The following is a 107,691-nucleotide window of genomic DNA, read 5'->3' as shown; positions in this document are numbered from 1 at the left end:
ATGGGCGCCGCCGTGTGGGCGGGCCCTTTCGTCAGTGGCAACGGCGCGTCGGCCATTGCGGTCGGGCTGATGGGCGTGCTGACCATGTCGATCCAGAACACCGCCGCGCGCAGCGTCTTCTCGCGGCTGACACCCAGCACCGTGATGACCGGCAACGTCACGCAACTCGTGATGGACCTGGTCGACATCGCGACGCGCGCGCCCGGCATGGCCGGTGCATCGGCCCGCGTGCACAAGGCGTGGCCACCGGTAGCCGCCTTCGCGGTGGGCTCGCTCGGCGGCGGCCTGGGTTATGCGCATGCGGGCTTTTGGGCGCTGCTCGTGCCCTGCCTGGCCCTGGCCGCGCTGCTGCAACTGCTGCGAAAGCAATAGCGCTGCAATAAAACGAAACACGCCGAAACTGCGGCGAAAGGACTTGCGGCGCCTCCGCAAGCACGATCAGGACCTCTTCTTCCACACCAGAAAGGCCTGCATCATGAAATCTCTTTCCTTCACGCACATCGTTGCCGTCGGCTCGTTCGCCATGCTCGCCGCTGCCGGCGCCAAGGCCGAAAGCTACGAGGGCGTGCAGCCCCTCGTGTCGGCCAAGAGCCGCGTCGAGGTCAACGCAGAAGCCATGCGCACCGCATCGGCACCCAACCAGAACATCGTGCGCGGTTCGCGCGGCGCCGAAACCGTGGCCGTGTCGACCGACCGCGCCAGCGTGGTCGCCGAAGCCGTGCGCACGGCTGCCGCACCCGACCAGAACGTGTCCTCGGGCTCGCGCGTGAACAGCAAGGTCGTCTCGACCATGCAGAACCCCGTCGACGCACGCGCCGCAGCAGCCAACGCCAAGAGCAGCCGCCTGTAAGCGGCACCCACAGCCGTCGCAATCAAACGAAACACGCCGATACGCCGGCGAGAGGACTTGGCCCGGTGCCCCGAGCACCATCGAGCTTCCTCCTCACAAGACAACACCAAGGACTTGATATGAAGCACTGGATCAAACGCACTCTCTTCGGTTTCGCCGGCGCGGCGATGGTTGCCGGCAGCATCGCCGGTTGTGCCGGCCAACGGCATGGCTGGGGCGGCGGCGACAGCGCCGACTTCCGCGCCAAGATGGTCGAGCGCGTGGGCAGCAAGCTCGAACTCGATACCGCACAGAAGCAGAAGCTCACCGTGCTGGCCGAGAAGCTGCAGGCGCAGCGCGAAGCCATGCGCGGCGCCGGCGGCTCGGGCGATCCGCGCTCGCAGTTCAAGGCGCTGTTCGCGGGCAACAAGCTCGACCAGGCCGGCGCCTCGCGCCTCATCGACGAGAAGACTGCCGTCGTGCGCACCGGCAGCCCCGAAGTCATTGCCGCCGCCGCCGACTTCTTCGACAACCTGAACGCGGCGCAGCAGCAGAAGGTGCGCGACTTCATGGAGCGCGGCGGCCGCCGCTGGAGCCGTCATGGCTGAAGCACTGTCGGCCTTCGGGCTCGCTGTACGGCGCGTCACCGCATCGCCGGCGCCCTGGGTGTCCCACGCCGCGGCTTTCAACGACGCGGCGGGCATGGCCACCGGCCGCGTTCGCACGCTGTTGCGCCTCGAAGGCGTCACCGTGCTGGGCGTGGCGCTGGCCGCCTATGCGCAGTTCGGCGCGGGCTGGGGCGTGTTCGCGCTCTTGCTGTTCGCGCCCGATCTGTCGATGCTGGGCTACCTCGCAGGGCCGCGCGTGGGCGCGGCCCTGTACAACGCGGCGCATTCGTACGTCGGTGCCGTCGCGCTGATGGCGCTGGGCGTGCTCGCCGCCATGCCCTGGGCTGTGGCCGGCAGCCTGATCTGGCTGACCCACATCGGTCTCGACCGTGCCCTGGGCTACGGGCTCAAGTACGCCGATGGCTTCGGTCTCACGCACCTGGGCCGCATCGGCCGGGCCGATCCGTGGTGAGCGGCGCCACATCCGTATTGCGTCCGCAGGTCGCGCGCGCCTGGATGCTGACCGAGGCGCTCACGCTCGGCATCGCATCGATGGTGCACGCGGGCCGGATCGTGCCGGGCTTCGCGCATCCACACGCCCGCACGGCCGAGACGGTGATCGCGGTCGTGCTGGTGTTCGCCGCGGTCGAGACCTGGCTGCGCCCATCGGACGCGCGCCGGGCCGCGATCGTCGGCCAGGGCTTTGCGCTGCTGGGCACGCTGGTCGGCCTGGCCACCATCGCCCTGGGCATCGGTCCGCGCACGCTGCCCGATGTGATCTATCACGCGCTGTTGCTCGCGCTGCTGGTGACGGGCCTGACCTTGGCGGTGCGATGCCGGCCGGTCTGATGGTCAGCGAAGTCATCCGCCACTTTTTGGCCAGAAGGCACAATCCCGCCATGCCGCGCATCCTGCTGATCGACGACGACGAACACCTCGCCGCGCCGCTGACCACCTACTTCGCACGCTTCGGCTGCACGCTCGAGAGTGCGGTGCGCCCCAGCGAAGGTCTCGCCATGCTGCGCGCCGGCCACTACGACGCCGCCATCCTCGACGTGATGCTGCCCGAGATGGACGGCTTCGAGTTGTGCCGCGAGATCCGCAAGGAAAGCGACATCCCCATCGTGATGCTCACCGCCCGCGGCGAAGTGATGGACCGCGTGGTCGGCCTCGAACTGGGCGCCGACGACTACGTGCCCAAGCCCTTCGAGCCGCGCGAACTGGTGGCGCGCGTGCAGACCATCCTGCGTCGCCAGCGCAGCGTGCCGCCTGCGGCCAACGGAGTGCAGCACCGCGTGTTCGACGGCCTGTCGATCGACCTCGACCGGCGCCAGGTGCTGCGCCACGGCGAGCGCGTCGAGTTGACTGGCACCGAGTTCGAGCTGCTCGCGCTGCTGGCAGCCGAGCCCGGCAAGGTGTTCAGCCGCGACGACATCCTGAACCGCCTGCGCGGCCACGAGGCCGAGCTGTACACGCGCGCGGTCGACATCGTGGTGAGCCGCCTGCGCAAGAAGCTGGAGCCGCTGGACTGCATCAAGACGCTGCGCAATGCCGGCTATGCGCTGGCCGTGGCACGCAGCGAGCCCGCATGAACTTTCGTCGCCGGGACCACCGCCAGGCATGGCGCGAGATGGCATGCCGCCGCGAAGAGATGCGCAAGCAATGGCACGCGCAGTGGCACGAGAAGGTGCAGGGCAAGCGCCGCTGGCGCCGCTCGCTGCGCATGCGGCTGGTGATGATGTTCGTGATGCTGGCACTGGTGATGGCGGCGGTGTTCGTGGGGGGCATGAAGAAGTCCTTCTCCACCGGCTGGGCCGAGGCCGCGCAGCCGATGCTGGTGGACTACACCGACCGGCTCGTCGCGGAACTCGGCACGCCGCCCGACGTGGTGCGGGCGCAGGCGCTGGTGAACCGGCTGCCGATCACCATCCGCATCGTCGGGCCCCAAGTCAATTGGGACTCGAACCCGAGCGGCCCCAACAGTCCCGGCGGCTGGATGCACGACCGCGACGAGGCGCAGGGCAACGACAAGTGGTTCGTTCGCCCCACCGCCGATGGCCACCGCGTCATCTTCGGCTGGGCGCCCAAGCTTTGGCAGTTCGCGCCGCGCACCGCGGGCTGGGCCACGCTCGGCGTGCTCCTGCTGCTGGTGGTGCTGGCCTATGCCTTCGTGAGCCGTCTGCTGCGGCCGCTGATCGACATTCGCGAGGGCGCGCAGCGCTTCGGCCGTGGCGAGTTCACGCAGCCGATTCCGATCCGCCGCAACGACGACCTGGGTGACCTTGCCCAGCGCATCAACACCATGGCCGACGACATCCAGGCCATGCTCGATGCCAAGCGCGGGCTGCTGCTGGCACTGAGCCACGAGTTGCGCTCGCCGCTCACGCGCGCCCGGCTCAACGCCGAGCTGTTGCCCGCCACGCCCGAAGGACAGGCCGAGCGCGAGGCGCTGCTGCGCGACCTGAACGAGATGCGCGACCTGATCAGCGACCTGCTCGAAAGCGAGCGCCTTGCCAGTCCGCACGTGGCGCTGCAGCGCGAGCCCGTCGACCTGGCGGTGTTGATCCGCGAGGCCGTGGCCGAGATGCCGGATGCACAGGACGTGCATCTCGATCTGGCCGAAGGCCTGCCGCCGCACGCCGTCGACCGCATGCGTGTTCGCCTGCTGGTGCGCAACCTGCTGGACAATGCCCTGCGCTACAGCGCCGGCGCACCCCGGCCGCCGTGCGTGTCGCTGCGTGCGGTGGTCGATGGCAAGAAGCAGGGCGTCGAGATCGAGGTGCGCGACCACGGCCCCGGTGTCGAGGAGGCGCAGCTCGAACGCCTGACTGAGCCCTTCTATCGCACCGATGGCGCCCGCGCGCGCACCACCGGTGGCGTCGGCCTGGGCATGTACCTGTGCCGGCTGATCGCCGAGGCGCACGGCGGCGAGCTGACGGTGCGCAACGCGCATCCGGGGTTGCAGATCACCATTCGGCTGCCTTAGGTCAAGGGGTTGCCGGGCGGGTGCGCGCTGTCACCTGCGCTACCAGCCGGCTTGGAGTGCGCAGCTACGATGCGCCTGCGTGCCAGCCGTCAACCAAGGAGACATCATGAGCAGCCCCCTCACCAACCACCAGGTCCGCCTCGCCAAACGTCCCGAAGGCGCGGCCACCCGTGAAAACTGGAAGTTCACCACCGAGCCCGTCGGCGAGCCGGACGAGGGCGGCGTGCTGGTCCAGACACTGTCGCTGTCGCTCGACCCCGCCATGCGCGGCTGGCTCAACGACGCCAAGAGCTACATCCCGCCCGTGGGCATCGACGAGGTGATGCGCGCCGGCGGCATCGGCCGTGTCATCGCGTCGAAGAACCCGCAGTTCGCGGTCGGCGACACGGTCTACGGCACGCTCGGCGTGCAGGAATACATCCTCATCCCGCAAGACCAGATCAAGCGCAACGGGCTGGTGAAGGTCGACCTGAACGTCGGCACCATCGGCCAGTGGCTCAACGTGCTCGGCATGCCGGGCATGACCGGCTACTTCGGGCTGATGGACGTGGGCCAGCCCAAGCCGGGCGAGACGGTGGTGGTGTCGGGCGCGGCCGGCGCGGTCGGCCAGACGGTGGGCCAGCTTGCCAAGCTCAAGGGCTGCCGCGTCGTCGGCATCGCGGGCGGCGCGGCCAAGTGCGAATGGGTGGTGAAGGAGCTGGGCTTCGACGCCTGCATCGACTACAAGGCCGGCGAGGGCGCGGTGCGCGCAGGCCTGAAGGAACACTGCCCCAAGGGCGTGGACATCTATTTCGACAACGTCGGCGGCGAGATCCTCGACCACGTGCTGGCCAAGCTGGCGCGCAAGGCCCGCATCATCATCTGCGGCGCCATCAGCCAGTACAACAACGCCAACAGCATGCCGGCCGCCGGCCCGCGCAACTACCTGAGCCTGCTGGTGAACCGCGCGCGCATGGAAGGCATCGTGGTGTTCGACTACGCCGACCGCTACCCCATTGCCATCGCCGAGCTGGCCGGCTACCTGAAAGATGGGCGCATGAAGAGCAAGGAAGACGTCGTGCAAGGCCTCGATACCTTCCCCGAGTCGCTCAACAAGCTGTTTGCCGGGCAAAACTTCGGAAAGCTGGTGTTGCAAGTTGCACACTAAAGGTGTCTGTTTGTTAATCTCCGTGCGTATGTCACAAGCGTTCGGATAACACTGTTAACCATAGTGAACTGATGCTAATTGCACTTCTTCTCTCGTCTTTGGATAACTAGACTGCGGCCTGCCTTGCATAGGCAGATAGCAATTCGGTTATATAAATCATCAGGGAATGTAAATGCAGAAAGCAGCTTTCATCAAACTCGCCGCACTGGTCGCGGCTGGCGTTCTGTCGCAAGGCGCCTTCGCCGCTGACGGCACCATCAACTTCACGGGCGACATCGTCGACGCACCTTGCTCGATCTCGCCCAACAGCCAGAACATGACCGTGCCGCTGGGCAAGGTGTCGCGCAACGTTTTCGGCACGCTCAGTACCGCCACGCCGCCAGTGTTCTCCGGCGGGACTGTCGGTAAGAAGTCCACGCCTGCCAAGTTCAGCATCGACCTGCTGGGTTGCGGTGCCACTGCCAAGGGTGCGACCGTGACGTTCTCGGGCACCGCCGATCTCGACGACGCCACAGTTCTGCGCGTGGCCAATGCCGGCCAGGTCGGTGCGGGTGCGGCATCGGGCGTGGGGATCGAAATCGGTGATTCCGCTGGCGCCAAGATCCCGCTAGGTTCGGAATCCGGCCAGTACGTCCTTGGCGTCGGCGACAACTCGCTGAAGTTCCAGGCGGTCTACGTGTCAACGAAAACGACTGTGACGACCGGCCCGGCCAACGGCACCGCGCAGTTCACGGTTGCCTACAAGTAAGTAGCGTCTGCGGCATCTGCCGCTGGCCGGAGCGCACACCGCTTCGGGCTGGCAGGCGGTGCCTTTCATGCCTGATGCCGCGCCTGGACTGAAGCGTCCCGGCCGGCGTCGGCATTTCCTCCTCTCTTTGTTTTCCCGCCGGTGCCTCGATGCGCCGCAGTGCCGGGCCGCGCGTGTTGCTCCATGCGTGCCATCCGCCACCCAAGGATTTTTCTTTCTATGTGCAGCAACAATCGCTTTCGGTGGGCTTTCGCCTTCCTGCTGACGCTGGGCCTGCAGTGGCCCGCCGGTGCGGGCGTGATGCTCGGCGGCACGCGCGTGATCCTCGGTGAGAAGGACCGCGAAGCCTCCATTCCGGTGAAGAACACCGGCACCTCGCCCTACGTGGTCCAGACCTGGATCGATGCCGGCGAAGGCAAGAACAAGACCCCTCTGCTCGTCACGCCGCCGTTGTCGCGGCTCGATCCCGGCATGGAAAACATCCTGCGCATCATGCGCGTGGCCGGCGATCTGCCCGCAGACCGCGAGTCGGTGTTCTGGCTCAACGTCAAGGAGATCCCCGAGAAGGCCAAGGACGAGAACGTGCTGCAGATCGCGGTGCGCAGCCGCATCAAGCTGTTCTATCGCCCCTCGAAGCTGGTCGGCAAGCCCGAGGAGTCGCGTGCGCAGCTCACCTGGGCCGTCAGCGCCGGTGCACAGGGCCAGGGCGCCGTGCTCAAGGTCGGCAATCCCACGGCTTACAACGTGACCTTCACTGCGTTGAACATCAACAGCGGCCAGCAACTGATCAACGCCGACATGGTGCCGCCGTTCGGCGAGATGTCGTATCCGCTGACCGCAGTGAAGGCGCCGCAGGCGGTGCAGGTGAACTTCACCACGCTCAACGACTACGGGGGCGAGACGCCTGAAGAATTCGTCAAAGTGCCTGAGGCCGCCGCGCCCGTGGCCGTGAAGGCCGAACTCGTGCCGCCGCCCGCGCCGTCCGCGGATGCGGCGAAGCGCTGAGACGCAAGGCCAGACCGCCATGCGCCGTTCTTCATCTGCGCTTCGCGCGCCGTTCCGGTTGACGCTGTGTGCCGCCCTTCTGGGCGCACTGGGTACGCCCGGCCATGCGCAGCAACAGCAGGTGGCCGGCTCCAGCTTCAACGAGGAATTCCTTGGCATCGGCGGCGACCAGCCGCATGCCGACCTGTCGCTCTTCTCCTTCGGCAACCGCGTGCTGGCCGGCAAGTACATGGTCGACGTGTCGCTCAACGAGCGCGGCGCCGGGCAGACCGAAATCCGCTTCCTCGAGAGGGAAGGCAAAAGCGACGCCGTGCCCTGTCTCACGCGCCGCATGCTCGACGACTGGGGCGTCAACGTGGCGGTGTTCCCCGCACTGGCGAGCGCTGCGGACGATGCCTGCGTCGACCTGGGAACGATCATTCCCGATGCAACTTTCACCTACGACGGCGGCAAGCAGCGCCTGTTCGTCAGCATTCCGCAAGCGGCGCTCAAGCGCTCGGCACGCGGCGCGGTCGGCCCCGAGAAGTGGGACAAGGGCATCACCGCCGGCATGCTGGACTATCAGCTCAACTTCGCGCGCTACAGCGGCGACAACTACCGCAACGACACGAACCCCTTTGCGACCCCGCAGAACGCGTTCGACGGCAACCCCTTCGCCGACCGCAACAAGACCCTCCAGCGCAACTCCCTGTTCGCGGGCTTGCGTGCGGGCTTCAACTACGGCGACTGGCGCTTTCGGCACTTCTCGACCTACAACCGTGGCATCGACGGCAAGAGCAAGTGGCAAGGCATCAACACCTATGCGCAGCGCGACCTGGCCTCGATCAACGGGCAACTGCTGATCGGCGACGGCAACACACCAGGTAACTTCTTCGACAGCCTGCCGTTTCGCGGCGTGCAGATCTCGTCCGACGACGCGATGCTGCCCGACAGCCAGCAGGGCTACGCACCCACCATCCGCGGCGTGGCGCAGACCAATGCGCGCGTGACGGTGCGCCAGAACGGCTACATCATCTACAGCACCTTCGTGGCGCCGGGGCCGTTCGTCATCGATGACCTGTACCCCACCGCATCGAGCGGCGACCTGGAAGTGACCATCGCCGAGGCCGATGGCCGGCAGACCAAGTACACGCAGGCCTTCTCGGCCGTGCCCACGCTGCTGCGCGAGGGCACCTGGCGCTATTCGGCCACCGTCGGCAAGTACCGCAACGGCTATGACGGCAATGCGGCCGGCGCAAGGCCATTGCTGGCGCAGCCCACCTTCATGCAGGCCACGCTGGCGCGCGGCCTGGGCAACGAGTTCTCGGTGTACGGCGGGCTGATTGCCTCGGGCAAGTACCAGTCGCTGCTGGCGGGCGTGGGCAAGAACATGCGCGATTTCGGCGCGGTGTCGGTCGACCTGTCGAGCGCGCGCACGGTCGATCGCCTGAACAACACCTACAGCGGCCAGTCGCTGCGCTTTCTGTACTCGAAGTCCTTCATCGACTCGGGCACCAACTTCCGCATGGCGGGCTACCGCTACTCGACCAGCGGCTACCGTACCTTCCAGGAGGCGGTGCAGATGCAGGAGCTGTTGCTGCCCAGCAGCCTGAACAGCCGGCGCAACGAGCTGCGCTTCGAACTGTCGCAGCAAATCGGCAACATGGGCTCGGTCTTCGCCACGATCCGCCAGCAAAGCTACTGGGGCACGGATGCCAAGGACCGGCTGGCGCAGGTGGGCTACTCGGGCAGCTACAAGCAGTTCGGCTACAGCGTGTTCTACAACCACAGCACCACGCTGAACCGGCCGGCCACGCGCCAGATCATGTTCACGCTGAGCATTCCGCTGGGCGACACGCGCGCCAGTGCGATGTACTCGGTCAACCGCGACAGCAACGGCCAGCTCTCCCAGCAGGCCAGCGTCTACGGCTCGGCCTTCGACGACAGCCGCCTGACCTACAACGTGACGACCGGCCATTCGAACGCCAGCGGCCAGGGCACGAGCGGCAGCGCAAGCGCAAGCTATCTGTCGCAGGTAGGTCGCTTCGATCTGGGCTATTCGCAGGGCCGTGGCTACGGGCAGACGACCTTCGGCATGGCCGGCGGCCTGGTGATGCACAGCGGCGGCGTGACGCTGTCGCAGCCGCTGGGCGAGACGATCGGGCTGGTGCAAGCGCCCAAGGCCGGCGGCGTGGGCCTCGAATCGCAACCGGGCGTGGCCACGGACGCAGCGGGCAATGCGGTCATTCCCAACCTGAGTCCGTACCGGCTGAACCGGCTGGCGCTGCGCACGGCCGACCTGGGCGACACGGTGGAGGTGAAGAACGCGGCCACCGAGGTGGTGCCCACGCGCGGCGCGGTGGTGGTCGCGAAGTTCGAGACCTCGGTGGGCTTCCGCCTGCTGATGACGCTGACCGACCAGAAGGGCCAGATGCTGCCGCTGGGCTCGAAGATCGAGAGCGAGACGGGCCAGGAGGTCGGTGTGGTCGGCCCCGATGGGCAGGCCTTCGTGACGGGGGCTGCACAGAGCGGCCGCCTGACGGTGCGATGGGGCCAGGGTGAGCGCGACCAGTGCGTGGTGCCCTACAGCCTGCCCGAGGAGGCCAGTCCGCCGCCCATCCGCGAGCTGGCCGGGCAGTGCGCTGCACCAGTGCCCGCGTCCACGCCGGTGCCCGCGTCGGGTGCCGTGCAATCCAAGGGAGCCGAATGAACCGCAGCCATCCATTCCGCGCGACGAAGGCCGTGCGCCGCTCCGTCCGCCTCGCCGCGCCGGCCTTCGTGCTGCTGCTCGGCGCGCAGGCCGCGCAAGCCGTCTGCACCGTCACACCGGGCTACGTAGAGAAAATCGTCAACATGGAAGTTGGTCGGGTGGTCATTCCGAACGACTTGCCCGTGGGCGCCTTGATCATCCCGCCAAAGGACTTTCCCCTGCCTCTGGCGGGTACCACCAACCAGCCGTGGACGTGCACAGGGGGAGGCAATGTGAAGGGCGTCATGCTGCAGGGCACCGAGCTGACGGGTTTCAGCCAGTCCAAGGTGTTCAGCACAGACGTAGCCGGTGTCGGTATCCGGCTGTCGCGCTTTTTCAACGACGGGACCAGCACGACGGCGCCCGAAGTCAACCAGTATCCGCATGACCGTTCGACGTCGACCACCTTCGGAGACTTCGACGCCAAATCGCGCTTTCGGGTGGAGTTGTTCAAGACCGCTCCCGTGACCGGCAATGGGCCTCTCGCACAAGGGATCTACACCCGGTACTTCAGCCTGGAGCCCCCGCAGCAATCGGTGCTGACGACCATTCTCTCGGGCGTCGGCATCACGATCATCACGCCGTCGTGCACGGTGGACCTGGGCTCGCGAAACATCTCGGTGGAGTTCGGCAAGGTGCCGCAGAGCAGCTTCAAGGGCAAGGGCACCACAGCGGGCGACCGCAAGTTCAACATCAAGCTCAATTGCAAGGCGGGGCAGAACGCGCAAAACACGGTCTATCTGCGCATGGATGCGATGCAAGACCCCTCGAACGAGCAGGGTGTGCTGAAGCTCACGCAGGCCGGTTCGAGCACCGCCACCGGCGTGGGCATCCAGGTGGTGAACGACAAGAGCGTGCCGGTGAAATTCGGCGAAGAAGCGTTGGTGGGGCCGTCGATGGATGGCTCCTATGTGCTGCCCTACACCGCGCGCTACTTTCAGACTGGCGACAAGGTCACGCCGGGTCGTGCGGACGGTACGGCGACCTTCACGCTCGACTACAAGTAGCGCCCGGGTCCGACGGGGCCCACCCGATGCCGAGAGAAGCGTGCGAGCAAATCTGTGTTGGGTTTTTCTTCACAACAGGGAGTGCGTCATGACTTTGAATGTTCGGGGGAAGAGGTTCGGTGCGGCGTGGATCACCGTCGCAACCACGCTGTTGGCTGCATGCGGCGGAGGCGGCGACGGAAATTCGGGACTCGGCGGCGGTGCAGGGGCGGCAATGCCGCCACCGCCGACATCGGTCGTACAGAAGGCAGCATCGCCGCAAAAGGAGGAAGAGTTGCCTCTTTCCCGGCATGCCGATGGCATCGGGCAGGCGGCGCGATTTGTCTCGCCAGGCGCCATGGCCATCGACCCATCCGGCAATCAGTTCGTGATCGACAAGATGCCCGACCAAGACACGGTCATCCGGAAGATCACGCCCGAAGGCAGCGTGTCGACGCTGACGACGACCGTCGGTGGTGGTCCGGACAATCTTCTTCGATGGCACGACGCATACCTGGGTGGCATCGCGGTTGACGGGAAGGGCGCGCTCTATGTCTCGAATTATGGCAATGCGACTATCGAGAAGATCGATGCGCAGGGTGTGACAAGTGTGCTGGCGGGACAGGCTGGCAAAAGAGGCCACTTGGACGGCGTTGGGAGTGAGGCACTTCTGGATGCACCGTCTGCGATGACGGCAGACGCCGACGGGACTGTCTACTTCATCGAGGACTTTCAGAAGACGATTCGCAAGGTTGCACCGAACGGCGCAGTCACTACTGTCGCGGGAACACCGAGCGACGGTGGATTCGCGGCACGCTCCGGCGGCGAGGCTGGCGAGAACGGCGTGGGCGCGGACGCCCGGTTTGTGAACCCGACGGCACTGGTTGTCGACGGCAAGAAGAATCTCTATGTCTACGACGACAGGCGAATCAAGAAAATCACGCCGCAGGCGGTGGTGACGATACTCGCCGGCTCCAACAACCTGCTCAGGCCCTACTACCTCGATGGAGAAGGCGCCGTTGCCGGGTTTAGCTACCAGCCTTCGCCTTTGGCCGTTGATGCGAATGGCGCCGTCTACGTGGCGGACCGGGGGAACAATGTGATTCGCAAGGTCACGCCCGATGGAACGGTCTCGACCTACGCCGGTGCGCAGTACCCCAGAGTGTTTAACAACAGCGAGGGGTACAGCGTCTTCGCGCCGGACCTTTACCTGGATGGCAGCGCACAAGTCGCCCGCTTCGGAACGATGGGCGGCATTGCAATGTCGGCACAGAACGTTCTGTACGCGGTGGATGCCGGCAACTTCGTGGTCCGGAAGGTGACGCCTGTTGGCGATGTGAGCACGTGGGCAGGCGTGCGCAGCCGAATCAGTCTTCCCACGCCAGCCTGAACCGCCGGGCGCGCGGTCGTCGATTTTCAATCGGCGGCCGGCCGCATCGGGATGTCGCCCATCGCGTCATCTTCGCGCAGGCCACGCGCAGCCTTCAGCAACTCGATCGACAGTCCATCGCCCTGGCCGGCGAAGCCCTTGGCGACGCCTTCCAGCACGGTCGACAGGCCGGCTTCACCGTCGTCGCGCGCGTCCATGCTGATGTTGAGCACCCGGGCGGCCATCTGGCGGTAGGTGATGGCGCCTGCGCCTTCGAGTGCGGCCACCAGGTCGAGGTACAGCGCCAGGTTCAGGTCGAACACCAGCTTGGGCGTGATCTCGAAGTCATCGTTCTTGTTCTTGTGGTCCATGGATGGAGGCTCCTTTTTTTCCTGAGCCTCCACTCTAGCCACAAAAACGGGCGCAGCCCGTCGGACACGGACGATTCAGCGTGCGCGCGTGCCCATGATTGCGGCCGAGATGATCAGCGCCGCAGCCAGCACGATGGTTCCGGTGAGTGGACGCCCGGTGACCGTGAGCAGCAGCGCGGTCGAGGCCAGCGGCGTGATGTAGCTCAGGATGCCGATCTGCCGCGCGTCGCCGCGCTTGAGCGCCATGTCCCAGACGAAGAAGGCCGCGCCCAGCGGACCGAGGCCGCACAGCGCGACCAGCAGCCAGTCCTTCGCGGACAGCGCGACGGACGGTTCGAGCAGCGCATGGCAGCCCAGTGACAGAACGCCCGAGACCAGCCCGAACAACCCGATGGCTGCAGTCGGGAACGCCGGCACGCGCTGCGTCCACAGCGAATAGCTGGCCCAGATGAAGGCCGAGCCCAGCGCCGGCAGGAAGCCCCAGTACCCGGCCGCCGTGTCCGACAGCGCCGATACCGCACCGCCGCGCGCGCCCAGGATCGCGATGGCAGCGCCCGCGAACCCGAGCAGCGCCGCCACCACATGCAGCGGCCGCAGCGACATGCCCGGCAGCAGCACGGGCGCCAGCACCACCATCAACAGCGGCCACAGGTAGTTGACCAGGTTGGCCTCGACCGGCGGTGCATGACGCAGCGCAATGAACAGCAGGAAGTGAAAGCCGAACAGCCCGTAGATGCCCAGCGCCAGCGTGCGCGGCGGCACCTTCCACGCGGAGTGATCGCCCAGCACCAGTGGCCAGCTCGGCACGCTGCCGATGACCAGCGCAAGCCCGGTCAACAGGAACGGCGGCAGGTGCGAGAGCACGGTGCCGAGCGAGGCGAGCGTGGCCCAGAGCGCGATGGCGAGCAGGGCATAGAACGTGGACGGCATGACGGGCGAGGCTACGGGATGCGGTCGTCGCGCAACGCCGGTTCGTCGTCGCGTACCGACGGTCTCGGTCTTGCTCCCTCTCCCCCCGGGGGAAGGCTGGGATGGGGGCAGGCCCTCGATCAGGCGCCGCGTTTCGGTGGATGCCGTCGTCCCCCACCCCAACCCTCCCCCGGGGGGAGAGGGAGAAAAGCGGGATCTCAGCGGCGCAGCGCGGCGGTGAGTGCAGAAGGCGAGCGATAACCCGTGCGGCGCGCCGTCTCGGCCGCGCCCATGCCTTCCAGCCGCAGCTCGCGCGCATGCGCCAGCCGCAGCGTGCGCAGCCAGTGCATCGCGCCCAGGCCTTGTTCGTCGCGGCAGCGCTGCGCGAACTGGCTGGGGCTCAGGCAGGCGACGTCGGCCAGGTCGGCGACGGTCAGCGGTTCGTGCCATCGCGCACGGGCCCATGCCGCGAGCGCCGGCCAGTCGATGCGACGGCGGCGTGCATCGGAAGGCCGCGGCGTGGGGTTCCAGGCTTCGAGCAACAACGCAGGGCCGTGCTGCAACGCCAGCGCGGAATGCGCCGGCTGCTGCATGCACTGCGCAAGATAGCGCGCCAACGCATGCAGTTGCGGCGCGTGGTCCGGCGCCCGCTCGACGCAGCGGGCCCACAGCGGATGCGGCGTGTCGAGCACCAGGCACACGCTGCCATCGCCGCGCGCCTCGAAGTCGTGCCGGTCGCCGGGCGCAACCACCTGTGCCTGGCCGGCACCGATGCCGGTGCCACGGCCTTCTACCTCAATCTCCAGCACACCGTCGAGCCCGATCAATACCTGGAAATGATCGTGCGCATGGCTGCCGCGCGAACGGCTGTAGTCGCGCAGCGAAAGGGTGTGGGCGGGCGTGTGCATGGCAAGTCGCGTGGACAGGGCCGATTGTCTTCCCGCGCTACCCGCCTGTCACCCCAGCCGCAGCAGCAGCGCCGAGGCCGCGCACACCAGCAGGAACGGGATGCTGATGCGATGGAACTCGCGCAGGCCGTTCGGCAGCTTCGCGAGCCGCAAGGCGATCAGGTTGGCCAGCGAGCCCAGCACGCAGCCGAAGCCGCCCACACTCACGCCGGCCGCGAGCGCGGGCAGGTCGTGCACGTAGCGGTCCAGCAGGATCGCCGCCGGCACGTTGCTGATGAACTGCGAAGTGACGATGGCCGCAAGGTACGCGCGCCAGCCCTCGGCAATGGGCCATTGCCCCAGCAGCGCGGCAATGGCGGGCAGCTCGGCCAGTTGCCGCAGGTCCACGAACATCAGCGCGATGATGGCGAGCAGCGCCCAGTCGATGCCGCGCAGCACGCGCGGGTACGACACCAGGAACACGCCGAACACCACGCCCAGGCCGGCCAGTAGCCAATGCCGGTCGAGCGCGATCACGAAGCCGACGAACAGCACGCCCGCCAGCGCCAGCAGGCGCGGCTGCACAGGTGCGGGCTCGGTCTCGGCCTTGAGCGCGATGGGCGTGCGCGGCACCAGCAGCCAGGTCGCAACGAAGAGCCAGAACAGCATGATGGCCACGGTCGGCCCCATCATTCCCATGAAGGCGAAGAAGCCTTCGCCTGAGCGGTGCCACAGGTAAAGGTTCTGCGGATTGCCGATCGGCGTGAGCGCCGATCCTGCGTTGACGGCCAGCGCCTGCAGCACCACGAGCCGTGCGAGCGGCAGGTGCGCCTGGCTGGCCAGCACGCGCGTCAGCGGCACCAGCAGGAACAGGCTCACGTCGTTGGTCACCAGCGCGGAGAGCAGCGCTGCGCTGGCGGTGAGCAGCAACGCCAGGCTGCGCTGGTTGGTGGTGCGCGCAAGCAGGCGCTGCGCGGTGGCCTGCAGCATGCCGCTCTTTTCCACGCCCTGCGTGATGGCGAGCAGCCCCGCGAGCGCGCCCACGGTCTGCCAGTCGACCAGCTTCAGCCAGTCCATCGGCGCGCGCGGGCGCAGGAAGGCGAACAGGACCGCGACCGCGACCAGCACCCACAGCAGGCCGTTGCCACCACCGCCCTGTTCAGCGGGCGGTGCTGAAGTCTCAGCGGCCGACAAGGTCGCGCAACTCGCGCTTGAGCACCTTGCCGATCGCGCTGCGTGGCAGCTCGTCGATGAAGCCAAGGCGCGCCAGCCGCTGCGTCTTGCCGAGCTGGGCGTTGGTCCATTGCAGCAGTGCGTCTTCGGTGGTGCCGTCGCCTTCGCGGCGCACCACGAAGGCCACCGGCGTCTCGCCCCATTGCTCGGACGGCACGCCGACCACGGCCACGTCGGCCACGGCCGCATGGCCGCGCAGCACGGCTTCGAGGTCGCTCGGGTAGATGTTGAAGCCGCCGCTGATGATCATGTCCTTCTTGCGATCGAACAGCGTGAGGAAGCCGTCGGCATCGAAGCGGCCCACGTCGCCGGTGCGGATGAAGCGCTTGCCGGTGGCGTCGAACCATTCGGCCTCGCGCGTCTTCTCGGGCTGGCGGTGGTAGCCGGTCATCATGCCGCCCGAGTGGCCCACGACCTCGCCGGCCACTTCGGTGTTGTTGCGCGGGAGTTCGTTGCCGTCTTCGTCGATCAGGCGAATGTCGCTGCCCTCGGCGGCCTGGCCCACGGTGTGCAGCTTGGTCGGGTGCAGGTGCGCTTCAAGGATGCAGGTGCCGCCGCCTTCGGTCATGCCGTAGAACTCGATCAGCCCGCCGGGCCAGCGCTTGAGCACGTCGGCCTTGAGCGCGGCGTTGAAGGGCGCGCTGGTGCTGAACTTGAAGCGGTACGACGAGAGGTCGTGCGCGTCGAAGGCCGGGTGCGCCATCAGGCGCTGGTACTGCACCGGCACGAGCATGGTGTGCGTCACGCGGCGCTGCTCGGCCAGCTTGAGGTAGCCGGCCGCATCGAACTTGGACATCAGCAGCACGCAGCCGCCGAAGGCGATGGTGGGGAAGAACACCACCAGCGTGGTGTTGGAGTACAGCGGCGTGGACAGCAGCGTGACGGTGTCGGGGCGGTACTCGTACTTGGCGCCGCGCTGCACGTGGGCCCAGCGCATGCCGTGGCCCTGCACGATGCCCTTGGGCTCGCCGGTGGTGCCCGACGAATAGATGATGTTGAAGGCCCACGAGGGCTGGACTTCGACCGCCGTTGGTTGCGCGCCAAGCGGTGCGAGCCACGCGTCGAGGCCGCGCCCTGCCGAGGAGCCGTCGAGCGCCACGCGCGGGATGCCGCCTTCTTTTGCGGGGCCGACCACGTCGGCGGCCGATGCATCGGTGAACAGGATGCGCGCATCGGCATCCTCGATCATGCGGGCCAGGCTCGAAGGCGTGGAGCCGGGGGCCAGCGGTGCCACCGCAACGCCCGCACGCAGCGCGCCCAGGAACACCGCCGCGTAGTTCACCGACGATGCCGCGCAGATCGCGATGGCGTCGCCGGCCTTGAGCCCGTCGCGCTGCAGGCTGGCCGCGACGCGGTCCATCAGGGCATCGAGCGCGCGATAGTCCAGGGCGTGTGTCGTGTCCGCGAGCGCCGGGCGCTCGGGCGTGTGCTGGGCGTGGAGGCGAACCAGGTCGGCGATGGCGCCGAAGGGGCGCTCCATCGCCGCTTGAATGGCGGGGTGCGTTTGCAAAATCAATCCTTCCTTTTGACCAACCGGCAGGATAGCGAACAACCCGGTGGCCGCCAGCACTTTGGCGACCACGGCGGGGCAGGGGCGTCGTCAGTTGGCGTTCAGGAAGGCCGGTCCACGATTCCGACGCGCCGGTACATGGCGCGGCGCCGGAGAACCCTTCGGCGCACATTCTTGAAAGACAGGGAGTTTGCTGTGCACATCATCTGGACGATTCTGATCGGCTTCATCGCGGGGCTTCTGGCCCGTGCCGTCTTGCCGGGCAACAACTCGATGGGCTTCATCCTGACCGTGGTGCTCGGCATTGCCGGCTCGCTGGTTGCGACCTATGCTGGCCAGGCGCTGGGGCTTTACGCCGCCGGCGGGGGCGCCGGCTTCATTGCCTCGGTGATCGGCGCCGCCGTGCTGCTCGGGGTGTGGCACCTCGTGACCAAATAACCCGGGCCGGGCCACTTCGACACACACGCAAGGAGCTTCAACATGGGTCTACTCGACATCCTCCAGCAGGCCATCGGCGGCAACAACGCCGATGCCCACATCGACCAGGTCACGCAGCACGCTTCCACCGATGAAATCGGTGCGGGGCTCGCCGCCGCCATGCGGTCCGACCAGACACCGCCGTTCGGCGACACGGTCGGCAAGCTCTTCGGCCAGTCTTCGCCCACGCAGCAGGCGGGCGTGCTCAACCAGATCCTGGCCACGCTCGGGCCGGCCGCCGCATCGGGGCTGGCGGGCGGCGTACTCGGACGCATGCTGCAGCCGGGGCAGACGCAGGTCACACCCGACCAGGCGTCGCAGCTGTCGCCCGCGCAGGTGACCGAAATTGCCGCGCATGCCGAAGAGCAGCATGCGGGCGTGATCGACGAGGTGAGCCAGTTCTATGCCCAGCACTCGGGGCTGATCAAGACGCTGGGCGGCGCGGCCATTGCCATCGCGCTGGCGAAGATGAAGGAGAACGCCACCCGCGGGTGACGTGACGCGGGCTCAGGGCGCGATGTCCTTGCGGGCGTCGCGTTCCAGGCTCTGCAGGTTCCAGAAATGCATGGACGCCGCGCGTTGCGGCGTGTGCTGCGTGGGGAAGTGCACGAAGTGGCTGCTGTCGGCGCTCGCGTAGATCGCCGGCGCGTCGAGCGACAGCGTGTCCACCACCTGCGCCTCGGTGATCAGGCCGCGGGCCCTGAAGGCGTTCGCGAAGTAGGTCTGGTCGCCGCCGTTGGCGTGGACCGACGAGCGATCGGGCGCGGCTTCGATCTGCTGGCAGACGTCTTCCACCAGCGCGTGCATTTCGGGCGTGTTGCGCACGCCGACAACGCTCGAATTCATGTTCCATGCCGTGTGGTCGTTGGCCACCAGCGCCTGGCGGCCCGCGACCAGCGGCTCCATGGGGCGGGACTGGTCGAGCACCAGGATGTCGGCATCGACCCAGAACAGGAACTCATGCGCCGCGAGGTGGTGGCGCATGAGGTGCGGCTTGGCCCATGAACCGGTCAGCTCGCCGGCGAAATCGGGCACCTTGCGGTAGAGGTGGTAGCCGTAGCCGTGCCGAAGGCAATAGCGTGCAAAGCTCTCTTCGTGGATGCGGCCGTAGCTTGCGATGTTCGCGGTGTAGATGCTGACGAAGGCGATGCGGGCATCGGGGTTCAGGTGCAGTTCGTCTTGCGGCGCAAGACCAGCCTCGGACAGCACAAGAAAGGGCGGCCGCTCGCCGTGCGCCAGTGCCGCGGCTTCCTCGACCAGGTTCTGCACACCCCTGAAGTCGTAATCGGCCGGAGGCATCCAGCGGCCTTCGATGCGCCGCCACGCGGGCGCGTCGTTGGCCACCAGCGGCCGCACCGTATGGATCGACTCGTAGTAGCTGCCCCCGGGCCAGTTGGCCTGCACGTTCGGGTAGAGCCCGTTGGGCAGGGGAATGCTGCAGGGCCGGGGCGTGAAAAGAGACGCGACCAGCGCGTTCTCGGGCTGCTCGCTGTCTTCCAGGATGTGCATCGTCCAATGGGAGAACCGATCGACGAGCTGTCGCATCTGCTCGCGCATTGCCGGTGTGTTGCGCAGCAGCAGCATGCTCGTGTTGCAAAGCGTGTTGTCGCCAGCCTGCGCGCAGGCCAGCGAGTCCATGCCGTCGAAGCCGGGTTCCAGCGGATGCGGCCAGTAGACGACCGCGAACTGGTCGAGCACCAGCAGCAGGTCGCCTTCCTCGGTCTGCGCGAGGTGGTGGTAGATCGCGTGATAGCGGTGGAAGACCGGCTGGCGCGGGCCCCACACGTGGGTGCTGTCGACCACATGGTGCGTGTAGCCATGCTGGCGTGCATAGGCTGCGTGGTTCTCGACCAGGCCCTTCACGGGCTTTGTTGCGAGCGTTGTCAGGACGGTGGGCATCTGTTTCTTCCCCCGGATGAAAAAAGGCCCTCGATGGGGCCTTTCTTCGATGCGGTCAGACGCCGGCGGCGTGTGCCTGCTGGTCGGCGTGGTAGCTGGAACGCACCATCGCGCCCACGGCCGCATGGCTGAAGCCCATCTTGTAGGCCTCTTCCTCGAACATCTTGAAAGTGTCCGGGTGCACATAGCGGCGCACCGGCAGGTGCGAGCCCGACGGCGACAGGTACTGGCCGATGGTCAGCATGTCGATGTCGTGCGCGCGCATGTCGCGCATGACCTGCAGGATCTCTTCGTCGGTTTCGCCCAGGCCGACCATGATGCCGCTCTTGGTCGGCACCTTCGGGTGCAGCGCCTTGAACTTCTTGAGCAGGTTCAGGCTGAACTGGTAGTCGCTGCCGGGGCGCGCTTCCTTGTAGAGGCGCGGCGCGGTTTCGAGGTTGTGGTTCATCACGTCCGGCGGTGCGGCCTTGAGGATCTCCAGCGCGCGGTCGTCGCGGCCGCGGAAGTCGGGCACGAGGATCTCGATCTGCGTCATCGGCGAAAGCTCGCGGATGTTGGTGATGCAGTCGACAAAGTGCTGGCTGCCACCGTCGCGCAGGTCGTCGCGGTCGACGCTGGTGATCACCACGTACTTCAGGCGCAGCTTGGCGATGGTCTTGGCAAGGTTGAGCGGCTCGTCCTTGTCGAGCGGGTCGGGGCGGCCGTGGCCCACGTCGCAGAACGGGCAGCGGCGCGTGCACTTGTCGCCCATGATCATGAAGGTGGCCGTGCCGTTGCCGAAGCATTCGCCGATGTTCGGGCAGGAGGCTTCTTCGCAGACCGTGTGCAGGTTGCTTTCGCGCAGGATCTGCTTGATCTCGTAGAAGCGCGTGGTCGGGCTGCCGGCCTTGACGCGGATCCATTCGGGCTTCTTGAGCACTTCGCCGGTCTGAACAACCTTGACGGGGATGCGCGAGAGCTTGGCCGCGGCCTTCTGCTTGGCCAGCGGGTTGTAATTTTCGGCGCTCTGGGCGTCGCGGACGACTTCGGTGGTGCTCATTGGATTGCTAGGGCGCCAGGTAGGTGGTGAGCTTTTGGCTCAGAACCCGGGCAGCTTCTTCCCATGTGGTTTGGATGCCGATTGTAGAAAGGTCAACCGTCTGCAGCCCCGCGTAGCCACAAGGGTTGATGCGCGAGAAGGGTTCGAGGTCCATGCCGACATTGAGTGCCACGCCGTGGTAAGTGGCATGGCGGCTCACCTTGATGCCCAGCGCCGCGATCTTGCCGAGGCCGCGAAACGGGTCGCCCTCGGGCAGCGGGCCGGTGAGGGCGGCGTGCGAGAACGGGTCGTCCAGCCGCACGTAGATGCCCGGCGCGTTCGCCACGCGGTGGCCGGTCACGCCGAAGTAGGCCAGCGTGCGCAGCACCGATTCCTCGATACGGTAGACGTATTCCTTGACGTAGTAGCCCGCGCGCCGCAGGTCGATCAGCGGATAGGCCACCACCTGGCCGGGGCCGTGGAAGGTGACCTGGCCGCCGCGATCGGTTTGCACGACCGGGATGTCGCCGGGGGCGAGGATGTGGTCCTGCTTGCCGGCGATGCCTTGCGTGAACACCGGGGCGTGCTCGCAAACCCATAGCGCATCGGGCGTGTCGGGCGTGCGTTCCAGCGTGAACTGCTTCATCGCCGCGAAGGTTTCGGCGTAGTCGACGCGGCCCAGCCATTGCAGCGCAATGGCGGTGTTCAGCGGGTGATCTGTCGCGGGCATCCAGGGGTCAGAGAACGACCTTGACCGACGGGTGCGACGACAGCGCGCGATAGAGGTCGTCGAGCTGTTCGCGGCTGGTGGCCGTGACGGTGATCGTCACGCCCAGGTAGTTGCCGGCCTTGCTGTCGCGCAGCTCGACGGTGGTGGCGTCGAAGGCCGGATCGAACTGCTCGGCGATCTGCGTGATGGCGTGCACGAGTCCTTCGGTCTTCGCGCCCATGACCTTGATCGGGAACTGCGACGGGTACTCGATCAGCGACTCCTTGCGCGGGTCGGGGATCGGGGCGGTTTCGGTGGTGGTCGTGTCGTCGGTCATGCCGGAGCTCCTTGCTTCTGTGCGTTGCGTTGCTTGGCCTGCTGGTAGGCCGCATACAAGCTGTCGTAGATGGGGCCGGGATGGCCGTTGCCAATGGTCTTGCCGTCGAGCGTCACGACGGGCAGCACTTCCTTGGTGGCCGAGGAGATCAGCAGCTCGTCGGCGGCGAACACTTCCTCGCGCGAAACGCGCCGCAGCGCGAAGGGAATGCCGCGTTCTTCGCACAGGCGCTCCAGCAGGCCGTAGCGGATGCCGGTCAGCACGAGGTTGTCTTTCGGTGGGCCGATGAGGATGCCGTCCTTCACGATCCACACATTGCTCGACGAGGCCTCGCTGAGCCACTCGTCGCGGAACATGATCGTTTCGGTGGCGCCGGCTTCCACGCTGATCTGTCGTGCGAGCACGGCGCCCAGCAGGCTGGTGCTCTTGATGTGGGCCTTCTGCCAACGGAAGTCGGCCGCGGTCACGCAGGCCACGCCCTTGGCGCGGACCGCATCGGCGATGGGCGGCAGCGGGTTGACCATCACGAACACCGTGGGCTGCAGGCCGCGGACCATCGAGTGGTCGCGTGGTGCGACGCCACGGGTAATCTGAAAGTAGACGGACTGGGGTTCGTCGCCAGCTGGCGCGGTCAAGCGCATCACGATTTCGCGCCATTGCGCGAGCGAAAGCGGGTTGGTGATCTGCAGCTCTGCGAGCGAGCGATCGAGGCGGGCCATGTGCTCCTCGAAGCAGAAGGGCTGGCCGCCATAGACGGGGACGACTTCATAGATGCCGTCGCCGAAAATGAAGCCCCGGTCGAGCACGCTGATCCTGGCGTCGCGCAAGGCGGTGTATTCGCCGTCGAGGTAACAAAGCGTGGCGGGAAGGGCGTCGGTGATAGGGTGCATGAAGGAATTATGGTTGCGAGTGCCGGGTCGGGCTCGCGTCAGGGAATGCGGCGACTGATTTGCATGCGCGACACGTCAGGTGTCGGGATGGCTTGGGTTTTTACTTATAATCAATGGCTTTGTAGCAATTCTGGGTCGTCATCCGGGCTTCATTCAAAATGAAAACAATCGCCCGACAAGAAGACACGGAGGTCACTGAAGACCTCGACGCAGAATTCAAGCCGTTGACCGCCGATGAGGCGCGTGAACTGCGTGCGAAGAATCCCTCGGTCTCCCCATGGCGGGTGGTCGCGGGTCAGTTGGTTGTCGGTCTGGTGGTGGCTTTGGCTGCCTGGGGACTGACGGGGAGGCAAAATCTGGGTTGGTCCGCCGCTTACGGTGCGATCGCGGTGGTCATTCCATCGGCGGTGTTCGCACGCGGGTTGACCGGTCGGTTTTCTTCCCTGAATCCGGGTACTGCGGTGTTCGGCTTCTTCCTCTGGGAAATGGTCAAGATGGCCTTGTCCGTAGCGATGCTTGTCGCTGCGCCAAGGCTGATAACGGCGCTGAGCTGGCCTGCAATGCTGGTCGGCTTGGTGGTGACAATGAAGGCGGCCTGGTTGGCGGTGATGCTCACGCCCAGGCGCCGGAAACATAAAGACGAGTAACGGAATGGCTGCTGAAAACGCTGCGGAAAAAGGTCAGACCGCTGGTGAATACATCGTTCACCACTTGACGCATCTGCAAAGCTCCAAGCCTGCAGGTGTGGCCGATCTTTCGGTCTTCAACTTCGATTCGCTCTTTTTCTCCATCGCTCTGGGTATCCTGGGCTGCTGGTTGCTCTGGCTTGCTGCACGCAAGGCGACTTCGGGTGTTCCCGGGCGCTTTCAGGCGGCCGTCGAACTGCTGGTCGAAATGGTCGACCAGCAAGCCAAGGGCATCGTGCACAACGCCACGAGCCGCAAGTTCGTTGCACCGCTGGCCCTGACCATCTTCGTGTGGATCTTCCTGCTGAACGCAATGGACCTGTTCCCGGTCGATTTGTTCCCGGCGATCTGGGCCAAGATCTTCCACATTGCCGGCGAAGACCCGCACCACGCCTATCTGCGCGTCGTGCCCACCGCCGACCTCTCGGTGACGATGGGCATGTCGGTCGCCGTGCTGCTGATCTGCATCTACTACAACATCAAGATCAAGGGCGCAGGCGGCTGGATTCACGAGCTGTTCACCGCACCCTTCGGCAACCACTGGGCGCTGTACCCGTTCAACTTCGCCATGCAAATGATCGAGTTCGTCGCCAAGACGGTCTCGCACGGCATGCGGCTGTTCGGCAACATGTACGCCGGCGAACTGATCTTCCTGCTGATCGCCTTGATGGGCGGTGCCTTCACGCTGTCGGCCACCGGCATCTTCCTGGCGCTCGGCCACATCATTGCGGGCACGGCCTGGGCCATCTTCCACATCCTGATCATCACGCTGCAAGCCTTCGTGTTCATGATGCTGACGCTGGTCTACATCGGCCAGGCCCACGAGCACCACTGATCACGCACGCTGATCATCCAGTTTCGTTTTTGTTTTTTGTTTTCTCTTCAACCAAAGTCCTCTAGGAGTCATCATGGAAGTTATTAGCTTTGTTGCACTGGCCGCCGGCCTGATCATCGGTCTGGGCGCTGTGGGCGCATGTATCGGCATCGGCATCATGGGCAGCAAGTACCTCGAGTCGGCCGCACGTCAGCCTGAACTCATGGGCGAACTTCAAACCAAGATGTTCCTGCTGGCTGGCCTGATCGATGCTGCTTTCATTATCGGCACTGGTATCGCACTGTGGTTCGCAACGGCCAACCCGTTCCTGGCCCAGATCGCTCTCCTGCCGAAGTAAGTCTTTCTCGTCGGACCCGTGTCGTCGTTCCCGTCTGCGGAATGGCTTCGCATTCAATCCCAAAGAGAGGGTGAAAAGTGAGCATTACCGGTACCCTGATCGTTCAGATGATCGTGTTCCTGATCCTGGTCGGGTTCACGATGAAGTTCGTGTGGCCGCCGATCGCGAAGGCGCTGGACGACCGCGCTGCGAAGATCGCCGAAGGCCTCGCCGCCGCCGACAAGGCCAAGTCCGAGCTGTCCGCCGCCAACAAGCGTGTGGAAGCCGAACTCGGCCAGGCACGCAACGAGTCCGCACAACGTCTTGCCGACGCCGAACGTCGCGCCCAGGCCATCGTTGAAGAGGCCAAGGCCCGCGCGACCGAAGAAGGCAACAAGATCGTTGCAGCTGCTCGTGTCGAAGCCGACCAGCAGGCACTGAAGGCCCGTGAAGCCCTGCGCGAGCAGGTCGCCGCACTGGCCGTCAAGGGCGCAGAGCAGATTCTGCGCAAGGAAGTGAATGCAGGCGTCCACGCCGATTTGCTCGCCCGTCTGCAGACCGAACTCTGATAGAAGCCATGGCAGAACTCGCCACCATTGCACGCCCCTACGCCGAAGCGCTGTTCAAGGCGTCGTCGTCCGACGTCGCCGGAACCAGCGTCTGGCTCGAAAAGGTTGCCGCCATCGCAGCCAACCCGGAGCTCCAGCAGTTCGCCGACAACCCCAAGGCCACGGCCGAACAGGTTCTTGGCGTGGTCGCCGGTGCATTCGGTGCGCCGCTGGCTGCTCATGCCCAGAACTTCCTGGGTGCGCTGCTCGAGAACGGGCGTTTTTCGGTGCTACCGGAAATTGCGAAGCAGTTCCGGGCACTGGCCAACGCGAAGAGCGGCTCGTCCGACGCGGTGGTCTACAGCGCCTTCCCGATCGATGCCGCGGCCTTGGCCAATGTGGCAGCCGCGCTCGAAAAGCGTTTCGGTCGCAAGCTCCAGGTCACGGTCCAGCAAGAGCCGGAACTGATCGGTGGCATTCGCGTGGTGGTCGGCGACGAGGTGCTCGACACCTCCGTCAAAGCGCGCCTTGAACAAATGAAAGTTGCGCTGGCGGCCTGATCGGTTTCCAGCCCTCTACTTGTAGCCTCAAAGAAAGAAGGAAAGAGTCATGCAACTCAATCCCGCAGAAATTTCCGAACTGATCAAGAGCCGCATTGAGGGCCTTGGGGTCAGCGCCAACATCCGCAACGAGGGCACCGTGGTTTCGGTGACCGACGGCATCGTGCGCGTGCACGGCCTGTCCGACGCGATGCAGGGCGAAATGCTTGAATTCCCGCCGAGCGCTGACGGCACGCCGTCGTTCGGCCTGGCGCTGAACCTCGAGCGCGACTCGGTCGGCGCCGTGATTCTGGGCGAGTACGAGCACATCTCCGAAGGCGACACCGTCAAGTGCACGGGCCGCATTCTGGAAGTGCCGGTCGGCCCCGAACTCATCGGCCGCGTGGTGAATGCTCTGGGCCAGCCGATCGACGGCAAGGGTCCGATCAACGCCAAGATGACCGACGTGATCGAAAAGGTCGCTCCCGGCGTGATCGCACGGAAGTCCGTCGACCAGCCGATGCAGACCGGCCTGAAGTCCGTCGACTCGATGGTGCCCGTCGGCCGTGGCCAGCGCGAGCTGATCATCGGTGACCGCCAGACCGGCAAGACGGCTGTGGCGATCGACGCGATCATCAACCAGAAGGGTCAGAACATGACCTGCGTCTACGTTGCGATCGGCCAGAAGGCTTCGTCGATCAAGAACGTGGTGCGCTCTCTCGAACAAGCCGGCGCGATGGACTACACCATCGTGGTGGCGGCATCGGCTTCCGAATCGGCGGCCATGCAATACGTGTCGGCCTACTCGGGCTGCACGATGGGCGAATACTTCCGCGACCGCGGCCAGGACGCACTGATCGTCTATGACGACCTGTCCAAGCAAGCCGTGGCCTACCGCCAGGTCTCGCTGCTGCTGCGCCGCCCGCCAGGCCGCGAAGCCTACCCCGGCGACGTGTTCTATCTCCACAGCCGTCTGCTCGAACGCGCAGCCCGCGTGAACGCCGACTACGTGGAAGCCTTCACCAAGGGTGAAGTCAAGGGCAAGACCGGTTCGCTGACCGCACTGCCGATCATCGAAACGCAAGCCGGCGACGTGTCTGCTTTCGTTCCGACCAACGTGATCTCGATCACCGACGGCCAGATCTTCCTGGAAACCAACCTGTTCAACGCCGGCATCCGTCCCGCCATCAACGCCGGTATCTCGGTGTCGCGCGTGGGCTCGTCGGCTCAGACCAACCTGGTGAAGAACCAGTCCGGCGGTATCCGTACCGACTTGGCCCAGTACCGCGAACTCGCGGCCTTCGCCCAGTTCGCTTCCGACCTGGACGAAGCCACCCGCAAGCAGCTCGACCGCGGCGCCCGCGTGACCGAACTGCTCAAGCAGTCCCAGTACAGCCCGTTGCCCATCTCGCTGATGAGCGCGACGCTGTTCGCGGTGAACAAGGGCTTCATGGACGACATCGAGATCAAGAAGGTTCTCTCGTTCGAACACGGCTTCCACCAGTTCCTCAAGTCGAGCCACGCACCGCTGCTGGCCACGATGGAAAAGAACGGCGCGAAGTGGGATCCGAAGCCCGCCAAGGCCGACGACAGCGACGAGAAGAAGGCTTTCAAGAAGGTCTGCCAGGACGCGGAAGCCGAACTGCTGGCCGCCGCCACTTCGTTCAAGAAGTCGTTCGCCTGATCGACGCCTTGACCGACGCAAGAAGGAGCTCTCATGGCAGCAGGTAAGGAAATCCGCGGCAAGATCAAATCGGTGGAGAACACCAAGAAGATCACCAAGGCCATGGAAATGGTCTCGGTTTCCAAGATGCGCAAGGCGCAGCAACGCATGCGCGCCGCTCGCCCCTACAGCGAAAAGATCCGCAACATCGCGGCCAATCTTGGCAAGGCGAACCCGGAGTACACCCACGCGTTCATGAAGACGACCGAGGCCAAGGGCGTCGGTTTCATCGTCGTGACCAGCGACAAGGGCCTGTGCGGCGGCTTGAACACCAACCTGCTGCGTGCCCTCACCGGCAAGCTGCGCGAAGCGCAGGCTGCGGGCAACGTGGTCGAGTCGGTCGCCATCGGCAGCAAGGGTCTGGGTTTCCTGAATCGCATCGGCGCCCGCGTGGTGGCCCATGTGACGCATCTGGGCGACACGCCGCATCTCGACAAGCTCATCGGGCCTGTCAAGACGCTGCTCGACGCCTATGCGGAAGGCAAGCTGTCGGCCGTGTACCTGTGCTACACGAAGTTCATCAACACCATCAAGCAAGAGCCGATGGTGGAACAACTGTTGCCGCTGAAGGCCGAGACGCTGCAAGTCGAGGCGGGTCATCACTCGTGGGACTACATCTACGAGCCCGACGCGCAAAGCGTGATCGACGAACTGCTGGTGCGCTACGTGGAATCGCTGGTGTATCAGGCCGTGGCTGAAAACATGGCCTCCGAGCACTCCGCGCGCATGGTGGCCATGAAGGCCGCCACCGACAACGCGGGCAACGTGATCGACGAACTGAAGCTGGTCTACAACAAGACCCGCCAGGCCGGCATCACGAAGGAATTGTCGGAAATCGTGTCCGGCGCGGCCGCGGCCGCAGGCGTCTGATTGAGGCAATGCAACGGGCCACATTGCTGATCGGGTGCGCTCTGCGCGCCCGATAACCCAAGGCCTTCTTTTTAGGGGACTCTGCGCAAATGAAAAAAATTCTTGCTCTGGTGGCGATCGCTGCCGCTCTGACTGCTTGTTCCAAGAAGGAAGAGGCGCCCGCGCCTGCACCGGCTCCTGCCGCAACGGCGCCCGCCCCTGCACCCGCAGCAGCTCCGGCGCCTGCAGCAGCCCCGACGGCATCGGCCGCCGACCTGCCGCAAGAGTGCAACGACTACCTGGCCAAGGTCACGGCCTGCGTGTCTGCGCAAAGCGGTGCAGCCGCCGACGCAATGAAATCGGGTCTCGATCAGACCAAGGCCGCCTGGGCTTCGATGGGCACCGACAAGGCTGCTCTGGGCCAAGCCTGCAAGGCGGCTTCGGACGCCTTCGCCGCGCAAGCCACGGCCATGAAGTGCTGATCTGAACTGAACCATCCAAGGGTGCCGGCCCGTTCGGCATTCTTGCAAAAGCGGCCCGTACTGGCACCAGGACGCTTCTGCAAGAACCTGTCGCAATTATTTAGAGATCCATCCAGAAGGAAACGTCATGGCTGAAGGAAAAATTGTCCAATGTATCGGCGCCGTGGTCGACGTGGAGTTCCCGCGTGACCAGATGCCGAAGATTTACGACGCACTGAAGTTCGAAGGCAGCGCGCTGACCCTCGAAGTCCAGCAGCAGCTCGGCGACGGCGTGGTGCGCACGATTGCACTCGGTTCGTCCGACGGCCTGCGCCGCGGCATCATCGTCAAGAACACCGGCGCACCCATCACTGTGCCTGTCGGCAAGGCCACGCTCGGCCGCATCATGGACGTGCTGGGTTCGCCCATCGACGAACGCGGCCCGGTCAGCCAGGAGCTCACCGCTTCGATCCACCGCAAGGCTCCCGCGTACGACGAACTGTCGCCTTCGCAAGACCTGCTGGAAACCGGCATCAAGGTGATCGACCTGGTGTGCCCGTTCGCCAAGGGCGGCAAGGTGGGCCTGTTCGGCGGCGCCGGCGTGGGCAAGACCGTGAACATGATGGAACTCATCAACAACATCGCCAAGGCTCACTCGGGTCTGTCGGTGTTCGCCGGTGTGGGTGAACGTACCCGCGAAGGCAACGACTTCTATCACGAGATGGCCGACTCCGGCGTCGTGAACCTCGAGAAGCTCGAAGAGTCGAAGGTCGCCATGGTCTACGGTCAGATGAACGAACCCCCGGGCAACCGTCTGCGCGTGGCGCTGACCGGCCTGACCATTGCCGAGTCGTTCCGCGACGAAGGCCGTGACGTGCTGTTCTTCGTGGACAACATCTACCGCTACACGCTGGCCGGTACCGAAGTGTCGGCGCTGCTGGGCCGCATGCCTTCCGCCGTGGGCTACCAGCCCACGCTGGCCGAAGAAATGGGCCGCCTGCAAGAGCGGATCACGTCGACCAAGGTCGGCTCGATCACCTCGATCCAGGCCGTGTACGTGCCAGCGGATGACTTGACCGACCCGTCGCCCGCCACCACCTTCGCCCACTTGGACTCGACCGTGGTGCTGTCGCGCGACATCGCTTCGCAAGGCATCTACCCCGCCGTGGACCCGCTGGACTCGACCTCGCGCCAGCTCGACCCGAACGTGGTCGGCGAAGAGCACTACAACGTGGCCCGCGCCGTGCAAGGCACGCTGCAGCGCTACAAGGAACTGCGCGACATCATCGCGATTCTGGGCATGGACGAACTGGCTCCCGACGACAAGCTCGCCGTGGCCCGCGCCCGCAAGATCCAGCGTTTCCTGTCGCAGCCGTTCCACGTGGCCGAAGTGTTCACGGGTTCGCCTGGCAAGTACGTGCCGCTGGCTGAAACCATCCGCGGTTTCAAGATGATCGTGAACGGCGAAGCCGACCACCTGCCGGAACAAGCGTTCTACATGGTGGGCGGCATCGACGAAGCGTTCGAAAAAGCCAAGAAGGCCGCTTAAGGCGACCACATAGGAACTCAGATGGCAAACACCATTCACGTCGACGTGGTCAGCGCGGAAGAGTCGATCTTCTCGGGCGAAGCCAGGTTCGTCGCGCTGCCCGGTGAAGCCGGTGAGCTCGGCATCTATCCGCGTCACACCCCGCTGATCACGCGCATCCGTCCCGGTGCCGTGCGCATCGAAACGGCCGATGGCGGCGAAGAATTCGTCTTCGTGGCCGGCGGCATTCTCGAGGTGCAGCCCAATTCCGTCACCGTGCTGTCCGACACCGCGATCCGCGGCAAGGACCTCGACGACGAAAAGGCCAACCAGGCCAAGGCTGCCGCCGAAGAAGCGCTGAAGAACGCGAAGAGCGACATCGACATCGCGATGGCGCAATCCGAGCTGGCCGTGATGGCTGCCCAAATCGCGGCGCTGCGCAAGTACCGCCAGAAGAAGTAAGAGCCAGCCCAGGCTCTCTTTTCCAAAAAGCCGCCTCCGGGCGGCTTTTTTGCGTCTGGCCCTCAACCCGGCCGATGTCATCCATCTTCGATCTGAATATGGTCGAAGTTCAGCCTTGTCCGGCTGAAGCCCTGCCCCTAGTATTCGCCTTCGCCCAAGACCGAAGGCCTTGGGCGGTGACAAAGACAAGAACACCGGAGACAAAACGCGTGGCACCCTGGAGCGGCATCACGACCGATGAAATGCGGTTGCTGGAAACGACCTTCTGGTCGGCCGGCGGCTCGCGCCATGCCATGGCCGAACAGCTCGGCTTTTCCAAGAGCAAGGCCAACGGCCTGATCGCCGGCCTCGTCGAACAGGGCCTGCTGGCCGAGGCCGGCCTGCAGCGCTCCTCGGGCGGGCGTCGCGCCGAAAACCTCCAGCTCCATGCCGGCCTCGGCGTGCTCGTCGGCATCGACATCGGTGCCACCAGCCTCGACGTCGCGGTGCTGCGCCCCGACCTCACCGTGCTCGCACAACACGACGAACCCGCCGACGTGCGCGAAGGCCCCACCGTCGTGCTGGCGCGGGTGCGCATCCTCATGCGCGAGCTGCTGGCCCGCTGCGGCTGCAGTGCCAAGGACGTTCTGGGCATCGGCATCGGCGTGCCCGGTCCCGTCAACTTCGGAATCGGCCAGCTCGTGAACCCGCCGCTGATGCCGGCCTGGGACGGCTTCTCGATCCGCGACTACCTGCGCGAGGACTACGCAGCGCCCGTCTTCGTCGACAACGACGTGAACCTTATGGCGCTGGGCGAGCTTTGGCGCCTGAAGCGTTCGCTCAACAATTTCCTTGTCATCAAGATCGGTACGGGCATCGGCTGCGGCATCGTCTGCCACGGCGAGGTGTACCGGGGCGCCGCGGGTTCGGCCGGCGACGTGGGCCACATCTGCGTCGACCAGGAAGGCCCGCGCTGCCATTGCGGCAACCTCGGTTGCGTCGAAGCGATGGCGGCCGGCCCCGCGATCACGCGCATGGCGGTGCAGGCGGCCGAGGCTGGCGAAAGCGCCGCACTGGCCGAATGCCTGCGCGTGCACGGTCGCATCGACGCGATCGACGTCGGCCAGGCCAGCCGCGGCGGCGACACGGCGGCCAACGGCATCATCCAGCGCGCGGGCAGCCTCATCGGGCAGATGCTCGCATCGGTGGTGAACTTCTTCAATCCGTCGCATGTGTTCATCGGCGGCGGCATCACGCGCATCGGGCCGCTGTTCCTCGCAGCCGTGCGCCAGAGCGTGTACCAGCGCTCGCTCGCGCTGTCGACGCGGCACCTCGAAATCCAGTACACGCCGCTGGGCATGCAGGGCGGCCTTGTCGGCGCCGGCGTGCTCGCGATGCACGAAACCCTCAAGGTTCGCGGAGTGGCGCCATGAGTGCGGACAACAACACCAAGGGCAGCGTCGCTGTCGAATTCGACGCGGTGGTGAAGGCCTTCGGCCCGGTGCAGGTGCTGCACGGCGTGAGCTTCGCGCTTGCGCCCGGCCGCGTGTACGGCCTGCTTGGCGAGAACGGCGCGGGCAAGTCCACGCTCATGAAGATCCTCGCCGGCTACGAAGCGCTCACCGGCGGCACGTTGCGCATCAATGGCCAGCCACAGCAGTTCGCAAGTTCACGTGACGCGGAAGCGCTAGGCATCGTGCTGATCCACCAGGAGTTCAACCTCGCCGAAGACTTGAGCGTGGCGCAGAACATCTTCCTCGGCCACGAAAAGAAGAAGGGCTGGCTGCTCGACGACGCCTCGATGGAGCGCGAGGCTGCCGCTGCACTCGCGGCCGTCGGCCTGCAGGTCGACCCGCGCACCAAGGTGCGAAAGCTCATCGTCGCCGAGAAGCAGCTCGTCGAGATCGCAAAGGCCATCGCACGCCGTGCGCGTTTGCTCATCATGGACGAGCCCACCGCGACGCTCACGCCCGGCGAGACCGAGCGCCTGTTCAAGCTCATCGCGCAGCTGCGCGCCGATGGCGTGACCATCGTCTACATCTCGCACAAGCTCGACGAAGTGGAGCAGGTGACCGACGAAGTGATCGTGATGCGCGACGGCCGCTTCGTCGCCCGCGCGCCCACGCCCGACGTCACGCGCCAGCAGATGGCGAACCTCATGGTGGGCCGCGAACTGGCCGACCTCTATCCGCCGCGCGATGTGGTGGTTGCGGCCGATGCACCCGCGATGCGCGTGCGCAACTTCAGCGTGCCCGGCTGGGCGCAGGACGCGAGCTTCGAGGTGCGCCCCGGCGAAATCCTCGGCTTTGCGGGCCTCGTCGGCGCGGGTCGCACCGAACTCTTCGAGGGCCTGCTCGGCCTGCGCCCCGCGAGTGGCAGCGTCGAGATGCTCGGCAAGCCCGTGCCGAATGGCAAAGGCTGGCGCAGCCCGCGCGATGCAGCCAAGCACGGCCTCACCTATCTCAGCGAAGACCGCAAGGGCAAAGGCCTGCACGTCAACTTCGGCCTGCGCCAGAACCTCACGCTGATGGCGCTCGAACGCTACGCACAGCCTTGGCTCAAGCCCGAGGCCGAACGCGGCGCACTGGTCGAGGCGGTGAAGGACTACGGCATTCGCACCGGCTCGCTCGACGTCAAGGCCTCGTCGCTGTCGGGTGGCAACCAGCAGAAGCTCGCGCTCGCCAAGGTGCTGCAACCGCAGCCGAAGGTGGTGGTGCTCGACGAGCCCACGCGCGGCGTCGACGTGGGCGCCAAGCGCGACATCTATTTCCTGATCCAGCGACTCGCCCGCGAAGGGCTCGCAGTGATCGTCGTCTCGTCCGAGCTGATGGAGCTGATCGGCCTGTGCCACCGCGTCGCGGTGATGCGCGCCGGCAAGCTCGTCGCCACGCTCGATGCGGACCATCTCACAGAAGAGGAGCTTATCGCTCATGCCACCGGAACAGCAGACACCCCCGCCGCAACAGCAGCCTGAAGCCGCTGCCCACCGCAGCGAAGCCAAGCCGCGCTGGATCGAGCGCCTGCACGGCCTCGGCCCGGTCATCGGCCTCGTGCTGCTGTGCATTGCCGGCACGCTGCTCAACAGCGACTTCGCAACCGTCGACAACGCGATGAACGTGCTCACGCGCACGGCCTTCATCGGCATCATCGCGGTGGGCATGTGCTTCGTGATCATCTCGGGTGGCATCGATCTGTCGGTGGGGTCGATGGCCGCGCTCATTGCGGGCAGCGTGATCATGTTCATCAACTGGGCTGGCCCTGCTTCGGGCTCGCCGCTGCTGGCGGTGGTGATGGGCGCGGTGCTGGCCATCGTGCTCGGCGCAGTGTTCGGGCTGGCGCACGGCCTGCTCATTACCAAGGGCCGCATCGAGCCCTTCATCGTGACGTTGGGCACGCTCGGCATCTTTCGCGCCTACCTCACGTACTTCGCCGATGGCGGCGCGCTCACGCTCGACAACGACCTGTCGGACCTCTATGCGCCGGTGTACTACGCAAGCCTTGCGGGCATTCCGGTGCCGGTGTGGGTGTTCGTGATCGTCGCGATCATCGGCGGCGTCATATTGAACCGCACGGCCTACGGGCGCTATGTGCAGGCCATCGGCTCCAACGAGCAGGTGGCGCGCTATGCGGCCGTGGACGTCGACCGCGTGAAGATCATGACCTACGTGCTGCTCGGCGTGTGCGTGGGCATTGCCACGCTGCTGTACGTGCCGCGCCTGGGCTCTGCATCGCCGACCACCGGCCTGCTGTGGGAGCTGGAAGCCATTGCGGCCGTGATCGTCGGCGGCACCGCGCTCAAGGGCGGCGCGGGCAGCATCACCGGCACCGTGGTGGGCGCGATCCTGCTCTCGGTCATCAGCAACATCCTGAACCTCACCAGCATCATCAGCGTGTACCTGAATGCTGCGGTGCAGGGCTTCGTGATCATCATCGTCGCGTTCCTTCAGCGCGGCAGGCGCTAGCCAGTTTCTTCGCGTTCCCGTTCCATCAACCACAAGGAGACATCCAGCATGACAAGCTTCACACGTCGTATCGCACTCACGGCCGTTGCCGCCGCAGCGTTCGCCAGCCTGCCCGCGCTTGCCGCGGAAAAGGTCAACCTCGGCGTTTCGATTCCCGCGGCCACGCACAGCTTCATGGGCGGCATCAACTACTGGGCCAACCAGGCGAAGAAGGACCTGGAGAAGGAACACAAGGACCTGAAGATCACGATCAAGACAGCAGCCAATGCGCCCGAGCAGGCCAACCAGTTGCAAGATTTGTCGACGGTCACCAAGATCAACGCGCTGGTCGTGTTCCCGTTTGAATCCGCCGCGCTGACCAAGCCGGTCGCGCAGGTCAAGGCCAAGGGCGCCTACGTTACCGTGGTCGATCGTGGCCTGACCGACACCAGCGCGCAGGATGCCTACGTGGCCGGCGACAACACCGCGTTCGGCAAGATCCCCGCCGAATACATCGTGAAGACGCTCGGCGGCAAGGGCAACGTGGTGGCGCTGCGCGGCATTGCCACCACGCTCGACAACGAACGCATGGACGCCTTCAACGCCGTGCTCAAGGGCAGCCCCGACATCAAGCTGCTCGATGCCAAATACGCCAACTGGAACCGCGACGATGCCTTCAAGGTCACGCAGGACTACCTGACGCGCTTCAAGCAGATCGACGCCATCTGGGCCGCCGACGACGACATGGCCGTGGGCGTGCTCAAGGCCATTGCGCAGGCCAAGCGCGACGACATCAAGATCGTGTTCGGCGGTGCGGGTGCCAAGGACATGGTCAAGACCATCATGGACGGCAAGGACCCGCGTATCGGCGCCGACGTGAGCTATTCGCCCAAGTTCATCTACGACGCGATCAAGCTCACGGCCGAAGCGCGCCTGAAGGGTGAGAAGCTGCCGGCGACGACGATCATTCCTTCGGTGCTGATCACCAAGGAAAACGCCAAGGACTTCTACCACCCCAACTCGCCGTTCTGATGTCCTGACGAACGGCCGCCCGGCTTTGCTCCCTCTCCCCTTGGGGAGAGGGTTGGGGTGAGGGCCGGCGGCGGTGGCAAGGCGGTGAATGTGCAACCGCCGATGCCCTCACCCTAGCCCTCTCCCAGAGGGAGAGGGGACAGTTTCCAGGAACGCTTCGATATGACCGATACATCTCTTCGCAAGCTGCGCTACGCCATGGTCGGCGGCGGCCGCGACGCCTTCATCGGCGCTGTGCACCGCAAAGCCATGGCGCTCGACGGCCAGATCGAACTCGTGGCCGGCGCGCTGTCGTCGAGCCCTGACAAGGCGCGTGCCTCGGGCCGCGACCTGGGCCTGGCCGACGACCGCAACCACGCAGACTGGCCCTCGCTGCTGGCCGACGAACTCAAGCGCCCCGCGAATGAGCGCATCGACTTCGTCTCGATCGTCACGCCCAACCATGTGCACTTTCCGGTGGCGCAGGCCTTTGCCGAAGCGGGCTTCCACGTGGTGTGCGACAAGCCGCTGGTGCACACGCGCGAGCAGGCCGATGCGCTGGTCGCCACCGTGGCGAAACAGGGCACGGTGTTCGGCGTCACCTACAACTACACCGGCTATCCCATGGTGCGGCAGGCGCGCGAGATGGTGCGCTCGGGCCAGATCGGCGAGATCCGCAAGATCGTCGTCGAATACAACCAGGGCTGGCTTGCCAGCCATGTCGAAGGCGGCACCAACAAGCAGGCCGACTGGCGCACCGACCCCGCGCGCAGCGGCGCGGCCGGCGCCATCGGCGACATCGGCTCGCATGCCGAGAACCTCGTGGCCAGCGTCACCGGCCTTCACATCGAAAGCCTGTGCGCCGACCTGAGTTCGCTGGTGCCTGGCCGCATGCTCGACGACGACGGCAGCCTGCTGCTGCGCTTCGAGGGCGGCGCGCGCGGCGTGTTGGTCGCCTCGCAGATCAGCACCGGCCTGGAGAACGATCTGCGCCTGCGCATCTCCGGCACGCTGGGCACGCTCGAATGGCACCAGGAGCAGCCGAGCCAGTTGATGCACCTGCCGCACGATGGCCCCAAGCGCACCCTGACGCGCGGCGCACCCTGGCTGTGCGAAGCCGCGAAGCGCGCGAGCCGCTTGCCCGCAGGCCATCCCGAGGGCTTCATCGAGGCTTTCGCGAATGTCTATGCGGGTGTGACGGCGGACATCCGCGCCCGGCTGGCCGGTCATGCGGCCGACCCGCTGGCGGCCGACTATCCGCGCGTGGAAGACGGTGCGCGCGGCGTTCGCTTCATCGAGCGCACGGTGGCCTCGGCGAAAAGCGAATTAAAGTGGACGCCCTGGTAGCGCACCGGCCTCGCACCCGCGAGGCCACTTCGCACGACCACCGGCATCCATGACCTTTTCTTCTTCCGGCGGCTCTTCTTCCCCTTCCTCGGCGCGGTGGCTGCGGGCCCTGTGGCTGCGCTGCACCACGTTGTTCCCGTTGAAGCTGATCGGCAACACCGTCGCAACCCTCGGTTTCTTCCCGCTGTACTTCTGGATCATGAAGAACGCGGGCCAGGCCTGGGTGCTGCCGCTCACGGCCTTCGACCGGCTGATCGCGTTCTGGCCGCTGCTGCTGCCGGTCTATCTTTCGCTGTGGGGCTACATCGCGCTGCCCGTGCTGCTGGCGAAGGACAAGCGCGAGCTGCTGGGCTTTTCCTTCGGCTGCGCGGCCATGACCGGCATTGCGCTGCTGGTGTTCTGGTTCATGCCCACGGCCATACCGAACTTCGTCATCGACGCCACGCCCGGCAGCTCGCTGCACTTTCTCAAGACCGTCGACTCGGCCGGCAATGCCTTCCCCTCGTTGCATGTGTCGTTCTCGGTGTTCGCCTGCGTGGTGCTGGCGCGGCAACTGCGCGAGGTGGGCGCACCCGTGTGGCTGCGCGCCGTCAACGTGGCATGGGCCGTGGGCATCGTCTATTCGACGATGGCCGTGCGCCAGCATGTGCTGATCGACGTGCTCGGTGGCTTTGCACTGGGCGTCGTCTTCGGTGTTGCCACGCGCCAGCGCGGCGCAGCCGACGCACCGGTACACGCACGTCCGGCGTAGGCCGATCGCGGTATTCCGCCAGGGCGGCAGGCACGGTACAAACCGGGCTTTGCTGTCCATCGATGCGGAGTCCGTCATGAAAATTCGTCTGTTCGCCGCCGCGGCCTGTTGCGCACTGGCCAGTGCCATCGCGTTCCCCGCGTTCGCCCTCGACTACCCGGCCCGCAAGCCCGGCCTGTGGGAGATTCAGAGCGGCGACGGCACCGGCAAGGGGCCGGGCGCCGGCCACACCATGCAGCAATGCATCGATGCGGCCAGCGACAAGGCATTGCGCGACATGGGGCAGGGCATGGGCAAGGACATGTGCTCCAAACAAGAGTTGCGCGCAGACGGCGGCAAGCTGGTGATGGACTCGGTCTGCAAGATCGGCACCACCACCGCCACCTCGCATGCCGTGATGAGCGGCGACTTCAACACCGCGTACCGCATGGAGAGCAAGTCCAGCTACAACCCGCCGTTGATGGGGCGCACCGAAGGCGCCAGCGTCATGGAGGCCAAGTGGATCGGCCCCTGCAAGGCCGACCAGAAGCCGGGCGACATGGTGATGCCCAATGGCATGAAGATGAACGTGATCGAGATGATGAACGGGCGCGGCAAGAAATAGGCAGCAAGCAGCCGCCGGAGTAGGCGCCGGCCCACAGCGCTTCGCGCTCCCCGTTCGGCGGCGCCAAAGCCGCGCTGCCCCTACGATGGCGTGCCATGCCCGCCAAGGAAGACCTCGTCATTGCAAGGCCCGAAGGCCTGTACTGCCCGCCCGGCGATTTCTACATCGACCCGTGGCGGCCGGTGGCGCGTGCCGTCATCACGCACGCGCATTCTGACCATGCCCGCGTCGGCCATGCGCACTACCTGGCCCATACCGACAGCGCCGGCACATTGCGCACGCGGCTGGGTGCCGACATCAACCTGCAGACGCTGCCTTACGGCGAAGCCATCGAGCATCACGGCGTGCGCGTGTCCCTGCATCCGGCCGGCCATGTGCTGGGCTCGGCGCAGGTGCGGCTCGAACACGGCGGCCGCGTATGGGTGGCCTCGGGCGATTACAAGACAGAGCCCGACGGTACTTGCACACCCTTCGAGCCCGTGCCCTGCGACACCTTCATCACCGAGTCGACCTTCGGCCTGCCGATCTACCGCTGGCCCACGCAGGCCGTGCTGTTCGCCGAGATCGATGGCTGGTGGCGTGCGAATGCACAGGCGGGCCGCGCGTCGGTGCTGTTCTGCTATGCCTTCGGCAAGGCGCAGCGCATCCTGCATGGCGTGGATGCGAGCATCGGGCCCATCGTGGTTCATGGCGCCGTGGAGCCGCTGAATGCCGTGTACCGCGCGGCGGGCGTGGCCTTGCCGGCGACCTTGCGCGTGAACGATGAAGGCGTCGATGCCGCGTTGCTCAAGCGTGCGCTGGTGCTGGCGCCGCCTTCGGCGCAAGGCTCGCCCTGGATGAAGCGCTTCGGCAACTACGCCGACGCGTTCGCGAGCGGCTGGATGCAGTTGCGCGGCACGCGCCGGCGGCGTGGCGTGGACCGTGGCTTCGTGATGTCCGACCACGCGGACTGGCCCGGCTTGCAGCAGGCGATTGCGGGCACTGGCGCCGAGCGCGTGTTCGTCACGCACGGCAGTGTGCAGGTAATGGTGCGATGGCTGACGGAGAACGGGCTCGAAGCGCAGGGCTTCAAGACCGAGTACGGCGATGAAGACGATCAAGAGACTCCCTCTCCCTCTGGGGGAGGGCAGGGGAGGGGGCAAGCGGCGCTCGATGGGGACGCCGAGAGCCCCCATCCCAGCCTTCCCCCAGAGGGGGAAGGGGCGAAGACATGAAAGACTTCGCCGCGCTTTATCGCGAACTCGACGCGAGCACGTCGAACCTTGCCAAGCAGGCGGCGCTGCAGCGCTACCTGCGCGAAGCCGACGCAGCCGATGCCGCATGGGCTGTCTACTTCCTTGCTGGCGGCAAGCCGCGCCAGCTCGTGCCCACCAAGCTGCTGCGCCTGCTCGCGCAGGAGGCGGCGGGCCTGCCCGAGTGGCTGTTTGACGAGAGCTACGAAGCCGTGGGCGACCTCGCCGAAACCATCGCCTTGCTGTTGCCGCCGCCGAGCGAAACGCACGACCTCGGGCTCGCGGATTGGGTCGAACAGCATCTGCTGCCCTTGCGCGACGCCGCGAAATCGGCACCCGATCAGCTCGCCGAACGGCTGCGCGCGCAGTGGCGCCAGCTCGCGGCCGAAGAGCGGCTGGTGTACTTCAAGCTCATCACCGGTGCGTTCCGCGTGGGCGTGTCGAAGCTGCAGGTGACGCAGGCGCTCGCGGTCGTCGGCGGCATCGACGCCAAGCGCGTCGCGCAACGGCTCATGGGCTACACGCACATCGGCGCGCGGCCGCGGCCCGATGACTACAGCGCGTTGATCGCGCCAGAGTCGGGCGCAGAGCAGGTGCAGAAGACCAGCGGGCAGCCTTATCCGTTCTTCCTCGCGCATCCTTTCAACATTCCGCTTGAGCAGTTCGACGCGGTGCTGGGGTCGCCAGCCGACTGGATCGTCGAGTGGAAATGGGATGGCATCCGCGCGCAACTCGTCAAGCGCGCGGGTGTCGTCTGGGTATGGTCGCGCGGCGAAGAACTGGTGACCGAGCGCTTCCCCGAACTCGCGGTGCTCGGCGAGGCGCTGCCCGATGGCACGGTGCTCGATGGCGAGATCGCCGTGTGGCGCAAGGACGAGACGTCGCCGGAAAGCGAAGGCAAGGTGCAGCCCTTCGCCGAACTGCAGAAGCGCATCGGCCGCAAGACGCTCGGCGCCAAATTGCTGCGCGACATTCCGGTGGTGCTGCTGGCCTACGACATCCTCGAATGGGAAGGGCGCGACCTGCGCACGCAGCCGCAGTCGCAACGGCGCGTGCTGCTCGACGAACTGGTCACGCGCATGCGGCATCCCTCGCTGCTGCCGAGCCCGATGCTCACCGGCGCCGACTGGCCCGACCTTGCACGCCAGCGCGAAGCCGCGCGCACGATGGGTGTCGAAGGGATGATGCTCAAGCGGCGCGATGCGCAGTACGGCGTGGGCCGCACGAAGGACGTGGGCGTGTGGTGGAAGTGGAAGATCGATCCACTGAGCATCGACGCGGTGCTGATCTACGCGCAACGTGGCCATGGCCGCAGGGCGAGCCTCTTCAGCGACTACACCTTCGCCGTGTGGGACGGGCCACCCGGGCAGGAAGACCGCAAGCTCGTGCCCTTCGCCAAGGCCTACTCGGGCCTGACCGATGCCGAGATGGCGCGCGTGGACGCGATCATCCGCAAGACCACCATCGAGAGCTTCGGGCCGGTGAAGAGCGTGAAGCCGACGCTGGTGTTCGAGCTGGGCTTCGAGGGCATTGCGCGCAGCACGCGGCACAAGAGCGGCATCGCCGTGCGCTTTCCGCGGATGCTGCGGTGGCGGGAGGACAAGCCGGTGGATGAGGCCGATACCTTGCAGACGCTTGCTGCATTGCTGCCCGCATGACCAAGCCGCCGGACCCCGAATTTCTCCCTCCCCCTTTGGGGGAGGGCGGGGGTGGGGGCAAGCGGCGTATCCAGAGTCAGCAATCTATTGACGGCCGCTTGCCCCCATCCCAGCCTTCCCCCGGGAGGGGAAGGAGCAAATCCAAATCCAAAGTCAAAGCGGTCAAGGTTGCGCTCGATGCATGGTTCGTCGCGCGCGGCTGGAAGCCCTTCAAGTTCCAGCGCGAAGTCTGGAAAGCCATCGCGGATGGAAAGTCCGGCCTGCTGCACGCCACCACCGGCGCGGGCAAGACCTACGCGGTGTGGCTCGGTGCCTTGCTGGCTTTCTCCAAGGCCCGCAAGCAGAGCGCCCTCAAGCCCACACCGATGCCGCTCACCGTGCTCTGGCTCACGCCCATGCGCGCGCTCGCCGCCGACACCTTGCGCGCGCTGCAGCAACCACTCGAAGCCATGGGCGCCGAGGTCCACCCATGGAGCGCCGGTGCGCGCAGTGGCGACACCTCGTCAGCCGAGCGCAGCGCGCAGAACACGCGGCTGCCCACAGTGCTCGTCACCACACCCGAAAGCCTCTCGCTGCTGCTCGCTCGTGCCGATGCGCACGAAGTGCTTGGCCACGTGCAGATGGCCGTGGTCGACGAATGGCACGAGCTGCTCGGCAACAAGCGCGGCGTGCAGGTGCAGCTCGCGCTGGCGCGGCTCGAGCGCTGGAATGCGGACCTCGCGATCTGGGGCATGTCGGCCACGCTGGGCAATCTGCAGGAGGCGATGCACGCCCTGCTGGGCCATGAAGACGGCGTGCTCGTGCAGGGCCAGGTGCCCAAGAAGCTGGTCATCGATTCGCTGCTGCCGGGCCGCGCCGAACGCTTTCCGTGGGGAGGCCACCTCGGCCTCACGATGCTGCCGCAGGTGATCGAGGAGATCACCGCGAGCAAGACCACGCTGGTCTTCACCAACACGCGCTCGCAGGCCGAGATCTGGTATCAGGCCATGCTGGAGGCCCGGCCCGAGTGGGCCGGCCTCATCGCGCTGCACCACGGCTCGCTCGACCGCGTGGTGCGCGAATGGGTCGAGCTGGGCCTGAAGAGCGGCGCGCTCAAGGCGGTGGTGTGCACGTCGAGCCTCGACCTCGGTGTCGATTTCCTGCCGGTCGAGCGCGTGTTGCAGATCGGCTCGCCCAAGGGCGTGGCGCGCCTGCTGCAGCGCGCGGGCCGCTCGGGCCATGCGCCGGGGCGGCCTTCGCGCATCACGCTCGTGCCCACGCACAGCATCGAGATGGTCGAAGGATCGGCCGCGCGCACGGCCATCGCGGCGGGCCACATCGAGGCGCGTCATTCGCCCGATCAGCCGCTCGATGTGCTGGTGCAGCACCTGGTGACGGTGGCGCTCGGCGGCGGCTTCGTGCCCGATGCGCTGTACGACGAAGTGCGCGGCACGGCCGCTTATGAGAACCTTTCGCGCGAGAGTTGGCAGTGGTGCCTCGACTTCGTTTCGCAGGGCGGTCCCTCGCTCGCGGCCTACCCCGACTACAAGCGCGCCGTGCCCAATACAGAAGGCGTGTGGCGCGTGCCCGATGCGCGGCTCGCGCGGCGGCATCGCATGAACATCGGCACCATCGTGAGCGACGCCAGCATGTCGGTGCAGTACCTGGGCGGCTCGAAGATCGGCAACGTCGAAGAGAGCTTTGTCGCGCGCATGAAACCCGGCGACTGCTTCCTGTTCGGCGGCCGGCTGCTCGAACTCGTGCGCATCCACGACATGACGGCCTGGGTGCGGCGCACCACCGGCAAGCGGCCGGCGGTGCCGCGCTGGAGCGGCGGGCGCATGCCGCTGTCGAACACGCTGGCCGATGCGGTGGTGCAGCAACTCGCGCTGGCCGGCGAAGAGCGGTACGACTCGCCCGAACTGCAATGCGTGCGGCCGTTGCTCGAGATCCAGCAGCAATGGTCGGCGTTGCCGACGCCGCAGACGCTGCTGGCCGAGACGCTGACCACGCGCGAGGGCTCGCACCTGTTCCTCTATCCGTTCGCGGGCCGCCATGTGCACCTGGGCCTGGCGAGCCTGCTGGCCTGGCGCATCGCGCAGCACGAGGCGCGCACTTTCTCGATCGCAGTCAATGACTATGGCTTCGAGCTGCTGAGCGCCACCGAGGTCGATTGGCCGACGTTGCTGCCGCAGGTGCTGCAACTGCCCGAAGGCGAGGGTGACGAAGCCGATGCGGCGCTGCTGCATGAAGTGCTGGCCTCGCTCAATGCGGGCGAACTCGCGCAGCGGCGCTTTCGCGAGATCGCGCGCGTGTCGGGGCTGATCTTCCAGGGCTATCCGGGCGAGAAGCGCAGCAGCAAGCAACTGCAGGCGTCGTCTTCGCTGTTCTGGGAGGTGTTTCGCAAGTACGACCCGAACAACAGGCTGCTGCAGCAAGCGGAGCAGGAGCTGCTGGCGCAGGAGCTGGAGATCGGGCGCCTGCGCGCGAGCCTTGCGCGCATGGCCACGCAGCAACTGGTGCTCAAGCCGCTCGCGCGGCCGACGCCGTTTGCGTTTCCGCTGATGGTTGAGCTGTTCCGCGAGAAGCTGTCGAACGAAAACGTGGCCGACCGCATCGCGCGCATGGTCGAGCAGTTGGAGAAGGCTGCGGGCGGCGTGGTCACCGCCGGTGGCGTGGAGCGCGTGAAGAGCACGCTGGTGTTCGGCCAGGAAGGGCCGGGCAAGCCGGCGAAGCCATCAGGCACCCGGCGCGAGCGGCGGCGGCCTTCGAGGCCGTCAAGGCCGCTGCCGCCGCTGTAAAGCGTGGCTCACACCTTGTCAGCCGGCGCCGTGTGCCTTCACCCAACGCACGATGTCTGCCGCGCCCATCGCGCCGGCCTGCCGTGCCACCTCGCGGCCGCCCCGGAACAGCGCCAGCGCCGGGATGCTGCGGATGTTGAAGCGCGCGCCGAGCGTCGGCACGGCCTCCGTGTCGACCTTGGCCAGCCGCACCTGCGGTTCGAGCTGGGCCGCGGCCTGTTCGTAGGCCGGCGCCATCTGACGGCAAGGGCCGCACCAGGGCGCCCAGAAATCGACCAGCACCGGGATCTCGTTGCGCGCGATGTGGCGGTCGAAGGTGGCTTCGTCCGGCAGCGCGGTCGAGTGGCCGACGAACAGCGGGCGGTGGCAACTGCCGCAGTCGGGCGCGCTGCCCAGTTGCGCCGCGCGCACGCGGTTGGTCGTGTGGCAGCGCGGGCAGACGATATGCAGCGGGGGCGATTCGGTCATGCGCAAGAACTGGGGGCCGCCGGGGCCAATTGCAAGTCGGCCGCCGGCCCGCGCGTCTTTTGCGACACTGCCAGCCCGTGACTTCCCTGCCTTCCTCCCCGTCGCTGTTCCCGGTCCATTGGGCGGGCGAACTGCTGCAACTGCTGCCCGAGCGCGCGCTCTGGTGGCCCGAGGCGCGCGTGCTGTTCGTGGCCGACCTGCATCTGGGCAAGGCCGCAACCTACCGCGCGCTGGGCCAGCCGGTGCCGGGCGGCACCACGCTGGAGAACCTGTCGCGGCTCGATGCGTTGATCGAACGGCATGTGCCGCAGCGCCTCGTGTTCCTGGGAGACTTCCTGCACGCCGCGCAGGCGCGCACCGTGCTCGCCACCGTGGAAGGCTGGCGCGCGCGGCATGGGGGCATCGCGATGACGCTGGTGCGCGGCAACCACGACAGCCATGCGGGCGATCCGCCAGACACGCTGGACATCGAGGTGGTTGATGAGCCCTTTCTGCTCGGGCCCTTTGCCTGCTGCCACCATCCGCAATCGCATGCGACGCACTTCGTGCTCGCGGGGCATCTGCATCCCGCCTGCAGGCTCTACGGGCGTGGGCATGACAGCATGCGGCTGCCCTGCTTCGTGAGCGATGCGCAGCAGGCCGTGCTGCCTGCCTTTGGCGAGTTCACGGGCGGATTGGTGATGGCGCAGGCGCCGGGGCGGCGTTTCTATGCAGTGGGTGGCGAGTCGGTGTGGGCCGTGCCGACGCTGGACTAGGACTTGCCCCTTCCCCCTCTGGGGGAAGGCTGGGATGGGGGCAGGCAGAGCGCCCAGTAGAGACGCCGCATGCCCCCACCCCGACCCTCCCCCGGAAGGGGAGGGAGAAAGACACAAGACAACGCTCAGAGCACCACAGGCTCGTCGGGCAACTCGTTGACGTCGAAGTCGTTCTCGCCCAGCGGAAAGTGCTCGACCAGCAGCGCTGAAATCTCTCCCAGCGCCTGCGTCAGCCCATCCTCGAAGCGCCCTTCGCGAAAGGCCGCGCCCATGCGCTGCGTCATCGCGGCCCATTCGGCTTCGCCCACGCGCGCGTGGATGCCGCGGTCGGCCACGATCTCGATCGCGTGTTCGGCCAGCAGCAGGTAGATCAGCACGCCGTTGTTGTTCGCCGTGTCCCACACGCGCAGCTTGCCGAACAGCATGACCGCACGTTCCCGCGCGGGCGCATGGCGCCACAGGTAGGACATCGGCAGGCCGGCTTCTATGCACAGGCGGATCTCGCCGCTGTGCCGGCGTTCACTCGCAGCCACACGGCCCCCCAGGCGCTCCAGCGCATCGGCCGGCAGCGCATGGCGAACAGCGGCCTCGTCGATCCAGCGATGGCGCCAGATGCGGCCGAGCTTTGAAAACAGCGTGGCGTCGCTTGCCATGTTCACCAACCCCCGGAGGCACCGCCGCCGCCGAAATTGCCACCGCCGCCGGAGCTGAAACCACCCCCGCCACCACCTCGGCCGCCGCCCCAGCCTCCGCCACCACCGCCGGTCCAGCCGCCACCCGATCTGCCGGTGCCGACGACGAAAGAGGCCACCAGCGCGACCAGCCCGGCAATCGCCGCGATGACCACGCTGGTCGTGAGAAAGAAGGCCACGACACCGATGCCGCCGCCCATGACGATCGCGCCCAGCTTCTGGCCCAGCACCGCGCGAACGATGGGCGCGCCGACGAAGACCCCGACGAACAGGAAGATCGCGAGGTTTTCCCAATCGAAGCCGCCGTTGCCGCCACCGGCGTTGCCCGTGTCGCGCGAAGGCTCCGGCAGCGGCTCGCCATCGACCAGGCCGATGAGCCGGTCCACCGCCGCATTCAGGCCGCCCGCAAAGTCGTTGTTGCGAAAGCGCGGCTTCATTTCTTCATCGATGATGCGCACGGCCGCCAGGTCGGGCACCACGCCTTCGAGCGTCTTGGCGGTCGCGATGCGCATCTGGCGGTCGTTCTTGGCCACCACCACCAGAAGGCCGTCGCCGACGCCCTTGCGGCCGATCTTCCATGCATCGCCCACGCGCTGGGTGAAGCTGGCGATGTCCTCGGGCTGTGTCGTCGGCACCATCAGCACCACGATCTGCGAGCCCTTGCGCTGCTCGAACGCGGCGAGCTTGGTTTCGAGGCCGTTGCGCTGCGCGCTGTCGAGCGTGCCGGTCTGGTCGATCACCCGCGCAGTGAGCGCAGGCACCGGCACCAGGCCTTGTTGCGCCATGGCTGGCAGGCCTGCCCAGGCGATGGCTGTCAGGAAGACCGCGGCCAGCGCGCGACGGATCAGCAGTGCGGCAGTGACCATCGGGCGCGGCTTACTTCTTCGGTGCGCTGAAATCGACCGTCGGCGGCGTGGAAATCTGCGCCTCGTTCTGCACCGAGAAGTTGGGCTTGGGCGCGTAGCTGAAGATCTTGGCCGTGATGTTGGTCGGGAAGCTGCGCGCGAGCACGTTGTACTCCTGCACACTTTCGATGTAGCGGTTGCGCGCCACGGTGATGCGGTTCTCGGTGCCTTCGAGCGTCACGCGCAGGTCGCGGAAAGCCTGGTTGGCCTTGAGGTCGGGGTAGCGTTCCGACACCGCCATCAGCCGCGACAGCGCCGACGAGAGTTCGCCCTGCGCCTGCTGGAACTTCTGGAAGGCTTCGGGGTTGTTGAGCGTCTCCGGCGTCACCTGGATCGAGGTGGCCTTGGCGCGCGCCTCGATCACCTTGGTGAGCGTGTCCTGCTCGAAGCTGGCCTCACCTTTCACGGTGGCGACGATGTTGGGCACGAGGTCGGCACGCCGCTGGTACTGGTTGAGCACCTCGCTCCAGGCCGATTTGCTGGCCTCGTCGAGTGCCTGGAACTGGTTGTAGCCGCAGCCGCTCAGGGACACGACCGCCACAAGAATCAATAGCCAGCGCTTCATCATCATTTGCATTACCTCCGCAGAAGATGCGGAAGGTAGCATAGGTGGCTCCATGCCCCTCGATCCCCTACAAGCCCTGCAGGCCGCGAACCGCACGGTGCCGCCCGTCGCTGCAACCACCGACGGCACGCTGCTGATCGCAGGTGCGACCGGTGCCCTGGGGCAGGAACTGCTGCGCCGGCTGGCGGGCAGCCACCGCTTCGCCCATGCCCGCGTGCTGGCGCGAGAGCCGATCCGCGACGGGCTGCGCGGCGTCGAGACTTACCTGAGCCCCGGCCTGCCGATCGCGCAATGGCCGCTGACCTCGGCCGACACGGCGGTCATCGCCTTCGACCCGCCGCGCATGTACCACGACCGCGAGCGCGCGCTGTGGGTGCCCGAGCCGTCCGACCTGCCGGAACTCGCGCGCTGGTTGCGCGCCTGTGGCGTTCGCACGCTGGCCATCGTGCAGCCGCACGACCAGGGCCGGCTGCCCGAAGCGCTCAAGCGCGGGCTCGCGAGCCTGGACGAACAGGCGGTGGTGGCGAACGGCTTCGAGCGCGTGATCCTCGTGCGCTCGGCGCGCAAGCCGCTGAATGCGAAGTTCGCGAACCCGGCCGAGCGGCTGGCCGCGTGGATGCTGTCCGTCGTGCGCTTCATGGTGCCGAGCAGCGAGCAGCCGGTGCGCGCATCGAAGGTGGCGGAACTGCTTGACCTGGCCCTGCGCATCGCGCCGGAGGGCGTGCACGTGGCCGCGCCCGAACTGGTGTGGCAGGCCTCGCAGGGCGGTGAAATGCAAGCGGTGGCGCAGCGTTGGCTGGGCAAGACTTAGGCTCGCCCCCAGGCTGCGCGCACTTCGTGTCGCTTCTCCTTCCCCCTGCCGGGGGCAACACCAGCGGCCCGGCAAAGCCGGTTCCGCGGTGTTCGCGAGAGAAGGAGGACGCTGCTTCCTAACCGCGCCATTGGCGCAGCAATTCCGCCGAGTCGACCACCAGCCCGAGGTGCAGCGACACCATCGCGAGCGCCGCGTTTTCCAGATGCGCGTCGGTGCCGCGCACCAGGTCGCGCAGCACGATCACGCGGTAGTTGTGGTTGTTGGCGTCGAAGGCGGTGTTGAGCACGCAGCAATCGGTGAAGCCGCCGTCGAGCACCACGGTCTGGATGCGCTGGTTGCGCAGCAGGAAGTCGAGGTCGGTCGGATAGAAGGCCGACAGCCGGCGCTTGTTTTCCACGCGCATGTCGCCGGGCTCGACACGGGTGACCCATTCGGTCCAGCGCGAGCCTTCGATGGCATGCGCGTCGGCATTCGGAATTGCGCCCACGTGCAATGGGAAGGTACGGCGCCACGCGGCCGGAATGCCGTGGATGTCGTCCACGCCATCGGGCCGCAGCACCGACTTGATGTGCACGATGCGCACGCCCAGCGCACGCGCCTCGTCATGGAAGCTGTCGATGGGCGCCACCACGTCCCGCGCACGCGGCGCGGGGCAGGGGCAGTCGGGGTCGTCGTCCAGGTGGCCGCGATGCATGTCGATCGACAGCACCGCGGTGGTGGCCGGATCGAGGTAGTCGGCAAACTGCGCGTTGTCGAGCGTGCGCTCTTCGCCATAGACCCAGGCCTTCATCGCCGCTCCTCCCGCACATAGGGTTGGCCCAGCGCGCCGGGCTCTTCATCGGCGCCGCGCCGCGAGAGCGCGACCCAGACCATCACGCCCAGCGTCACCGCGTAGGGCGTCATCATCACGAAGTACTGCGGCAGTTGCACGCCCGCTGCGGCCAGTTGCGGGATCAGCGCCTCGATGCAGCCGAACAGCAGCGCACCCACCAGCGCCTTCCACGGCGACCAGCGCGCGAAGATCACCAGACCCACCGCGATCCAGCCGCGTCCGCCCGTCATGCCCGCGATCCACAGCTTGGTGCTGACCACCGAGATGTACGCACCCGCCAGCCCCACCAGCGCCGAGCCCGCGAGCACCGCCGCAAAGCGCCATGCCGTCACGCGGATGCCGGCCGCGTCGGCGGCCTGCGGGTTCTCGCCCACGGCGCGCAGCCGCAGGCCGGTGGAGGTGCGCGTGAAGAACCACGCCACCGCGCCGAAGATCGGCAGCGTGAGCCACACCATCGCGTTCTGCATGAACAACTTGCCTACGCCAGGCAGCAGCGACAGCGGCCACAGGCCCATGGCGCCGATGCCCTCGGTGGCGTGGTTGGTCCAGTCGGCCATCGAGCCGACCAGCGCGGTCAGCCCCTGGCAGAAGAACACCAGCGCGAGCCCGGCGATCACCTGGTTCACACGCAGCCAGATCACCATGACCGCGAACAGCACCGAGACGAGGCTGGCCGCGAGCATCGCCAGCACCAGCGACACCGCCGGCTGGCCGAGCGCCAGTTGCGCGCCGATGCCGGCCAGCGCGCCGACCAGCATCAGCCCTTCGGCGCCGAGCGAGAGCACGCCCGCGCGCTCGCAGATGATGAGCCCGAGCGCCGCCAGCGCATAAGGCACCGCGAAGTCGGGTGTGCTCGCAAGCCAGTTGAGGATGACACCTCCGCTCATGCCACGGCCTCCCCGCCGACGCGGCGCAGCCGGTGGCGAATGAAGAAGTCGCTCGACGCCACGCACACCACGATGATGGCCTGGATCAACTGCACCATCGAGAACGGCACCTGGTAGAAAACCTGCAGGCTGCGCCCGGTGACGAACAGCGCCGCCACCAGCAGTGCCACCACAGTGGCTGCCAACGGGTTGTTGCGCGCGAGGAAGGCAATGAGGATGCCCGAGAAGCCGTAGCCCTGATAGAAGGCCTGCGTGAGCCGCCCCTCTTGTCCTGCCGCCACCGCGAAGCCCGCGAGCCCGGCCATTGCGCCCGACAGCAGCACCGCGCCATAGATGGTGCGACGCACCGGCACCCCGTTGGCATGCGCCACGCGCGGGTTGGCATCGACGAAGCGCAGGTACAGCCCCGCGCGGCTCACGCCCACCAGCCACCACGCCAGCAGCGCCACGATGCCCGCGAGCAGGATCGCGCTGCCCACGCCGGCGCCCAGCTCGGGCAGTCGCTCGAAGGCGCGGAATTGCGGTGAGTACGGAAAGTTGTCCTTCGGGTCTTTCCAGCTGCCATAGACCAGGTGCAGGAGGAAGTTGGCCGCCATGTAGTTGAGCATCAGCGTCGAGATGATCTCGTTCACGCCCAGCTTCAGCTTGAGCCACGCCGGCCCCAGCACCCAGAGCAGGCCGCAGCCCACGGCCGCCACGAACATCAGCGGCAGGCGCAGGTTCTCGGGGCCGATCTGCCACATCGAGACGGCGGTGGCGCCGATGGCGCCCCAGATCATCTGGCCTTCGAGCCCGAGGTTCCAGAAGCGCGCGCGAAAGGCCATCGAGCCCGCGAGGCCCACCAAGATCATCGGCGCGGCCTGGAACAGCACGGCGCGAAAGTTCTGCCCATCGAGGAAGGTCTGCACCACGAACTCGTTGGCGAGTTCGTCGGCAGGCACGCCCGCCGCCACGAGGATCGCGGCGGAGATGGCGAAACCGACCGCCAGTGCGGCCGCAAGGATCAGCGCCTGCCAGCGCCATGCCATGTGCTGGCGGATTTCCAGCGCATAGCGACGGCCGGCGAGCGGTTGTGCTGTTCGCGCGACTGCAGGCGCCGCGGGTTTTGCTTGGGAAGGATGTGCCATGTCGGCGGCCAGCGATGCGTCAGCCATGGTCCACCATCGCCTGTCCGATGGCCTGCCGGTCGGCCGGTTGCGCGAACTCGCCGGCGATGCGCCCGCGCGTCATCACGCCCACGCGGTCGGCCAGTTGCAGCACTTCGTCGAGGTCTTCGCTGATGAGCAGCACCGCAGCGCCGCTGTCGCGCGCGGCGCGCAGCCGCGCATGCACCTCGGCACTGGCGCGCACGTCGAGCCCACGGCTGGGGCTGTGCGCCAGCACCAGCGTCGGCGACTTGCCGAACTCGCGCGCCAGCACCAGCTTCTGCGCGTTGCCGCCCGACAGCAGCGCGGCTTTCTGTGCAACCGAGCGCACGCCCAGCACGTCGAAGGCGCGCACGGCCTCTTGCGTGTCGCTCTGGATGCGACCACGGCGCAGATGCCACACCGGGCCATAGCGCCCGCTGTGCACGCGGCCGATGGCGTAGTTCTCCGCCACCGAGAGGCCGCCCGCGAGCGCGAGGCCGTAGCGGTCGGCCGGAATCGCGGCAATGCCGAGGCCGCGCCGCGCCGGTGCAGGCATCGTCTTGAGATCGCCATGCCCTTCGAGCCGGATCTCGCCTTCGGTCGCTTCGCCCGGCAAGCCCATGATGGCGCCGGCCAATTCGCCCTGACCGTTGCCGCCCACGCCGGCAAGGCCGTAGATTTCGCCCGCGTGCAGTTTGAGGTCGACACCGTCGAGCACGCGCCGCCCTTGCGGCGAAGCGGGCGAGCGCAGCCCGCGCACCGTCAGGCGCACCGGGCCGCGCGCCGCCTTCGCGGGCTGGAAGCCGGATGCCGCGACGGACTCGCCCACCGTCAGCTTCACGAGTTCGGTCACCGACGTGGCGCCCGGCTCCAGCGTGGCCACCGTGCGGCCGCCACGCATCACCGTCACGCGATCGGCATAGGTCTTCACGTCGGCCATCTTGTGCGTGACCAGCACCACGGCGGCACCGGCACGCGCCAGCCCCTGCACGGTCTGCAGCAGGCGTGCGGCCTCCTGGTCGGTCAGCACGGCCGTGGGCTCGTCGAGGATGAGGATGCGCGCACCCGCCAGCAGCACCTTGAGAATTTCCACGCGCTGCTGTTCAGCGATCGAGAGGGCATCGATGCGCCTGGACGGATCGATCTCGAAGCCCAGCTCCGAGGCCTTGTTGCGGATGTCGCGTTCGATCTCGCGCAGCCGCTCGCCGTGGCTCTGGAACTCGGCCGGCGGCGGTGCTGTGAGCAGGATGTTCTGCGCCACCGTGAACGGCCGCACCAGCTTGAAATGCTGGTGGACCATGCCGATGCGGTGCCGCGCCGCATCGCGTGGCCCGGTGAAGCGCACCAGGTTGTCATCGACCAGCAGTTGCCCCGCCTCCGGCGCATAGAGCCCGGCCGCGATGTTCATCAGCGACGACTTGCCGGCGCCGTTTTCGCCGAGCAGGGCGTGCACCTCGCCCCAGCGCGCGGCGAAGTGGGCGTCGGTCAATGCCGCGAAGCCGTCGAAGGACTTGCGGATGCCGGTGAGTTCGAGCGCGTTGGGCATGAGGTCCTTGGCTGCTGGCTTACTTCTGCGTGACCACGCCCTTGACGAACCAGTCCATCTTCCAGAGGTCCGCATCCGACAGCACCGCGCCCTTGGCCACGCGCTCCTTGCCATCGCGGTCGGCCAGGGGGCCGGCGTAGATCTGCTTGCCCTTGAGGATCGCTTCACGTTCCGCCGTGATCAGCGCGGCCTTGTCCTTGGGCACGGCGGGGCCGAAGCCGGCGATGTCCGTGCCGCCGTCCTTCATCTCGATGAAGGCGCCGTATGGCGAGGGCTTCCAGTTGCCGGCCATGACCTTCTTCAGCTCGGGCGTCAGGAAGCGGTCCCACACCCACACCGACGAGCACAGCGTGGCCTTCGGCGCGAACTGGCGCAGGTCGCGGTGGTGGCCGGTGCCGTACACGCCGCGCTCCTGCGCCACGATCTGCGGCGTCGGGCTGTCGACGTGCTGGCCGATCACGTCGGCGCCCTGGTCGATCAGCGCGGCGGCGGCAGCGCGTTCCTTGATGGGGTCGTTCCAGGCGCCGGTGTAGATCACGTTGACCGTGGCGTTGGGGTTCATCTTCTGCGCACCGAGTGCGAAGGCGTTGATGGTCCAGTTCACGACGCCGAAGGGGTTGGCCGCGACGAAGCCGAGCTTGCCGGTCTTCGAGGCCGCGCCAGCGGCCATGCCGCACAGGTACTGGCTTTCGTAGGTGCGGCCGTAGAACGATTCGAGGTTACTGCCGTTGGTGGTGCCCGAGCCGTTGAGGAAGGCCACGTCGGGGTACTTGGCGGCCAGGTCCTTGAAGCTGTCGGAATAACCGAAGGCGGTGCCGATCACGATGTTGGCGCCGCGCTGGATGAACTTCTCGGCCGCGGGCTTGATGGCCGAGGCGTCTTCGGGCACGTTCTCGACGAACTGGATCTTCTGGCCGATTTCTTTCTCGATCTTCACGCGGGCTTCGTCGAAGGCCTGTGTCCAGCCGCCGTCGTTCTTCGGGCCGAAGTAGAGCATGGCGATCTTGGGCTTGTCTTTCAGCGTGAAGCCGTCGGCCGCCGTGGCCGGCAGCGCGATGGACGCGCCGCCTGCTGCGAGCGTCAAGGCAAGGCCGAAGCCGGGAGTGAGAGTGCGCAGCAGCATGGAGCAACCTTTCGTGAGAGGCATGACAAGGAAATGCAGGAGGAAAGAGAAGGGCGGTGCCGTGTGCGCGTCACATCATGAAGTTGATGCGGAACACATTGCCCTCGGGATCGAGCAGCACCGACTGGTACCAGTTGTAGTAAGTGACGTAGGGCGGCTTGATGAGCGTGGCGCCCGCTTCGAGTGCGACGGGCACCATGCGGTCGACGTCGGCCTGGCTGTCGACGTCGATGTTCAGCAGGAACTTCACGCCGCGCGTGTCGGAGAACTCGGCAAGGTGCAGCAGCTCGTAGGCGTCGAGTGCGTTGAAGCCCAGGCTCGACTTGCCGGTGTCGAGTCCACGAAAGATCGGCGAGCGGATGGCCTCGATTTCGGGGAAGCCGAACACGCGTTGGTAGAAGCCGCTGAGTGCGACCACGTCTTTGGCGAAGACGTTGACGTAGGAGAGGTGGGGCATGTCAGTTGATCATTGCTGGTGTTCTTGGCGCTGCTGTTCGGGGTACGTGCGAATGACACCGGGTGCTCCCCTCCGCGAATGTCCCCCGCTTCGCTCCTCCTTTATTTCGCTGCGGGGAGCACCCGGTGTCATTCGCACCTGGACACGCTGCTATTGATCCAGCGATCAACGACTGCTCCGAATAACGCTCACGTCGATACGGGGCTCTTTTTCGCGAAATAAAGGAGGAGCGAAGCGGGGGACATTCGCGAAAAAGAGCACCGTGTCGGCGTGAGCACCGCCCTGAACGACGCACTTCAAACACGACGCGACGAATCGAGAAGAAAACCATCATTCAGGCCGTCGCCTTGGTGCCCCCGAAGGTCGTCTGCTTGACGAACTTCGAGATCAGGTGATTCCCCGACGAGATCGGTGCGTACTTCGGCGCCTCTCCCGGTGCCAGACAACTCGGCAGACACTCGACCATCGCGTCGTAGTTGGGCTGGTGGAAGAACACCAGCGACTGCCGGCGGTTGGTGCTCGCCATCTCGAAGGGCGGATTGACCACGCGATGCAGCGTCGACACCCACTGGTCGTTGGTCCACTGCATCATCAGATCGGCAATGTTGACGACCAGACCACCTTCGACCTGCGGCACATCGACCCACTGGCCGGCCTTGTTGAACACCTGAAGGCCCTTGTCGTCGGGCAACACGATGGTGAGGCTGCCGTAGTCGCTGTGCGCGCCCGCACGCAGTTGGCCGGGCAACGGTGCCTCGCGTTGCGGCGGGTAGCTCAGCACGCGGAACATGCTGATGTGCCGGTCGATCTTGTCGTCGAAGAACTTTTCGGGCAGCGCCAGGCCGAGCGCAAAGATGCGCATCAGCGAGCGCGAGAGATCGCTCATGGCCTCGAAGTAGCCTTCGTATGCTTCACGGAAACCGTCGATGGGCGGCCAGCTGTTGGGCTCGAAGTGCGGGCCGGCTGCGGGGCCGCGGTGGTAGTCGTCGTCGGGCACGTTCGATGGGCCGATGGAGAACGATTCCTTCAGGTCGCCCGGCGCCGCCTCTTCGAGGCTGTACGACAGGCCCTCTTCGCCGACCGCGCTGTAGCCGCGCACCGCGTCCTCGCGCGGACGGTCGACCTTGCGCTTCTCGCCGAGCGGCATGTCGAAGAACTTGCGCGACAGCGTGGCCACGCGCGAGATCAGCTCCGCAGGAATGCCGTGGTTGGTGATGACCAGGAAGCCGATGCTGCGGCAGGCTTCGTCGACTTTCTTCGCGACCTCCGATCGGCTTTCGGGGCTTCCGTCGAAATAGGGCGCGAGATCGATGATGGGAACGGACAAGAGAGTCATGGGGCGTTTCTCATGCGTGGCGTGTGTGTACTTCTCCATGCAACGTCTGTGCCAGTTGGACCAAATGGACAAATCGCTTTTGCCGCGTCAGCATGGTGCGCGGCGCGGGGCCTGCAGGCCGTCGTGGCGCAAGTCGATGCACCGCGGCCTTACAGTGGTGCGCCGCGATGGCAAGGGCTTGCAGGTACGGCTCGTGCAAGCGTGTTGTTCGCAGTCGAATGAATGAATGAGTGAATCCGGAATCCAGAAGAAACGAGGGAAGATGCCGAAGACCAAGGCGCTGGCCGCAGCCAGCAGCAGCAACATCACCACCGACAAGCCGGCGCGCAAACGAGCGAAGCCCGCGGTGCGCAGCGCGTCCGCCGTGAGCCGGCGACTGCGCCAGATCGAAGACAAGCGCAGCGCGATCCTCGGTGCCGCGCTGGGGCTGTTCTCCCGGTTCGGGCTGCACGGCACGTCGATCGACCAGGTGGCTGCGCGCGCCGATGTGTCGAAGAGCAACCTGCTCTATTACTTCGCGAACAAGGAAGAGCTGTACGTCAACGTGCTGCGCGACCTGCTCGCGCTGTGGCTCGAACCGCTGCGCGGCTTCAGCGCCGAGCAGGACCCGGGCGAGGCCATTGGCGATTACATCCGTCGCAAGCTGCTGGTCTCGCGCGATCGGCCGGATGCATCGCGTTTGTTCTGTCTTGAAATGATCCAGGGTGCGCCGCTGTTGCGCGACGAACTCGACCGAGAGCTGCGCACGCTGGTGGAGAAAAAATCGGAGGTGATTCGTGCCTGGGTCGAGGCCGGCAAGCTCGCGCCGGTCGATCCGCATCACCTGATCTTTGCGTTGTGGGCGGTCACGCAGCACTACGCGGATTTCGGTGTGCAGGTGCAGGCGCTGACGGGGCACACGCTGGACGATGCGGCGTTCTTCGAGCAGACGGTGGAGAACGTTCAGCGCATCGTGCTTCAAGGCATCACGCCACGCTAGGTCTTGCTCCTTCCCCCAGAGGGGGAAGGAGCAATGCAAACGCCCCAAGAGAGTCAGTGCTGCGGCGGCACCGCGATCTCGTGATAGCGGCGATCGAAGTAGATCAACCCCTGCGCCGCACCGCCGATGGCAATGGCCACCGCTTCGCAGAACAGCACATCGTGCGTGCCCGCATGCGTGGCGTGCAGCACGCGGCAGTCGAATGACACGGCCGCGTCGTCGAGCATCGGCGAGCCGGTGGTCTTGCGGCTCCAGTTGCCGGCCGCGAAGCGTTCGTCCATCGGCGTCTTGCCGCCGAACAGCGCGGAGAGCGTCTGGTGCCCCGCGGCCAGCACGTTCACGCACAGCACGCCGTTGGCCTTGAAAGCCGGGTACACCGAGGCCGAGCGGTTCAGGCACACCAGCAGCATCGGTGGTTCGTCGGTCACGCTGCATACCGCCGAGGCTGTGAAGCCGGCGCGTCCCGCGGGGCCGTCGGTGGTGATGATGTTGACCGCCGCGCCCAGCCGCGCCATCGCATTGCGGTAGTCGGCCTTGGGCAAGCCGGGCGGCAGTCCTGTCGGGTTCGGTGCAAGGGGATGAGAGGCCATCGCGTTCAGCATGTCGGTGACGCTTTCAGGCCAGCAGGCAGGCTTCGTCGAAGGGCAACCGCGGCAGGCGGCTGAACACCTTCGACGCATCGCCGTGGCCGAGGTTGATGAGGAAGTTGACGCTCCAGTCGGTGCCCTCGAAGAAGGCGGCATCGACCTTCGACTTGTCGAAGCCCGACATCGGGCCGGCGTCCAGGCCCACGGCGCGCGCCGCGAGCAGCAGGTAGCCGGCCTGCAGGCTGGCATTGCGAAAGGCGGTCTCGTGTGCGGCCTCGGGACTGCCGGTGAACCAGCTGCGCGCATCGGCATGCGGAAACAGCGTGGGCAGCTTGTCGTAGAACTTGCGGTCCCATGCGGCGATCACGGTGACCGGCGCCGTCATGGTCTTGTCGAGGTTGCCCTTCGACAGTGCGGGCGCAAGGCGTTGCTTGCCTTCGGGCGTTCGCACGAACACGAAGCGCGCGGGCGAGCAGTTGGCCGAGGTCGGGCCGAGGCTGGCCAGCGCGTAGATCTGCTGCAGTTGCGCGTCGGACACCGGTTCGTCGGTCCAGCCGTTGTGGCTGCGCGCGCCGGTGAAAAGAAGCGACAGGGCTGCGTCGTCGAGCGTGGATGTGGTGGTCATGCGGGGACTGTGGATTGGGCGGGTGCGCTGACCCGCGAGAGAAAGTCGAGCAGGCTGCGGTTGAAGGCGTTGGCCTCGGTCACGCTGTGCGCATGGCCGCCGTGCGGCATGAAGTCGAGCGTCACGTCGCGCAGGCCATCGGCCAGGCGCTGCGAGCAGGTCCAGGGCACGAGCACGTCGTCCTTGGCGGCGGCGACCAGCGTGGGGGCGGCGATGTCGGCCAGGCGCGCGTCGATATCGAAGGCGCGCAGCGCGGCGATGCGCGCGCGCATGTTGGTCTCGCCGGGGAAATGCGCGAAGGCGTGGTCGACTTCATCGGCCACGCGTTGCGCGTGTTCGGCACACCACGCGGCGGGGTACAGAAAGATCGGCTGCGCTTCCACGTAAGCACGCGGGCCGCTGGCGCTCAGCAGCGTGAGCCGCGCATCGAAGCAGCGCGTCGAATGCGGGTTGGGCTTCGACCATGCGTTGATGAGCACCAGACTGGCAATGCGTTGGAGCGCATCGAGTGCGAGCTGCAGGCCGACCAGTCCACCGAGCGCATGACCGATGAAGTGGCACTGCGCGGTGTTCGTGGCGTCGAGTATTTCAATCACATCGCGCGCCATGTCGGCAATCGCATAGGCCTCGGGCAATGCGGCGGGGCTGCGGCCCGTGCCGCGCTGGTCGTACGCGACGACGCGGTAGCCCGCGTCGACCAGCGTGCCGAGTTGCGGCTGCCAGAAACCGGCCGAGCCGCCGAGGCCGGATGACAGCAGCACGGTGGCCGCTGCATCGGACGGCCCGTGCACCTCGTAGTGCAGCGCGGTCATTGGTGCACCTTTGGCGCTACGCGCCTTCCCGCCAGGCGGGAGCGAGCTTGCTTGGGGCGGCCCGGCGCGGCGCTCATGGCGTTCAGGCCTTGTTGCCGATGTGGGCGATCGAGGCAATCTCGATCAGCGCATCGGGCTTCACGAGGCCGCACTGGATGCAATAGCGCGCGGGCTTGGTGCCGGGAAAGAAGTCGGCATACACCGCGTTGATCTTCGCGTAGTCGGCCCAGTCCTTGAGCATGATCTGGTTGAAGGTCACGTCGTCCATGGTGCCGCCGGCGGCTTCGACCACGCCCTGGATGGTGGTGAGCACGTGCCGCGCTTGCGCGGCGGCGTCGCCGACATGGACCACGTTGTTGTCCTTGTCGAAGGGCAGCGTGCCCGAGACGTAGAGCACGCCGTCGGCGAGCGTGCCGGGGACGTAAGGGGCGAGCGGCACGCCGGTGCCGGGCGGGATGATGGCTTGCTTGGGCATTCGGGAACTCCTTGAAGTGAATCAGGCGATGGCCGCTTCGGCCGCTGTGGATTGGGGAAGGGCTCGCGGTGCGAAGGTGCTGCAGAACTGGTCCACCGTGGAGACCCATCCGAAGAAGGTCTCGACGTTGTAGACCGAGGCCTTCTGGATCGCGGGGCCGCCCAGTTCATGCGTCGCGTCTTCGAGCATCACGGCGAAATATTCGAGGTGGAAGGCATCGCGCAGCGTCGACTCGACGCACACGTTGGTCGCAATGCCGGTGAACACGAGGTGGCGGATGCCGCGTGCGCGCAGCGTGCTGTCGAGCGTGCTGTTGAAGAAGCCGCTGTAGCGCGTCTTGGGCACGACGATGTCGCCGGGCTGTGGCTTCATCTGGTCGATGAGTTCGTAGTCCCAGCCGCCCTTGGCGAGGAACTTGCCCTGCAGCTCGGGCTTGGCGCGCATGGTTTTGAGCGCGTTCGACTTGTGCCAGTTGGGCGAGCCGGGGCCGCCTGCTTCTACATAGGCCGCGTCCCAGCCGTTCTGCAGGAACACGACCAGCATGCCGGCCGCCCGCGCCGCCGCGATGCTGCGCGCGATGTTCGCGATGGTGCCTTGCGCGCCGGAGATGTCGAAGCCGGCCGAGTCGACATAGCCGCCGATCGATGCATAGGCGTTCTGCATGTCGACCACGATGAGCGCGGAGTCTGTGGCGTGCAGTGCGAGCGGTTCGGGGCGCGCGGGCAGCACCAGCGGTGCGGGTGCACCGGGCAGGCGCGGCGCGCCGACTGGCGTGGTCGAGGTGAGGGTGGTGTTGCGTGCGGGCGTGGTCATGTGCGTCTCCTTCTTCAGGCGGCCAGGCGCTCGGGCTCGACCTGCGACGGCACGGGGCTTTGCACATGCGCACGGCTTTTCATCAGCGGCTGGATGCGCTCGCCGAAGGCTTCGACGCCCTGCACGAAGTCATCGAAGGTCAGCAGCACGCCTTCGGTGCCGGGCACCTCGGCCACTTCGTCGAGCAGGCGCGCGACGGTTTCATACGAGCCCACGAGCGTGCCCATGTTGATGTTCACGGCCGAGGTCGGGTCGGCCATCTGGCGCACGTTGGTGTCGGCGCCGGACTTGGTATCGGCCGCGCCCTGCTGGCCCAGCCAGGCGATGGCTTCATGGTCGGCGCCGGCCTTGTAGTGCTCCCACTTGGCGCGCGCGGCCTCGTCGGTTTCATCGGCGATCACCATCATCAGCACGTAGGTGGTGACGTGGCGGCCGGTCTTGCGCGTGGCCTCGATGAGCTTTTCAGCCGCGGGCGCGAAGGCCTTCGGCGTGTTCACGCCCTTGCCGAAGCAGAAGTTGTAGTCGGCGTACTTGGCAGAAAACTCCATGCCCGAATCGCTCTGGCCGGCGCAGATCACCTTCATGTCGGCCTGCGGCTGCGGGCTCAGGCGGCAGTCGTCCATCTGGAAGTGGTCGCCCTTGAAGTCGGACTGGCCGGTGCCCCAGAGATCGCGCAGCACCTGGATGTATTCGGACAGGTACTGGTAGCGCGTGCTGAAGAACTGGTCGCCGGGCCACATGCCCATCTGCGAGTACTCGGGCCGCTGCCAGCCGGTGACGAGGTTCAGGCCGAAGCGGCCGTTGGAGATCGAGTCGATGGTCGAGCCCATGCGCGCGACGATGGCCGGCGGCATCACCAGCGAAGCGGCCGTGGCGAACAGCTTGATCTTGCTGGTGACAGCGGCAAGGCCGGCCATGAGCGTGAAGGACTCGAGGTTGTGGTCCCAGAACTCGGTCTTGCCGCCGAAGCCGCGCAGCTTGATCATCGACAGCGCGAAGTCGACGCCGTAGCGCTCGGCCTTCAGCGTGATCTCTTTGTTGAGCTCGAAACTGGGCTTGTACTGCGGCGCATTTTCGGAAAGCAGCCAGCCGTTGTTGCCGATGGGAATGAAGATGCCGACGTTCATGAAAGGGCTCCTGTTGCGGGTTGCGAAGCTCCTTGCATGCGCCGTGCCAGTTGGATAAGTCTTTTTGAATCAACGAGTTAGATCGAGTGAGCTGTTTTGTTTTGACCAAATGGTCCAAAACGGAGCGGGCGAATCGAAAGGATTGCAGCGGCACGGTGCGGGCCGGACCAAAGCGGTGCAGCGCCGGCGTCACGAACGGCGCGGCAGAATCACGCCATGCCCAAGACACCCCTGCGCGCCGCCGCGGCCATTGGCGGCACTGCCGATGACATTGAAGCCGCCTTCTACGAAGCGCTGCAACGCGGCGACATCGATGCGTTGATGGCCTGCTGGGCCGACGAGGACGAAGTGTTCTGCGTGCACCCCGGCGGCCCAAGGCTGGTGGGGGCCGTGGCGATCCGCGCGGCCTTCGAGCAGATGTTCGGCAACGGCGCGATCCACGCCCAGCCGGCGCGGGTGCGCAAGATCGAGTCGCTCGCCAGCGCGGTGCACAACGTGCTGGAGCGCATCGAAGTGCTCACGGCCGAAGGCCCGCGCCATGCCTTCGTGCTGGCCACCAACGTCTATCACAAGACTGCGCAGGGCTGGCGCCTGGTGGCGCATCACGCAAGCCCCGGCAGCGCGCGCGAGCCCGACGACGTGAACGATCCGCCCCAGACACTGCATTGATGTCCTTCGCCGTTATTTCTCCTCCTTCTTCCTCCTCTTCATCCGCCTCGCTCCAGTCGGCGATGGATTACGCGGCGCCGCGCTGGCTGCCCGGTGGCAACCTGCAGACGATCTGGGCTGCGCTCTATGCGCGGCGTTTCGACGGGCCGGCGCCGGTCTACCGCCGTGAGCGCTGGACCGCGCCCGATGGTGATTTCGTCGATGTGGATTTCGTCGACGCGCCCGCTTCGGTGGCCAAGCCGCCGCTGCTGGTGCTGTTCCATGGGCTCGAAGGCTCTTCGCGCAGCCACTACGCCGAAGCCTTCGCGGCTTTCGCTGCGTCGCGTGGCATGGCATTCGCGGTGCCGCATTTCCGTGGTTGCAGCGGCGAGATGAACCTGGCGCCGCGTGCTTACCACTCGGGCGACTTCGAGGAAATCGGCTGGATCCTGGTGCGCATGCGCGAGCAGCACGCGCTGGCCGGTGGCGGGTCGGTGCTGGCGGCAGGCGTGTCGCTCGGCGGCAATGCGCTGATGCGCTGGGCCAGCGAAGCCGGCGACACCGCGGCCCGCGTGGTGAGCGCGGTGGCCTCGGTGTGCGCGCCGCTCGATCTTGCGGCGGGCGGCGACGCCATCGGCAGGGGCTTCAACCGGCTGGTCTACACGCGGATGTTTCTCGCGACCATGAAGCCCAAGGCGCTGGCCAAGCTGGCGCAGTTCCCGGGGCTGTTCGACCGTGACCGGCTGCTGGCGGCGCGCGACCTCTACACCTTCGACGACGTGTTCACCGCGCCGCTGCACGGCTTTCGCGACACCGAGGACTACTGGGCCCGGGGCTCGGCCAAGCCGCACCTGAACCGCATCCGCGTGCCCGCGCTGGTGGTGAATGCCCGCAACGACCCGTTCATTCCCGCAAGCAGCCTGCCGCGCCCCGGCGAGGTCGGCGCGCATGTCACGCTGTGGCAGCCCGTGCAGGGCGGTCATGTGGGCTTTCCGATGGGGATGCCGCCGGGGCACGTGCAGGGAATGCCGGAACGGGTCGGCGCCTGGCTGCAGGTGCATGGCGGCGCATTGGCTGACGACGCGGGCGTGCAGCCGGCGCGAGAATGATGCGTTATGGATGACATCGTCAAACAAGCGCTTGCCAAATGGCCCAACGTGCCCGACTGCTACGGCTGGCTCGGCCTCGACGCGCGCGGCAACTGGTACATGCGCGACGACCGCACCCAGGCCCAGGGCCCGTTCCGCGTGGCCAAGGGCTCGATGCTGCGGCACGACAAGCTGATCGACTTCATCCACCGCAACTACGAGCACGACGACGAAGGGCAGTGGTTCTTCCAGAACGGGCCGCAGCGCGTCTATGTGGAGCTGGAGGCCGCGCCACTGGTATGGCGCGTGGCCGAGGAGGGCGATGGCTTCACGGTCACGGCCCATTCGGGCCAGGTGGCCGAGGTGTCTGCTTGCCTGCTCGACGAGGAAGGCCGGCTCTATCTGGTCGCGCCGATCGGTCTCGGGCTGGTTCACACACAGGACGTGGGCATTGCGGCCGAGGCCATCGAACGGGGGCTTTGGACGCCTGAGGCAGTGCAGGCCAGCGAGTTGCCGGGCCGCTTCGGGCATGTGCTGAGTCCGGCGGAACATCATTCCGACGTCGCTGCATCGTCGCTATCAAAACAATAGCCTCGCGCACGCATCGAGCATGAAAAAAGCCGGCGCTGGGCCGGCTTTGTCGATGGAGCGGGGTATCTCAGTTGGCTGCAGGTGCACTGGCCGCAGGTGCCGCAGCGGCGGCCGGGGCCGAGGCCGCAGCAGAAGCGCCTTCGGCGGGTGCCGCGGCAGCCGGACGGTCCGGCACCGGGAACTTGGCGCCACCGGCGTTGGCCATGTAGACCACGGCACGGCCCACTTCGAGGTCTTCGAAGTCGCCGCCGCCCTGAGCAGGCATGGCGCCCTTGCCCTTCAAGGCGTGTTCGAGGAGGGTGGCGTAGCCTTGGCCGATGCGAGGGCCCCAGGCCGCGGCATCGCTGAAGTGAGGTGCGCCGGGAATGCCGGGCGCGCCGTGGCAGGCGATGCACTGGGCCTTGAAGACGGCCTCGCCTGCAGCAAGCGGACGGTTGGCGTCGCGGATCTCGATGGTGCCGACCTTCTTGAGGCGGTCGGCCACTTCGCGGTCGCGTGCCTCCTTGGACACCCCGTAGAGCGCCATGTTGTCGCCCTCCGCAGTGCCCGCGGGCTTGGTGCCCGAGACCACATAGGCCACAAGACCCACGATGATCAGGATCGGGGCAATGAAGGAGAAAAATACCGCCAGCAGCAGTTGCTTCGGGTTCTTGATCGGCCCGGTGTGGGCTTCTTCTGTGGCCTGGTTATGCGGGTCTGCGCTCATGGCGTCCTCAAAATCGGGGGCTCGTCGGGGGGCTTTTTCTAACCAACCGGCGATTATAGAGAGGCCCCTTGCCTTAACGGGCAATCGGCTTCCCTATATCGGACGCCGAGGCGTCTCAGCCCTTGTCGCGTGTGGCCCAGCCGCCACCCAGCGTCTTGTACAGCGTGACCTGGTTCTGCAGTTGCAGCAGGCGCGCATTGATCGCCAGTTGCTGCGCCGTGAACAGCGAACGCTGCGCGTCCAGCAGGTCGAGCGCGCTCGCAATGCCGTTGCGATAGCGCAGGTCCGACAGCTTGAAGCGCACCCCTTCCGCGGTGGCCTGTGCGCGCTGTGCCCGCACCTCTTCGCCCAGCGTGGCGCGGCCTGCCAGTGCATCCGCCACCTCGCGGAATGCGGTCTGAACCGACTTCTCGTACTGCGCCACGGCGATCTCGCGTCCGGCCTTCGCCGAGTTGAGCGTCGCGAAGTTGCGACCCGCATCGAAGATCGGCAGCGTGACCGTGGGCGCGAAAGACCACGCCTTGGAGCCGCGATCGAACAGGCCCGAAAACTCGGTGCTGGCAGTGCCGATGCCGCTCGTCAGCGACACGCGCGGGAAGAAGTTCGCCCGCGCCGCGCCGATGTTGGCATTGGCCGCAATCAGCTGCTGCTCGGCCGCGCGGATGTCCGGCCGCTCGGCCAGCAGGTCCGAGGGCAGGCCGGCCGGCACGTCGGGCATGGGCTTGATGCCTTCCAGGCCATTGGCGCCGCCTGCGGTGGCTTCGGCCGGCACCGGAGCGCCCAGCAGCAGCGCCAGTGCGTTCTCGTCCTGCATGCGGGCGCGCTGTTGCTGCGCATAGGCGGCACGCGCCGTTTCGGCGAGCGAGTTCGCGGCCTGGAAGTCCAGTTCCGACGACACGCCGTTGTCGAAGCGCATCTTGGTCAGGCGCACCGACTCGTCGCGCGTGACCATCGTCTGGCGCGTGAGTTCGAGCAGCTCGTCGTCCGCCAGCAGCGTGAGCCAGCCGTTGGCGACCGACGCGATCAGGCTGATCTGCACGGCCTTGCGCGTTTCTTCGGTGGCAAGGTACTGCGACAGCGCCTGGTCCTTCAGTGCGCGGATGCGACCGAAGAAGTCCAGCTCCCAGGCCGTGAAGCCGAAGTTGACGCTGTACTGCGATGCCACGCTGCCCATGCCCTCGACGCCCTGCAGCGAGTTGGGGCTCGAACGCGAACCGCTGCCCGTCAGGCCCAGCGCCGGGAACAGGCTGGAGCGCTCGATCTGGAACTGTGCGCGCGCCTGCTCGATGTTGAGCACCGACACACGCAGGTCGCGGTTGTTCGCCAGCGCGGTCTGGATCAGGCCCGCCAGCCGCGGGTCGGCAAAGAAGTCCTGCCAGGGCAGGGCGGCCGAAGCCTGGCCGCCCGGTTGCGCCGGGTCACCCGGGTAGGTGGTCGGCACCGGCGCGGCGGGGCGCTCGTAGGTCGGGATCAGCGAGCAGCCGGCTAGCAGCATTGCGGCTGCCAGGGCTGTGGGAATCAGTTTCTTAGTCATGTGCTTTCTCTTCCGTGATGCCGGCGGCTTCCGCATGCCGCTTGTCGGCTTCGTGCTGGCGCGCGCTGCCCTTGAACAGGGTGCGCACGACCACGAAGAACACCGGCACAAAGATCACCGCGAGCGCCGTGCCCGTCACCATGCCGCCCAGCACGCCGGTGCCGATGGCACGCTGGCTGGCCGAACCGGCACCCGAGGCGATCACCAGCGGCACTACGCCCAGGCCGAAGGCCAGCGAAGTCATGATGATCGGGCGGAACCGCAGGTGGGCGGCGGCCAGCGCCGATTCGATGACGCCCTTGCCCTGCGCCTGCAGGTCCTTCGCGAACTCGATGATCAGAATCGCGTTCTTCGCCGAGAGGCCGATGATGGTGATCAGCCCCACCTGGAAGTACACGTCGTTCGAATAGGCCCGCAGCATGGTGGCCAGGAGCACCCCCAGCACGCCGAGCGGCACCACCAGGATCACCGACAGCGGGATCGACCAGCTCTCGTACAGCGCGGCCAGGCAGAGGAACACCGCCAGGATCGCGAAGCCGTACAGGATGATGGCCTGCGAACCCGCGAGCTTTTCTTCACGCGACTGCCCGGTCCATTCGAAGCCGAAGCCTGCAGGCAACTGCGTGGCGAGCTTTTCCATCTCGGCCATCGCGGCACCCGTGCTGAAGCCTGGGGCTGCGTCGCCGCTGATGCGGATGGCGGGATAGCCGTTGTAGCGCACCGTCTGCGTCGCACCCGTCACCCACTTGGTGGTGGCGAAGGCCGACAGCGGCACCGGCTGGCCCTGCGTGTTGCTGGCGTTCAGCTTGAGCAGGTCGTCCGGCTGCATGCGGGCCGGCGCATCGGCCTGCACCACCACGCGCTGCAGGCGGCCGCGGTTCGGGAAGTCGTTGATGTAGCTCGAACCCAGACCGGTCGACAACGTGGCATTGATCGCGTCGAAGCTCACGCCCAGGGCGTTGGCCTTGTCGCGGTCGATGTCGATCTGCAGCTGCGGCGCGTCTTCCAGGCCGTCGGGGCGAACCTGCTTGAGCACCTTGCTCTGCGAAGCCATGCCCAGCAACTGGTTGCGCGCGTTGATCAGCGCCTCGTGGCCCGCGCCAGCGCGATCCTGCAGGCGGAAGCTGAAGCCGCTGGCATTGCCCAGTTCAGGAATGGGCGGCGGGCTCAGCGGGTAGATGAAGGCGTCGCGGATGCCCGAGAGCGCACCGAAGGCACGGCCGGCCAGCGCGCTGGCCGAGTGGGCCGGGTCCTTGCGTTCCGACCAGTCCTTCAGCGTCACGAAGGCAAGGCCGGCGTTCTGGCCCTGGCCCGAGAAGCTGAAGCCCATCACACCCACCATGCTCTGCACTTCGGGCTGCTTCAGCATGAAGCCTTCGACCTGTTGCATGACCGACAGTGCGCGCTCTTGCGTCGCACCCGGCGGCAGTTGCACATTGACGATGATGTTGCCCTGGTCTTCTTCCGGCAGGAACGAGCTCGGCAGGCGCGAGTAGGTGAATACCACCGCGCCGATGATCGCGACGTAGATGATCAGGTAGCGTGCGGCGCGGCGCAGGACGCGCGCGACGACGCTTTCATAGCCCTTGGCCGTGCGCGCGAAGCCACGGTTGAACCAGCCGAAGAAGCCGCGCTTCTCATGGTGGTGGCCGGCTTCGACGGGCTTGAGCAGCGTGGCGCACAGGGCCGGCGTGAGCGACAGCGCCATGAAGGCCGAGAAGCTGATCGACGCCACCATCACCGCCGAGAACTGGCGGTAGATGTTGCCGGTCGAACCCGCGAAGAACGCGAGCGGCACGAACACCGAGATCAGCACCACCGTCACGCCGATGATGGCGCCGGAGATCTGCTTCATGGCCTTGCGCGTGGCTTCGAGCGGCGACAGCCCCTCCTCGCTCATGATGCGCTCGACGTTCTCGACCACCACGATGGCATCGTCCACCACGATACCGATCACCAGCACCATGCCGAACATGGTCAGCACGTTGATCGAGAAGCCCAGCGCAAGCAGCGTGGCAAAGGTGCCAAGCAGCGCGATCGGCACCACGATGGTTGGAATGATCGTGTAGCGCCAGTTCTGCAGGAACAGGAACATCACGACGAACACCAGCGCCACGGCTTCCAGCAGCGTCTTGACCACTTCGGTGATCGAGATCTGCACGAAGCGCGAGCTGTCGTACGGAATGGCCCACTTCACGCCCTTGGGGAAGAAGCGTTCGAGCTCGGCCATCTTGGCGCGGATCGCCTTGGCCGACTGCAGCGCGTTGCCGTTCGGGGTCGGCTGGACGCCGACGCCGACTGCCGGCACACCATTCAGGCGCGCCGAGGTGGCGTACGACTGGCCGCCGAGTTCGACACGGGCCACGTCCTTCAGCCGCACGGCCGAGCCGTCGGTGTTGGCGCGCAGCACGATGTTCTTGAACTGGTCGACGTTGGCGAGCTGGCCGTTCACGACCACGGTGGCCGCGATGGCCTGGCCGGGAATGTTCGGCAGGTCGCCGATGGTGCCGGAGGACACCTGGGCATTCTGTGCGCGGATCGCGTTGTTGACGTCGGTCGGCGACAGGTTGAAGCCCTGCAGCTTGGCCGGATCGATCCAGATGCGCATCGCGTTTTCGGAGCCGAACAATTGGGCCTGGCCCACGCCGACCACGCGCTGCAGTTCGGGCACGACGTTGCGTGCGGCGTAGTCGCCGAGCGCCACCGGGTCGAAGCTCGGATCGTCCGAAGACAGCATGACGAACATCAGGAAGTTGTTGCGCGACTTGTCCACGCGCACACCCTGCTGGGTCACGGCGGCCGGCAGGCGCGGCGTTGCGCGCGACAGCCGGTTCTGCACGTCCACCTGTGCGAGGTCGTCGTTGGTGCCGGCTTCGAAGCTGATCGTGATGGTGCCGGTGCCGTCGGCCTGGGCCACCGATTCCATGTAGATCAGCCCTGGCGAGCCGTTCATTTCACGTTCGATGACGGACAGCACGCTGTCCTCGAGCGTCTGGGCCGAGGCGCCGGGGTAGGCGACGTTGATGACGATGGCGGGCGGTGCCACCGGCGGGTACTGCGAGATCGGCAGCTGGGTGATTGCCACGCCGCCCATCACCAGGACGAACAGTGCGATCACCCACGCGAAGATCGGGCGGTCGATAAAAAATTTGGCCATGCGGGCGCGCTCCTGATTACTTCTTTTCGGCCGTGGCCGGTGCCGGCTCACCAGCCGGCTTCGCAGCGGCAGCTGCCGCCGGAGCTGCAGGTGCAGCCGGTTGGGCCGCCGCGGCAGCCGGGTTCGGCTTGGTCCACGGCACGGCCTTCACGGGCGTTCCGGGCGGCATCATCTGCAGCTTCTGGAAGCCGTCGACCATCACCTGCTCGCCGGCCTTCAGGCCATCGAGCACCACCCACTGGTTGTCCTTGGCGGCGCTGATCTTCACGGTGCGCTTGCTGATCTTGCCGTCCTTGTCGACCACCGACACGGTGTCGCCCTGCTGGGTGCGCGTGACGGCCTGCTGCGGCAGCGTGATCGCGTTGGTGGCCTGGGCCTGTTCGAGACGCACGCGCACGTACAGGCCGGGCAGCAGTTCGCCCTTGGGGTTGGGCACTTCGGCGCGCAGCGTGATCTGGCCGGTGGTCGAGTCGACCGTGAGGTCGGAGAACAGCAGCTTGCCTTCGAGGGCGTATTCGCTGCCGTCTTCCAGCACCACGCGAACGCTTGCGGCTTCTTCGCCGTTCGCGCGCTTGTACTGGCCGTCGGCCAGCGCGCGGCGCAGCTTCAGCACGTCGGTGGCCGATTGCGTGAAGTTGACGTACACGGGGTTGATCTGCTGCACCACGGCCAGCTCGGTGGCATCGCCCTGGCCCACCAGTGCGCCTTCGGTCACGAGGGCGCGACCGATGCGGCCCGCGATGGGCGAGGTCACGTCGGCGTAGCCGAGGTTGATCTTGGCGGTGGTCACGGCGGCGCGGCCGGCGGCCACGTCGGCTTCGGCGGTCTTCTGTGAAGCGACGGCAGTGGCGTATTCCTGCTTGCTCACCGCGTTGGCTTCGACCAGGGGCTTGTAGCGGTCGGCCAGGGCCTTGGCCTGGACGGCGTTGGCTTCGGCGCGTGCCAGCGTGGCTTGCGCGTTCTGCGAAGCGGCCACCAGCGGTGCCGGGTCGATGCGGAACAGCAACTGGCCGGCCTTCACATCGCTGCCTTCGCGGAACTCGCGCTTGAGCAGGATGCCTGAGGCGCGGGCGCGAACCTGGGCGACGCGCGAGGCTTCGAGACGGCCCGGCAACTCGGTCACGAGACCGACGTCGGTTGGCGCGGCCACCACCACACCCACTTCGGGCGCTGGATGGGCGCCGCCACCAGCACCACCGCCGGGGCCGGCGGGCGCGTCGCTCTTGCCGCAGCCCGCGAGGACCAGCAGAACGACGGCGGCCACGGTCGCGAGACGCGGCGAAAAGGACGATTGACGCGAAACATGCAGGAGAGGCATGCGATTCCTTTGAAGCGAAGACGGGAGATGGCGCGTTCGCGGTGCGAACGGGAAGCCAGCATAAACAGCCGGGCCATCGGGGAAGCCCGCTAGTCTACATACATTCATGGATGTATAGTGACTGCAATCAATGGCCCCACGATGCGGAAGGGGCGTTGCCTTTACAAAACAGGAGACTTGGTGGCACGTCGTACGAAGGAAGAAGCATTGGCTACGCGGCATCGATTGCTCGATGCTGCGGAGTTGCTGTTTCAGGCACAAGGCGTTTCGCAGACCTCGTTGCAGCAGATTGCGCAACAGGCGGGCGCGACGCGCGGTGCCATCTACTGGCACTTCAAGGACAAGGCCGACCTGTTCAACGCGATGATGGAACGCGTCATCCTGCCGCTCGAAGCCGGGCCGAAGGCCGTCTGCTCGTCCGCTGCGGCCGCCAGCGCCGACGACCCGCTGGCGGAAATCGAAGAGGGCATGATCCACGCGCTGACACTCATGACCACCGACCCGCAGGTGCGCCGCGTGTTCGACGTGGCGACCCACAAGGTCGAGTACACGCACGACATGGCTTCGGTGCAGCAGCGCCACCTCGATGCGCGCAATGCCTGCGTGGTCGACTTTGAAAAAGCCCTGCGACTGGCCGCACGCCGCAACCACATCCGGCTGCCTGTGCCCGGCTATGCGGCGGCGCAGGGTCTGCACGCGCTCATCAGCGGGCTCATCCAGAACTGGCTGCTCGACCCTGAAGCCTTCGACCTCGTGCCGATGGGAAAACACACGCTTCGCGTCTATCTTGCGGGGCTGGGCTTCGTTCGGACGCGGCTCGATGTCACGGTTGCGGACGACGCAGAAACCGCGGTCGCCTGATAGGCGATAATGCGTGGCTCCGGTGCTTGCCGGACCCCCTCTCTCGCTGTATTTCAACGGATAGAATTCGGCCCTCCGAAGGCTGAGATCCAGGTTCGATTCCTGGCGGCGGGACCACATTTCAAACCGGAAGCACTCAAAGGCTTCCGGTTTTTTTCTTTCCCCACCCATGACGGAGTTGACTGATCTGGACGAGGCCAGCCTCGCAGCGCATGCCGCCGAATGGCGTCGTCGTGCCTTGCGCGGCGAGAAGCAGGCGCGCGGCATTGCGCATGCCCTTGAAGCCGAAATGCGGCGGCGAACCGGGGACTCGATCATCCCCACACAGGGCGCCGACCTGGACACCCGCCCCCTGGCGTTGCGCCAGGTGACGCGTCCCTGGTGGAAGTTCTGGTGAGCGAGCCCGCCGGGCTGCCGCGTCTGTTTTCACGACATCACGAAATGCGAGGGTGAGCGCCCGAGCGTCTTGCGAAACATCGTCGAGAACGCGCCCGGACTGTCGTAGCCCAGGTCCAGCGCGACCACGGTCACGGCCTGTCCCTCCGCGAGCCGCGACAGGGCGACCAGCACGCAGGCGCGCTGACGCCACTTGCCGAAAGCCATGCCCGTTTCAAGGCTGAAGCGGCGGCTGAAGGTGCGCTCGCTGACGCTCAGCCGGCTGGCCCACATCGCGGGTGTCACGTGGATGTCGGGTTGGCGAAGAAATTCCACGCAAAGCCCGGCCAGGGCTGGGTCGCGGGGCAGAGGCACATGCAGCGGCAACGCCTGCGCGCGCGTCAACTCGTGCAGCGCGAGCCGCATCAAGGCGCCATCGCGCCCCTGCCGCTCGTAGGCGGCAGGCAGTTCGATCGCCTCTATCAGCAACTGGCGCAACAGGGGCGACACGCTCAGCACCTCGCATTGATCGCCCTTGCGCGGCACCGCGCGTGGTTCGATGTAGAGGCTGCGCGTGCTCACGCCCAGCATGCGCACCCGATGCGGCTTGCCGGCCGGAATCCAGACGCCCCGCTGCGGCGGCACCACCCAGGCGCCGTCGTCGGTGCCGACTTCCATCACGCCCGTCGCGCCGTACAGGAATTGCGCGCGCCGGTGGCTGTGCGTGTGGAGCAGCGTGTCGGGCGGGTAGTCTGTGCCGATGGCCAGCACCGGACGGTCGATGGTGTCCACGGAATCGAGCGAAATGTTGCGCATGGCGAGCTGACCTCGGATTGGCCGAAATGAAAACATTATTGGCCTGCATGCGCAAGCGAGCCAGGCGACGCGAATCTATCGTTGCAGCATTCTTCAATGCCTTCAGGAGACGCTTCGTGTCGCTTTACTTCGTGCTCGCCGGTTTTGGTTGCCTGGCGGGCGTCACCACCGTGTTGTTCGGCTTTGGCGGCGGATTCGTGGTGGTTCCGCTGCTCTATCGGGCCTTGATCGCTGCCCACGGCGCCGACAGCGCCGTGGGGCGGTCCGCCATGCACATCGCCGTCGCCACGTCGACCTGCGTGATGATCGTCGGCGCATTGCTCGCCACGCGGCGACACCAGCGTGCGGGCACGCTGGACTGGGCGCAGGTTCGCCCGCTGCTCGGGTTCATCGGCATCGGTGCTGTCGTGGGGGCTGCGGCTGCCGTCTCGGCCGATGGCGAGTTCGTGCGATGGGCTTTCGTTGCCTACCTTGCCGCGACGATCCTCGATTGCCTGATCCGCCCCGGTTTCCTGACGCGCGTCGCACCGGCTGCGGTGCGCCCGCCGTCGCGCACTGCCACTGCGTTCGGCAGCGTTGTCATCGGCCTGGTCGCCTCATTCCTGGGCGTGGGCGGCAGCGTCATGACCGTGCCGCTGATGCGCCGCCGGGGCATCGACATGACGCGCGCGACCGCCATGGCGAACCCGCTGTCGCTGCCCATCGCGCTGGCCGGCACCGCGACCTACATGGCGCTGGCGTGGCGTTCGACCTCATCGCTGGAAGGGTGGCACGTCGGCTATGTGGACGTGCCCGCATTCGGCGCGCTGGTCGTGGGCTCGCTGGTGGGCATTCGCGTTGCCGCGCCGCTGATCGGCCGCATTCCGGACCGTGTGCACACGTGGGTCTATCTGGCGTTGCTGCTCGCCGTACTGGCCGGCATGGCCCTGCGCTGATCTGTCGGCCGGCAGGCGTCAGCGCCTCGTGCGTTCCTTGCCGCGCGCCAGCATCCCGTTGAGCAGCACATCGATCACCTGTTCGGCATGCAGCTCGGCCTCATCGGTCGTCATGGGGTCGACACCGTAGAGCTTCTTCACCAGGTGGATGGACGACTGCACCGAGGTCAGCACGCCCGTCATCATGACGCTTGCGTGCTCGCGCGGGTAGGGCTTGAGCAGGCCGGCCTCCTGGCACTCCGCGATCAACGCATCGAGCAGCTCATGGAACGGCCGCATGTAGTGCTCGACCAGCCAGTCCAGCCGCGGCCCCGCTTGCGCCACTTCCCGCAGAACCAGCGAGTGCGCCGCGGGGTGCAGCACGTTGATGATGGCGAAGGACCGCAGCGCGCCGCGCAATCGAGAGAGTGGATCGACGGCTTCCTCGCCTACCTGGATGGCGTGCAGCGATGCCGTCGCTTCCGCGTAGGTGCTTTCCACCACGGCGCGCCACAGGCCTTCCTTGCCGCCGAAGTGGTAGTTGAGCAGCGGCGCTTCACGCCGGCGCGGCTTGCAATGGCCAGCACCGAGGTGCCCTCGAAACCCTTCTCGGAAAACTCGATGACCGCCGCATCCATCAGCCGTTGACGGCCGGATGCATCGATTGGAGCTTCCTGTTGCGCCGTCGCTGCCGCGTGCGTCCTTCGGCGCCGGCATTCGCATCGGTGCGTACTGGCAGGCCAGCGACGCCTTGAGCTTCGGTGCCGCATGGTCGCCCCGCACCAGGATGGGGCGAATCGACCCCTACGAAGGCCTGCTGGCGGACCATGGCCGGCTCGACGTGCCGATGAACTTGCTGGTCGGCATGCAGTGGTCGCCGACGAAAGACCTGTCGCTGCTGCTGGATTACCAGCGCATCGACTACTCGGGCGTTTCCGCATTGGGCAACGGGTCCTTCGACGGCATCCGATTGCGCGGCGGGGCGAACGGGCCCGGCAATGGCTGGAAGGACATGCATGTCCGTGCGCTACCAGGCGACGCCGGCCCTGCGCCTCTCGGCCGGCGTGTCGGCGAACAGCGCGGCGTACGCCGATGCCGCGACGGGCGACAACCTCAATTCGCCATCGACCTTTCGCCGGCATTTCACGCTGGGCGTGGGCTACGCGCCCACGAGCCGCACCGAATGGTCGGTGTTCTATTCGCTCTCGCCCGCGCGCCGCACGAGCGGGTCCTCGGCGCTGGCCTCGGCCGCAGGGGCGCAACTGGGCATGCCCGGCACCTCCGGCGTCGAGAGCCTGGCCACGCGCCAGCAGAGCCTGGGAGTTCAGTACGCGACGCGCTATTGATGGGAAGGCGACGGTCGCTTGCGGTCGTTCGGTGGAAAAAGTCAGGTTGGTAACAATGTGCACACAATCGTTATTGGCGCCAGGTGACCGGCTTGACCTGTGTATAAGCACCGCTTGACTCTCACAACAACGACTTAAGCAATGACCAAGACCTACCTCCAGGTGCAAAAGCAGATCGCGCAACTCCAGAAGGAAGCCGACACGCTGAGAAAGAAGGAAGCGGCTGGCGTGCTGGCCCGTATCAAGGAAGCGATTTCGGTGTATGGCTTCACGGCCGAAGAACTGGGCGTGGGTACGCGCAAGGCCAAGGCCCCGGCTGCGCCCGTGGCCAAGCGCAAAGGTGCGAAGAAGGGGGCTGTGAAGTCCGCGAAATCGGCCTCCGCTCCCCGCTTCAAGGACGACCAGGGCAATGTCTGGGGTGGCCGTGGCCCGCGCCCCGCGTGGTTCAAGGCAGCGCTCGAAAGCGGCAAGACGCCCGCCGATCTCGCTGCGTAGTCGAAAGTCGATGCTTCGGCCAGATCGGTTGCAGGGGCCTGCCGTCCCTGACACCATGGCCGCATGGCATACCAACTCCATTACTGGCCCAGCATCCAGGGCCGCGGTGAATTCGTGCGGCTCGCGCTCGAGGCCGCCGGCGCCGACTATGTCGACGTCGCGCGCCTGCCTGCCTCCAGCGGCGGCGGCGAGTCGGCACTGGGCCGTCGCCTCGACGATCCCAACAACGCCCGGCCCGCCTTCGCGCCGCCCTTTCTTGTCGACGGCGACATCGTCGTAGGGCAGACCGCCGCGATCCTGCTGTACCTCGGGCCACGGCTCGGCCTGTCGGGCGTCGGCGAATCAGACGGGCTGTGGACCCACCAGTTGCAGCTCACCATTGCCGATGCGGTGGCCGAGGCGCACGACTCGCACCATCCGATCTCGACCGGCACCTACTACGAAGACCAGCGCGACGCCGCCGTGCAGCGCGCGCGGGCCTTTCGCGACGAGCGCATTCCGAAGTTTCTGAACTGGTTCGAGCAGGTACTCAAGCGCAACCCCGCGGGTGATTTGCACCTGGTCGGCGGCATGCTGACGTATGCCGATCTCTCGCTGTTCCAACTGGTGGACGGGCTGCACTACGCGTTTCCCAAGGCCACCGCGAGGGCGCTGGCTGCGACACCGACGGTCGAGAAGCTGCACGCCAACATCAAGCGGCGCCAGCGTGTGCACGACTATCTGCAAAGTCCGCGCCGCATCGCATTCAACGAAGACGGGATCTTCAGGCGCTATGCAGAACTGGACGGCTGACGCTCTGGCCGTCAGTTGACGAGCGCTGCGGCGTCCTTCCAGGCCGGCAGCAGCACCAGTCCCGCGACCGTCACCGGCTTGCGTTGCGGGCCGAACAGGTAGCGGTTCGGCACGATGCCTTTGAGGTGATGCAGCACGTCGGTGCGATCGTCGATGAAATGCGTGATGCCCAACTCGCGGCAGTGGTCGGCTTTCTGCGGCCGTTCGAGGCAGAAGCGCAGGTTGGCAGGCGCCATGCCCGTCCGCTCGAAGAAGCGGTGGTGCAGCAGCCACGCCCGGCTCTTGGCCTGCACGCTCGGCCCGCATTTCGAGACCAGCCAGACACGGCCTTCGAACTTTTCGACCGGCGGGGCGACGGCCTCGAACATGCCTTCATAAGGCGGCGTGTTCAGCGCGTCGTTCAGCGAGCCGCCGATGAACGCGGTGTCTGCGCCATTGGCGCCCTGGGCCGCGATCAGCACGCGGCCGATGTCGATGCCGAGCCGGGGGATGTATGGGGTGTTCTTCATTTCTTGTTCCTTGTGTGTTTGAGCAGCCGGATCGTAGAAACGAAGCCAATCATCAGGAACTACTGATATTGAATGTGCTATCCATAAAATGGATAGATGAACATCCCCCGCACCAACCTCGATGCGCTGCAGTCGTTCGCCGTGTTTGCCGACACGCTGAACTTCAGCGAGGCAGCACGCCTGCTGCACATCAGCCAGCCGGCGCTGCACGCGAAGGTGCGCAAACTCTCCGAGCAACTCGATGCCAAGCTGTACCTGCGGGTGGGCAGCGCGCTCGAACTCACGCGCACGGGTGAGCAGGTCGCTCGACACGCGCGGGAGCTGCTCACGCTGAACCGCAGCTTCGTCAAGGGGATGGAGGCGGGCAGCGACGAGCCGGCCGTGACGCTGGCGGCAGGCGAGGGGGCTTACCTCTACCTGCTGGGAAAGGCGCTGTCGCAGTTCTCCGGCCCCGGTGTATCGCCGCACCTGCAATTGCTCACGCGCAACCGCGATGAATCGATCCAGGCGGTGCGGGCCGGTCAGGCGCAACTGGGCATCGCGCCGCTCGGCACGGTGCCCTCGGACCTGCATGCTGTCCGGTTGACGGTCGTGGGGCAGGTATTGGTCGTGCCCCGCGCACACGGGCTGGCCTCGCGCAAGTCGGTGCGTCTGCGGGACCTGAAGGGGGCGCAGCTGATCGTGCCTCCGGCCGGCAAGCCGCATCGCGAATTGCTCAGTCGGCTGCTGCAGGCGGAGTCGGTGCCCTGGCAGCCTTCGCTCGAAGCCAACGGCTGGGAGCTGATGCTGCGCTTTGCCCAGTTGGGTTTCGGCCTGGCAGTGGTCAACGCGTGTTGCCGCATGCCCAAGGGGCTGGTGGCGATTCCGCTGCACGGCTACCCGCCGCTCGAATACCACGTGTTCCACTCGGCCGACAGGCCGCCGACACAGCACGTGCAGCGACTGATGGACGCCTTGCTCGCAGAGGGCGATCACTGGCAGATGGCCCTTCGGCCGGCAGGAAGGAAAGCACCATGACTCCCGAGGACGTCAGCAAGTTCATTGCCTATGTACTGCGGCATGCGCCCGAATCCGTCGGCTTGAGGCTCGACGCGGAGGGATGGGCCGACATCGATGCGCTGGTTGCCGGGGCCGTCGCCGGTGGCCGGCGCCTGACGCGGCCGGATGTCGTGCTTGCGTCAACCTCAGGCGCAAAGAAGCGCTATGAACTTTCGGGTGATGGGCAGCGCATTCGCGCACTGCAAGGCCATTCCACGCCGCAGGTCAGCCGCAGCTTCGAGGCGGGGGTGCCTCCCGATCGGCTCTTTCATGGCACGGCGACGCGTTTTCTCGACGCCATCCGTGCGCAAGGCTTGTTGCCGGGCACGCGGCAGCATGTTCACCTGTCCGCCGATGAGGCCACTGCCGTGCAGGTGGGGCAGCGCCACGGCAGGGCACATGTGCTGCGGGTCGACGCGGGCCGCATGCATGCGCTGGGTCATGTCTTTCATCGGGCGGAGAACGGGGTCTGGCTGACAGAGGCCGTGCCGCCCGGGTTTCTGTCGGAGCCCGACGGGGCGGTGTAGCGCCGGGATTACTCGCCGTCCGCATCCTGCGCGTCATTGCGAATGCGCAATGCCGTTTCGTAAAGGGCATTGCGTGGCGACCCGCTGATCTCCGCAGCAAGCCGCACTGCAGTTTTCACGGGCAGTTCGGCCAGCAGCAGGCGCAGCACGCGTTCGCCCTCCGCGCCGCCGTCGCTGGCCACCGTCACCGGATGCAGCACCAGTGCGAATTCGCCGCGCGTGCGGTCGCGGTCGGCCGTGAACCAGTCGGGCAGGGCGTTGGCCGCCACGGTCGCGATTTCCTCGAACTGCTTGGTGAGCTCGCGGCCCACGGTGATGCGGCGCTCGCCCAGCGTCGCGAGCGCACGCGCCAGGCTTTCGATGCGGTGCGGCGCCTCCAGCAGCACCACGGCGCGCGGCTCCTGCGACAGCGCTTGCACGGCGGTGTCGCGCTCGCCGGCCTTGCTCGGCAAGAAGCCCGCGAAGACGAAAGCGCTGCTGGCGTTGCCGTCGCCGCCATCGGCCACGAGCCCGGCGGCACCGATCAGTGTGGTGACACTGCTCGCGCCCGGCAGTGGCAGCACGCGTTGCCCCGCTGCGCGCACGGCGGCTGCCAGCCGGGCACCGGGGTCGCTCACGCCGGGCGTGCCGGCGTCGCTGACGTAGGCGATGCGTTCGCCCTGCGCGAGCCGCGCGACCACGGTTTGCGCCGCCTCGGCCTCGTTGTGCTGGTGCACGGCCAGCAGCCGGGCGCCCGGCCGGTCGATGCCGTAGGCGCGCAGCAGGCTCTGCGTGTGGCGCGTGTCCTCGCAGGCGATCACGTCCACCAGTTGCAGCACATGCAGCGCGCGCAGCGTGATGTCGGCCAGGTTGCCGATGGGCGTGGCGACCACGTACAGCGTGGCCTGCGGATAATGCTGCGCACCCGCGGCGTCATGCGCGGCCGCGAGGGCGGCGCCGAAGGAAGCGGGTGCGAGTGAAGCCAATGGGTTTCTCCGGAAAAACAAACAAGAAGACGGCAGGGAGCATGAAGACCACCACAACGAAGCATCGCGGCGATGCGGCGGAAGACGCCGCGCTCGACCATCTGCACAACGCCGGCCTGGTGCTGGTCGCGCGCAATTATCGAACGCCGGGCCGAGGCGGCGGCGAGATCGACCTGATCATGCGCGATCCGCGTGGCCCTGGTGGTGGCACGCTGGTGTTCGTCGAGGTCCGCCAGCGCAGCACGGGCACGCATGGCGGCGCGGGCGGCAGCATCACCGGGCTGAAGCAGCGGCGCATCGTGTTCGCCGCGAGGCACTACCTGAACCAGTTGCGCACGGTGCCGCCCTGTCGTTTCGACGTGGTGCTGGTCGAGGAGAAAATCACCTGGCTGCAAGCCGCGTTCGACGCCGGCTGACCCGCCTTGTGCGGGAACTGAAGCCTTGCTGAAGGCTCCACAACTCACACGTCTTGTTTCACAACCCCCAGTTATCATCCCGCCACATGCTCGAGCAACGTATTCAGCAGCACTTCATTGACAGTGCCGACCTCAAATACCAGACCGGTCCGGTCCTCAGCAAACCCATCTCTCAAGCGATGCAGGCCATCCTGGCCTGCGTGACCAGCGGCGGCAAGGTGCTGGCCTGTGGCGCTGGCGTGTCGGGTCTGCTGGCGGCGCAGTTCGCGGCGCAGTTCGTCGGCCGCTTCGAGCGCGAGCGCCCCGAGCTGGGCGCCATCGCGCTGCCCGGCGACACCACCGACCCGAACGCCGACAGCGCCAGTGCCATCGATGCCGACCGCTTCGCCCGCCAGGTGCGCGCGCTGGGGCAGGCCGGTGACGTGCTGCTGGCACTGAGCGCCAGCGGCCAGTCCGCAGCGGTGCTGGCTGCCGTGATGGCCGCGCACGAGCGCGACATGACCGTGGTCGCCCTGCTGGGCAACGCTGTCTCGGGGCCGCCTTCGGCGCCGGGCGCGGGCAGCAGCGGCACCGGCGGTGTCATCGGCCGCGCGTTGCGCGAAACCGATGTGCAGATCAGCGTCCCGCATGAACGCGCGGCGCGCATCCACGAAGTCCACCTGCTCGCGCTGCATTGCCTGTGCGACGGTGTGGATGCCCAACTACTCGGAGAACAGGAAGCTTCCCCATGACCATCACGACGACACCGACCCAACGTTTCGCCATTGCACTCACGATGGGTGCCGCGCTGGTTGCCGGTCTTTCCGCCTGCGTGCCACTCGTGGTGGGCGGCGCCGCGGTGGGCGTGGGCATGCTGGCGACCGACCGCCGCAGCTCGGGCGCCCAGCTCGACGACCAGGGCATTGAACTGCGCGCTGCCGCCCGCGTGCGCGACATCGCCAACGACCAGATGTACGTGAGCGTCACCAGCTTCAACCGCCAGGTGCTGCTGACCGGCGCGGTGGGCAACGACGCCGACCGCCGCAAGGTCGAAGAAACCGTGCTGCGCGTGGACAACGTGCGCTCGGTGGTCAACGAACTCACCATCGGCACCCCCAGCACCTTCCAGGATCGCTCGAACGATCTCTACATCACCGGCAAGGTCAAAGCCTCGCTGCTCGATGCCAAGGACATCTTCGCCAACTCGTTCAAGGTCGTGTCGGAACGCGGCGTGGTCTACCTGATGGGCATTGCCACCCGCCGCGAGACCGACCGCGCCACCGAGATCACGCGCGGCGTGGGTGGTGTCGTGAAGGTGGTGCGCGTGGTGGAAATCGTCAGCGAAGCCGATCTCGCCAACCAGTCGCAGACCGGCGGCACCGGTGCCCCGGTGACCTCGGCGGCCCCGGCCACCCCAGCGCCGCCGCAAACCATTCCGGCTTCGTCGTCGCGCGTGCCGCTGCCACCGATGGCCCCGCTGCCTTCGTCAGGCACAGCACCCGCGCAGCCCGCAGGCAGCGCGACAACCACCCCCGTCCGCTGAGCAAGCAATGAAGTAGCGGCCGGCGAAACCCGGCCCCTTCGTGAAACACCGAGGAACCGGCTTCGCCGGGCCTCAGGTGTTGCCCCCCGTAGGGGGAAGGAGCAGCGACACGAAGTGCGCGAAGCCTGGGGGCGAGCCTATTCCGGGCGAGCTACTTGATTCGGGTGATGAGGCTGGAGGTGTCCCAGCGCCGGCCGCCGGCCTGCTGCACGTCGGCATAGAACTGATCGACCAGCGCCGTCACCGGCACGCGCGCGCCGTTGCGCTTGGCTTCGTCCAGCACCAGGCCCAGGTCCTTGCGCATCCAGTCGACCGCGAAGCCATAGTCGAACTTGCCTTCGATCATCGTCTTGCCGCGGTTTTCCATCTGCCAGCTCTGTGCGGCGCCCTTGCTGATGACGCCCAGCACCGCGTTCATGTCGAGCCCGGCGCGCTGGCCGAAGGCAATCGCTTCCGACAGGCCCTGCACCAGCCCTGCGATGGCGATCTGGTTCACCATCTTCGCGAGCTGGCCGGCGCCGCTCTCGCCCAGCAGCGTGACGGCCCGTGCAAAGGCCGCAGCGACCGGCTGGATGCGCTCGAACACGGCGGCTTCGCCACCACACATCACGGTCAGTGCGCCGTTCTGCGCACCGGCCTGCCCGCCGGACACCGGCGCGTCGATGAAGTGCAGGCCCAGCGCCTGTGCCGCCTTCGACAGTTCGCGCGCCACGTCGGCCGATGCGGTCGTGTGGTCGACGAACACTGCGCCCTTCGCCATGCCTGCGAAAGCGCCGTCGTCGCCCAGCACCACTGAACGCAGGTCGTCGTCGTTGCCGACGCAGCAGAACACGATGGAGGCGCCGGCCGCCGCTTCGCGCGGCGTCGGGGCATGGCGGCCGGGCGCGCCGAATTCGGCAGCCCAGGCCTGCGCCTTGGCGGGCGTGCGGTTGTAGACCGTGACGGTGTGGCCGGCCTTGGCCAGATGGCCGGCCATGGGCCCGCCCATGACGCCGAGGCCGAGAAAGGCCACCGTCTGCGCGGGGATGGATTCGTAGGTTCGGGTGTTGATGCTGCTCATGGGGCAGGAGCTTAAAGCCATTCCACGAGCGGTGGAATGGCGCCAACCTGTACGTGAACGTACAGGTTTGGCTAAAATGATCCCGCCATGACTGAGCCGAACCCCGCCAAGACCATCACCGTGCGCGATGCCGCCGCACGGCTCGACGTCACGCCGCGCACGCTCAAGTACTACGAGGAACTGGGCATCGTGGTGCCGGTGCGCAGCGAAGGCGGCTACCGCCTGTACGAGCAGGCCGACCTCGACAAGCTGGCGCGCGTGCTGCGCATGCGCTCGCTGGGCTTTTCGCTCACCGCCATCACCACGATGCTGCAGCAGCCGATGGAGGCGCCGGCCGAGGGCGGGCGGCCGCGGCTGTCCAATGCCTCGCTCAAGACGCTGCGCGAAACGCTGACCGGGCAACTGGGCACCCTCGATGCGCGCGTGGCCCAGGTCCGCCGCGAGCTGAAGGAGGCGGCCGCGCTGCAGGCGCAATTGCGGCGCGACCTGGACTATGTCGAGCGCCGCCTGGCCGGCGAGCCGGTGGAAGAAGCGCTCGAACAACGCCGCCGCGAGCGGCCGGTGCCATGAGCGCCGCACGGCCAGTCGAGGACGCTCGCGCCGCAGTGCGCAGCACGGAGGCCGCCGAATGACCTCGCCGGCCCTGGGCTGGCGTCCGCGCGGCATCGCCGCGGCGGCACTGCTGCCCTGGGCCATCGGCCTCGTCACGGCCATCGACTATTTCGACAACGCGCTGTTCGCCTTCTTCGCGAGCTACATCGCCGGCGGCGTCAACGCCTCGCCCGACGAACTGGTGTGGGCTTCGAGCGCGTACGCATTGGGCGCCGTGCTGGGCATCCTGCACCAGCACGCGTGGGTGGAGCGGCTGGGTTACCGGCGCTACCTGGCGATCTGCATGTTCGCCTTCGCCGCCGGTGGTGTGGGTGCGGCGTTGTGCGACAGCTCGACGCAACTGACTTTTGCGCGTGCGGTACAGGGCTACTTCGTCGGGCCGATGCTGGGCGCCTGCCGCATCCTGATCCAGATCGGCATTCCGCCGGCGCGCCGCGCCAAGGCGCTGAAGGCCTTCATGGTGCTGATCGTCTTCGGCGGCGCACTGGCGCCGATCGTGGGCGCCTTTCTCGTCACCAACTTCGACTGGCGCTGGCTGTTCGCGAGCACCGCGCCGGCCGCGGTGCTGATCGGCCTGCTGGTGCTCTGGACGCTGCCCGACATCGGCGACGTCGAGCCGCACGAGCGCACAGAACCGCACTACGTCGCCTACCTCGTGTTCGCGCTCGCGCAGGCGGCGCTGCAAGTGGTGCTGACGCGCTCGCACTTCGAGCTGTTCGCCGGCTCGCCGGCACTGATCGGCCTGACGCTCGCAGGCGTGGCGGGGCTCGCATGGTTCGGCTGGCAGCAATGGCAGCACCCGGCGCCGCTGGTGCGGCTGCATGCGTTGCGCAACGCGTCCTTCCGGGTCGGGCTGGCGCTGTACGTCGTCTATTACTACCTGTCGACGGGCTTCAGCTACCTGCTGCCCCGGCTGATGGAAGGCGGCCTGGGCTTCACCGTCGGCAACGCTGGCTATTTCACGGGCGCGGCATCGCTGGCGACCGGGCTGCTGGTGTTCGTCTACCTGCGCTATTCGGCGCTGCTCACGCGCAAGAAGTGGCTCATCGTCACGGGCTTCGGCATTGCGGCGCTGGCGGCGTGGTGGCTGTCGCGCGTCACGCCGCAGGTGGGGCGCGAAGCGCTGCTGGGGCCGCTGCTGCTGCGCGGACTGCTGATGCTGTTCGTCGTGCTGCCGGTGGCCAACTTGACTTTCAAGCCCTTCGCGGCCGAAGAGTTTGCGCACGGCTACCGGCTCAAGAATCTGGTGCGGCAGTTGGCGATTTCATTCGCGACATCGAGCGTGATCGCGTTGCAGCAGCACCGGCTGGCGCTGCACGAGGTGCGGCTGAGCGAATCGGCCAATCCCGCAAATGCCAGCTTCATGCAGGCGCTGGAGTCGCTCACCCACGGCTTTGCGGCGGCGGGGCATTCGGCGGGCGAGGCGCATGCGATGGCGCTGGGCACGCTGTGGCGCACGCTGGAGCAGCAGGCCACCTTCATGGCCTCGCTCGACGGGTTCACCGCGATGGCGGTGATTGCCTTGGTGGCCGGCGTCTTTGCTGCGTGGCAGCGGAAGATCGACTGAGCCCCGTCTCTAGACGATCGCGAAGTGCTCGGTGCCGGCAGCCAGGTCGGTGCTGCGCGCACGCTGGCTGTTGAGCTTGATCTGCAGCCGCAGGTCGTTGGCCGAGTCGGCGTTGCGGATCGCGTCGTCGAAGGTGATCGAGTGGCTCTCGAACAGGTCGAACAGCGCCTGGTCGAAGGTCTGCATGCCCAGGTTGCGGCTCTTGCGCATGATCTCCTTGATCTCGCCCACTTCGCCCTTGAAGATCAGGTCGGCAATCAGCGGCGTGTTCAGCAGCACTTCGACCGCGGCCACGCGGCCCTGGCCGTCTTCGGTGGGTACCAGCCGCTGCGAGACCAGCGAGCGCAGGTTCAGCGACAGGTCCATCAGCAGTTGCGTGCGGCGCTCTTCGGGGAAGAAATTGATGATGCGGTCGAGCGCCTGGTTGGCGCTGTTGGCGTGCAGCGTGGCCATGCACAGGTGGCCGGTTTCGGCGAAGGCCACCGCGTGCTCCATGGTTTCGCGGTCGCGGATTTCGCCCATCAAAATCACGTCGGGTGCCTGGCGCAGCGTGTTCTTCAGCGCGGCTTCCCAGCTGTCGGTGTCGATGCCCACTTCGCGCTGCGTCACCACGCAGTTCTTGTGCGGGTGCACGAACTCGACCGGGTCTTCTACCGTCACGATGTGGCCGAAGGAGTTCTCGTTGCGCCAGTCGACCATGGCCGCCAGCGTGGTCGACTTGCCCGAGCCCGTGGCGCCCACCAGGATGCACAGGCCGCGCTTGGTCATCGCCACGTCTTTCAGCACCTGCGGCATGCCCAGGCCATCGATGGTCGGCAGCTTGGCGGGAATGGTCCGCAGCACCATGCCGACCTTGCCCTGCTGCACGAAGGCATTGACCCGAAAGCGCCCCACGCCGGTCGGCGAGATCGCGAAGTTGCATTCCTTGGTGCGCTCGAACTCCGCCACCTGGCGATCGTTCATGACCGAACGCGTCAGCGCCAGCGTGTGCTGCGCGCCCAGCGCCTGCTGCGACACCTTGGTGACCTTGCCGTCAACCTTGATGGCCGGCGGAAAGTCGGCGGTGATGAACAGGTCGCTGCCGTTGCGGCTCACCATGAGCTTGAGCAGGTCGTTGATGAACTGGCTGGCTTGATCGCGTTCCATGATGTCGTGCTCCGGGTGGCTGGATCAGCCGGGGAAATTCTCTGGGATCTTGGCTTTGCCGCGGGCTTCTGCAGCAGAGATCGTATTGCGACGCACCAGGTCCGTCAGGTTCTGGTCGAGCGTCTGCATGCCCGAGCCCTGGCCGGTCTGGATGGTGGAATACATCTGTGCCACCTTGGCTTCGCGGATCAAATTGCGGATGGCCGGCGTGCCCAGCATGATCTCGTGCGCCGCCACGCGGCCCTGGCCGTCCTTGGTCTTGCACAGCGTTTGCGAGATCACCGCCTGCAACGACTCGGACAGCATCGCGCGGATCATTTCCTTTTCTTCGCCCGGGAACACGTCGATGATCCGGTCGATGGTCTTGGCGGCCGACGAGGTGTGCAGTGTGCCGAACACCAAATGGCCCGTTTCGGCCGCGGTCATCGCCAGGCGAATGGTTTCCAGGTCGCGCAACTCGCCCACAAGAATGGCGTCCGGGTCTTCGCGCAGGGCGGAGCGCAGCGCGTTCGAGAACGACAGCGTCATCGGGCCGACTTCGCGCTGGTTGATCAGGCACTTCTTCGACTCGTGCACGAACTCGATCGGGTCTTCCACCGTGAGGATGTGGCCGTATTCGTTTTCGTTGAGGTAGTTCACCATCGCGGCCAGCGTGGTCGACTTGCCCGAACCCGTGGGGCCCGTCACCAGCACCAGCCCGCGCGGCTTGAGCGCCAGTTCGCCGAAAATCTTCGGCGCATTCAGTTGCTCCAGCGTCAGGATCTTCGAGGGAATGGTCCGGAACACCGCGGCCGCGCCACGCGCCTGGTTGAAGGCGTTCACGCGAAAGCGCGCGAGGCCGTCGATCTCGAACGAGAAGTCGACCTCCAGGAACTCTTCGTAGTGCTTGCGGTGCGTGTCGCTCATGATGTCGTACACCATCGCGTGCACGCCCTTGTGATCGAGCGCATCGACGTTGATACGGCGCACGTCGCCGTTGACGCGGATCATGGGCGGAAGGCCGGCCGACAAGTGCAAGTCGGACGCTTTGTTCTTGACGCTGAACGCCAGCAATTGGGTAATGTCCACGGGGTTCCTTGGCTCGGATCTGGTGACGTTTTGATACGATTTTGGACGATTATGACGATGATTGGCGACGACCTCCAGCAAGTAAAGAACCGGATCGCACAGGCGTGCAACACGGCTGGCCGCGACCCGGCCGGAGTGCGGCTGCTGGCGGTGTCCAAGACCTTCGGGCCGGACGCGGTGCGCGAAGCCCACGCGGCGGGCCAGTCGGCCTTCGGCGAGAACTATGTGCAGGAAGGGCTCGACAAGATCGAGGCCCTTGCCGATCTGCGCGCCCCCCTCGAATGGCACTGCATTGGCCCCCTGCAAAGCAACAAGACGCGGCCCGTGGCGGAGCACTTCGACTGGGTCCACAGCGTCGATCGGCTGAAGATTGCCGAGCGTCTGTCGGCGCAACGGCCGGCGCACCTGCCGCCGCTGAATGTATGCCTTCAGGTTAATGTGGACGGCGGCGCCAACAAGTCCGGCGTGACGCCCGACGAGGCGCTGGCGCTTGCACGGGCTGTGGCTGCTTTGCCACAACTGCGGCTGCGCGGGCTCATGGCGATCCCCGAACCGGTGCCCGACTTCGCGGCGCAGCGCGAATTGTTCCTGCGCGCGCATGCGCTCTTCGAATCGATCCGCAATGCGGGCATCGAACTCGACACGCTTTCGCTCGGCATGAGCGCCGACCTCGAGGCGGCGATCAGCGCGGGCAGCACCATGGTGCGGGTCGGCACGGCGATCTTCGGCGGCCGGGCGCGCAAGCCCGCCTAGGTTTTGCGCGCGGACGTGCTCACACGCCCAGTGGCAGGCGCGCGCTGTTCTTCACTTCTTCCATCACCGCATAGGTCCGCGTCTCGCGCACGCCGGGCAACTGCCACAGCACGGTGCCGGCGAACTCGCGGTAAGCGGCCATGTCGGCCATGCGGGTCTTGAGCAGGTAGTCGAAGCCACCGGCGACCATGTGGCATTCCATGATCTCGTCGCGCACGTGCACTGCGGCCTTGAACTGGTCGAACACATTGGGAGTGGTGCGGTCCAGCAGCACCTCGACGAACACGGTGAAGCCACGGCCCAGCTTGTGCGGATCGAGCCGCGCCTCGTAACCCAGGATGAAGCCGTCGCGGGTCAGTCGCTGCACGCGCGCCAGCACGGCGGTGGGCGACAGCGCCACCGCTTCGGCCAGCTTGAGGTTGGTGATGCGACCGTCCTCCTGAAGAATTTTCAGCAGGCGAAGGTCAATGCGGTCCAGATCGAGCATCGGAGGATTATCCGGCCCGCGAACCAATTCCTTGCAGAAGATGCGGCCTACGGACCCCGGCCATAGGAAATAGAACCAAGGAAGTGTCGGCGGCCTACCCTTTGCAGGCCGGCCGGCGCGTTCCTTTCATCTTCATCAGCGAACCGTGGTCTGCGATGCTGCCGCTGCCTGCTGGTTCTTCAGCTGGTCGACCAGCGCGCCGTATGCGGGGCTGGCACGCAGGCGCGAGTATTCGGCGGCGGCCTGGCGGTAGCCCGGCTGCGACACATCGGCACCGGCTTCTCCGTTCTGCTTGGCCGCAAGGCCCGACTGCATCCACAGGCGCGTGTCGGCTGCGACGGCGGCACGGGTGTTCGTCGACACCACGGCGGTCTGCTGCGAGATGCCGTCGGTGTAGCCCTGCGTGGGGGCGGTCTTCAGCCACTGTTGGGCATCGGATGTGACGGCGGCGCGCGTCGTCGACGAAGTCATCGGCACGGGGCGCGGATCGCCTTCGGCGTAGTTGCCCGCAAAGCTCGGTGCCGCGAACACGCCCAGCAGGGCGGCAACGGTGGCGGTGGTCAGGAGGCGGGTGGTGGTGGACGACTGCTTCATTCGTAAATCCTTGGTAGTGAGTGGTTGTCGATCGGTTGGTGTGCTCACTTTAAAAAACGGATCCACCCGATCGATAACCCGTTGATGACAGTTTTGTCATCTGCGCACGTCCGGTACATGCCCGGCGAACGGGGCTCGCCGGACATGTCTTGCCTATCGTTCGCCCGACGGGATCGTTCCCTCGCGCATCGCCTTGATGGCCTCCGCTTCCACGGCTTCGCGTGTGGCCGGTTGGCCGGCGCGGGAGGCGGGCCATGGCGCGCCGCGGCTCACCGAGTTCCACGCAGGTTGCTTCTGTGCCGTCTCCAGCTCGGCGACCACCTTGTCGCGCGACGGATCCTGGCGAAGATGGTCGGGGTAGCGCGTCACGCCGGCTTCGGTCGGGGCGAAGTGGTATTCACCGGCGGCCGAAGCGGCCAGGGGTGCCAGCGCGGCGGCGAAGGCCGCTGCGGCGACGAGCGGCGCGAAAAGTTTGCGGTGCAGCATGTCGAAAATCTCCTTGGGTTGTTCGCCGGCACCACATGGCGCCGGCCATGCCGGTTCGGGCCGGCATGCCGGATCAATCTAGGAACCCAGGGCGTCAGCAGGCGAACGCTGCGATTACATCGGCGCAATGCGCCCGCCTAACGTCTCTTGCATAACCGTCAGCGCGACGCGCATAAGCCATGGCGCGACGGGCGCGAGAGGTCTATCGTTGCGGCCACCCGTTCAACCAAGGGATCTCTCATGAGCGAAAAACTCTCCTTCGTCAATCCGACCGCGAACAGCCCGTGGGGCACCTATCTGTCGCAGGTCGATCGCGTCGTGCCGTACCTCGGCCCGCTGGCCCGCTGGGTCGAAACCTTGAAGCGCCCCAAGCGCGCGCTGATCGTCGACGTGCCCATCGAAATGGACGACGGCCGCATTGCCCACTACGAGGGCTACCGCGTGCAGCACAACATGAGCCGCGGCCCGGGCAAGGGCGGCGTGCGCTTCCACCCCGATGTCACGCTCGAAGAAGTGATGGCGCTGTCGGCCTGGATGACCATCAAGACCGCGGCCGTCAACCTGCCGTACGGCGGTGCCAAGGGCGGCATCCGCGTCGACCCGAAAAAGCTCTCGCTGAAGGAACTCGAGAAGGTCACGCGCCGCTACACCAGCGAGATCGGCATCATCATCGGCCCGCACACCGACATCCCCGCGCCCGACGTCAACACCAACGGCCAGATCATGGCGTGGATGATGGACACGTATTCGATGAACGTCGGCGGCACTGCCACCGGCGTCGTCACCGGCAAGCCGCTGCACCTGGGCGGATCGCTCGGCCGCGTCAAGGCCACCGGCCGCGGCGTGTTCGTCACCGGCCGCGAAGCCGCACGGCGCTTGGGGCTGGACCTGCGCGGTGCACGCATCGCGGTGCAGGGCTTCGGCAACGTGGGCTCGGTCGCGGCCGAACTGTTCGCCGAGGCGGGCGCCAAGATCGTCGCGGTGCAGGACCACACCGGCACCATCGTCAACACCAACGGCCTGGACCTTGCGACGCTCATTCCCATCGCCAACAAGGACGGCGTGATCGCCTTCAAGGGCGGCGACGTGGTGCCCAACGAAGCCTTCTGGGACACGGCCTGCGACATCCTGATCCCGGCCGCCCTCGAAGGCCAGATCACCGCCGAACGCGCACAGAAGACCACCGCCAAGCTGGTGCTCGAAGGCGCCAACGGCCCCACGGTGCCGATCGCCGACGACATCCTTGCAGAGCGCGGCGTGCTGGTGGTGCCCGACGTGATCTGCAACGCCGGCGGCGTGACGGTGAGCTACTTCGAATGGGTGCAGGACTTCTCGTCCTTCTTCTGGGACGAGGACGAGATCAACGTGCGCCTGGACCGCATCATGATGAACGCGCTCAACCAGATCTGGGACACGGCGGACAAGCACAAGATCACGCTGCGCACGGCCACCTATGCGGTGGCTTGCGAGCGGATTCTGATGGCGCGTCAGGAACGCGGCCTGTACCCCTGAAAGGGGCGCGTTGCGGCCGGGGGACACCTCGGTCCTAGTATCCTGCGGGCCAATGAACAGCCCGCCGATTCACCTCAATCCCGCGTTCGTCGCCTCGCCCGATGCCCTTCTCGAATGGCTGAAGGTCGCGGTGACGTGGGACGAGCGCATGAAGGCGCGCAAGACAGCCAGCTTTGGCGTGCCGTACAACTATTCGCAGATCGCGTACGAGTCAGTGCCTATGCCTGTCGAGCTGGAAGCCCTGTGCGCCGGGATTGAAGTCGAGCTCGGATTTCGCCCCAATAACTGCCTGTTGAATTACTACGCCGACGGCGCATCGTCGATGGGATTTCATTCGGACTCCAGCGAAGCACTGGCTCCCGGCACCGGCGTTGCCATCGTGTCGGTTGGCAGCACCCGGTCGATTGCGTACCGCAGCAAGACCGACAGCACCCTCCGGTTCGACTGTCCGTTGGTTCACGGATCGTTGCTGTACATGTCTGAGGCCGTCCAGCAGGACTGGCTGCATGCAATACCCAAGGCCGAAGGCGTGGGCGAACGCATCAGCCTGACGTTTCGTGCAATCCTGAAATGAAATCCGAGCGGCTTCAGCGGACGACATGTCGGTCGTCGCGGCACAGGCGGCGTTGTCGGCGCAGGTCACGCATGCACACCCCGAAGGCATCGCCGGTGCAGTGGCCGTCGCATTGGCTGCCGCTGAGGCTTGCCGCAGCGGTGCGGCAGGGCACCGTCCGTCGCACGGGGATTTCCTCGGTCGCGTTGTCGAAGGGCTCCCGCCCAGCGAGGTTCGCTCCAAGCTGATTCGCGCCCAATCGATGGCCCATGTCAGCTCACTCGACTTCCCCATTTCCGTGCTGGGAAACGGCATGAACATGTCTGCACAAGACACCGTTCCATTCGCGCTGTGGTGCTGCGGGCAGGCGCTGGAGAGCTACCAGGAAGCCTTGTGGCTGACGGTTGGCGCCGGAGGCGATCGCGACACCTTGTGCGCTATCGTCGGCGGGGTGGTTGCATCTTTCGTCGGGGCCGAAGAGATTCCTTCGGACTGGCGAATCCACCGCGAAATCCTGCCTGAATGGCATCTTCCATCGAGGTCGTCTTCATGAACACTGTCGGCGTGGCGGAAAACGCCCGTATTCAAAACTTGCTCGCAGATGGGCGACGCAAGCTTCTGGGGCTGGTGGGCGCGCCAGGCGCTGGTAAATCCACGGTGGCCGAAGCAATCCGGCGATCACTGGGAGACCGCGCGCAGGTCGTCCCCATGGACGGCTTCCACCTCGCCAACGTCGAGCTGCAACGGCTCGGCCGTGCCGACCGCAAGGGCGCGCCCGATACCTTCGACGGCGCCGGCTACGTGGCGCTGCTGCAGCGCCTGCGTGAACAGCGCCCAGATGGCGACATCGTCTATGCCCCCGAATTCCGCCGCGAGATCGAGGAGCCGATTGCCGGCGCCATCGCCGTGCTGCCGTCGACCCAGCTCGTCATCACCGAAGGCAACTACCTGCTGCACGAGGTCGGTCCGTGGGCCGGTGCGGCGGCGATGCTCGACGAGGTCTGGTACGTCGACATCGACGACGCCGTGCGCGAACAGCGCCTGGTGCAGCGCCACCAGCAGTTCGGCCGCAGCGCCGAGGCCGCGCGCGACTGGGTCGCCAGCACCGACGCGCCCAATGCGCGCCTGATTGCGGCGACGCGGGCGCGGGCGCATCACGTGCTGCTCTGGTCCTGAGAATTTCGGGCGGCAGGGAACGACGGCGCGCGGCCGCGCTCGAAGCTTTGCCGGCACAGGCGCCGGTTAGCATTCGCCGCCGCTCCATGCCGACCATGCACCCCAATACTTTCTCTTCTTTTCGCGCTCCGGCACTCCTGCTGGGGCTGGTGTCCGCCCTCGTGCTCGCCGGTTGCGGCAGCACCTCGCGCCGCGTGAACTACGAGCCGGAGGAGTTCGGCTCCACCACCACCCACACGCGCAACTACGAAGCGACCGAGGCCCAGACCTGCGAGGCCGCGCGCCGTGCCCTGCTGAGCCAGGGCTACATGATCACCGCGGCCAACGCCGACCTCGTGACCGGACGCAAGAGCTTCCAGCCGGCGGCCGAGGTGCATGTCGAGGTCGAGTTCCGCATCGTCTGCGCGCGCGAAGGCGGCAAGTCCAGCAAGCAGCAAAGCACCGTGGCCTTCGCGACCGCGCTGCAGGACCGCTACGGCATCAAGAAGGTCAACAACTCGGCGAGCCTGGGCGTGGGCGCCATCGGATCGCTCTCGCTGCCGTTCTCGGGCAGCGACGACGCGATGGTGAAGGTGGCCAGCGAGACGCTGACCGACGAGCGCTTCTACGACCGCTTCTTCGCGCTGCTGGACCGGTTCCTCGAAGGCCCGGAGGGCGAAGCCGAAGCGCCCATCGAAACCGAAACGCCGGCCGCTTCGTCGCCGACCGCCGCGCCCGCTGCGGCACCCGCCACCACCTTTCCCGTGAATTCATCGCCGAACCGCGGCTGAAAGCCCGGTCGCCAGATACCAAGACACGTCTTATGATATGGGCGTGGCTTCAACTTCCCCCAATCCGGCGCAATGCGCCTCGCGCCTTCGCAACTCGGTCGCGCAACTGGCGCGCCAGTTGCGCAGTGGCAGCGCCACGCCCGACGGCCCCAGCATTGCCAAGCTCAGTGTGCTCGGCCAGTTGCACCGGCACGGGCCTTGTTCACCCACCGCGCTCGCAGCGCATGAGCGGGTCAAGCTCCAGTCGCTGACGCGGCTGCTGGCCGAGCTGGAGGCCGAAGGCTGGATCGGACGCGCGCCGCATCCCACCGACGGACGCCAATGGATGCTGTCGCTCACGACCGATGGCACGCGGCGGCTCAAGGCGCTCATGCGTTCGCGCGAGGCGGCGTTGGCCGATGCGATCGGCGCCACGCTGGACGCCGACCAGCGCGCCTTGCTGCTGCAGGCTTGCGAACTGCTCGACGGCCTCACCGCCGCTCTCGGCAGCCAGACGCCCACCGCTTCGTCCTGATGAGCACCGCACCCGCCCTGCAACGCATGACCGGCCTTTGGCGCCACGGTCGCTGGCGCCCCGGCGTGCAGTTGGCCGCCGCCGTGGCCGTTGCATGGCTGGTGTCCGTCGCCTTGCATCTGCCCGAGAGTTTCTGGGCGGTGATGAGCGTGCTGATCGTCATGCGGCCCAGTGCCGGGTCCACGCTGGACGCCGGCTGGGACCGCGTGCGTGGCACCGCTGCCGGCGCCTTGTGCGGCCTTGCGGGGGTCTACCTGCAGCACCACGGCGCGCCTGCGCTGGCGACCACGCTGGGCATCGTCATGCTGCTGGCCTTCGCCAGTGCGGCCGCGCCGGGCCTGCGCAGTGCGCCCGTGGCGGCGTTGATCATCCTGTCGGCAGGCGGCATCCCGGGCCATTCGGCATTGCAGGTGGCGTTGCTGCGGATGGTGCAGATCGGCATTGGTGTCGGGGTGGCGCTGGCGATCTCGACGGTGGCGTCCGAGTACCACGCGGGCCCGCGTTTCAATGAAGGCTGCGCCGCGTTGCTGCATGGCATCGCACGCCGGACTGCCGCGCTGGCTGGGGCAGCCCGGCCCGCCGAAGCCGAGACCGAGCGCATCAACGCCGCCACCCGTGCGGCATTGGTGCGGCTGACGATCCTGGCCGGCAGCGCCGACCTGGAAGCGCGATGGTGGCGACGCGGTGCCACGGCCGGCGCGTCGCGCTCGTACCGCAACAAGGCGCGCCTGGCGGCGCGAATCTTCCAGGACGCCATCGTGCTGGACCGCGTGTTCCGCCGCGTGCCGGACTCGGGCACCGATCCTGTCTGGCGCGAAGCCGCAGAGGCCGCGAGCGCCGCGCTGGCTGGCATGGCCGGTGCCTTGCTGGGCAAAGGCACGCCGGACCTCGCAGCCCTCGATCGGGCGGCCACGTACCACCAGAGCAATCAAACAGAGGCCGTCGTCTCCAACGCACTGCTGGCCGCGCCCCTGTGCCTCCTGCACGACGACCTGCAGCGCATGCAGCGCTGCATCGCCACCTGACCCGTCAGCGCACCAGCGTCGATTTGCCGAACAGGCTCTCGATCAGCTCCACCGCCACTTCGGCCGTCTGGTTGCGCACGTCGAGCGCCGGGTTGAGTTCGACCACGTCGAGCGAGCAGAGCCGCCCAGTGTCCGAAATCATCTCCATGCACAACTGCATCTCGCGGTAGGTCGGGCCGCCGCGCACGCCGGTGCCCACGCCGGGCGCGATGCCGGGGTCGAGGCAATCGAGGTCGAAGCTCACATGCAGGTGCGTGTCTTCGTCCACGTCCTGCAGCGCCTCGATCATGGTGGTGCGCATGCCGTGTTCGTCGATGTGGCGCATGTCGAACACGCTCAGGCCCAGCGTGCGAATGGCTTCCTTCTCGTCGTTGTCCACGCTGCGGATGCCGATGAAGCGAATGGCGTCGTGCGCCAGCGCCGCGCGCTCGCCGCTCCAGCCCGTGAGCACCGCGGGCCCGTGGCCCAGCAGGCACGACACCGGCATGCCGTGCAAATTGCCGCTGGGGCTGGTGGTTTCGGTGTTGACGTCGGAGTGCGCATCGAGCCACAGCACGCGTAGCTTCTTGCCGCGCTTGCGTGCATGCCAGGCGATCGCGCTGATGGAGCCGATCGCCAGGCAATGGTCGCCGCCCATCATCAGCGGCACGTTGCCGGCGCCCAGTGCGGCATCGACGGCCGCATAGACCGAGCGGTTCCATGCGATCACTTCGTCGAGGTGGCGCAGCCCGTTCGCCGGTGGCGCCCAGGGTGTGGCCGGGCCCGCGAGGTTGCCGCGGTCGATGATCTCGAAGCCTTGCCGCGCCAGCGCTTCCGGCAGGCCCGCCACGCGCAGCGCGTCGGGCCCCATGCCGGCGCCGCGCACGCTGGCGCCGATGTCGGTCGGCGCGCCAATCAGTTCGAGGGTGGTGTTCATGGGCGGGCTCTCAGGTGCTGCCGGTGGAGTCCCCCGCTTGTGGGGCACTGGATGGCCGATTGTGCCGATGAACCGGCGGCATGCCCATGATCTGCCGCACGCCCGCAGCCGTCAGCGGCTGTAGCAACTGGGCCAGGAACCCGGTCGCGACATGCCCGTCGATGCCGATGTCCGCCGGCGGTCGACGCGCGGGGCGAAAGTACGTGCCGAGCAGCAGGTCCCACAGCACGATGTTCTCGCCGTAGTTGCGGTTGCCTTCCTCCAGCACCCGGGAGTGGTGCCAGCGATGCAGCGCGGGCGTGCTGAAGACCCGGTCGAGCCAGCCGGTGCGCAGTTCGATGTTGCAGTGGGTCAGCAGGCCGGTGACCGCGGTCACGGCGCCGACCCACGCGAACACCGCGAGCGGCGCGCCGAGCAGGTACAGCGGGATCTGGCCGAGCGCAGCCTTGAACGCGCTGTCGATCACGTGAAAGCGCCCGGTGTTCAGCACCCACAGCCGCCGCACGCTGTGGTGCAGCGCGTGAAAGCGCCACAGCGGCGGCCATTCATGCGCCGAACGGTGCGCGACATAGAGCCCGAGTTCGACGACCACGAGCGCGAGTACCACGTGCGCGACGAGCGGCCAGTGCGTGGGCCACACGCCGAGCGACACGCGCAGCGAAGGCTGGACGACCGCTGCCACGGCCACGGGAAAGCTTGCGGCCAGCGCCGCCGCGAGTTGCGCCGAGCCCTTGGTGAGCAGGGTGTGGGCCAGGTTGCAGGGCGTCTCGCCGTCGTCCACAAGCCAGCGCGGCTCGTGCGGCATCCAGCGCTCGAACACGGCAATCACCAGTGCCAGCGACAGGTATGCGAGGTTGAACCACAGCAGCGGTGCGTGGCTCGCAAAGGCCAGCCCCGCGCCAATCAGGCCCAGTCCGTAAAGACAGGGCCACAGCATCCATGACAGCGCGGCGCGCAGCCGCCGCCGGTTGCCGCCAGCCGGTGTTTTCATTCGGTGCTCAGTGGTGGAAAGGTGCAGGGACGCCGGCCAGCGGCAGGCGCATGCGGAACAGCGTGCCGCCCTCGGGGCCGTCGTGCACCGAGACTTCGCCGCCGTGCAGGCGCACGATCTCTTGCACCAGGCTCAGCCCGAGCCCGGCACCGGGACCGGTGGCGTGCACGCGGTAGAAGGGCTTGAAGACGTGCGCGCGCTGCGCCGCAGGAATGCCGGGCCCGTCGTCGATCACGTCGACATGGCCCGTCGCATCGACCCGCACCACCACGTTGCCTTGTCCGCCCGCGTGGTCGATCGCGTTCTGCACGAGGTTGGTCAGCGCGCGCGCCAGCGCATCGCGGTCGCCTTCCGTTTCAACGAAGGGGGTCTGCGCCTCGAACGAAATTTCGTAGCCCGCTGCAAGAGCCAGCGGCGCCATCTCGGCGACCACGTCGCGCGCCATCTCCACCAGGTCGACAGGTTGCAGCCGGTCCGCGCGGCCCTTCATGCGCTGCAGGTCCAGCAACTGGCCCGCCAGCACCGACAGGCGCGCGGCGTCAGCCAACAGGCGGTGCTTGTCGGGGCTGTCCGGCATGTTCTCCAACCGGGTGTTCAGGATCGCCAGCGGCGTGCGCAGCTCGTGCGCGGCATCGGCCAGAAAGCGCTCGTGGCGCGCATGGCCGTCGTCCAGCCGCTGCAGCGCGTCGTTGAAGGCGCCCACCAGCGTCGCCACCTCGCCCGGCACATCGGACAGCGGCAGGCGCACGCCGCGCTGGTCGGCGTCGATCTGGCCTGCGCGCGCCGCGGCGGCGTTCAGTCCGGCCAGGGTCCGTTTCACCACGAAGTGCGTGGCCAGCAGCGTCGCCGCGATGGTGATGGCCATGATCGGCAGTACCAGCTGGACCAGGAGCAGCAACAACGCAAGGCCCAGGTAGCGCCAGGTGATGGGGCTGTCGGGGCCGGTGAGGATCTGCACGTCGCCCGCGGCCGAGTCCACCCAGCGCATGCGCGCGGCCTGCCGTGGCGGATCGCCGATGTTCCAGCCCAGCCGTGCCTGGCGAACCGTATCGAGCGCGTCGCCGATGCGCGCGAACTCGGGCGGTATCTGGCCTTCGACCACTTGCCCGCCCTGGTGGTCCCGGATCGAGAACCAGAGATGCGGCACGGTCCTGCGCAGCGCAACCAGCCGCCGGGTCGGCCGCATGTGGAGCTTGCCGGCCGCATCGCGCGCCACCGCCTCCTGCAGGACCTCGACGGTGTTCTCCGTCGAGCTGAAATCGACCAGGTGCCCCGACGCCACCAGCGCACCGATCACCACGAGCTGGATGGCGACCTGCAGCAGCACCAGTTGGCGGATCAGCCGGCGCTTGAGCGTGGGCGGTGCCAGCGGCTTCATGGTTGCTGCCGCAGCAGATAGCCGACGCCGCGGATGCTGCAGATCTCCACGCCGGCGCCGGTGTCCGCGAGCTTCTTGCGCAGGCGCGACACATGCGTGTCGAGGGCGTTCGACTGGATCTCGGCGTCGAAGCCGAACACCGCGCGCTCCAGCGCACCCCGCAGCACGGTGCGACCTGCGCGCCGCACCAGGGTTTCGAGCGCCAGCAGCTCGCGGCGTGGCAGTTCCATCCGCTGGCCGGCGACGCTGGCCTCGCAATGCGTGAAGTCGAAGGACAACGCCGCGATGTGCAGGGCGTCCGCCAGTGTCTCGGCGGGTCTTCGCAGCAGCGCGCGGATGCGGGCCAACAGTTCTTCGACCGCGAAGGGCTTGCCGAGGTAGTCGTCGGCGCCTGCGTCGAGCCCGGCCACGCGATCGTCCAGCGCATCGCGGGCCGTGAGCATGAGCACCGGCACGGGGTTGCCGGCGGCGCGCAGGTCCGACACCAGCGCCAGGCCATCGCCATCGGGCAGCCGGCGGTCGAGCACCAGCGCGTTGTAGGGCGTGGCGTCAGCGTAGCGCGCACCCTCGGCCAGCGTTTGCGCGTGGTCCACGAGGATGCCGCGCTTGTGCAGCGCAATGCGCAGCACCGACGCCATTTCGGGTTCGTCTTCCACCAGCAGGATGCGCACCGTGCATGTCCTTCCAAAAAAGCTGCATTGCCGGATGACCGGCGTGCTGCACTTTAGGCAGGCCGCATTGCATCAGTATTGCGTGCACCGGCTGGCGCCGACGCCATGTTCACGCCATGTTCGGGACAAAAGATCCGCCGCATCGCCAACGAACGACGCCCACGGGCGTGGGGAACAGACGCCATGCGCAACTTTTATACGGTCGAGCTTTTCGAGGTCGTCGTGCTGGCGATAGCGCTGCTGCTCGCTTCCGTGGCGGCGGCTGAAGTCGTCTCGGGCTTCGACCAGGAGCCGCCTGTCTACGACCCCTGCCGCGATGGCCGCAACAGCTACGGCAGGGCCATGGACTGCGGCGAGCTTCTGCGGCAGATGGATCGAGACGAAGAGCGGGAGCGCCGCCGTCGTGACGACGCTCCCGACCGACGCGTCTACGACCCTTGCCGGGATGGGCGCTACAGCACCGGCCGTGCTATCGAATGTGATGCCACAGGTAGGCGTAGCCCAGCGCGTCCATGAAGGCCGACTCCTTGTTGTCCGTCGCCGCGCTGTGGCCGCCTTCCATGTTCTCGTAGAAGCTGCTGTCGTATCCAAGGGCGACCATCTTCGCGTGCATCTTGCGCGCGTGCACCGGGCCCACGCGGTCGTCGCGCGTCGAGGTGGTGAAGAGGGCTGGCGGATAGGTCTGGCCCGGCTTCGCGTTCTCGTACGGCGAGAAGGTCTTGAGCCATTCCCACTCTTCGGGCTGGTCCGGGTCGCCGTACTCGGCGATCCACGAGGCGCCGGCCGACAGGTGCGTGTAGCGCTTCATGTCGAGCAGCGCCACTTCGCTCACGATGGCGCCGTAGAGCTGCGGGTAGAGCGTGAGCATGTTGCCCATCAGCAAGCCGCCGTTGCTGCCGCCCATCGCGCCCAGGTGCGCAGGCGAGGTGATGTTGCGCGCGAACAGGTCTTCGGACACGGCCGCGAAGTCTTCGCAGGTGCGCAGCCGGTTCTCTTGCAATGCGGCCTGGTGCCAGCGTGGGCCGTACTCGCCCCCGCCACGGATGTTGGCGATGACGTACACGCCGCCCTGGTCGAGCCACGCGCGGCCGATGCTGCCGCTGTAGCTTGGCTGCAGCGAAATCTCGAAACCGCCGTAGGCGTACTGCAGCGTCGGGTTCTTGCCGTTGGCGACCAGGTCTTTCGCGGCGATCTCGAAGTAGGGCACACGCGTGCCGTCCTTCGAGGTCGTGAAATGCTGGCTCACGCCGTAGCGCGAGGCGTCGAAGAAGCCGGGGCTGTCTTTCAGCACCTGGGGCTCGCCCTGGCCGATGGTGCCGATGTAGAGCGTGGTCGGCTGCAGGAAGCCGCTCACGGTCAGGAAGTAGTCGTCGTTCTCGTCTTCGTCGATGCCACCGGCGTCGATGGTCGAGAGCGCGGGTGCGCCGCCCAGGCCCTTGCGCTCCCACGCGCCCGTGCCGTTGGGCGGCGGCGTGAGCACTTCGAGCCGGTTCACCACGTCGTGCATCACGTTGACGATCAGGTGGTTGCGCGTCCATGAATGGCTGTCGAGCGCGGTGGTGTCGTCGGGCTCGAACAGCACCGTGATCTCGCGCTTGCCCGCCATGAAGTCGTTGAACTTCGCGGCCAGCAGCGAGCCCGAGGTGTAGGTGGTGCCGCCCACGGTCCAGTCTTCGCGCGGCTCGATCAGCATCCACTCGCGCGTGACCTCCATGTTGGAGTCGTCGGGCACGTCGATCTTGACGAGCTGGCCGTCGCTGCCGCGCAGCCATGTTTCGCTGTCGTAGAAGTCGATCTGGCGCGAGACGAAGTCGCGCTCGAAGCCGGGCGTGTTGTCGCGGTAGGCGCTGACCGACATGTCCTCGTGCGCGCCTTCGTACACCGTGACGGCGCTGGCCAGCGGCGTGCCGCGCTGCCATTCCTTGACGATGCGCGGGTAGCTGGAGCTGGTCATCGAGCCGGGGCCGAAGTCGGTGGCCACGTAGAGGTGGTCGATGTCTTTCCATCCCACGTGGTTCTTGGCCTCGGGCAGCGTGAAGCCGCCTTCGACGAACTGCTTGCTTTCGAGGTCGAACTCGCGCACCACATCGGCATCGGCGCCACCGCGCGACAGCGAAACCAGGCAGCGCTTGTAGTCGGGGTCGAGGCAGTCGGCGCCGTGCCATACCCAGTTCTCGCCATCGGCTGCGGCCAGCGCGTCGATGTCGAGCACGGTCTCCCATGCGGGCTGGGGCTTGCGGTACTCGGCCAGCGTGGTGCGGCGCCAGAGGCCCTTCGGATGCGTCTTGTCGCGCCAGAAGTTGTAGTAGCCGGGGCCGATCTTGCGGACCATCGGGATGCGCTCGTCGGAGTCGAGCACTTCGAGGATGCCCTGTTCGAGCGCGTTGAACGCGGGCGACTGCGCATAGGCCTGCACGGTCTTCGCGTTCTCCTGCCGGGCCCAGGCCAGTTGCGCATCGCCGTCGATGTCTTCGAGCCAGAGGTGTTCGTCGTCTTGCTGCGGGGCTTGCTGCTGCGGAGGGAGGCTTGATGTCATGGGCCCAGTGTACGAAGCCCCCGTGAAAGAAAGGTCTGTGAGCCTTTGTTCGGGCCCGCGCCGGCGCCCGATCGGTAGCGCGCTACGTTTGTGCCAACGCACCACGGGCACTTTGGCATTACTTGGGGCAAACCCCTGTCTCGCCGGTGCCTTCCCCCCGGTGGAAACACTGAAGAAGGCGAGGCCCCTAAATGCGATGTGCACGGTATCCTGCCAATCGGCGCATGCCCCACCAAGGAGACACGACACATGAAACACCTGAGCGGACTTGATGCCACCTTCCTGCACCTGGAAACACCAGAGATGCCGATGCACGTGGGCTCGCTCAACGTGCTGGACCTGCCCAAGGGCTACAAGGGCGACTTCTACGAAGACGCCAAGAGTTTCATGGCCAACCGCATCCACCTGGCCGATGTGTTCACGCGCAAGCTCGCGCTCATGCCCTTCGACATGTCCAACCCGGTGTGGGTGGACGACGAGGACATCGACATCGACTACCACGTGCGCCACATCACGCTGCCCAAGCCCGGCACCAACCGGCAGTTGCAGCAGTACGTGGCGCGGCTGCATTCCACGCTCATCGACCGCAGCCGGCCGATGTGGGAGTTCTTCATCATCGACGGCCTGCAGAGCGGCCAGGTGGCGCTCTACACCAAGGTGCACCATGCGGGCATCGACGGGCAGGCCGGCGTGGAAGTGGGCAAGGCGATCTTCGACCTCGAGGCCACCGGCCGTGTGGTGAAGCCGCCGCGCTCGCGTCCGCGCGGCAACGGCTACCAGCTCGGCATGGCCGAACTTGCCACCGCGGCGCTGCGCAACACGGCGCAGCAGTACATCAAGCTCTTCAAGATGGCGCCGGCCATCGCGCGAGCGATCGGCGGCCTTGCCAAGCCCGATGAAAAGGCGGCCGAGAAGGCCGCAGCCGGCGCGCCGAAGAAGTTCAACCTCTTCGCGCCGCGCACCTCGCTCAACGTGTCGATCACCAACCAGCGCACCTTTGCCGGCCGCACCATCTCGCTGGCCGAGACCAAGTACATCGCCAAGCACTTCGGCGTGTCGCTCAACGACGTGGTCATGGCCACCGTGGCCGGTGCGTTGCGCCACTACCTGGCCGACAACAACGAACTGCCCGCCAAGCCGCTGGTGGCCGGCGTGCCCGTGAGCCTGCGCGAAGCCGGCGACGACACGGCCAACAACCAGGCCAGCATGATCCTGGTGAGCCTGGCGACCGACATCACCGACCCGATCCAGCGGCTGAAGGCGATCAACGCCTCGTCGACCAGCTCGAAATCGACGATGAACCGCTTCAAGGCCGTGATCCTGGACGACTTCCCGACCTTCGCGGCGCCCTGGCTGGTGTCGGGCATCGCCTCGATGGTGGGGCGCTCGGGCCTCGTGAACCTGCTGCCGCCGGCGGCCAATGTGGCCATCTCCAACGTGGCAGGCGCGCCGTTCCCGATGTACTTTGCGGGCGCGCTCGTGACCTGCTACTACCCGGTGTCGATCGCCAGCCATGGCACGGCCCTGAACGTGACGGTGCAGAGCTACAACGGTCGCATGGACTACGGCCTGATCGCTTGCCGCCGCGCCGTGCCCGATATCACCGAGATCGGCGACTACATGCTGGCCGAGCACAAGCTGCTGATGGACCTGACGCACAAGCACCCGGCCGCTGCAGGGGCTGCTGCCGCGCCTGCGAAGGCTGCGGCAAGCCCGGCGCCAGCCGCCGAGCCTGCGCCTGCCGCCAAGAAGCCCGCAGCGCGCAAGAAGGCGCCCGTGAGCGCGAGCCGCAAGACGGCGGCCACGCCGGTGAAGGCGGCAGCGAAGAAGGCTCCGGCAAAGACCGCTGCCAAGGCGGCCATCAAGCCCGTGGCCCGCAAGGCCGCCGCAGCCCCGGCCAAGCGCGCCAGGGCTTCTTCCAGGGCCGCTGCGGCATGATCGGCGGCCAAGCCTGCAGAAAATTGGGGCAGTTGGACTAGATTTCCGACGGTTCTAGTTTTCCAGGCCTAGGCCCTGCGCAAGAAGATAGGCCCATCGCGATTCCCCGCGAACGAGCCCGTCAACTTCAAGGAAATCACCATGTCCACCACGCAAACCACCATCGCTTCCGCCGCCATCCACGTCGTCGGCCAGTACAACGACGCAGGCAAGACCCTGGTCGGCGCCTACCGCACCGGCGTGCATCGCCTGCTGGGCGGCGCCGCTTCGCGCTACAGCAACTTCCTGGGCAACCGCCAGATCCCGCTGATGAGCGCGCAGGTCAAGGCCAACCTGATCGGCGCGCAGGAAAAGATCAACGGTTTCCTGGCCAACCGCCTGGACATCGACACCAGCCGCATCGTGAACGTGATGGACCGCGTTGCCGCCGGCACCACCAGCGGCATTGAAACCGTGGCCGGCCGCGTGGCCCGCGTCGAATCGCCGGTGGCCACTTCGGTCATCAACACCCTGAGCGCCATCCACCAGCCGATCGCCACTGTCTCGGTGCAGATCGCCGACAAGATCGTCGCCGGCACCAAGCAGATCGAAGCACGCGTCGGCGGCGAAGCCGTTGTTGCCAAGCCGGTGCGTACCGTGAAGGCCAAGGTCGCTGCGGCCAAGAAGCCGGTTCGCCGCGCTGCTGCCCGCAAGGCAGCCTGACCCCCGGGGCGCCCGGCGCCCCTTTTCTTTTTTCCGGCATCTGGAGCACTGCATGGCGACCCGTCCTGACGAAACTGCAAAGTTGAAGAAGAAGGCGGTGCCTGCAAAGAAGGCGCCAGCGGCCAGGAAGAAAGCAGCGCCCCGCAAGGCGGCGCCCGCTGCAAAGAAAGTCGCCGCACCCGGCAAGGCCGAAGTCCTGCTGCGTGCCGGCCTCAAGGCGCTGGACAACGTGCGCAACGACGTCGCCAAGCGCCAGGCCAACGTGATCGAAGGTCTGCTCGGCATCGGGCACGGCAAGGTCGATGCAACGGGTGCCAAGGCGCCGCTCACGCGCGGCTTTCCCAGCCTCGACAGCTTCGGCATCCGCAAGTTCGAGGACGTGTTCGACCAGCGCGTTGCCACCGCCATGCAGCGCCTGGGCATGCCGAGTGCACAGGAAGTGCAGGCATTGCGCGACGAGGTCGCGCAACTGCGCGAACGCCTCGCAAACTTAGAGAGGCCCGTCGCCGGCCCGCGTGGCAGCAGCGGCGGCAAACGCTGAGCGGCCCACAGCACCCCCCGGTTGTGGCCAGTTCCAACACCACGCGCGATCGCATCCTGCAGACCAGCCTTGCGCTGTTCAATGCAGAAGGCCTCGCCGCCGTGTCGACGCACAAGATCGCAGCCGAGCTGGGCATGAGCCCGGGCAACCTGCATTACCACTTCAAGGCCAAGCAACTGATCGTTGAATGGCTGTTCCGCCGCTTCGAGCAGCGCATGGAAGCGCTCAACGGCTCGTCGGCCACCATTGCCGCCATCGACGACCTCTGGCTCGCGCTGCACCTGCGCTTCGAGGCCATCGACGAATACCGTTTCATCTACCGCGACATGGCCTTCCTGGCCAGCGAATACCCGGCACTGGGGCAGCGCGCACAGGCGCTCACCGCGCAGAACCTGCTCGCGGCGCAGGCGCTGTGCGAAGGGCTGGTGGCCTCGGGCGTGATCGAGACCAGCGCCGAGCAGGCCCGCATCCTGGCGCTGCAGATGGTCTTCACCACCACCTGCTGGCTGTCTTTCGAGCGGCTCGTGCCGGGGCGCGACGCGCTGGCGCAGGCTGACCCCGGTTTGGCGGCTTTCTACACGCTCACGCTGGTTTCTCCGTATGTTTCCAGCGAATCAAGGGCTTACCTTGATTACCTGAGGGGCAAATACCTCGGATAAATGTCGCTGTTGTCCGACGGGGCATTGGCTCCAGCAGCCCCAACTTCGTCCTGAAGAAGATAAAACCAAAAAAGGAAACATCCATCATGACCACCGCCACCCGTGACCACATCGCGCCACCCTCGCGCCTGCTCTTGCTGGCCGAGGCCCGTGCCCTCTGGGAAACCGGCGCCGGCATCGCCATGTGGCCGCTGCTGCAGCTCACGCCGCGCGGTGACGGGCATCCCGTGCTCGTGCTGCCAGGCCTGGTGGCCGGCGATGGATCGACCCTGCTGCTGCGCCGTTATTTGTGCAGCCGTGGCTATGACGCCCACGGCTGGGGCCTGGGCCGCAACCTCGGCCCGCGCGAGGGCGTGGAAGACGGCATGGTCCAGTTGCTGAAGACCCTGCACGAGAAGAGCGGCCAGAAGGTCAGCGTGATCGGCTGGAGCCTGGGTGGTGTCTATGCGCGCTTGCTGGCATCGGCGCAATCGGACCTGATCCGAAATGTCATCACACTGGGCAGCCCGTTCTCAGGCAGCCCGCGCGCGACCAACGCCTGGCGCGTGTACGAAGGCGTGAGCGGCCAGAGTTCGCATGACCCGCGCCGCATGAAGTTCGTGCAGCCCACGCCGCCGGTGCCGACCACTTCGATCTTCAGTCGCACCGATGGCGTGGTCGCCTGGCGTTGCAGCATCGAGAAGACCGGCCCGCAATCGGAAAACATCGAGGTCATGGCCAGCCACCTGGGATTGGGTGCGCACCCTGCCGTGCTGTACGCGGTAGCCGACCGGCTGGCGCAGCCCGAGGGCCAGTGGAAGCCCTTCAATCGCGGTTTGCTGGGGCCCCTGGTCTACCCGGACCCCGACCGCGAGATGTAGTAAGTCACGGAACCACAGCAAAGCCGGCAGCCGCCGGCTTTTTCATGGGGGTTCATGACTTCGGTACTGGTCGGAAAGAAGGCCCGCCAGAACAATGCCCGGCGCCATGAACTGCAATCCGCCTCGCATCTATCCCCGCATCACGCGTCCCGATTTTCTCCATGAATCCGAACCCATGCCCGACACGGCGCCCACGCCCACAGGCCACCACAGTGCGCAAGCGCCGGTCGCCCGGGCCATCGCCGGAGACGTCGATTTGCGCGTGACCTACGCCATCGACTTCCCCACGCAGCGCACCACGCTGACCCACGGGTACATGAAGCAACTGGGCCTCGATGCGCAAGGGCTGCATGCGCAGGCGGTCGACAACCTGCACCACAAGGCCGCCCCGAAAGCGGCCACGCAGGATCTCGTCGCGTACAAGGCCCTCGTGACAGGCGATGGCCTCGAAGCCTGCATGCTGTTGCTGCCGGACCTCTGGGCGAAGCTCTCGAACGGCTTCAAGGGCGAGCTGATCGCGGTGGTGCCAAGCAAGGACGCGCTCTATTTCATGGACAGCCAAGCCACGCTGACCGTCGCCGGCCAGCCCATTTCAACCACGACCCGGCTCGCGCTCATGTGTTCGGCCGCGGCCCGGGTCAAGGCCGAAGCCGGTGCACACGGCCTGTCGGACCAGGTGATCGCCCTGACCCCTGAAGGTTGGAAGGTGCGCGGCACCTTCGAGGCTCACGCGTCCGTGCTGCCGGCTTAGCGGCCGATCCGGCTTCTGCCGGCCGTCAGGTGCCGGCCCACACGTCCAGCACGTAGCGCTGGTCGGCAATCATCTTGTCCATCCACGCCGTGCTGTCGTGCCCGTGCTCGCGCGCCAGGTCACTCAGCGTGCGCCGCACATCGGGCTCCATGCGCGAGCCATCGCCGCACACATAAACCACGGCGCCCGCTTCCAGCAGCTTCCAGACATGCGCCGCCTGCTCGCGGATCAGGTCCTGTACATAGACCTTGCGTTCGCCCGAACGCGAGAAGGCGGTGTGCAGTTTCATCAGGCCGCGGTGCGACCAGGCCTTGAGTTCTTCCGCATAGATGAAGTCCTGCTCGGGATGCCTGCAGCCGAAGAACAGCATTGCCTCGCCGAGCGCCTCGCCGCGTTCGACCTGCGTGGCGCGCTCCTGCAGGAAGCCGCGAAACGGCGCAAGGCCGGTGCCGGGGCCGACCATGATCAGCGGGCGCATCGCGTCCTCGGGCAGCCGGAAGCCTTCGGCCGTGGTCTCGCGTATCACGCCGTGCACCGTGTCGCCCGCCTCGGCGCGCGCCAGGTAGTTGGAGCACACACCCTCGAAGGTGCCGTTGCCCGACAGCGCCGGTGCACTCACCACGCCCACCGTGACGCTGCAGCGGCCCGGCGTCATCGTCGGCGACGACGAGATCGAGTAGTAGCGCGGCGACAGCGGCGACAGCATTTCGAGGAACACCGCGAAAGGCACCTGGCAGGCGCGATGTTCTTCCAGCAGTTCGAGCAGCGACTTGCGCTTGTGAAGTACCTCGGCCTTGTACGCGGCCTGCGAGGCCTCGTCGCTGCCTGACAGCGCCACCAGCTTCGGCTTGGTGAAAGGGCATTCGGTGTGCGCCGCGAGCGTGGCGATCTGCTTGCGCGTGGCCACGTCCTGCAGCTCGACGTAATCGCCCAGCAGGCGGTCGACCGCGATCACCTCGTCGACCGGCAGCGCTGCCTTGCGTCCCGCACCCGCATGCAGTCGCACGTGCGTCGAGCGGTCGAAGCCGAAGCGCGCCATCGCGCGTTCGACCTGCGCGGGGCTGTTGCGCGGCACCACGCTCAGGTGATCGCCGGCGCGGTAGATCACGCCTTCGGGCAGCGTCAGCTCGACGTGGCGCGTGGAGCGTCCGCTCTCGGTGTCGCTGCCGGGGTTCTGCAGCTCGCGGTTTTCGATGACACGCAGGGCAACGGCGCCCAGCGCATCGACCAGCGCGTTCTTCTGCGGCGGCGGCAGCTCTTCGAGTGTGTAGAGCGGCTCGGCCTCCGCCGGCGTGTCCGCACCGGTCTTGATGTCGAAGGCCTTCACCAGTTCGGGCCAGAGCGCGTCGCTCCAGTCTTGAAAAGCGCCGTCCATGTCCTCGCGCGCATCGCCTTCGCCGCGCGGATGCACGCGCGTGGCGCCCAGTGCTTCGAGCCGTTCATCGATGCGGCGCGGCACGGCCTGGTAGGTCGCGGCCCAGTCGGTGTTGCCGCAGCCGAAGACGCTGAAGCGCACGCCGTTGAGCGAATCGTCGGCCTTGTCGAGCCAGCGATGGAACTCGGCCGCGTTGTCGGGCGCCACGCCGTTGTACGAGGCGCAGACGATCGCCACCGCGCCGTTGGCCGGCAGCCGCTCGGCATAGTCGTCGAGCGAGGCCAACTGGGTCGAGAAGCCGCGCAACTCGCCGGCCTCGGCCAGTTGGCGCGCGAGGTCTTCGGCCGTGCCGAGGTTGGAGCCCTGCAGCACCAGCAGCGAGGTGCCGTGGCGTGCCGCCTGCGGCTTGCGCGCGGCCGGCTGCGTGGACTGAGCGGGCGCGGCCACAGCATCGGCCATGTGGCCACGCGGGCGCGTGGCCGGGTCGCGCAGCAGCGCCTTGATCTTGAAGCCCTCGGGCTTGATCGTGAGCGCCTCCTTGATCTTGAGCTTGTAGTCCGTGTGATCGACGAGGTTGAAGCGTTGCAGGATCATGCCCAGCGTGAGCACGG

At 66.7% G+C, this 107,691-nt stretch carries 117 protein-coding genes and 1 tRNA gene (2 of these 118 only partly in view); 70 read left to right on the top strand and 48 right to left on the bottom strand.

All coding sequences use genetic code 11. The annotated features are described in order from the left end of the window. The 13 genes from H7F35_RS09170 to H7F35_RS09110 all read left to right on the top strand — a co-directional run. Positions 1-372, top strand: the 3' portion of a protein-coding gene (locus H7F35_RS09170; protein WP_187112588.1) for a YoaK family protein. The gene continues 348 nt to the left of window position 1, outside the view; the window shows 372 of its 720 coding nt (coding positions 349-720); its start codon lies beyond the left edge, outside the window; the stop codon is at positions 370-372. Between the two features lie 103 nt (positions 373-475). After that, a complete protein-coding gene (locus tag H7F35_RS09165) occupies positions 476-850 on the top strand; it encodes a DUF4148 domain-containing protein (RefSeq protein ID WP_187112587.1) in 375 nt (124 codons plus the stop codon). Positions 851-969: 119 nt separating this feature from the next. Then, entirely contained in the window at positions 970-1,437 is a 468-nt protein-coding gene (locus H7F35_RS09160) for a Spy/CpxP family protein refolding chaperone (protein ID WP_187112586.1), read from the top strand. After that, positions 1,430-1,909: a DUF4260 domain-containing protein gene (locus H7F35_RS09155; protein WP_222622014.1), complete on the top strand. Its 480-nt coding sequence runs from the start codon at positions 1,430-1,432 to the stop codon at positions 1,907-1,909. Before H7F35_RS09160 ends, H7F35_RS09155 begins: the two co-directional genes overlap by 8 nt. Beyond that, the gene (locus H7F35_RS09150) at positions 1,906-2,286 is read left to right on the top strand and encodes a hypothetical protein (RefSeq protein WP_261803576.1); all 381 of its coding nucleotides are present in this window, start codon (positions 1,906-1,908) and stop codon (positions 2,284-2,286) included. The genes H7F35_RS09155 and H7F35_RS09150 overlap by 4 nt, the downstream gene beginning before the upstream one ends. Positions 2,287-2,336: 50 nt before the next feature. After that, positions 2,337-3,029: a response regulator transcription factor gene (locus tag H7F35_RS09145; protein ID WP_187112585.1), complete on the top strand. Its 693-nt coding sequence runs from the start codon at positions 2,337-2,339 to the stop codon at positions 3,027-3,029. Beyond that, positions 3,026-4,423 (top strand): sensor histidine kinase, encoded by a 1,398-nt coding sequence (locus H7F35_RS09140; RefSeq protein WP_187112584.1) that lies wholly within the window; start codon positions 3,026-3,028, stop codon positions 4,421-4,423. The genes H7F35_RS09145 and H7F35_RS09140 overlap by 4 nt, the downstream gene beginning before the upstream one ends. 106 nt (positions 4,424-4,529) lie before the next feature. Continuing rightward, positions 4,530-5,570 carry an NADP-dependent oxidoreductase gene (locus tag H7F35_RS09135; protein ID WP_187112583.1) on the top strand — a complete coding sequence of 347 codons (1,041 nt, stop codon included), beginning with the start codon at positions 4,530-4,532 and terminating at the stop codon, positions 5,568-5,570. A gap of 172 nt (positions 5,571-5,742) precedes the next feature. Beyond that, on the top strand, positions 5,743-6,318 hold the full coding sequence (locus tag H7F35_RS09130) for a fimbrial protein (protein ID WP_187112582.1): 576 nt from the start codon (positions 5,743-5,745) through the stop codon (positions 6,316-6,318). A 219-nt stretch (positions 6,319-6,537) separates the two neighbouring features. Next, on the top strand, positions 6,538-7,323 hold the full coding sequence (locus H7F35_RS09125) for a molecular chaperone (RefSeq protein WP_187112581.1): 786 nt from the start codon (positions 6,538-6,540) through the stop codon (positions 7,321-7,323). 19 nt (positions 7,324-7,342) lie between these two features. Beyond that, positions 7,343-10,012 carry a fimbria/pilus outer membrane usher protein gene (locus H7F35_RS09120; RefSeq protein ID WP_187112580.1) on the top strand — a complete coding sequence of 890 codons (2,670 nt, stop codon included), beginning with the start codon at positions 7,343-7,345 and terminating at the stop codon, positions 10,010-10,012. Continuing rightward, on the top strand, positions 10,009-11,058 hold the full coding sequence (locus H7F35_RS09115) for a fimbrial protein (RefSeq protein ID WP_187112579.1): 1,050 nt from the start codon (positions 10,009-10,011) through the stop codon (positions 11,056-11,058). The genes H7F35_RS09120 and H7F35_RS09115 overlap by 4 nt, the downstream gene beginning before the upstream one ends. Before the next feature lie 88 nt (positions 11,059-11,146). Beyond that, entirely contained in the window at positions 11,147-12,427 is a 1,281-nt protein-coding gene (locus tag H7F35_RS09110) for a hypothetical protein (RefSeq protein ID WP_187112578.1), read from the top strand. Positions 12,428-12,453: 26 nt separating this feature from the next. Here the strand turns inward: H7F35_RS09110 and H7F35_RS09105 are convergent, their stop codons facing one another. From H7F35_RS09105 to H7F35_RS09085, 5 genes are all read right to left on the bottom strand, one after another. Further along, a complete protein-coding gene (locus H7F35_RS09105) occupies positions 12,454-12,777 on the bottom strand; it encodes a hypothetical protein (RefSeq protein WP_187112577.1) in 324 nt (107 codons plus the stop codon). Positions 12,778-12,852: 75 nt separating this feature from the next. Further along, positions 12,853-13,707 (bottom strand): DMT family transporter, encoded by an 855-nt coding sequence (locus tag H7F35_RS09100; RefSeq protein ID WP_187112576.1) that lies wholly within the window; start codon positions 13,705-13,707, stop codon positions 12,853-12,855. A 197-nt stretch (positions 13,708-13,904) separates the two neighbouring features. Beyond that, the gene (locus H7F35_RS09095; RefSeq protein ID WP_187112575.1) at positions 13,905-14,594 is read right to left on the bottom strand and encodes an AraC family transcriptional regulator; all 690 of its coding nucleotides are present in this window, start codon (positions 14,592-14,594) and stop codon (positions 13,905-13,907) included. A gap of 48 nt (positions 14,595-14,642) precedes the next feature. Next, positions 14,643-15,767: an SLC13 family permease gene (locus H7F35_RS09090; protein ID WP_187112574.1), complete on the bottom strand. Its 1,125-nt coding sequence runs from the start codon at positions 15,765-15,767 to the stop codon at positions 14,643-14,645. Continuing rightward, positions 15,754-17,286, bottom strand: a complete 1,533-nt coding sequence (locus H7F35_RS09085; RefSeq protein WP_187114205.1) for a class I adenylate-forming enzyme family protein — start codon at positions 17,284-17,286, stop codon at positions 15,754-15,756. Before H7F35_RS09085 ends, H7F35_RS09090 begins: the two co-directional genes overlap by 14 nt. A 225-nt stretch (positions 17,287-17,511) precedes the next feature. Here H7F35_RS09085 and H7F35_RS09080 point away from each other — a divergent pair, with 225 nt between their 5' ends. Further along, positions 17,512-17,754, top strand: coding sequence for a GlsB/YeaQ/YmgE family stress response membrane protein (locus H7F35_RS09080; RefSeq protein ID WP_187114204.1), 243 nt, complete (start codon positions 17,512-17,514; stop codon positions 17,752-17,754). 42 nt (positions 17,755-17,796) lie between these two features. Beyond that, positions 17,797-18,288 carry a hypothetical protein gene (locus tag H7F35_RS09075; protein ID WP_187112573.1) on the top strand — a complete coding sequence of 164 codons (492 nt, stop codon included), beginning with the start codon at positions 17,797-17,799 and terminating at the stop codon, positions 18,286-18,288. 12 nt (positions 18,289-18,300) lie between these two features. Here H7F35_RS09075 and H7F35_RS09070 read toward each other — a convergent pair whose 3' ends face one another. The 5 genes from H7F35_RS09070 to H7F35_RS09050 are packed head-to-tail and all read right to left on the bottom strand — an operon-like array spanning position 18,301 to position 22,646. After that, positions 18,301-19,692, bottom strand: a complete 1,392-nt coding sequence (locus H7F35_RS09070; protein ID WP_187112572.1) for a hypothetical protein — start codon at positions 19,690-19,692, stop codon at positions 18,301-18,303. 55 nt (positions 19,693-19,747) lie between these two features. Next, the gene (gene lipA / locus H7F35_RS09065) at positions 19,748-20,731 is read right to left on the bottom strand and encodes a lipoyl synthase (protein ID WP_099793436.1); all 984 of its coding nucleotides are present in this window, start codon (positions 20,729-20,731) and stop codon (positions 19,748-19,750) included. Positions 20,732-20,738: 7 nt separating this feature from the next. After that, entirely contained in the window at positions 20,739-21,440 is a 702-nt protein-coding gene (gene lipB / locus H7F35_RS09060) for a lipoyl(octanoyl) transferase LipB (RefSeq protein ID WP_187112571.1), read from the bottom strand. 7 nt (positions 21,441-21,447) lie between these two features. After that, entirely contained in the window at positions 21,448-21,756 is a 309-nt protein-coding gene (locus H7F35_RS09055; RefSeq protein ID WP_187112570.1) for a YbeD family protein, read from the bottom strand. Then, positions 21,753-22,646: a D-amino acid aminotransferase gene (locus H7F35_RS09050; protein WP_187112569.1), complete on the bottom strand. Its 894-nt coding sequence runs from the start codon at positions 22,644-22,646 to the stop codon at positions 21,753-21,755. Before H7F35_RS09050 ends, H7F35_RS09055 begins: the two co-directional genes overlap by 4 nt. A 158-nt stretch (positions 22,647-22,804) precedes the next feature. Between H7F35_RS09050 and H7F35_RS09045 the strand changes: the two genes are divergently transcribed. From H7F35_RS09045 to H7F35_RS08950, 20 genes are all read left to right on the top strand, one after another. Next, positions 22,805-23,293 carry an ATP synthase subunit I gene (locus H7F35_RS09045; protein ID WP_187112568.1) on the top strand — a complete coding sequence of 163 codons (489 nt, stop codon included), beginning with the start codon at positions 22,805-22,807 and terminating at the stop codon, positions 23,291-23,293. 4 nt (positions 23,294-23,297) lie between these two features. Beyond that, a complete protein-coding gene (gene atpB, locus H7F35_RS09040; protein WP_187112567.1) occupies positions 23,298-24,167 on the top strand; it encodes a F0F1 ATP synthase subunit A in 870 nt (289 codons plus the stop codon). A 73-nt stretch (positions 24,168-24,240) separates the two neighbouring features. Next, the gene (atpE, locus tag H7F35_RS09035) at positions 24,241-24,504 is read left to right on the top strand and encodes a F0F1 ATP synthase subunit C (RefSeq protein WP_093443444.1); all 264 of its coding nucleotides are present in this window, start codon (positions 24,241-24,243) and stop codon (positions 24,502-24,504) included. A gap of 77 nt (positions 24,505-24,581) precedes the next feature. Then, on the top strand, positions 24,582-25,052 hold the full coding sequence (locus H7F35_RS09030) for a F0F1 ATP synthase subunit B (protein ID WP_007830193.1): 471 nt from the start codon (positions 24,582-24,584) through the stop codon (positions 25,050-25,052). A gap of 8 nt (positions 25,053-25,060) precedes the next feature. Continuing rightward, on the top strand, positions 25,061-25,591 hold the full coding sequence (locus tag H7F35_RS09025; protein ID WP_187112566.1) for a F0F1 ATP synthase subunit delta: 531 nt from the start codon (positions 25,061-25,063) through the stop codon (positions 25,589-25,591). Between the two features lie 49 nt (positions 25,592-25,640). Continuing rightward, on the top strand, positions 25,641-27,254 hold the full coding sequence (gene atpA / locus H7F35_RS09020; protein ID WP_187112565.1) for a F0F1 ATP synthase subunit alpha: 1,614 nt from the start codon (positions 25,641-25,643) through the stop codon (positions 27,252-27,254). Between the two features lie 33 nt (positions 27,255-27,287). Next, positions 27,288-28,163, top strand: coding sequence for a F0F1 ATP synthase subunit gamma (gene atpG, locus H7F35_RS09015; protein ID WP_187112564.1), 876 nt, complete (start codon positions 27,288-27,290; stop codon positions 28,161-28,163). Positions 28,164-28,252: 89 nt separating this feature from the next. After that, on the top strand, positions 28,253-28,624 hold the full coding sequence (locus H7F35_RS09010; protein WP_187112563.1) for a hypothetical protein: 372 nt from the start codon (positions 28,253-28,255) through the stop codon (positions 28,622-28,624). Between the two features lie 127 nt (positions 28,625-28,751). Next, complete coding sequence (gene atpD / locus H7F35_RS09005) at positions 28,752-30,152, top strand: F0F1 ATP synthase subunit beta (RefSeq protein WP_187112562.1); 1,401 nt, start codon at positions 28,752-28,754, stop codon at positions 30,150-30,152. A gap of 21 nt (positions 30,153-30,173) precedes the next feature. Beyond that, on the top strand, positions 30,174-30,593 hold the full coding sequence (locus tag H7F35_RS09000; protein ID WP_187112561.1) for a F0F1 ATP synthase subunit epsilon: 420 nt from the start codon (positions 30,174-30,176) through the stop codon (positions 30,591-30,593). 242 nt (positions 30,594-30,835) lie between these two features. After that, a complete protein-coding gene (locus tag H7F35_RS08995) occupies positions 30,836-32,005 on the top strand; it encodes an ROK family protein (protein WP_187114203.1) in 1,170 nt (389 codons plus the stop codon). Continuing rightward, on the top strand, positions 32,002-33,546 hold the full coding sequence (locus H7F35_RS08990; RefSeq protein WP_187112560.1) for a sugar ABC transporter ATP-binding protein: 1,545 nt from the start codon (positions 32,002-32,004) through the stop codon (positions 33,544-33,546). Before H7F35_RS08995 ends, H7F35_RS08990 begins: the two co-directional genes overlap by 4 nt. Continuing rightward, positions 33,503-34,534 carry an ABC transporter permease gene (locus tag H7F35_RS08985; RefSeq protein WP_187112559.1) on the top strand — a complete coding sequence of 344 codons (1,032 nt, stop codon included), beginning with the start codon at positions 33,503-33,505 and terminating at the stop codon, positions 34,532-34,534. The genes H7F35_RS08990 and H7F35_RS08985 overlap by 44 nt, the downstream gene beginning before the upstream one ends. Positions 34,535-34,582: 48 nt before the next feature. Then, positions 34,583-35,545, top strand: a complete 963-nt coding sequence (locus tag H7F35_RS08980) for a substrate-binding domain-containing protein (protein ID WP_187112558.1) — start codon at positions 34,583-34,585, stop codon at positions 35,543-35,545. 162 nt (positions 35,546-35,707) lie between these two features. Then, entirely contained in the window at positions 35,708-36,871 is a 1,164-nt protein-coding gene (locus H7F35_RS08975; protein ID WP_187112557.1) for a Gfo/Idh/MocA family protein, read from the top strand. A 49-nt stretch (positions 36,872-36,920) separates the two neighbouring features. Next, a complete protein-coding gene (locus tag H7F35_RS08970) occupies positions 36,921-37,622 on the top strand; it encodes a phosphatase PAP2 family protein (protein WP_187112556.1) in 702 nt (233 codons plus the stop codon). A 76-nt stretch (positions 37,623-37,698) separates the two neighbouring features. Next, positions 37,699-38,226, top strand: a complete 528-nt coding sequence (locus tag H7F35_RS08965) for a DUF3617 domain-containing protein (RefSeq protein WP_187112555.1) — start codon at positions 37,699-37,701, stop codon at positions 38,224-38,226. A 95-nt stretch (positions 38,227-38,321) separates the two neighbouring features. Continuing rightward, entirely contained in the window at positions 38,322-39,440 is a 1,119-nt protein-coding gene (locus H7F35_RS08960) for a ligase-associated DNA damage response exonuclease (protein WP_187112554.1), read from the top strand. Further along, positions 39,437-41,116: an ATP-dependent DNA ligase gene (locus H7F35_RS08955; protein ID WP_187112553.1), complete on the top strand. Its 1,680-nt coding sequence runs from the start codon at positions 39,437-39,439 to the stop codon at positions 41,114-41,116. The genes H7F35_RS08960 and H7F35_RS08955 overlap by 4 nt, the downstream gene beginning before the upstream one ends. Next, the gene (locus H7F35_RS08950) at positions 41,113-43,896 is read left to right on the top strand and encodes a ligase-associated DNA damage response DEXH box helicase (RefSeq protein WP_187112552.1); all 2,784 of its coding nucleotides are present in this window, start codon (positions 41,113-41,115) and stop codon (positions 43,894-43,896) included. The genes H7F35_RS08955 and H7F35_RS08950 overlap by 4 nt, the downstream gene beginning before the upstream one ends. 18 nt (positions 43,897-43,914) lie before the next feature. Here H7F35_RS08950 and trxC read toward each other — a convergent pair whose 3' ends face one another. Beyond that, entirely contained in the window at positions 43,915-44,364 is a 450-nt protein-coding gene (gene trxC, locus H7F35_RS08945) for a thioredoxin TrxC (protein ID WP_187112551.1), read from the bottom strand. A gap of 77 nt (positions 44,365-44,441) precedes the next feature. Between trxC and pdeM the strand changes: the two genes are divergently transcribed. Continuing rightward, positions 44,442-45,119 (top strand): ligase-associated DNA damage response endonuclease PdeM, encoded by a 678-nt coding sequence (gene pdeM / locus H7F35_RS08940; protein ID WP_187112550.1) that lies wholly within the window; start codon positions 44,442-44,444, stop codon positions 45,117-45,119. 125 nt (positions 45,120-45,244) lie between these two features. Here pdeM and H7F35_RS08935 read toward each other — a convergent pair whose 3' ends face one another. Genes H7F35_RS08935 through H7F35_RS08925 form a run of 3 tightly spaced genes read right to left on the bottom strand, consistent with a single transcriptional unit; the run spans position 45,245 to position 47,287 of the window. Further along, positions 45,245-45,772: a TPM domain-containing protein gene (locus tag H7F35_RS08935; RefSeq protein ID WP_187112549.1), complete on the bottom strand. Its 528-nt coding sequence runs from the start codon at positions 45,770-45,772 to the stop codon at positions 45,245-45,247. A gap of 2 nt (positions 45,773-45,774) precedes the next feature. After that, the gene (locus H7F35_RS08930; protein ID WP_187112548.1) at positions 45,775-46,677 is read right to left on the bottom strand and encodes a TPM domain-containing protein; all 903 of its coding nucleotides are present in this window, start codon (positions 46,675-46,677) and stop codon (positions 45,775-45,777) included. A gap of 10 nt (positions 46,678-46,687) precedes the next feature. Next, the gene (locus H7F35_RS08925) at positions 46,688-47,287 is read right to left on the bottom strand and encodes a LemA family protein (RefSeq protein WP_394485558.1); all 600 of its coding nucleotides are present in this window, start codon (positions 47,285-47,287) and stop codon (positions 46,688-46,690) included. A gap of 46 nt (positions 47,288-47,333) precedes the next feature. Between H7F35_RS08925 and H7F35_RS08920 the strand changes: the two genes are divergently transcribed. Then, positions 47,334-48,092 (top strand): hypothetical protein, encoded by a 759-nt coding sequence (locus tag H7F35_RS08920; protein WP_187112547.1) that lies wholly within the window; start codon positions 47,334-47,336, stop codon positions 48,090-48,092. A 118-nt stretch (positions 48,093-48,210) separates the two neighbouring features. On the opposite strand, the gene H7F35_RS08915 is transcribed toward H7F35_RS08920, so the two are convergent. From H7F35_RS08915 to H7F35_RS08885, 7 genes are all read right to left on the bottom strand, one after another. Further along, complete coding sequence (locus H7F35_RS08915) at positions 48,211-48,885, bottom strand: cysteine hydrolase family protein (RefSeq protein ID WP_187112546.1); 675 nt, start codon at positions 48,883-48,885, stop codon at positions 48,211-48,213. Further along, positions 48,882-49,814 carry an ABC transporter permease gene (locus H7F35_RS08910; protein ID WP_187112545.1) on the bottom strand — a complete coding sequence of 311 codons (933 nt, stop codon included), beginning with the start codon at positions 49,812-49,814 and terminating at the stop codon, positions 48,882-48,884. The genes H7F35_RS08915 and H7F35_RS08910 overlap by 4 nt, the downstream gene beginning before the upstream one ends. Next, a complete protein-coding gene (locus H7F35_RS08905) occupies positions 49,811-50,968 on the bottom strand; it encodes an ABC transporter permease (RefSeq protein ID WP_222622013.1) in 1,158 nt (385 codons plus the stop codon). The genes H7F35_RS08910 and H7F35_RS08905 overlap by 4 nt, the downstream gene beginning before the upstream one ends. Beyond that, complete coding sequence (locus tag H7F35_RS08900; protein WP_187112544.1) at positions 50,961-52,487, bottom strand: ABC transporter ATP-binding protein; 1,527 nt, start codon at positions 52,485-52,487, stop codon at positions 50,961-50,963. Before H7F35_RS08900 ends, H7F35_RS08905 begins: the two co-directional genes overlap by 8 nt. A 19-nt stretch (positions 52,488-52,506) precedes the next feature. Next, positions 52,507-53,610, bottom strand: coding sequence for a BMP family ABC transporter substrate-binding protein (locus H7F35_RS08895; RefSeq protein ID WP_187112543.1), 1,104 nt, complete (start codon positions 53,608-53,610; stop codon positions 52,507-52,509). Positions 53,611-53,680: 70 nt separating this feature from the next. Further along, a complete protein-coding gene (locus H7F35_RS08890; protein ID WP_187112542.1) occupies positions 53,681-54,067 on the bottom strand; it encodes a VOC family protein in 387 nt (128 codons plus the stop codon). A 334-nt stretch (positions 54,068-54,401) separates the two neighbouring features. Further along, positions 54,402-55,403 (bottom strand): isopenicillin N synthase family dioxygenase, encoded by a 1,002-nt coding sequence (locus tag H7F35_RS08885; protein WP_187112541.1) that lies wholly within the window; start codon positions 55,401-55,403, stop codon positions 54,402-54,404. Positions 55,404-55,665: 262 nt separating this feature from the next. Here H7F35_RS08885 and rutR point away from each other — a divergent pair, with 262 nt between their 5' ends. Further along, positions 55,666-56,382 carry an HTH-type transcriptional regulator RutR gene (rutR, locus tag H7F35_RS08880; RefSeq protein WP_187112540.1) on the top strand — a complete coding sequence of 239 codons (717 nt, stop codon included), beginning with the start codon at positions 55,666-55,668 and terminating at the stop codon, positions 56,380-56,382. Positions 56,383-56,435: 53 nt separating this feature from the next. Here rutR and rutF read toward each other — a convergent pair whose 3' ends face one another. The 6 genes from rutF to rutA form a co-directional block, all read right to left on the bottom strand. Next, a complete protein-coding gene (rutF, locus tag H7F35_RS08875; protein WP_410010769.1) occupies positions 56,436-56,972 on the bottom strand; it encodes an NADH-dependent FMN reductase RutF in 537 nt (178 codons plus the stop codon). A 25-nt stretch (positions 56,973-56,997) separates the two neighbouring features. Then, positions 56,998-57,594, bottom strand: coding sequence for a malonic semialdehyde reductase (locus tag H7F35_RS08870; RefSeq protein ID WP_187112538.1), 597 nt, complete (start codon positions 57,592-57,594; stop codon positions 56,998-57,000). Further along, positions 57,591-58,406 carry a pyrimidine utilization protein D gene (rutD, locus tag H7F35_RS08865; protein ID WP_187112537.1) on the bottom strand — a complete coding sequence of 272 codons (816 nt, stop codon included), beginning with the start codon at positions 58,404-58,406 and terminating at the stop codon, positions 57,591-57,593. Before rutD ends, H7F35_RS08870 begins: the two co-directional genes overlap by 4 nt. Positions 58,407-58,488: 82 nt before the next feature. Beyond that, positions 58,489-58,881 carry a pyrimidine utilization protein C gene (gene rutC, locus H7F35_RS08860; RefSeq protein WP_187112536.1) on the bottom strand — a complete coding sequence of 131 codons (393 nt, stop codon included), beginning with the start codon at positions 58,879-58,881 and terminating at the stop codon, positions 58,489-58,491. Positions 58,882-58,902: 21 nt separating this feature from the next. Continuing rightward, positions 58,903-59,694 carry a pyrimidine utilization protein B gene (gene rutB / locus H7F35_RS08855; protein WP_261803575.1) on the bottom strand — a complete coding sequence of 264 codons (792 nt, stop codon included), beginning with the start codon at positions 59,692-59,694 and terminating at the stop codon, positions 58,903-58,905. A 14-nt stretch (positions 59,695-59,708) separates the two neighbouring features. Then, the gene (rutA, locus tag H7F35_RS08850) at positions 59,709-60,821 is read right to left on the bottom strand and encodes a pyrimidine utilization protein A (RefSeq protein ID WP_187112535.1); all 1,113 of its coding nucleotides are present in this window, start codon (positions 60,819-60,821) and stop codon (positions 59,709-59,711) included. A gap of 216 nt (positions 60,822-61,037) precedes the next feature. Between rutA and H7F35_RS08845 the strand changes: the two genes are divergently transcribed. The 3 genes from H7F35_RS08845 (at position 61,038) to H7F35_RS08835 (ending at position 63,148) form a co-directional block, all read left to right on the top strand. Continuing rightward, positions 61,038-61,490 carry a YybH family protein gene (locus tag H7F35_RS08845; protein WP_187112534.1) on the top strand — a complete coding sequence of 151 codons (453 nt, stop codon included), beginning with the start codon at positions 61,038-61,040 and terminating at the stop codon, positions 61,488-61,490. A 62-nt stretch (positions 61,491-61,552) separates the two neighbouring features. Next, entirely contained in the window at positions 61,553-62,578 is a 1,026-nt protein-coding gene (locus H7F35_RS08840; RefSeq protein WP_187114199.1) for a YheT family hydrolase, read from the top strand. Positions 62,579-62,584: 6 nt separating this feature from the next. Further along, the gene (locus tag H7F35_RS08835; RefSeq protein ID WP_187112533.1) at positions 62,585-63,148 is read left to right on the top strand and encodes a DUF2946 family protein; all 564 of its coding nucleotides are present in this window, start codon (positions 62,585-62,587) and stop codon (positions 63,146-63,148) included. 67 nt (positions 63,149-63,215) lie between these two features. Here H7F35_RS08835 and H7F35_RS08830 read toward each other — a convergent pair whose 3' ends face one another. The 4 genes from H7F35_RS08830 to H7F35_RS08815 form a co-directional block, all read right to left on the bottom strand. Continuing rightward, positions 63,216-63,854 carry a c-type cytochrome gene (locus tag H7F35_RS08830; protein ID WP_187112532.1) on the bottom strand — a complete coding sequence of 213 codons (639 nt, stop codon included), beginning with the start codon at positions 63,852-63,854 and terminating at the stop codon, positions 63,216-63,218. Positions 63,855-63,969: 115 nt separating this feature from the next. Beyond that, entirely contained in the window at positions 63,970-65,388 is a 1,419-nt protein-coding gene (locus H7F35_RS08825; RefSeq protein WP_187112531.1) for an efflux transporter outer membrane subunit, read from the bottom strand. Next, entirely contained in the window at positions 65,381-68,545 is a 3,165-nt protein-coding gene (locus tag H7F35_RS08820) for an efflux RND transporter permease subunit (protein WP_187112530.1), read from the bottom strand. Before H7F35_RS08820 ends, H7F35_RS08825 begins: the two co-directional genes overlap by 8 nt. A 16-nt stretch (positions 68,546-68,561) precedes the next feature. Next, positions 68,562-69,863 (bottom strand): efflux RND transporter periplasmic adaptor subunit, encoded by a 1,302-nt coding sequence (locus H7F35_RS08815; protein ID WP_187112529.1) that lies wholly within the window; start codon positions 69,861-69,863, stop codon positions 68,562-68,564. 177 nt (positions 69,864-70,040) lie between these two features. Between H7F35_RS08815 and H7F35_RS08810 the strand changes: the two genes are divergently transcribed. The 3 genes from H7F35_RS08810 to H7F35_RS08800 all read left to right on the top strand — a co-directional run bounded on the left by H7F35_RS08810 (position 70,041) and on the right by H7F35_RS08800 (position 71,121). Then, positions 70,041-70,724, top strand: coding sequence for a TetR family transcriptional regulator (locus H7F35_RS08810; protein WP_187112528.1), 684 nt, complete (start codon positions 70,041-70,043; stop codon positions 70,722-70,724). A gap of 42 nt (positions 70,725-70,766) precedes the next feature. Next, positions 70,767-70,841: transfer RNA gene (locus tag H7F35_RS08805), tRNA-Arg, on the top strand. Between the two features lie 52 nt (positions 70,842-70,893). After that, positions 70,894-71,121, top strand: a complete 228-nt coding sequence (locus H7F35_RS08800; protein ID WP_187112527.1) for a hypothetical protein — start codon at positions 70,894-70,896, stop codon at positions 71,119-71,121. 29 nt (positions 71,122-71,150) lie between these two features. Here H7F35_RS08800 and H7F35_RS08795 read toward each other — a convergent pair whose 3' ends face one another. Further along, positions 71,151-71,915, bottom strand: coding sequence for an AraC family transcriptional regulator (locus H7F35_RS08795; protein ID WP_187112526.1), 765 nt, complete (start codon positions 71,913-71,915; stop codon positions 71,151-71,153). Positions 71,916-72,031: 116 nt separating this feature from the next. Between H7F35_RS08795 and H7F35_RS08790 the strand changes: the two genes are divergently transcribed. Then, a complete protein-coding gene (locus tag H7F35_RS08790; protein ID WP_261803574.1) occupies positions 72,032-72,850 on the top strand; it encodes a sulfite exporter TauE/SafE family protein in 819 nt (272 codons plus the stop codon). 18 nt (positions 72,851-72,868) lie between these two features. Here the strand turns inward: H7F35_RS08790 and H7F35_RS35120 are convergent, their stop codons facing one another. Beyond that, complete coding sequence (locus tag H7F35_RS35120) at positions 72,869-73,330, bottom strand: CerR family C-terminal domain-containing protein (protein ID WP_187112525.1); 462 nt, start codon at positions 73,328-73,330, stop codon at positions 72,869-72,871. Next, positions 73,279-73,467, bottom strand: a complete 189-nt coding sequence (locus tag H7F35_RS35115; protein WP_187112524.1) for a helix-turn-helix domain-containing protein — start codon at positions 73,465-73,467, stop codon at positions 73,279-73,281. Before H7F35_RS35115 ends, H7F35_RS35120 begins: the two co-directional genes overlap by 52 nt. Before the next feature lie 378 nt (positions 73,468-73,845). On the opposite strand from H7F35_RS35115, the gene H7F35_RS08775 reads away from it, so the two are divergent. The 3 genes from H7F35_RS08775 to H7F35_RS08765 all read left to right on the top strand — a co-directional run bounded on the left by H7F35_RS08775 (position 73,846) and on the right by H7F35_RS08765 (position 75,462). After that, the gene (locus tag H7F35_RS08775; protein WP_187112523.1) at positions 73,846-74,175 is read left to right on the top strand and encodes a hypothetical protein; all 330 of its coding nucleotides are present in this window, start codon (positions 73,846-73,848) and stop codon (positions 74,173-74,175) included. A 141-nt stretch (positions 74,176-74,316) separates the two neighbouring features. After that, positions 74,317-74,670: an H-NS family nucleoid-associated regulatory protein gene (locus H7F35_RS08770; RefSeq protein ID WP_187112522.1), complete on the top strand. Its 354-nt coding sequence runs from the start codon at positions 74,317-74,319 to the stop codon at positions 74,668-74,670. Between the two features lie 63 nt (positions 74,671-74,733). Then, positions 74,734-75,462: a glutathione S-transferase gene (locus tag H7F35_RS08765; RefSeq protein WP_187112521.1), complete on the top strand. Its 729-nt coding sequence runs from the start codon at positions 74,734-74,736 to the stop codon at positions 75,460-75,462. Positions 75,463-75,473: 11 nt separating this feature from the next. Here H7F35_RS08765 and H7F35_RS08760 read toward each other — a convergent pair whose 3' ends face one another. Further along, entirely contained in the window at positions 75,474-75,971 is a 498-nt protein-coding gene (locus H7F35_RS08760; protein WP_187112520.1) for a hypothetical protein, read from the bottom strand. A gap of 96 nt (positions 75,972-76,067) precedes the next feature. Here H7F35_RS08760 and H7F35_RS08755 point away from each other — a divergent pair, with 96 nt between their 5' ends. After that, positions 76,068-76,988: a LysR family transcriptional regulator gene (locus H7F35_RS08755; RefSeq protein ID WP_187112519.1), complete on the top strand. Its 921-nt coding sequence runs from the start codon at positions 76,068-76,070 to the stop codon at positions 76,986-76,988. Further along, entirely contained in the window at positions 76,985-77,536 is a 552-nt protein-coding gene (locus tag H7F35_RS08750; protein WP_187112518.1) for an RNA 2'-phosphotransferase, read from the top strand. Before H7F35_RS08755 ends, H7F35_RS08750 begins: the two co-directional genes overlap by 4 nt. A gap of 8 nt (positions 77,537-77,544) precedes the next feature. On the opposite strand, the gene rsmI is transcribed toward H7F35_RS08750, so the two are convergent. After that, positions 77,545-78,501: a 16S rRNA (cytidine(1402)-2'-O)-methyltransferase gene (gene rsmI, locus H7F35_RS08745; RefSeq protein ID WP_187112517.1), complete on the bottom strand. Its 957-nt coding sequence runs from the start codon at positions 78,499-78,501 to the stop codon at positions 77,545-77,547. Here rsmI and H7F35_RS08740 point away from each other — a divergent pair. The 3 genes from H7F35_RS08740 (at position 78,501) to H7F35_RS08730 (ending at position 80,439) form a co-directional block, all read left to right on the top strand. Next, positions 78,501-78,917, top strand: coding sequence for a YraN family protein (locus H7F35_RS08740; protein WP_410010784.1), 417 nt, complete (start codon positions 78,501-78,503; stop codon positions 78,915-78,917). The two genes, rsmI and H7F35_RS08740, sit on opposite strands and share 1 nt — an antisense overlap. A gap of 86 nt (positions 78,918-79,003) precedes the next feature. Next, a complete protein-coding gene (locus H7F35_RS08735) occupies positions 79,004-79,648 on the top strand; it encodes an SIS domain-containing protein (protein WP_187112515.1) in 645 nt (214 codons plus the stop codon). Further along, positions 79,645-80,439, top strand: a complete 795-nt coding sequence (locus H7F35_RS08730; RefSeq protein WP_187112514.1) for a BON domain-containing protein — start codon at positions 79,645-79,647, stop codon at positions 80,437-80,439. The genes H7F35_RS08735 and H7F35_RS08730 overlap by 4 nt, the downstream gene beginning before the upstream one ends. 151 nt (positions 80,440-80,590) lie before the next feature. Here H7F35_RS08730 and H7F35_RS08725 read toward each other — a convergent pair whose 3' ends face one another. Continuing rightward, positions 80,591-81,499 carry an NAD(P)-dependent oxidoreductase gene (locus tag H7F35_RS08725; protein WP_187112513.1) on the bottom strand — a complete coding sequence of 303 codons (909 nt, stop codon included), beginning with the start codon at positions 81,497-81,499 and terminating at the stop codon, positions 80,591-80,593. 87 nt (positions 81,500-81,586) lie between these two features. On the opposite strand from H7F35_RS08725, the gene H7F35_RS08720 reads away from it, so the two are divergent. Next, positions 81,587-82,069: a MerR family transcriptional regulator gene (locus tag H7F35_RS08720; RefSeq protein WP_187112512.1), complete on the top strand. Its 483-nt coding sequence runs from the start codon at positions 81,587-81,589 to the stop codon at positions 82,067-82,069. A gap of 58 nt (positions 82,070-82,127) precedes the next feature. Continuing rightward, positions 82,128-83,678, top strand: coding sequence for an MFS transporter (locus tag H7F35_RS08715; protein ID WP_187112511.1), 1,551 nt, complete (start codon positions 82,128-82,130; stop codon positions 83,676-83,678). A gap of 9 nt (positions 83,679-83,687) precedes the next feature. Here the strand turns inward: H7F35_RS08715 and H7F35_RS08710 are convergent, their stop codons facing one another. Continuing rightward, entirely contained in the window at positions 83,688-84,824 is a 1,137-nt protein-coding gene (locus H7F35_RS08710; protein ID WP_187112510.1) for a PilT/PilU family type 4a pilus ATPase, read from the bottom strand. Positions 84,825-84,848: 24 nt separating this feature from the next. Then, a complete protein-coding gene (locus H7F35_RS08705; protein WP_093247214.1) occupies positions 84,849-85,892 on the bottom strand; it encodes a type IV pilus twitching motility protein PilT in 1,044 nt (347 codons plus the stop codon). A 51-nt stretch (positions 85,893-85,943) separates the two neighbouring features. Between H7F35_RS08705 and H7F35_RS08700 the strand changes: the two genes are divergently transcribed. Then, a complete protein-coding gene (locus H7F35_RS08700; protein ID WP_187112509.1) occupies positions 85,944-86,645 on the top strand; it encodes a YggS family pyridoxal phosphate-dependent enzyme in 702 nt (233 codons plus the stop codon). 19 nt (positions 86,646-86,664) lie between these two features. Here the strand turns inward: H7F35_RS08700 and H7F35_RS08695 are convergent, their stop codons facing one another. From H7F35_RS08695 to H7F35_RS08685, 3 genes are all read right to left on the bottom strand, one after another. Next, entirely contained in the window at positions 86,665-87,132 is a 468-nt protein-coding gene (locus H7F35_RS08695; RefSeq protein ID WP_187112508.1) for an Lrp/AsnC ligand binding domain-containing protein, read from the bottom strand. A gap of 135 nt (positions 87,133-87,267) precedes the next feature. Further along, a complete protein-coding gene (locus tag H7F35_RS08690) occupies positions 87,268-87,726 on the bottom strand; it encodes a hypothetical protein (protein WP_187112507.1) in 459 nt (152 codons plus the stop codon). 153 nt (positions 87,727-87,879) lie between these two features. Then, a complete protein-coding gene (locus H7F35_RS08685) occupies positions 87,880-88,212 on the bottom strand; it encodes a DUF4148 domain-containing protein (protein WP_187112506.1) in 333 nt (110 codons plus the stop codon). Positions 88,213-88,452: 240 nt separating this feature from the next. Between H7F35_RS08685 and H7F35_RS08680 the strand changes: the two genes are divergently transcribed. From H7F35_RS08680 to H7F35_RS08650, 7 genes are all read left to right on the top strand, one after another. Next, on the top strand, positions 88,453-89,724 hold the full coding sequence (locus H7F35_RS08680; protein ID WP_187112505.1) for a Glu/Leu/Phe/Val family dehydrogenase: 1,272 nt from the start codon (positions 88,453-88,455) through the stop codon (positions 89,722-89,724). 52 nt (positions 89,725-89,776) lie between these two features. Then, positions 89,777-90,298: an alpha-ketoglutarate-dependent dioxygenase AlkB family protein gene (locus H7F35_RS08675; protein WP_187112504.1), complete on the top strand. Its 522-nt coding sequence runs from the start codon at positions 89,777-89,779 to the stop codon at positions 90,296-90,298. Positions 90,299-90,323: 25 nt separating this feature from the next. Then, a complete protein-coding gene (locus H7F35_RS08670; RefSeq protein ID WP_187112503.1) occupies positions 90,324-90,830 on the top strand; it encodes an ADP-ribosylglycohydrolase family protein in 507 nt (168 codons plus the stop codon). Beyond that, positions 90,800-91,453 carry a nucleoside/nucleotide kinase family protein gene (locus H7F35_RS08665; RefSeq protein ID WP_261803572.1) on the top strand — a complete coding sequence of 218 codons (654 nt, stop codon included), beginning with the start codon at positions 90,800-90,802 and terminating at the stop codon, positions 91,451-91,453. Before H7F35_RS08670 ends, H7F35_RS08665 begins: the two co-directional genes overlap by 31 nt. Positions 91,454-91,548: 95 nt before the next feature. Beyond that, positions 91,549-92,223, top strand: a complete 675-nt coding sequence (locus H7F35_RS08660; RefSeq protein ID WP_410010768.1) for a DUF2242 domain-containing protein — start codon at positions 91,549-91,551, stop codon at positions 92,221-92,223. Between the two features lie 43 nt (positions 92,224-92,266). Next, positions 92,267-92,737, top strand: a complete 471-nt coding sequence (locus tag H7F35_RS08655; RefSeq protein WP_261803571.1) for a MarR family winged helix-turn-helix transcriptional regulator — start codon at positions 92,267-92,269, stop codon at positions 92,735-92,737. Next, positions 92,737-93,762 carry an FUSC family protein gene (locus H7F35_RS08650; protein ID WP_187112500.1) on the top strand — a complete coding sequence of 342 codons (1,026 nt, stop codon included), beginning with the start codon at positions 92,737-92,739 and terminating at the stop codon, positions 93,760-93,762. Before H7F35_RS08655 ends, H7F35_RS08650 begins: the two co-directional genes overlap by 1 nt. Before the next feature lie 4 nt (positions 93,763-93,766). On the opposite strand, the gene rocF is transcribed toward H7F35_RS08650, so the two are convergent. Genes rocF through H7F35_RS08630 form a run of 4 tightly spaced genes read right to left on the bottom strand, consistent with a single transcriptional unit; the run spans position 93,767 to position 97,718 of the window. After that, a complete protein-coding gene (gene rocF, locus H7F35_RS08645) occupies positions 93,767-94,678 on the bottom strand; it encodes an arginase (RefSeq protein WP_187112499.1) in 912 nt (303 codons plus the stop codon). A gap of 10 nt (positions 94,679-94,688) precedes the next feature. Further along, positions 94,689-95,669, bottom strand: coding sequence for a sterol desaturase family protein (locus H7F35_RS08640; protein ID WP_187112498.1), 981 nt, complete (start codon positions 95,667-95,669; stop codon positions 94,689-94,691). Positions 95,670-95,676: 7 nt separating this feature from the next. Next, complete coding sequence (locus tag H7F35_RS08635; RefSeq protein WP_187112497.1) at positions 95,677-97,047, bottom strand: sensor histidine kinase; 1,371 nt, start codon at positions 97,045-97,047, stop codon at positions 95,677-95,679. Beyond that, a complete protein-coding gene (locus H7F35_RS08630) occupies positions 97,044-97,718 on the bottom strand; it encodes a response regulator transcription factor (RefSeq protein WP_187112496.1) in 675 nt (224 codons plus the stop codon). Before H7F35_RS08630 ends, H7F35_RS08635 begins: the two co-directional genes overlap by 4 nt. A gap of 105 nt (positions 97,719-97,823) precedes the next feature. On the opposite strand from H7F35_RS08630, the gene H7F35_RS08625 reads away from it, so the two are divergent. Continuing rightward, positions 97,824-98,234 carry a hypothetical protein gene (locus tag H7F35_RS08625; protein WP_187112495.1) on the top strand — a complete coding sequence of 137 codons (411 nt, stop codon included), beginning with the start codon at positions 97,824-97,826 and terminating at the stop codon, positions 98,232-98,234. Here H7F35_RS08625 and H7F35_RS08620 read toward each other — a convergent pair. Then, positions 98,188-100,254, bottom strand: a complete 2,067-nt coding sequence (locus H7F35_RS08620; protein WP_187112494.1) for a prolyl oligopeptidase family serine peptidase — start codon at positions 100,252-100,254, stop codon at positions 98,188-98,190. The two genes, H7F35_RS08625 and H7F35_RS08620, sit on opposite strands and share 47 nt — an antisense overlap. A gap of 249 nt (positions 100,255-100,503) precedes the next feature. Between H7F35_RS08620 and H7F35_RS08615 the strand changes: the two genes are divergently transcribed. From H7F35_RS08615 to H7F35_RS08590, 6 genes are all read left to right on the top strand, one after another. Continuing rightward, complete coding sequence (locus tag H7F35_RS08615) at positions 100,504-102,192, top strand: WS/DGAT/MGAT family O-acyltransferase (protein ID WP_187112493.1); 1,689 nt, start codon at positions 100,504-100,506, stop codon at positions 102,190-102,192. Between the two features lie 141 nt (positions 102,193-102,333). Next, positions 102,334-102,894, top strand: a complete 561-nt coding sequence (locus H7F35_RS08610; RefSeq protein ID WP_187112492.1) for a hypothetical protein — start codon at positions 102,334-102,336, stop codon at positions 102,892-102,894. A 52-nt stretch (positions 102,895-102,946) separates the two neighbouring features. Beyond that, positions 102,947-103,435 (top strand): phasin family protein, encoded by a 489-nt coding sequence (locus tag H7F35_RS08605; protein ID WP_187112491.1) that lies wholly within the window; start codon positions 102,947-102,949, stop codon positions 103,433-103,435. Between the two features lie 23 nt (positions 103,436-103,458). Then, positions 103,459-104,094 carry a TetR/AcrR family transcriptional regulator gene (locus tag H7F35_RS08600; protein WP_187112490.1) on the top strand — a complete coding sequence of 212 codons (636 nt, stop codon included), beginning with the start codon at positions 103,459-103,461 and terminating at the stop codon, positions 104,092-104,094. 86 nt (positions 104,095-104,180) lie between these two features. After that, positions 104,181-104,954, top strand: coding sequence for an esterase/lipase family protein (locus H7F35_RS08595; RefSeq protein ID WP_187112489.1), 774 nt, complete (start codon positions 104,181-104,183; stop codon positions 104,952-104,954). Between the two features lie 175 nt (positions 104,955-105,129). After that, positions 105,130-105,705, top strand: coding sequence for a hypothetical protein (locus tag H7F35_RS08590; protein WP_187112488.1), 576 nt, complete (start codon positions 105,130-105,132; stop codon positions 105,703-105,705). 25 nt (positions 105,706-105,730) lie between these two features. Here the strand turns inward: H7F35_RS08590 and H7F35_RS08585 are convergent, their stop codons facing one another. Continuing rightward, a protein-coding gene (locus H7F35_RS08585) for a bifunctional cytochrome P450/NADPH--P450 reductase (RefSeq protein WP_187112487.1) crosses the window boundary here: on the bottom strand, positions 105,731-107,691 show its 3' portion. The gene runs 1,261 nt beyond the window's last position; only the last 1,961 of its 3,222 coding nucleotides appear in the window; its start codon lies off the right edge, out of view — the gene reads right to left on this strand; the stop codon is at positions 105,731-105,733.

The organism is Variovorax sp. PAMC26660, assembly GCF_014302995.1.
Taxonomy (GTDB): domain Bacteria; phylum Pseudomonadota; class Gammaproteobacteria; order Burkholderiales; family Burkholderiaceae_C; genus Variovorax.
This window is presented reverse-complemented; position numbering and strand designations above follow the sequence as displayed.

What these genes read in the sequence shown, in the direction of transcription:
- H7F35_RS09165 (WP_187112587.1), top strand. Translation starts at nt 476, where the DNA reads ATGAAATCTCTTTCCTTCACGCACATCGTTGCCGTCGGCTCGTTCGCC.
- H7F35_RS09160 (WP_187112586.1), top strand. Translation starts at nt 970, where the DNA reads ATGAAGCACTGGATCAAACGCACTCTCTTCGGTTTCGCCGGCGCGGCG.
- H7F35_RS09155 (WP_222622014.1), top strand. Translation starts at nt 1,430, where the DNA reads ATGGCTGAAGCACTGTCGGCCTTCGGGCTCGCTGTACGGCGCGTCACC.
- H7F35_RS09145 (WP_187112585.1), top strand. Translation starts at nt 2,337, where the DNA reads ATGCCGCGCATCCTGCTGATCGACGACGACGAACACCTCGCCGCGCCG.
- H7F35_RS09140 (WP_187112584.1), top strand. Translation starts at nt 3,026, where the DNA reads ATGAACTTTCGTCGCCGGGACCACCGCCAGGCATGGCGCGAGATGGCA.
- H7F35_RS09135 (WP_187112583.1), top strand. Translation starts at nt 4,530, where the DNA reads ATGAGCAGCCCCCTCACCAACCACCAGGTCCGCCTCGCCAAACGTCCC.
- H7F35_RS09130 (WP_187112582.1), top strand. Translation starts at nt 5,743, where the DNA reads ATGCAGAAAGCAGCTTTCATCAAACTCGCCGCACTGGTCGCGGCTGGC.
- H7F35_RS09125 (WP_187112581.1), top strand. Translation starts at nt 6,538, where the DNA reads ATGTGCAGCAACAATCGCTTTCGGTGGGCTTTCGCCTTCCTGCTGACG.
- H7F35_RS09120 (WP_187112580.1), top strand. Translation starts at nt 7,343, where the DNA reads ATGCGCCGTTCTTCATCTGCGCTTCGCGCGCCGTTCCGGTTGACGCTG.
- H7F35_RS09115 (WP_187112579.1), top strand. Translation starts at nt 10,009, where the DNA reads ATGAACCGCAGCCATCCATTCCGCGCGACGAAGGCCGTGCGCCGCTCC.
- H7F35_RS09110 (WP_187112578.1), top strand. Translation starts at nt 11,147, where the DNA reads ATGACTTTGAATGTTCGGGGGAAGAGGTTCGGTGCGGCGTGGATCACC.
- H7F35_RS09105 (WP_187112577.1), bottom strand. Translation starts at nt 12,777, where the DNA reads ATGGACCACAAGAACAAGAACGATGACTTCGAGATCACGCCCAAGCTG.
- H7F35_RS09100 (WP_187112576.1), bottom strand. Translation starts at nt 13,707, where the DNA reads ATGCCGTCCACGTTCTATGCCCTGCTCGCCATCGCGCTCTGGGCCACG.
- H7F35_RS09095 (WP_187112575.1), bottom strand. Translation starts at nt 14,594, where the DNA reads ATGCACACGCCCGCCCACACCCTTTCGCTGCGCGACTACAGCCGTTCG.
- H7F35_RS09085 (WP_187114205.1), bottom strand. Translation starts at nt 17,286, where the DNA reads ATGGAGCGCCCCTTCGGCGCCATCGCCGACCTGGTTCGCCTCCACGCC.
- H7F35_RS09075 (WP_187112573.1), top strand. Translation starts at nt 17,797, where the DNA reads ATGGGTCTACTCGACATCCTCCAGCAGGCCATCGGCGGCAACAACGCC.
- H7F35_RS09070 (WP_187112572.1), bottom strand. Translation starts at nt 19,692, where the DNA reads ATGCCCACCGTCCTGACAACGCTCGCAACAAAGCCCGTGAAGGGCCTG.
- lipA (WP_099793436.1), bottom strand. Translation starts at nt 20,731, where the DNA reads ATGAGCACCACCGAAGTCGTCCGCGACGCCCAGAGCGCCGAAAATTAC.
- lipB (WP_187112571.1), bottom strand. Translation starts at nt 21,440, where the DNA reads ATGCCCGCGACAGATCACCCGCTGAACACCGCCATTGCGCTGCAATGG.
- H7F35_RS09055 (WP_187112570.1), bottom strand. Translation starts at nt 21,756, where the DNA reads ATGACCGACGACACGACCACCACCGAAACCGCCCCGATCCCCGACCCG.
- H7F35_RS09050 (WP_187112569.1), bottom strand. Translation starts at nt 22,646, where the DNA reads ATGCACCCTATCACCGACGCCCTTCCCGCCACGCTTTGTTACCTCGAC.
- H7F35_RS09045 (WP_187112568.1), top strand. Translation starts at nt 22,805, where the DNA reads ATGAAAACAATCGCCCGACAAGAAGACACGGAGGTCACTGAAGACCTC.
- atpB (WP_187112567.1), top strand. Translation starts at nt 23,298, where the DNA reads ATGGCTGCTGAAAACGCTGCGGAAAAAGGTCAGACCGCTGGTGAATAC.
- atpE (WP_093443444.1), top strand. Translation starts at nt 24,241, where the DNA reads ATGGAAGTTATTAGCTTTGTTGCACTGGCCGCCGGCCTGATCATCGGT.
- H7F35_RS09025 (WP_187112566.1), top strand. Translation starts at nt 25,061, where the DNA reads ATGGCAGAACTCGCCACCATTGCACGCCCCTACGCCGAAGCGCTGTTC.
- atpA (WP_187112565.1), top strand. Translation starts at nt 25,641, where the DNA reads ATGCAACTCAATCCCGCAGAAATTTCCGAACTGATCAAGAGCCGCATT.
- atpG (WP_187112564.1), top strand. Translation starts at nt 27,288, where the DNA reads ATGGCAGCAGGTAAGGAAATCCGCGGCAAGATCAAATCGGTGGAGAAC.
- H7F35_RS09010 (WP_187112563.1), top strand. Translation starts at nt 28,253, where the DNA reads ATGAAAAAAATTCTTGCTCTGGTGGCGATCGCTGCCGCTCTGACTGCT.
- atpD (WP_187112562.1), top strand. Translation starts at nt 28,752, where the DNA reads ATGGCTGAAGGAAAAATTGTCCAATGTATCGGCGCCGTGGTCGACGTG.
- H7F35_RS09000 (WP_187112561.1), top strand. Translation starts at nt 30,174, where the DNA reads ATGGCAAACACCATTCACGTCGACGTGGTCAGCGCGGAAGAGTCGATC.
- H7F35_RS08995 (WP_187114203.1), top strand. Translation starts at nt 30,836, where the DNA reads ATGCGGTTGCTGGAAACGACCTTCTGGTCGGCCGGCGGCTCGCGCCAT.
- H7F35_RS08990 (WP_187112560.1), top strand. Translation starts at nt 32,002, where the DNA reads ATGAGTGCGGACAACAACACCAAGGGCAGCGTCGCTGTCGAATTCGAC.
- H7F35_RS08985 (WP_187112559.1), top strand. Translation starts at nt 33,503, where the DNA reads ATGCCACCGGAACAGCAGACACCCCCGCCGCAACAGCAGCCTGAAGCC.
- H7F35_RS08980 (WP_187112558.1), top strand. Translation starts at nt 34,583, where the DNA reads ATGACAAGCTTCACACGTCGTATCGCACTCACGGCCGTTGCCGCCGCA.
- H7F35_RS08975 (WP_187112557.1), top strand. Translation starts at nt 35,708, where the DNA reads ATGACCGATACATCTCTTCGCAAGCTGCGCTACGCCATGGTCGGCGGC.
- H7F35_RS08970 (WP_187112556.1), top strand. Translation starts at nt 36,921, where the DNA reads ATGACCTTTTCTTCTTCCGGCGGCTCTTCTTCCCCTTCCTCGGCGCGG.
- H7F35_RS08965 (WP_187112555.1), top strand. Translation starts at nt 37,699, where the DNA reads ATGAAAATTCGTCTGTTCGCCGCCGCGGCCTGTTGCGCACTGGCCAGT.
- H7F35_RS08960 (WP_187112554.1), top strand. Translation starts at nt 38,322, where the DNA reads ATGCCCGCCAAGGAAGACCTCGTCATTGCAAGGCCCGAAGGCCTGTAC.
- H7F35_RS08955 (WP_187112553.1), top strand. Translation starts at nt 39,437, where the DNA reads ATGAAAGACTTCGCCGCGCTTTATCGCGAACTCGACGCGAGCACGTCG.
- H7F35_RS08950 (WP_187112552.1), top strand. Translation starts at nt 41,113, where the DNA reads ATGACCAAGCCGCCGGACCCCGAATTTCTCCCTCCCCCTTTGGGGGAG.
- trxC (WP_187112551.1), bottom strand. Translation starts at nt 44,364, where the DNA reads ATGACCGAATCGCCCCCGCTGCATATCGTCTGCCCGCGCTGCCACACG.
- H7F35_RS08935 (WP_187112549.1), bottom strand. Translation starts at nt 45,772, where the DNA reads ATGGCAAGCGACGCCACGCTGTTTTCAAAGCTCGGCCGCATCTGGCGC.
- H7F35_RS08930 (WP_187112548.1), bottom strand. Translation starts at nt 46,677, where the DNA reads ATGGTCACTGCCGCACTGCTGATCCGTCGCGCGCTGGCCGCGGTCTTC.
- H7F35_RS08925 (WP_394485558.1), bottom strand. Translation starts at nt 47,287, where the DNA reads ATGATGATGAAGCGCTGGCTATTGATTCTTGTGGCGGTCGTGTCCCTG.
- H7F35_RS08920 (WP_187112547.1), top strand. Translation starts at nt 47,334, where the DNA reads ATGCCCCTCGATCCCCTACAAGCCCTGCAGGCCGCGAACCGCACGGTG.
- H7F35_RS08915 (WP_187112546.1), bottom strand. Translation starts at nt 48,885, where the DNA reads ATGAAGGCCTGGGTCTATGGCGAAGAGCGCACGCTCGACAACGCGCAG.
- H7F35_RS08910 (WP_187112545.1), bottom strand. Translation starts at nt 49,814, where the DNA reads ATGAGCGGAGGTGTCATCCTCAACTGGCTTGCGAGCACACCCGACTTC.
- H7F35_RS08905 (WP_222622013.1), bottom strand. Translation starts at nt 50,968, where the DNA reads ATGGCTGACGCATCGCTGGCCGCCGACATGGCACATCCTTCCCAAGCA.
- H7F35_RS08900 (WP_187112544.1), bottom strand. Translation starts at nt 52,487, where the DNA reads ATGCCCAACGCGCTCGAACTCACCGGCATCCGCAAGTCCTTCGACGGC.
- H7F35_RS08895 (WP_187112543.1), bottom strand. Translation starts at nt 53,610, where the DNA reads ATGCTGCTGCGCACTCTCACTCCCGGCTTCGGCCTTGCCTTGACGCTC.
- H7F35_RS08890 (WP_187112542.1), bottom strand. Translation starts at nt 54,067, where the DNA reads ATGCCCCACCTCTCCTACGTCAACGTCTTCGCCAAAGACGTGGTCGCA.
- H7F35_RS08885 (WP_187112541.1), bottom strand. Translation starts at nt 55,403, where the DNA reads ATGACTCTCTTGTCCGTTCCCATCATCGATCTCGCGCCCTATTTCGAC.
- rutR (WP_187112540.1), top strand. Translation starts at nt 55,666, where the DNA reads ATGCCGAAGACCAAGGCGCTGGCCGCAGCCAGCAGCAGCAACATCACC.
- rutF (WP_410010769.1), bottom strand. Translation starts at nt 56,972, where the DNA reads ATGGCCTCTCATCCCCTTGCACCGAACCCGACAGGACTGCCGCCCGGC.
- H7F35_RS08870 (WP_187112538.1), bottom strand. Translation starts at nt 57,594, where the DNA reads ATGACCACCACATCCACGCTCGACGACGCAGCCCTGTCGCTTCTTTTC.
- rutD (WP_187112537.1), bottom strand. Translation starts at nt 58,406, where the DNA reads ATGACCGCGCTGCACTACGAGGTGCACGGGCCGTCCGATGCAGCGGCC.
- rutC (WP_187112536.1), bottom strand. Translation starts at nt 58,881, where the DNA reads ATGCCCAAGCAAGCCATCATCCCGCCCGGCACCGGCGTGCCGCTCGCC.
- rutB (WP_261803575.1), bottom strand. Translation starts at nt 59,694, where the DNA reads ATGACCACGCCCGCACGCAACACCACCCTCACCTCGACCACGCCAGTC.
- rutA (WP_187112535.1), bottom strand. Translation starts at nt 60,821, where the DNA reads ATGAACGTCGGCATCTTCATTCCCATCGGCAACAACGGCTGGCTGCTT.
- H7F35_RS08845 (WP_187112534.1), top strand. Translation starts at nt 61,038, where the DNA reads ATGCCCAAGACACCCCTGCGCGCCGCCGCGGCCATTGGCGGCACTGCC.
- H7F35_RS08840 (WP_187114199.1), top strand. Translation starts at nt 61,553, where the DNA reads ATGGATTACGCGGCGCCGCGCTGGCTGCCCGGTGGCAACCTGCAGACG.
- H7F35_RS08835 (WP_187112533.1), top strand. Translation starts at nt 62,585, where the DNA reads ATGGATGACATCGTCAAACAAGCGCTTGCCAAATGGCCCAACGTGCCC.
- H7F35_RS08830 (WP_187112532.1), bottom strand. Translation starts at nt 63,854, where the DNA reads ATGAGCGCAGACCCGCATAACCAGGCCACAGAAGAAGCCCACACCGGG.
- H7F35_RS08825 (WP_187112531.1), bottom strand. Translation starts at nt 65,388, where the DNA reads ATGACTAAGAAACTGATTCCCACAGCCCTGGCAGCCGCAATGCTGCTA.
- H7F35_RS08820 (WP_187112530.1), bottom strand. Translation starts at nt 68,545, where the DNA reads ATGGCCAAATTTTTTATCGACCGCCCGATCTTCGCGTGGGTGATCGCA.
- H7F35_RS08815 (WP_187112529.1), bottom strand. Translation starts at nt 69,863, where the DNA reads ATGCCTCTCCTGCATGTTTCGCGTCAATCGTCCTTTTCGCCGCGTCTC.
- H7F35_RS08800 (WP_187112527.1), top strand. Translation starts at nt 70,894, where the DNA reads ATGACGGAGTTGACTGATCTGGACGAGGCCAGCCTCGCAGCGCATGCC.
- H7F35_RS08795 (WP_187112526.1), bottom strand. Translation starts at nt 71,915, where the DNA reads ATGCGCAACATTTCGCTCGATTCCGTGGACACCATCGACCGTCCGGTG.
- H7F35_RS35115 (WP_187112524.1), bottom strand. Translation starts at nt 73,467, where the DNA reads ATGGATGCGGCGGTCATCGAGTTTTCCGAGAAGGGTTTCGAGGGCACC.
- H7F35_RS08775 (WP_187112523.1), top strand. Translation starts at nt 73,846, where the DNA reads ATGTCCGTGCGCTACCAGGCGACGCCGGCCCTGCGCCTCTCGGCCGGC.
- H7F35_RS08770 (WP_187112522.1), top strand. Translation starts at nt 74,317, where the DNA reads ATGACCAAGACCTACCTCCAGGTGCAAAAGCAGATCGCGCAACTCCAG.
- H7F35_RS08765 (WP_187112521.1), top strand. Translation starts at nt 74,734, where the DNA reads ATGGCATACCAACTCCATTACTGGCCCAGCATCCAGGGCCGCGGTGAA.
- H7F35_RS08760 (WP_187112520.1), bottom strand. Translation starts at nt 75,971, where the DNA reads ATGAAGAACACCCCATACATCCCCCGGCTCGGCATCGACATCGGCCGC.
- H7F35_RS08755 (WP_187112519.1), top strand. Translation starts at nt 76,068, where the DNA reads ATGAACATCCCCCGCACCAACCTCGATGCGCTGCAGTCGTTCGCCGTG.
- H7F35_RS08750 (WP_187112518.1), top strand. Translation starts at nt 76,985, where the DNA reads ATGACTCCCGAGGACGTCAGCAAGTTCATTGCCTATGTACTGCGGCAT.
- H7F35_RS08740 (WP_410010784.1), top strand. Translation starts at nt 78,501, where the DNA reads ATGGGTTTCTCCGGAAAAACAAACAAGAAGACGGCAGGGAGCATGAAG.
- H7F35_RS08735 (WP_187112515.1), top strand. Translation starts at nt 79,004, where the DNA reads ATGCTCGAGCAACGTATTCAGCAGCACTTCATTGACAGTGCCGACCTC.
- H7F35_RS08730 (WP_187112514.1), top strand. Translation starts at nt 79,645, where the DNA reads ATGACCATCACGACGACACCGACCCAACGTTTCGCCATTGCACTCACG.
- H7F35_RS08725 (WP_187112513.1), bottom strand. Translation starts at nt 81,499, where the DNA reads ATGAGCAGCATCAACACCCGAACCTACGAATCCATCCCCGCGCAGACG.
- H7F35_RS08720 (WP_187112512.1), top strand. Translation starts at nt 81,587, where the DNA reads ATGACTGAGCCGAACCCCGCCAAGACCATCACCGTGCGCGATGCCGCC.
- H7F35_RS08715 (WP_187112511.1), top strand. Translation starts at nt 82,128, where the DNA reads ATGACCTCGCCGGCCCTGGGCTGGCGTCCGCGCGGCATCGCCGCGGCG.
- H7F35_RS08710 (WP_187112510.1), bottom strand. Translation starts at nt 84,824, where the DNA reads ATGGAACGCGATCAAGCCAGCCAGTTCATCAACGACCTGCTCAAGCTC.
- H7F35_RS08700 (WP_187112509.1), top strand. Translation starts at nt 85,944, where the DNA reads ATGACGATGATTGGCGACGACCTCCAGCAAGTAAAGAACCGGATCGCA.
- H7F35_RS08695 (WP_187112508.1), bottom strand. Translation starts at nt 87,132, where the DNA reads ATGCTCGATCTGGACCGCATTGACCTTCGCCTGCTGAAAATTCTTCAG.
- H7F35_RS08690 (WP_187112507.1), bottom strand. Translation starts at nt 87,726, where the DNA reads ATGAAGCAGTCGTCCACCACCACCCGCCTCCTGACCACCGCCACCGTT.
- H7F35_RS08685 (WP_187112506.1), bottom strand. Translation starts at nt 88,212, where the DNA reads ATGCTGCACCGCAAACTTTTCGCGCCGCTCGTCGCCGCAGCGGCCTTC.
- H7F35_RS08680 (WP_187112505.1), top strand. Translation starts at nt 88,453, where the DNA reads ATGAGCGAAAAACTCTCCTTCGTCAATCCGACCGCGAACAGCCCGTGG.
- H7F35_RS08675 (WP_187112504.1), top strand. Translation starts at nt 89,777, where the DNA reads ATGAACAGCCCGCCGATTCACCTCAATCCCGCGTTCGTCGCCTCGCCC.
- H7F35_RS08670 (WP_187112503.1), top strand. Translation starts at nt 90,324, where the DNA reads ATGTCGGTCGTCGCGGCACAGGCGGCGTTGTCGGCGCAGGTCACGCAT.
- H7F35_RS08665 (WP_261803572.1), top strand. Translation starts at nt 90,800, where the DNA reads ATGGCATCTTCCATCGAGGTCGTCTTCATGAACACTGTCGGCGTGGCG.
- H7F35_RS08660 (WP_410010768.1), top strand. Translation starts at nt 91,549, where the DNA reads ATGCACCCCAATACTTTCTCTTCTTTTCGCGCTCCGGCACTCCTGCTG.
- H7F35_RS08650 (WP_187112500.1), top strand. Translation starts at nt 92,737, where the DNA reads ATGAGCACCGCACCCGCCCTGCAACGCATGACCGGCCTTTGGCGCCAC.
- rocF (WP_187112499.1), bottom strand. Translation starts at nt 94,678, where the DNA reads ATGAACACCACCCTCGAACTGATTGGCGCGCCGACCGACATCGGCGCC.
- H7F35_RS08640 (WP_187112498.1), bottom strand. Translation starts at nt 95,669, where the DNA reads ATGAAAACACCGGCTGGCGGCAACCGGCGGCGGCTGCGCGCCGCGCTG.
- H7F35_RS08635 (WP_187112497.1), bottom strand. Translation starts at nt 97,047, where the DNA reads ATGAAGCCGCTGGCACCGCCCACGCTCAAGCGCCGGCTGATCCGCCAA.
- H7F35_RS08625 (WP_187112495.1), top strand. Translation starts at nt 97,824, where the DNA reads ATGTTCACGCCATGTTCGGGACAAAAGATCCGCCGCATCGCCAACGAA.
- H7F35_RS08620 (WP_187112494.1), bottom strand. Translation starts at nt 100,254, where the DNA reads ATGACATCAAGCCTCCCTCCGCAGCAGCAAGCCCCGCAGCAAGACGAC.
- H7F35_RS08615 (WP_187112493.1), top strand. Translation starts at nt 100,504, where the DNA reads ATGAAACACCTGAGCGGACTTGATGCCACCTTCCTGCACCTGGAAACA.
- H7F35_RS08610 (WP_187112492.1), top strand. Translation starts at nt 102,334, where the DNA reads ATGTCCACCACGCAAACCACCATCGCTTCCGCCGCCATCCACGTCGTC.
- H7F35_RS08605 (WP_187112491.1), top strand. Translation starts at nt 102,947, where the DNA reads ATGGCGACCCGTCCTGACGAAACTGCAAAGTTGAAGAAGAAGGCGGTG.
- H7F35_RS08595 (WP_187112489.1), top strand. Translation starts at nt 104,181, where the DNA reads ATGACCACCGCCACCCGTGACCACATCGCGCCACCCTCGCGCCTGCTC.
- H7F35_RS08590 (WP_187112488.1), top strand. Translation starts at nt 105,130, where the DNA reads ATGCCCGACACGGCGCCCACGCCCACAGGCCACCACAGTGCGCAAGCG.